This is a genomic window from Paenarthrobacter sp. NPDC090517 (genome assembly GCF_044769165.1).
GTDB lineage: Bacteria > Actinomycetota > Actinomycetes > Actinomycetales > Micrococcaceae > Arthrobacter.
Genome location: NZ_JBIVXN010000006.1, coordinates 1 through 113,481, shown reverse-complemented (window position 1 = coordinate 113,481; position 113,481 = coordinate 1). Strand labels below are relative to the sequence as shown.

The window sequence follows — 113,481 nt, the reverse complement described above, 5'->3', positions numbered from 1 at the left end:
CTGAAGCCGCACATGGAGAGCACCCCGCGTTCGGCAGCTGCCTGGGCTACCCGCGTCATCTTTTCGGCTTCCTCCACCGAGTTGGCCAACGGCTTTTCGCACAGGACATGCTTGCCGGCTTCGAGCGCAGCGATGGCTATCTCCGCATGGGTGTTGCCGGGAGTGCAGATGTCGATGAGATCGATGTCGTCGCGCTCAATGAGGCGGCGCCAATCTGTCTCGGTGGAGGCCCAGCCGTATTTGTTGGCCGCTGCCCGGACACCTTCCTCGTTCCGGCCCGCCACGGCGGTCAGTTCCGGAGCGAGTGGGAGGTCAAAGAATCGGGGCGCGGTCCTCCATGCATGGGAGTGGGCGGCGCCCATGAAGGCGTACCCCACCATGCCCACACGCAGGGGTTGAAGGTCTGTCATCGGAAATCCTTTCTACTTGCTGAACCCTGCGGTCAGGCCGCTGAGCAACTGCCGCCGTGCCACTACGTAGATCACCAGCAGTGGGAGCGTAGCCAGTACGACGGATGCGAGTACCGCCGGGATGTTGACGCTGAACTCCCCTTGGAAGGTCCACAGTGACAACGGCAGAACCCGGGTGTCCGGGCTTTGCGTAAGAATCAGCGGGAACAGGAATCCGTTCCACACATGTAGTGCGTTGTAGATGCCAACCGTGATGACAGCAGGCTTGGTCATGGGCAAGGCGAGGCGCCACATCATGGCCCAATCCGAGCAACCGTCCAGCCTCATCGACTCAAACAGTTCATTGGGCACATCGCGCATGAAGTTGGACAGGATGAGCACGGATACAGGGATCGCGAACGCGATGGAGGGCAGGATGAGCGCCAACAAGGTGTCGTACATATGGGCCTTGGTGATCATCCAGTAGATCGGAATGATGGTTGCGTGGAGCGGGATGGCCAAGCCCAGGAGGAAAACGTTATTGGTCCAGCTGAGGAACTTTCCCTTGCCCCTAACAATGGCGTAGGCGGCCATGAAAGCGACAAACAGTGCAGGAACCACGCTGCCAACGGTGACGATGAGGCTGTTGGTGAAGTACTTGGCGAAGTCGTTTTCCAGGACGAGCTTGTAGTTGTCCAGGGTTGGCTCTGCAGGTGGCAGCATCGGGTTGGACGTGAAGAATCCCGCCTGGTTCTTCAGGCTGGTAATCACCACGTAGTAAACAGGCACAATGATGATCGCCAGCCATAGCCAGCCTCCCAGTCCGCCCAGGAAGTTTGGCCGCGATCGGCCAAGCTTTGGGGGCCGACGGCGGGAAGTCACCGGTTGGGGCAGCGTTGCCGGTGCTGTGGGGAGTTGGGTGGTGGAAGCCATTACGCACCTTCCAGTTGGCTGGCGTTGCGGTTCTTGCCGCCGAGTCGTTGCAGGAACAGTGCCAAGGCCAGGCCGATGACAACGAGGATGACGCCAAGGGCGCTCGCCGCTCCCATGTCGTTGGCTTTGAAGCCTGTGAGGTACATGTGCAGGGGCAGGAGCCTGGTGGAGTAGCCGGGCCCGCCGGCAGTGAGCACGAAGATCAGGTCGAAGTAGGCCAGCGAGCCCACCACCATGAGGGTAGAGGAGGTGATCATGGTGTATTTCAACTGCGGCAAGGTGATGTTGAAGAACTGCTGGACACGGCCGGCGCCATCAATCTGGGCGGCCTCGTACAGCGAGGCAGGAATCTGCCGAACGCCGCCTTGGTAGATCAGGGTATGGAACGGCACGAACTGCCAGGCGATGACGAACACCACCACAAACAGCACCAGATCCGAGTTGCCCAGCCAGTCTTGGGCGAGGAACGGCAGACCAAGGCCGGGCCCGAGTCCGAAGTTCGGATCCAGTAGTGCCTTAAAGGCGATGGCCACCGCGGCAGAGGAGAGGAGCAGGGGCACGAAGTAGAGCACAGCCAGTGCCGCGCGGTACTTCTGGCTCGCCGCAGTGAATACGCCGAGAAGGAGACTGATGGGTGCTTGGACAATGAAGGAGAAAAACATGATCTTGGCCGTCACCAATAAAGCGTTGCCCGTGACGGGATCGGCCAGGACTGTGTTCCAGCTGGACAGGCCGTCGAACTTGATCTCGCCGAGTCCGTCCCAGCGGGTGAAGCTAAGGAACAGGACTCCCAGGAGCGGGAGGATGGCGAACACCATGAAGAACGCGAGTGCTGGTACGGCCAGCCACCCCGACGGGCCCTTCTCCAGGGTCCGTCGGGTGTCGGGGGCGCTATCCGCGCCCACTGACCGTTGTGGAGTGCTGGTAGTTGCAGACACCGTGTTACTTCCCGATCGTAGCGTTCATGGTGGAAGCGAACTGCTCCGGAGTGATCTTCTTGAGGAAGATCTGGTCGAGGTTGGCCAGCATTGCATCTCCCTGTGCGGGGCTGAGTGCCTGGTCCCAGGAAAGCGTGAAGTCCGGGGCGTCCTTCGCCAGGCCATAGACGTAGCTCAGGAAGTCCTTGTCAGGGGAGGCAGCGAGCTTTTCTTCGATGCCGGTGACCACAGGCACCGCTCCTGAGTCGATCAGGCTTTGGACGTTCTCGTCCGTGAACATTCCGTCCTTGACGTACTCCAGGGCTGTCTTCTTCTGGTCCTCGGGCCTTGGAGGATACGGACCAGAAGTTGGACGGGTTACCCACAACGTTCGCGGGGTCACCCTTGCCGCCCTCAACGGTGGGGAAGGGGGCGTATCCGAGCTTGCCGCTGGAGACGAAGTCGGCGGCGTCCTTCTTCATGCCTTGGTAAATCCAGCTGCCCTGCAGGATCATGGCGGCCTTGCCCGTGTACAGCAGCGCCTGGTCCGCGTTGCTGTCAGCGGCAATGGAGGAGAAACCGTTGATGAAGCCACCGGCGTCTACCAGTTCCTGGATTTTCGTCAGAGCTTCGATCACTGCGGGGTGGGACCACGCTTCCGGCTTGTTGGCTGCGATGTTGGCGAAGACTTCAGGGCCGCCGATGCGGTCCACAAGGTATTCAAGCCACATCAGGTCCGGCCACTTGGACTGGCCTCCCAGGGAGAAAGGTGCCACGCCGGCTTCCTTGAACTTGGGTACCAGCGCCATGAGGTCATCCCAGGTCTTTGGCGCAACAGCCCCGATCTTGTCGAAGACTTCCTTGTTGTAGTACAGGACAACGGGCTGCACCTTGTTGTTGGGCAGTGCATAGGTCTTTCCGTCGATCACGCCGCTCTCGAGGATGGAGGGAAGGTAGCGGCTCTGAACGTCAGGGTTCTCTTTAAGGAATCCCGTCAGATCATCCACTTGACCGGCATCGACGTAGGACTTGAGGACCCCGCCGCCCCAGCCGTAAACCAGTGTCGGCCCTTGGCCGGCACCGACGGCGGTGCGGACCTTGGTCTTGTAGGCATCGTTGGCGAAGAAGTCGAGCTTGATGGCGGAGTCCGGGTGGGACTTGTTCCAGGAGTCAATGGATGCCTGGAACACGGGCTGGTCGCCACCGGTGAGTCCCCACATGGTTGCTGAGTCCGCCGAGGCTCCTGTTCCGGCCGGACCTGAGGACCCGCAGGCTACGAGCGCGATCGACATAGCGGCTGCAGAAACGGCCATTCCGGCGGTGCGCAACTTGAGATTATTCATGTGCAGTTTCCATTCGTCCTTCGGGCTCGACGCTGATTGCCCGGTTGTGCGTGTAAAAAGCCACACTCCGCGGTGAGGGGATCGACTGCGATCACCAGCATCCATTGATATTTCGAAATATTTCGAACATCCTTTCGGAAGTGCCCACCAAATTTAGCCGTGACCTGCATCACCGTCAAGAGCTATCTGTGCCCGGATTTAGAAGAAATTGAACTTCCATTGACGGATACTGCTGCGATCAAGCACACTGTAATCGTCCGAAATATTTCGAAAGCAGGAGCATTGTGGAACGAGATCTCCGCCCATCCAGGCTCACCTTGGCAGCGGTGGCAGCCGAGGTAGGTGTCTCCGCGCCTACCGTTTCCAAGGTGGTCAATGGGCGTGAGGACGTGGCGGAAGCCACCCGCGCCAAGGTTTTGGCGGCTCTGCAGCGCACCGGCTACAGATCGCCACTGCAACGCAAAAGCATCCCTGAACATCGTGCGGTGGAGGTCGTCTTCGACTCCTTGAATTCTGCTTACGGAGTGGAAGTGCTCAATGGAGTGATGGAGCACGCAGCGGTGTCGGACATGGAGGTGATTCTCTCCATCACGGGGAGGCAGGCGGGCTCGCCACTGGGGCCTGAGGAACGGGCGCAGCGCCTGATCGACGAGGGTCGCGCCGGCATGATCGTGGTGACCTCCGCCTTCGGCGCGGCGCAGCTGGAGGCATTCAAGCGGCGCCAGATCCCCATCGTGGTGGTGGACCCGCTGAATCCGCCACCAGCTGACGTCTTTAGTGTTGGCGCCAGCAATTGGGCCGGCGGTAAGGCTGCGGCATCACACCTTCTGGAGCTGGGGCATAGAAGAATCGCCTACATCGGCGGTCCCTCCACTGCGGAGTGCAGCCAGGCCCGGCTGCACGGTTACATGGCAGCATTGATGGCGGAGGGAGTGGCAGTGGACCACGAGTACATTTCCGCTGGACCCTTCAAGCCGGAAAACGGAGTTCGCGCCATGAAGGCCCTGCTGGCGCTCGACAATCCGCCCACGGCGATCTTTGCCGGCAGCGACAGCATCGCGCTGGGGGTGCTCGCTGAAGCGCGGCGCCAGAACGTGCGCATTCCCGAGGAAATGAGCCTGGTCGGCTTTGACGGCACGCACCAAGCCGAAGAATCGGTGCCTCCGCTGACGTCAGTGTCCCAACCCTTGCAAGAGATGGGACGGTCGGCCCTGAGCTTCATCCTCCGCCAGAAAAATGGCGAGGAAATCGATTCGCGAAGAGTGGAGTTGGCTACGCACCTCGTCGTCCGAGAGTCCACCGCCCCACCGCGGGCGTCAAACGCTAGGGCAGCCGCCGCCGTCGAGGACTAAGCGAGAGCGGCGGGATCGCGTCATACAGCAGCACCCGAACCCAACGTTCGCCCGTCTCACGGAACTCCGCGCGGCTGGCGAAACGGTAGAGGTAGCTGCGCGCCCTCACCCAACGGGGGCGGTCGCCGTCGAAGGGGTCACGGCGCAGCAGTCCAAGCGTGGGTTTGTCGGCCTCCAATAATCTGTGCAGGAACACATAAAACCAGTCCTCATGGACGGTACGCAGCGGCAGGAACCACATCAGCCAATCCAAGCGCAGGTGGTACGGCGCCCATTGCCGGGGGAGTCGCCGAACGTCGCCGGGCTTGCCCTTAAAACTGTACTCAAGCCAGTGCTCGTCCGATGCGTCCGGTTCCTCAGCCAGGGTGCCCTCCACCACGATCTCGATCCGTTGCTTGGTCACCGTCCCAAAAGCTCCGTAGGCGTTCACCAAGCGCCACCGGTTGAAACTGGCGTTCATTAACTGATGGCTGGAGAACAGGTTGAGGAGCGGCCGGTAGCTGAACACCAGCAATAGAACGGTAATAAGCACGACGACGGCGAGCCACCACACCGGGGTGGCGGCACCCTGGTGCCACTCCAGCGGGATAAACGGAAAAATCGCATGGGCCACGGGATCACTGACAGCAGCGAAAGCCAGGATGACTGCCACCCAGTTCAGCCAGGCAAAATTTCCGGTACCCACCAACCACAGCTGCGTCGCGATGATGATGCCTGCGGCAATACTCGCCAGAGGTTGAGGTGCGAACAGGAAGAACGGCACCACCAACTGAGCAAAATGGTTGCCCAGCACCTCCACCTTGTGCAGCGGACGTGGCAAAAGGTGCGCCTGCCTGCTGAGCGGGCCAGGCATTGGCTGGGTTTCATGGTGATAGAACATTGCCGTCATGTCGCGCCACTCGCGGCCGCCCCGGATCTTGATCATTCCAGCGCCGAATTCAAGGCGGAACACGAGCCACAGAATGAGGACGAGGATGGTTGTGGGCGGCGGAGTCTGGTCCGAGCCAAGGAATGCCACGGTGAATCCGGCCTCAAGAAGAAGGATCTCCCAGCCGAACCCATAGAACGTTTGGCCCACGTTAACGATCGACATGTAAAGGAACCAGAGCGCGAGGAAAGCCAGCATAGGCAGCCACGGAGGACCCATTTGGGGGAGGCCGGCCACCAGCAGAACCGACACGCCCATCCCCGTCCAGCACACGGCCTTGAGCAGCGCGTCGGAATAGCGCCATTGGAACAGAGTGGGTCTTGCCAGCTTGCGGGCCATGTCCAGGAAAGCCGGTACAGGCAACAGGCCGCGCTCGCCGAGGAGTGCCGGGAACTGGTTCAACGTCGAGAGGAACGCAACTGCGTAGAGCACGGCTGTGCCGCGCTGCAGCACTTGCCGGGCGAACTCGTAGTCCCGCGCATCAAACCAGGACATCCACTCCACGATTCCACGGTACGCGGGGGAACGCGGTGGTCAAGCGGTGCCGGTTTTCCACTTATGCCCGATTCCGTTCGCGGCCTCCGGTGTCGACTGGGATACTTAATCAATGCAGCCGCGCAAGATCGTCATCCTCGGGTCCACCGGTTCCATCGGCACACAAGCGATTGACGTCGTCGATGCTGCCCCGCACCGTTTCGAGGTGGTGGCCCTCAGCGCCGGCGGAGGAAACCTTGAACTCATCGCGCAGCAGGCCGTCCACACCAGGGCGCAAGCCGTGGGCATTGCCCAAGGAGATCCGGCAGAGCTTCGACGCCTGATCGATGCCGAGGCCGCCATTGCGGGCGTGCGCGGCTTTGCTCCGGAGATTTTTGTTGGGCCGGACGCCTCCACGCAGATCGCAGCCATCAAGTGCGACGTCGTCCTCAATGGCATCACCGGTTCAATCGGGTTGGCACCCACCCTGGCCGCGCTCGGCACCGGAGCCACCCTGGCACTTGCCAACAAGGAATCGTTGATTGTCGGCGGTGCCCTGGTCAAAGCCGCTGCTGGCCCAGGCCAGATCGTCCCCGTCGATTCGGAGCACTCCGCCATCGCCCAGTGCCTCCGTTCGGGCACGGACCAGGAAGTTGAAAAGCTGATCCTGACCGCTTCAGGCGGCCCCTTTCGCGGACGCACGCGGGAGCAACTCCACAACGTCACACCACAGGAGGCGCTCGCGCACCCCACCTGGGATATGGGCCTCATGGTCACCACAAACTCAGCCAGCTTGGTCAACAAGGGCCTTGAAGTGATTGAGGCCCACCTGCTGTTCGACGTTCCCTTGGACAGGATCGATGTGGTGGTCCATCCACAATCGGTGGTCCACTCCATGGTCCAGTTCGTGGACGGCTCCATCATCGCCCAGGCTTCGCCGCCGGACATGCGGCTGCCGATTGCCCTGGGGCTGGGCTGGCCGGACCGTGTTCCTCGCGCTGCCCAGGCGTGCGACTGGACCCAAGCGACCAGCTGGACGTTCGAACCCTTGAACACCGTGGCCTTCCCCGCAGTGGACCTCGCCAAGGACGCAGCCAAGCAGGGCAGCACGTTTCCCGCGGTCTTCAACGCCGCCAATGAAGAAGCCGTAGAGGCCTTCCATGCTGGCCGCATCCGCTTCACGGACATTGTGGATACCGTGGAATCCGTCCTCAGCGAACATTCAGGCTCTTCTGAGCTAACAGTGGAGTCCGTGCTGGATGCTGAGAAGTGGGCACGCGCCCGTACCCTTGATCGTTTAGCCAGCAGCGCCCTGTAGCTCACAACCCTTATGGAAGCAGTCCCACCGGCATGAGTCCCGTCCTTCTCTTCATTCTCGGAGTCGTCTTCGTCGCGATCGGCGTAGCTGTTTCCATTGCGCTTCACGAGGTGGGCCACTTGGTTCCTGCCAAGCTGTTCAAAGTCCGCGTCACCAAGTACATGATCGGCTTCGGACCCACCTTGTGGTCCAAGAAGAAGGGCGAGACCGAGTACGGCTTCAAGGCGCTTCCGTTGGGCGGCTACGTGTCCATGATCGGCATGTACCCGCCGAACAAGGAAGACGGCGCTGTCCGCCCCTCCAGTACGGGCATGTTCCAGACGCTCGCCACCGAGGCGCGCTCCATGGCGCACGAGGAAGTAGGGCCGGGGGACGAAAACCGCGTCTTCTACAAGCTTCCCGTCTGGAAAAAGATCATCGTCATGCTTGGTGGTCCTGCCATGAACATGCTGATCGGGTTGATACTGCTGGCTGTCCTGCTCATGGGCTTCGGCATGGCAACAGCAACCACTACCATCGCGGACGTTTCCAAGTGCCAGGTAGCGGCAGGGGAGACCGTGGACCCCGACTCGGCCGATTGCAAACTGACTCCCGCCGCGGCGGCGGGCCTCCAGCCGAATGACACCATTACTTCCTTCGACGGAAAAGCCGTCACCAGCTGGGACGAACTTACCGGCTGGATCCGTGCATCCGCTGGCAGAGACGTGCCCATCACCGTGGAGCGCAACGGATCGACCCTGGAAACTACGGTGACGCCTGTACTATCCTCACGGCCTGTGGTCGGGACCGACGGCCGGCCTGAGCAGGACGCCAACGGGGTGCTGAAATACCAGGAAGTGGGATTCCTTGGGATCGGGGCCCAAAGTGAACTGGTTCCCCAACCGGCGTCGGCCGTTTTGCCCATGGCCGGAGAGAACATCAAGCAGATTTCCGGTGTGATCTTCAACCTGCCGGCCAGGGTGGTTGGAGTGGCGAAGGCGGCCTTCAGCGAAGAGCCCCGCGACCCGAACGGGCCCATCAGCGTGGTGGGTGTAGGCCGGGTTGCAGGTGAAGTTGCGGCCATGGAGCAGGTGCCCATGCAAGCCCGCATCGGCACCCTGATCGGCTTGCTCGCGGGGCTTAACTTCGCACTGGCGATCTTCAACCTCATTCCCCTTCTGCCCCTTGACGGCGGCCATGTAGCCGGCGCGCTCTACGAAGGGGTCCGACGCCGGGTGGCCAAGCTCCTGGGTAAACCGGACCCGGGCGCGTTCGACATCGCCAAGCTGCTGCCAGCCACGTACGTGGTCGCAGCGCTGCTGATGGCCATGGGCGCCCTCCTGATCTATGCGGACATCGTGAAGCCCGTGAACATTTTCGGCTGAGTAGGCGGGATAGGCTAGCTCCATGACTGTTTTCGCTGTTGAGTATGTATACGTCGCCGAATCCGACGCCCTCCGCGATGAAGCCCGCCCCGCACACCGTGCCTGGCTCGGCGACCTGGCCGAGGAAGGCAAACTGCTTGCCAGTGGCCCTTACGGTGACGGTGCAGGCGCCCTGCTGATCTTCAAGTCCGCGGACGAAGCCGAACTCAATGACCTCCTCAAGCAGGATCCGTTCGCCGAAGCCGGAGTTGTCGCCGGCATCCGCACCACGGAATGGGCGCCTAACACCGGCGTCCTGGCTGCCTACGCGTCCTAGTCCGGACGTTCTCCACCACAACGATCCACCCCAACCCAAGGAGTCCACGTGACCTCGGTCAGCCTGGGAATGCCAGCAGCCCCACCGCCCGTTCTTGCCCCGCGCCGTAAGACGCGGCAGATCAAGGTAGGGTCCGTTGGCGTCGGTTCTGACTCGCCCATCAGCGTGCAGTCCATGACCACCACGCCCACCACGGATATCAACGCCACGCTGCAGCAGATTGCTGAGCTGACGGCTTCAGGCTGCGACATTGTGCGTGTTGCCTGCCCGTCAGCCGACGATGCCGAGGCTTTGCCGATCATTGCCCGCAAGTCCCAGATTCCCGTAATTGCGGATATCCACTTCCAGCCGAAGTACGTTTTCGCCGCAATCGAAGCCGGATGCGCGGCGGTTCGCGTTAACCCTGGCAATATCCGCAAGTTCGATGACCAGGTCAAAGAAATCGCTGCAGCCGCGCATGACCATGGAACATCCATTCGGATCGGCGTTAACGCGGGCTCCCTTGAACCCGGGATCATGAAGAAGTACGGCAAGGCCACCCCGGAGGCACTTGTTGAGTCCGCAGTCTGGGAAGCCTCGCTGTTCGAAGAGCACGGTTTCCATGACTTCAAGATCTCCGTTAAGCACAACGATCCTGTGATCATGGTGGCCGCGTACGAGATGCTGGCCGAGAAGGGCGACTGGCCTTTGCACCTTGGCGTGACCGAGGCCGGACCGGCATTCCAAGGCACTATCAAGTCGGCAACGGCTTTCGGTGCACTCCTGTCCCGCGGCATTGGCGACACCATCCGTGTTTCCCTCTCGGCTCCGCCAGTGGAGGAAATCAAGGTGGGCAACCAGATCCTGCAATCCCTGAACCTTCGCCCGCGCAAGCTCGAAATCGTCTCCTGCCCGTCCTGTGGTCGCGCGCAGGTGGACGTGTACACGCTGGCCGAGCAGGTAACCGCAGGTTTGGAAGGCATGGAGATCCCGTTGCGCGTAGCCGTCATGGGTTGCGTCGTCAACGGACCCGGTGAGGCCCGTGAAGCGGACCTCGGTGTGGCCTCCGGAAACGGCAAAGGCCAGATTTTCGTGAAGGGCGAAGTCATCAAGACTGTGCCTGAGAGCGAAATTGTTGAGACACTGATCGAAGAGGCCATGCGCATCGCCGAAGAGATGGGGGAGGCCGATGGCGAAGATGCTGTCAAGGGTAGCCCCGTGGTTAGCGTCTCGTAACGAGAACGGGTTGGGAGTCAGGGTGCTCGGCAGTGCCGACACCCTGGCTCTCCGCGCCCTGGCCAAGGAAGACGTGGTAGCCAACGTTTTCATCCTCGCCCACTTGGAAAGCACCGGAACAGCGGCGCCCACCAGCGGCGGTGCCAGCATTTTCGGAGTCTTCGACGGCGAAACGCTGCTTGGCGCGTGTTGGGCGGGAGCCAACTTGGTCCCTGTGCAGCTCGATCCCGGGCTGGCGGGATATGTGGCCAGCGCGGCCCACGAAACAGGCCGCCGCTACGCATCCATTTTTGGTCCGGCGGAAACTGTCCTGGCCCTCTATACGCGATTCGAGCAATTGGGTCATGGTGCCCATGAAGTTCGCTCCCAGCAACCGCTACTTACCATTTCCAGCCCACCTGTCATCGGCGCCAACCCTGCCCTGACATTCGGCACCATGGCGGACTTCGATCGCATCCTGCCCGCCTGCGCAGCCATGTTCGAAGAAGAGGTTGGCTACTCGCCCTTCCTCGGAGGGCAAGAGTTCTACAGCAGGCGCGTCGCTGGCCTTATTCGTGAGGGCCATTCCTTGGTCCACATCGATGCCAACGGCACTGTGGTCTTCAAAGCCGAGTTAGGGGCAGTCACGCGGGACGTCACTCAGGTTCAAGGCGTGTGGATGAACCCCGAATTGCGGGGCCGCGGCCAAAGCGGTGGCTACATGGCCGCCGTCGTGAATCTCTCCCGAACCTTCGCCCCGGTGACGAGCCTCTACGTGAATGACTACAACGCCAAAGCCCGCGCCACGTATGAGCGCGTCGGCTTCGAACAAGTGGGCACCTTCGCGACGGTGCTGTTCTAGCCACAACTGACAGCTACTTGGACGAGTCAAGGTCTCCTGTGAGGTAGCGCTGGATGTTTGGTGCGACGAAGCGGACCACGTCTTCCTGATCCGCCGAGGCCAGGGGCTCGAGCCGGATTACGTAGCGGACCAGCATGAGCCCCACAACTTGCGTGGCCACAAGATTGCCGCGCACGCGTACTTCTTCGGGCGAACCGGGCAGCCCCGCCATGATCCTGGACAGTATGGTGCGGTTCACCATTTCGCGCATGAGTGCCGTCTTGGCCTTGGAGCCGATGGTTCCCCGGACAAAGGCCACCAGGCCATGCTGGGCCGGGCTTTCCCAAAGCCGCAGCACTGCCCGGACAATCGCTTCCGCCCTTACGGCCGGGTCCAGGGTTTCGACGCCGGCAAGAACCTCTGCCGGGTCAGCGGGCAACTCCACGCTGGCGGCAAAAAGCTCGTCCTTGCCCCCGAAGAAGTGGTGCACCATGGCCGGATCCACCGATGACTCACGGGCTACCTGCCGAAGGCTTGTCCCTTCGAATCCCTGCTCAGCGAAAAGTTTTCGTGCAGCTGCGAGGATGGCTTCCCGCGAATGATCTCCTGCGCTGCGGCGGCCCCGGCGTGCCTGCGGGAGGCTCATCTGGTTTGCCTTCGAAGGGTCAGTGATGCCAGGACCAGAACTCCTACGACAATCCCGCCCATGGTCAGGGCGTCCTGCCACATCGCTGGCGTGGCTTCGGCATTCCCGGCGATCTCTTGCAGTGCGTCCACGGAGAACGTGAGCGGCAAAACACCGGATATAGCTCCCAGGACCTCGTTCATATCGTCCCGGGCCACGAACAACCCGCACAACAGGATTTGCGGCACCACCACCACGGGCATGAACTGCACGGCCTGGAACTCGGTGCGGGCGAACGCTGAACACAACAGCCCCAGCGCGACGCCCAAGACGGCGTTGATAACGGCGATCATCACCACATAGCCGGGACTTCCTTTGATGTCGAGGTCGAAAATCCAGTAGGCCACGGCCGTTGCCACCAAGGATTGCAGGGCGGCCATGATGGAGAAGGCCAGAGCGTAGCCAAACAGCAGGTCTGCCTTGTGGATCGGGGTGGTCAGAAGGCGTTCGAGCGCCCCGGAGGTGCGTTCCCGAAGCATGGTGATGGACGTGACCAGGAACATGACCACGAAGGGGAAGATCGCCAACATCATCAGGCCCACGCGGTCGAAGGTGCGGGGGAATCCGGGCGGGAGTGTTTCGTTCTCGAAGAGGAAATAGACGGCGGTCAGGAGCAGTGCCGGAACCACGAGGATCAGTGCGACGCTCCGGTGGTCGTGCCGCAGTTGTCCCAGGACCCGGGTGGTGGTGGCAAGGGTCATGCGGAGATTCATGGCGTCACCTGGCTTTCTTCGTGGCCCCGGGGAGCGCCCTTGGTGGCCTGCTCAGCGGCTTTGATGATGGTCAGGAACGCCCGCTCCAGATCGTCGCTCCCGCCGCGTTCGGCCAGCTCTGCAGGAGTCAACTGAGCCAGCAGAAGGCCATCCCGCAGCAGCAGGAGTGAGGAACAGTGGGAAGCTTCCTCCATGACGTGGCTGGACACCAGCAGGGTGGTTCCGCCGGCAGCCATGGCGCCGAACCGCTGCCATAACTCGGCGCGGAGTACGGGATCCAGCCCAACAGTGGGCTCGTCCAGGATCAGGAGCCGGGGATGGGCCACCAGCGCACAAGCAAGGGACACACGGCTGAATTGCCCGCCGGATAGGTCTGCTGCCTTCTGGCGGGCGAACTCCTGAAGTCCGACGGCGGCAATTGCTTCCGCGGCGTCAGCCGCCGTTGCGCCGTGCATGGCTCCGAAGTACCGAACGTTCGCTTCGACCCTGAGGTCTCCATAAACACTCGCGCCTTGGGTGACGTAACCGACGTCGTGCCTGAGCGGTGCGCTGCCAGCCGGCCGGCCGAGGACGGTAACGGTTCCCCGGGTGATTCGCTGGACGCCGACGATTGCCCTCATGAGCGTCGTTTTGCCGCTGCCGGAAGGACCCAAAAGCCCGGTGATGCGTCCGGAGTCGACCGTGAAGTCCAGGCCTCGCAGGATCTTGGTGCGTGAACGGGAGACATGGAGTCCCGTCGCCTCGATGGCCGATGGTGCGGGTGTCATGCGGACCTCCCATGGTTGGATTAATTCACCAACTGATGAATTAAAGCTAGATCCAGCGAAGATGCCGGTCAAGGGGCCGCCAGCGAAGCCAGTCCTTGAAAATGTGTCCGCTATCACATAAGTTCTTCCCAAGCCGTGTCGTTGGGGTGCGGGTGGTACAGGGGGAATCATGACCAAGACCTTGAAGGGCGCCAGCGGCGGCCGTGCCATCCGTGTTTTCGGCAGTGACCAATGCCTCCCAGTCGCAGGCGATCCCGTTCCGCTGGAGGGAACGGCGATGTAGTCCCAGGACAGAGTCTGCGGCCGGCCGGCCGCTGAGCCACGCCATCGCAGGATGACCAGCCGGTTGCGGCCAGGGGCTTCCAAACGCGACGGCGTGGCTCTTCTGTGTTCAGGCTGTCCGGACGCCATGCGGTCCCGTTCAAGCGGCTCGGCGTCAGCCGGTAGATTAGTAGGCAGTTGTTTTTGCCACATCTGCCATAGAAACGGATACGTACCCGTGGTCCTTCGCCTTTCCCAGCTGTTCCTGCGCACCCTGCGTGAAGATCCCGTCGACGCCGAGGTCGCTAGCCACAAGCTCCTGGTGCGTGCCGGCTACATCCGCCGCGCTGCACCCGGTATCTACACGTGGCTGCCGCTGGGCCTGAGCGTCCTGCGGAAGGTTGAGGACATCATCCGCCAGGAGATGTCCGCCATCGGAGCCCAGGAAGTCCACTTCCCGGCGCTGCTTCCCCGCGAGCCCTATGAGGCCACCAACCGTTGGACAGAATACGGCGAAGGCCTGTTCCGCCTCCAGGACCGCAAGGGTGCAGATTATTTGCTGGCTCCCACGCACGAGGAGATGTTCACGCTCCTGGTCAAGGACCTGTACTCCTCGTACAAGGACCTGCCGCTGAGCCTTTACCAGATCCAGAACAAGTACCGCGATGAAGCGCGTCCGCGGGCAGGACTCCTCCGTGGCCGCGAGTTCATTATGAAGGACTCCTACTCCTTCGACATTGACGACGCCGGCTTGGACGCAAGCTACGCCGCCCACCGGGGTGCTTACCTGAAGATCTTCGCGCGCCTGGGCCTGGAAGTCATTCCTGTTGCCGCCACCGCTGGTGCCATGGGTGGCTCAAAGAGCGAGGAATTCCTGTTCCCCACCGAGATTGGCGAGGACACGTTTGTGCGCTCGGCCGGCGGCTACTACGCCAATGTTGAGGCTGTGACCACCGTGGTTCCGGACGACATCGACTTCACCAACGCTCCGGCCGCTGAGGTCCTGGACACCCCGAACACCCCAACCATCGATACTCTGGTGGACGCCGCCAACCAACTCGCTCCCCGCAGCGAGGCCGACGGCGGCACCTGGACGGCCGCTGACACCCTCAAGAATGTTGTCCTTGCCGTCACGCTGCCCACAGGTGAGCGCCAAATCGTGGTTATTGGCGTTCCGGGTGACCGCGGCGTAGACCTCAAGCGCGTGGAAGCCAACATCGGCTCCCACCTGCCCATCGCCGGCGAAATCGGCCTCGAGGCTGCCAACGAAGAAGACCTCAAAAAGCTGCCGTGGCTGGTCAAGGGCTATATCGGACCGGGTTTGTCCCTCGACGAGCCCGTCCTTGGCCTTGAAGGATCTTCCAAGGTGCTCTTCCTTGTGGATCCCCGCGTTGTCTCCGGCACCAGCTGGGTGACCGGTGCCAATGCCGAAGGTAAGCACGTTTTCGGACTGGTCGCCGGCCGCGACTTCAGTTGGGACGGCGTCATTGAGAGCACTGACGTGCGTGCCGGCGATCCCGCGCCGGACGGTTCCGGACCGCTTGAAACCGCCCGTGGCATCGAAATGGGCCACATCTTCCAGCTTGGACGTAAGTACGCCGAGGCCCTGGACCTGAAGGTGCTGGATCAAAACGGCAAGCAGCAGGTTGTCACCATGGGCTCCTACGGCGTTGGCGTGACGCGTGCTGTCGCAGCGCTGGCCGAAGCAAACCATGACGACCGCGGCCTCGTGTGGCCGCGCTCCGTCGCTCCGTCAGATGTGCACGTCGTGGCAGTCGGCCGTGGCGATGAGATCTTCGAAGCCGCTGAAAGGCTCTCGGCTGAGCTTGAAGCTGCCGGCTTGGACGTCATTTTCGACGACCGCCCGAAGGTATCTCCCGGCGTAAAGTTCGGCGACGCCGAACTCGTGGGTGTGCCCACCATCCTGGCCGTTGGCCGCGGGCTGGTGGACGGTGTCGTTGAAATCAAAGACCGCCGCAGCGGCGAAGCCGAAAACGTTTCGGTGGACAAAGCCGTGGATTACGTGGTCAACGCTGTACGAACCCGGTGATTTCCGGCTTCGAGTCGATCCAGCTCACCACCCTCATCCTGATTGTGGTGGCCGGCTTCGCAGCAGGCTGGGTTGACGCCGTAGTTGGGGGCGGGGGACTGATTCAGCTCCCCGCCCTGCTGCTGGTCCCGGGTATCACGCCCGTCCAGGCCTTGGCCACGAACAAGATGGGCTCCATCTTCGGGACCACCACAAGCGCGGTCACCTACTATCGCCGCGTCGGCCCGGATCTCAAGACCGCTATTCCGATGGCGGTCATCGCCCTTGCCGGGAGCTTCGGTGGGGCCATCCTTGCCGCGTCTCTTCCGGCCAGCGTCTTCAAACCGATCATTGTGGTGGCGCTGATCGCCGTCGCCGTTTTCACTGCCTTGCGTCCCAGTGCCGGTGAACTGACAGCGCTCCGCCACGATGGCCATAAGCATTACGTGGTGGCCTGCCTCATCGGTGCCGTCATCGGCTTTTATGACGGTCTGATTGGCCCCGGTACTGGCTCGTTCCTGGTCATTGCCCTCGTTTCGGCGATGGGTTATGCCTTTCTCGAAGCCAGTGCCAAGGCGAAAATCGTCAACATGGCCACCAATGCCGGAGCCTTGATCTTCTTCCTTCCGCACGGCTCATTGCTCTGGGGCGTGGGACTGCTTTTGGGTCTGGCAAACATGGCAGGCGGCTATCTCGGGGCCAGGACCGCCGTGGCGAGGGGAAGTAAATTCGTACGCCTCGTTTTCCTGGTGGTGGTGGCGGCGCTGATCATCAAACTAGGCATGGACGTCTGGAACGAGAACTTCGCAGCGTAGGACCGCTGCGGCCGGCAGGACCGTGATCTCACGCCGCTTCGCCGGGATCGGGGAGATCATGCGCCGACGGCAGGTCCGCCAGCGTGCTGCCGGCGAGGGTGCTGGCGACCCATAGGGAGCGGGCAAGGTCACCTCCGTGTCCGGGCTTCGCGGCGTACCACAGAGCATTCTGCACCTCACGGGCAATGCCCCATTGGCGGGCAACCTCCGGGTCTAATCCAGCGGCGTAGCTGAAGTCCCGGCACCGCTCCAGCAACCCGGCCTCCGGGTCGGTCCGCGGTAGGTCGTGGATGCGGTTCCACAGGATGGGGGCGACGGCGAACTCCGCCTCGCCTATCTGTGGTTGGGGATCTATGGCCAGATAGTCTCCGCGGAGGGGCAGTCTTTCGGCAGTTGTGGTGGCAAGGATATTCATGAAGTGAAGGTCAGTGTGCACCAGGACATCCACTCCGGAACGGCGTCCCACGGCCCCGCGCGTTTGGCACACTTCCAGTGCCGCCTCCAGCAGCCACCTGGGGAAGGGGCGGTCCAAGTGCTCCCACTCTGCGGGGAGTTCATCGCTCCACCGCTCGGCGGTTGCAGCAACGTGGTCGAAGGCCCGCCACTCGAGTCGGTCATCGGGCTGGATTGAGAGTTCCCGCATAATGGCGCCCCACACGTCCCTGGCTTCATCCAAAGGGGCGTCCTGGAGCCAGCGGGAGGCATCAAGGCGTTCAAGCAGCATGGAGCAACTTCCCACGTCCGAAGCGAGGAGGCGGACGGCGCCGTGGCCGTCCCAAAGGGTCAGTGCGTGGCGCTCCACCAGTGCTTCTTCATGGGGAAAGGCGATCTTAAGGGCTGCGGGCGTGCCGTTTTGAAGAACAGGGACCACCAATGCTCCGTGGCCATTCCAAGGCTCAGCGCCTGGTGCAAGGTCCACCGACAGATGCCAGCGGTCCAGTGCCCCGGAGATGAGCCCCGGGAGGCTGGCAAGCCAATCCCTGCCCGCTGAGTCGCGGTTGTAACGGGCGTGGAGGTCGCCCGGAATGGGAATCATCGCGTGAAGGGTCACGCCAACAGCCTAACTCCGAGTCAACGCGAGCCTCCTAGAAAACGCCGCTCGCTCCCAACAGGGTTCCTATCGAGAATGTAGCGGCCAGCGCCAAGGCCCCTCCGAGGACCACTCGGGCTGCTGCGCGGAAACGGGCAGCGCCGCCGATCCATGCGCCAACGGCGCCGGTGATCGCCAAGGCCAACAGGACTGCAATGAACGTCAGGGGCACCCGCAACTCCGGTGGAGGCAACAGGATAGCCAGCATCGGAAGTGCCGCTCCGAGGGTAAAGGCCACGGCGGAAGCCAACGCTGCATTCCAGGGGCTGACGATGTCATCTTCATGGATGTTCAGCTCGGCCGACAGGTGGGCGGCCAGGGCATCATGCTCAGTCAGCTCCTGCGCGACGACCCGGGCTGTCTTGGCGCTGAGCCCTTTCGATTCGTAGATGGCGGCCAGCTCTTCGAGTTCATCCTCCGGTTGCTCCGCCAGCTCTCGTTTCTCCTTTTCGATCAACGCTTTCTGGGTGTCGCTTTGGCTGCTGACGGACACGTATTCACCCAAAGCCATGGAGATGGCGCCACCCACCACGCCGGCGGTGCCCGCAGCGAGGATACTGCCAGTGCTGGTGGTGGCTCCTGCCACACCCACCACAATCGCTGCGACGGACACGATGCCGTCATTGGCGCCGAGGACTCCAGCCCTCAACCAGTTCAAACGGTGGGCCAGATCGTCCCGGTGAGGTTCGTTTTCATGCGTGGTGGCAGTTTTGCGGAGGCCATGCATCAAGCCAAGCACTGGCAAGCGGCCCTGACCAGCATGGCTAGGCTCGCCTATCTGCCGTTGAAGGACGTGGCGGTGGGCGTCGGCAGCGCAGGTAGCTCGCCGACGTCGAGCACGAGGCCCGGCAACGCGGGTAGCGTTGCTCCCCAGGCAGTGCTCCTACGGGCAGCGGCCAGGAGGCCGTCGACGGCCCAGGCCCGGGTCTCCTCCGTAGACAGTGCCACCAGGTCACCGAGTCGAGGCAGGGAAGCAAGTTCCACAAAACCCAGGAAAGCGGCCGGGTCCTGGGTGAATTGCTCCGGCAACCGGTAGCCCGCCTCGCCTGGAGGCGCGTCTGCGCAATTGGCGCTGGTGAGCGATTCTGCCTGCTGGAGCAGTACCTCGTGCATTTGCAAGTACTTGGCAGCAGCAGGCGAGTTCGAAGTGTCCAGCCTTTTCAGTGCCACCTGGTAAACGTAGATCGCTTCCTGCTGCGAGCGAACCACCGCAGCCAAGGCGGTGTCCGTAGTGGCGGACGTCGGCTCCGGAGTGGGGCTGGCTGACGGGCACGAGGCCGCCAGGGGAGTTGCCGCAGGAGCTTTGGTGTCTGTCGCAGTTGTCTGCTGTGGCAGCGGAAGTTGCCACTCCGCGGCCAGCCTTTCGGACTGAAGCAGCTGCGCGGTTCCGACGGCGGCAAGCAGGCGGGCGATCCCGCCGTCGGCCTCACGGGCGTCGTCCAATCGCTTCTGCCCACTGCCAGCCAACCCGGTCAGGAAAGAAGCACGGCTGGGTGGTGCGGCCGCACTTTCTTGATCCGCAGTGGTCGGACCGACGGGTGACGGGGCGCCGGACGCTACACCATGAGGGCCCTGCAGGGCCTGCGCGTGGGTTGTCAGCAAAGTCACAGCGTTGCCGAGCGTCGGCTTTCCGGCACCCGAAGCCGACGCCTCCGCCAGCATGGTGGCCGCTTCCCGCAACCGCTGCGTGTCCTCCAGCGCCACGATGCGGGCGGTTTCGGAGAAGGGAACCGCCGGGGGAGTGCCGGAATCACGCGGAATAAGCACCATTCCGGTGCCCGCAACAAGCAGCGCCACCACGGCAACCAGCAAAACCCGGCCCCAGGGTGGTGTTCGTCGTTTTTCGCTTGTCTGCCCGTTCACAACAGACCATGGTGTCACGTGGACGGGGAAGTCCGTGCACCATGTTCCCGGGAAAATCGTTAGGCTAGTAGTCACAACAACATCTATCGGGAGGCGGCGGGCAACGTGAGTGACTCGGAAGCCACGACTTCAACAGACCGTTCTGAATCGAACTCAACGGCCACCATCCACAACCCGGAAGAGAGCAGGCTTAGGGCGCTGCTTGAACCGGCTGTCCTTGCCAGCAGGCTCTACCTCGAGGATGTTTCCATCCACGTTGCCGGTTCACACCGCACGGTCCACGTTGTCGTGGACCTTCCGCAGGAAGAGACCGGGGGCGTCAGCCTTGACGCCATCGCGGAGGTCTCCCGCGGCCTGTCCGACATCCTGGACAACGATCCCCATGACGACGGCCGTCCGTACGACCTTGAGGTTTCTTCCCCGGGAGTAGGCCGTCCCCTGACAGAGCCGCGTCACTGGCATCGCGCCCGCGGCCGCATGGTCAGGGTCAACGTCATCCAAGGGGATAACCTCCTGGGCCGTATCGCATCGGTTGGGGATGATGCCGTGACGCTCATCCCCGAGCATGAGGTCAAAAAGGGCATGAAGCCCAAGCAGGGCGAACCCATCACTATTCCTTTCGACAGGATCCGCCAAGGAAAAGTCGAGATTGAATTCAGCCACCTCCACGAGGCTGCGCTGGAAGACGAGCACAACGGACCTTCCGAGGAGGCCTAATGGATATTGACATGAGCGCACTGAGACTCCTGGAGCGTGAGCGTGAAATCCCGCTGGATCTCCTGATTCCCACCATCGAGCAGGCGCTGTTGGTGGCGTACCACAAGACGCCCGGCGCCTTCGAAAAGGCCCGCGCTGAACTGGACCGCAAGAGCGGTCACGTGACTATCTGGGCGACGGAAATCGACGACGACGGCGAGCCCATCGGCGAGTTCGAGGACACCCCGGCCGGTTTCGGCCGCATCGCCGCAAGCACCGCGCGCCAGATCATCCTGCAGCGCCTTCGCGACGTGGAAGACGATAACGTGCTGGGCGAGTTCAAGGGCCGTGAAGGCGAGCTTGTAGCCGGCATGATCCAGCAGGGCAACAACCCGCACATGATTCAGGTCAACCTGGGAGCTGTGGAAGCGTTGCTGCCGCCGCCCGAGCAGGTTCCGGGTGAGAAGTACCTCCATGGAAGCCGCTTGCGTGCCTTTGTGGTGGATGTACACCGCGGGGCCAAGGGACCATCCATCACGTTGTCCCGCTCGCACCCCGGCCTGGTCCGGAAGCTGTTCGAAATGGAAGTTCCGGAAATTGCGGACCACTCCGTGGAGATCGTGGCCCTGGCCCGCGAAGCCGGTCACCGCACCAAGATCGCAGTGAAGGCAAACACTCCCGGCGTCAACGCCAAGGGTGCCTGCATCGGTGAAATGGGTTCCCGTGTCCGGGCTGTCATGACCGAACTGAACGACGAGAAGATCGACATCGTGGACTTCAGTGATGACCCCGCGACCTTCATTGCCAACTCGTTGTCGCCGTCGCGAGTGAATTCCGTCACTATCACGGACGAAGCCACCCGCTCCGCCCGCGTGGTTGTGCCTGATTACCAGCTTTCACTGGCGATCGGGAAGGAAGGCCAGAACGCCCGACTCGCAGCCAAGCTGACGGGCTGGCGCATTGATATCGTCTCGGACGCGGCTCCGGCCAAGACGGACTAACGGTTCAACCGGCGGCCGTGCCGCCGGTTCTGCGCCGCGCTGGTGGCTTACTTGGTTTCGGGAGACCGGGGCCGGGGGGCTAGACTAGATGGAACCGGGCTTACGTCCGGTATCCGCGCGCTTTGGCGTGCCTCAGCTGCATGCGCAGGACCGGGGCCCGTCGGGTGCCAGTAGCGTAAGGCAGGTTGGACACGTCGTGGCTGAACTGCTTGAACATGGCCGCGGGCCTGTTCGCACGTGCATCGGATGCCGGAAGCAAGGCTCCCGGTCCGAGCTTGTCCGGCTAGTCGCCCAAGGCAGCGGTTCGTCCGCCGTCCTGGTGGATGAACGACGCCGGATGGCCGGCAGGGGTGCGTGGCTGCACCCCAGCGAAAAGTGCTTGGCATTGGCGATCAAGCGGCGAGCTTTCGGAAGGGCCCTTGCGGGTGCATCCGATACACGCGCCGTGGAGAGATACCTGATGTCCGGTACGCCACTTGTGGAGGCCCAGGCCGCCGCAGGAAAACCGTCCAAACCTGAAAGCGGGTCAGAAAACTGATGGAAACCCGATGAGTTCCCAGCGATGAGTGCGTAACGATGACAACTTTGTTGCGCTCTGCAATGGGCCTTTCAATCGCGCAAGCGGCGAAGGCCCGCAGTAAGAAGTAGACGGTTCGTGCCTGGCTCGGTGCGGACCGAGACAGGAGAAATGTGGCCAAGGTCCGCGTACATGAGCTCGCCAAAGAGCTCGGTATTACTTCCAAAGATGCAGTAACCAAACTGCAGGAATTGGGCGAATTCGTTCGCTCCGCCTCTTCAACAATTGAGGCCCCCGTCGTGAAGAAGCTTCGCGACGCCTACCCGGGTGCCGGCGCTGCCAAAGCCGCCGCACCCGCTGCTGCCCCCAAAGCTCCCGCAGCATCCCGTCCGGCAGCTCCGGCACCGGGTCCTGCAGCGCCGAAGGCTCCGGCCCCGGCACCTGCAGCCCCCGCTCCGGCAGCTCCGGCCGCCACTACACCGGCAGCTCCTGCTGCCACTGCTCCGGCAGCACCCGCGCCGGCAGCCCCTGCGGCTCCTGCCGCATCCACCCCGGTTTCGGCCAAGCCCGGCGCCCGTCCTGCTCCCAAGGCAGAGACTCCGGCTCCGGCACGTCAAGGTGGCCAGGCTCCGCGTCCCGGCGGACCCCGTCCGGGCAACAACCCGTTTGCTACGTCCCAGGGCATGCCCCGGGGCCGTGGTGGCGACGGAGACCGTCCGCCGCGTCCGGGTAACAACCCGTTTGCACCGTCCCAGGGCATGCCCCGGGGCGAACGCCGCAACGATGGCGAACGCCCCGGTGGTCCGCGTCCCGCGGCTGGCGCAGGCGGACCCCGTCCCGCAGCAGGTACCGGTGGACCCCGTCCGGGCGCTCCGCGTCCCGGTGCACCCCGTCCGGGCGCTCCGCGTCCCGCCGGCGGTCCGGGTGCCGGAAACCGTCCTACCCCGGGCATGATGCCCAACCGCACTGAGCGTCCGGCTCCCGGTGGCGCAGGCCGTCCGGGTGGCGCAGGCCGTCCGGGTGGCGGACCCGGTCGTCCCGGTGGCGCACCTGGTGCAGGCACTGGTGGCGGAGCTCCCGCCGGCGGTGGCTTCGGCAAGGGTGGCCGCGGTCGCGGTGGTACCCAGGGTGCCTTCGGCAAGGGCGGCGCCGGTCGTGGCAAGCAGCGCAAGTCGAAGCGTGCGAAGCGCCAGGAACTGGAGCAGATGAGTGCTCCGTCACTGGGCGGCGTATCAGTACCCCGCGGTGATGGCGAGACCATCATCCGCCTGCGTCGTGGTTCGTCCATCACGGACTTTGCCGAGAAGATTGACGCGAACCCCGCATCGCTGGTGACCGTTCTGTTCCACCTCGGTGAGATGGCAACGGCTACGCAGTCCTTGGACGAAGACACCTTTGGCCTGCTTGGCGCCGAACTCGGCTACAAGCTCCAGGTTGTTTCCCCCGAGGATGAAGAACGCGAGCTGCTGGACCAGTTCGACATCAACATCCAGGACGAACTCGACGCCGAAGGCGACGACGTCCTCGAGGCCCGCGCACCGGTTGTCACCGTCATGGGTCACGTTGACCACGGTAAGACCCGCCTGTTGGATGCCATCCGCAACTCGAACGTTGTGGCCGGCGAGCATGGTGGCATCACCCAGCACATTGGTGCTTACCAGATCAGCCACGTTCACGAGGGCACGGCCCGCGATATCACCTTCATTGACACCCCCGGTCACGAGGCCTTCACGGCCATGCGTGCACGTGGTGCCAAGGTCACCGACATCGCGATCCTGGTTGTCGCAGCCGACGACGGCGTTATGCCGCAGACGGTGGAAGCACTCAACCACGCCCAGGCAGCAAACGTGCCGATCGTCGTCGCCGTGAACAAGATCGACAAGGAAGGCGCCAACCCTGACAAGGTCAAGGGCCAGCTGACCGAGTACGGCCTGGTTCCCGAAGAATACGGTGGCGACACCATGTTCGTTGAGGTCTCTGCCCGCCAGAACCTCAACATCGATGAACTGATCGACGCCGTCCTGCTGACAGCCGATGCCGCACTGGATCTGCGCGCCAACCCGGACAAGGACGCTCGAGGCATTGCCATCGAAGCGAACCTCGACAAGGGCCGCGGTGCCGTTGCTACCGTCCTGGTGCAGTCCGGAACCCTGGCAGTGGGCGACACGATCGTGGCCGGTACGGCTCACGGCCGCGTCCGCGCCATGTTCGACGAGAACGGCGAGGCACTCGATGTCGCACTGCCGTCCCGCCCGGTCCAGGTCCTCGGCCTGTCCAACGTGCCGCGCGCAGGTGACACCTTCCTGGTGACCCCTGACGAGCGTACGGCCCGCCAGATCGCTGAGAAGCGTGAAGCTGCCGACCGCAACGCTGCACTGGCCAAGCGTCGCAAGCGCATCAGCCTGGAAGACTTCGACCAGGCCGTTGCCGAAGGCAAGATCGACACCCTCAACCTCATCCTCAAGGGTGACGTGTCCGGTGCCGTGGAAGCCCTCGAAGACGCCTTGCTCAAGATCGACGTCGGAGACGACGACGTTCAGCTTCGTGTCATCCACCGCGGTGTGGGTGCCATCACGCAGAACGACGTCAACCTCGCCACGGTGGACAACGCCATCATCATCGGCTTCAACGTCAAGCCGGCCGAGCGTGTTGCTGAACTGGCTGACCGTGAAGGCGTGGACATGCGCTTCTACTCGGTTATCTACGCAGCAATCGATGACATCGAGATGGCCCTCAAGGGCATGCTCAAGCCGGAATACGAAGAAGTCCAGCTCGGTACTGCCGAGGTTCGCGAAGTCTTCCGTTCTTCCAAGTTCGGAAACATCGCCGGCTCGATCGTCCGCACGGGCATCATCCGCCGTAACACCAAGGCACGTGTCAGCCGCGACGGCAAGGTCATCGGTGACAACCTCACCGTTGAGACGCTCAAGCGCTTCAAGGATGACGCCACCGAAGTCCGCACCGACTTCGAGTGTGGTATCGGTCTTGGCTCCTTCAATGACATCACTGAAGGCGACATCATCGAGACCTTCGAAATGCGCGAAAAGCCGCGTAGCTAGGTTCCGTTTGGAACGGGTCCGTCGGGTAGCCCCGGCGGACCCGTTCCTTCCCCTTTTCTACTTACCAGGAGGAAGTCATGGCTGATCCCGCACGCGCTGCCAAGCTGGCACAGCGGATAAAGGTCGTCGTCGCTGAGGCCCTCGGACGACGGGTCAAGGATCCGCGCGTTGAGTCCATCACGGTCACGGACGCCCGCGTCACCAACGACCTTCAGCACGCCACCATCTACTACACCGTTTTTGGTGACGATGTAGCCCAGGCAGATGCTGCCAGGGCGCTGGAGAAGGCCAAGGGTGTACTGCGCCAGGAAGTCGGCCGCAACATCACTGTTCGCCTCACTCCGACACTCGAGTTCGTGGCTGACCAGATTCCGGTCAATGCCTCCAACCTGGAGGAGCTCCTCCGTGAAGCCAAGCGTCGCGACGCAGAGGTAGCCGCTTTGGCTGCCAGTGCCAAGCACGCCGGCGAGGCAGACCCTTACAAGGGTGACTCTCCGGAGGACGTTGACGAGGACGACTTCGACGAAGAGGACACTGACCTCTCCGGCGATAACGAACTCGACGAAGACGCCAACCGCTAGTTTTTGAGCAACTGATGCCCCTAAGAAGCCTTCTTAGGGGCATTTGCTGTACTCAAACTCGCTATGATCGGGAGCATGTCGCCGCACAGTGCTCAGCAACGTGATGAATACCTGAACCTGGCCATCAAGCTGGCCGTGCAAAACGTTTCCGACGGCGGCGGCCCTTTCGGCGCCGTCGTGGTCGCCCCGGACGGAACCGTCCATGAGGGAGTCAACCGGGTCACGCGGGACCACGATCCCACAGCACATGCCGAAGTGGTGGCAATCCGCCGTGCTGCAGCTGCGACCAAAAGGTTCGACCTCACGGGGTCCGTTCTCTACGCAAGCTGTGAACCATGCCCGCTGTGCCTATCCGCCACGCTCTGGGCCAGGATCGGGCATGTCTATTTCGCGGCAGACCGGCACGGCGCGGCCAGGGCGGGCTTCGACGACGCTGTGTTCTACGAGTATTTCGCAGGCACCAGACCGGAACTGCTGCCCGTGGAGCATGCCGAGCTGGCCGCTTCAGATGAACCCTTCGACGCATGGCGGAACCACGCGCACAGGACGAGCTACTGAGCCCGATACTGAGAAACCGCGCGACTAGACCTTGGCTGGGAGGCGGCTGACGCCGTCGAGCAGGTCTTGTTGACCGCCACAAAGGGCGATCCTGATCCAGCCCTCGCCGATCGAGCCGAATGCCGTACCGGGAGCGAAGGACACTCCGGACTCAGCCAGGAAGGCCCGCACCCAGGCCCTGACATCCCCGCCGCTCAGATGCGAGACGTCGGCCCACAGGTAGAACGCCCCCTGGGCGCCCAGGAACGGAATTCCCTTCTTCGCCAAAACAGCTGAGGCTGCATCCCGGTTACTCCGGTAGTGGTCGCGAGCCTGGGAAACATAGTCCTGGGGTCCTGTCAGCGCGGCCAAGGCGGCGTACTGCGAAGGAGACGCGACGCAGGACACGATTGACTCCATAACGTTGTTCATCTTCGGCTCCAACCCGGGCGGGCAGATCAACGCCCCAATCCGAAGGCCTGTTAGCCCGTAGGTCTTGGACAGTGTCAGGGAAGTGAAGACCCGGGCTTCTCCGGGGATGTCGCTGTCGAAGCGCGCAGGGCTGACATGGGGGACATCGAACGTGAAGGCTTCATAGCACTCGTCGGAGATGATCCAAAGGTCATGGCGAACGGCAAGCTCCACCAGTTGGCGCGTGGATTCTTCGCTGAAGACGGCGCCCAAGGGGTTGGACGGGGAGTTCAACATGAGGACCCTGGTGCTTGGCGTGATGAGGGCCTCGATGTCCTCAATGCGCGGCTGGAAGTCGTTCTGCGGGTATAGCGGATACTGCACCGGCACGGCGTGCAGCAGCCTGCTGGTCATGGCGAAAGTGGGGTAGCCGGGGTTGGGGATGAGAATCTCGTCGCCGGGGGAGAGGAGGAGGCTCATGGCGAAGTGCAGTCCCTGCTGGGCACCGTCCACTACATACACACGCTCCGCGCCGATATCCACGTTTTGCTGTTCGCGGAAGCGGGCGGCAAAGGCTTCACGGAGGGCCGGGATCCCGGCGTTGGGTGTGTAGTTGGTCTCATCGCGATCCAGGCAGTCAATGCCGGCGTCGAGGATATGCCGGGGTAAGGCAAAGCCCGGCTCTCCGATGCTGAGGACGATTGCTCCGGGGGTGGACCACGCAGCTTCGGTGATCTCACGGATCTGGTTCACGGGGACGTCGCGGACATGCGCGGCAAGCTCAGGCATGGGAGCCATCCTAGCCACCCATATACTGGTAAGCGTGCTTTCTGGACTGGTAATCGTTGACAAACCGCAGGGATGGACCAGCCATGATGTGGTTGGCCGGATGCGGCGGCTGGCCGGCACCCGGAAAGTGGGCCACGCCGGCACGCTTGATCCCATGGCAACCGGCGTTCTGGTGCTCGGCATCAACAAGGCCACACGCCTGCTGACATACATCGTGGGCACGTCCAAGACGTACACCGCCACTATCAGGCTGGGCGAAACCACCATCACCGACGACGCCGAGGGCGAGGTCACGGAGGCCCGCACCGCAGCGGACATTACTGACGACGCCGTTGCCGCCGGTGTTGTCGCGCTCACCGGGCCCATCGAGCAGGTTCCCAGCAGCGTCAGCGCCATCAAGGTCAACGGCGAACGCTCCTACGCCCGTGTCCGCTCGGGCGAAGAGGTCAAGCTCGCGGCTCGTCCTGTCACCATCCACCGCTTCGATGTACATTCCATCACCAGGATCGACGGCGGCAGGGTAGTTGACGTCGACGTGACCGTTGAGTGTTCGTCCGGCACATACATCAGGGCGTTGGCCCGGGACCTCGGTATCGCCTTGGGCGTCGGTGGGCACCTCACAGCCCTGCGCAGGACCCAGGTTGGCCCTTACTCCCTCGATCAAGCGCGCACGCTGGAGGAGCTGGCAGAAGATCTCGAGGTGTTGGAGATGTCCCTGGCGGCACGGTCGCTGATGCCCAACCGGGAGCTGAGTGAGGAAGAAACCACTGAGATCTCCTTTGGCCGCCGCATCGCTGCCGGGCCGGGAGCCGGAACGGCGGACGCCGCCACGGCCGAAAAGCCTGCCGCAGCATTCGCGCCCTCGGGGGAGCTTGTGGCACTGCTGGCTGACACGGGCAGCTTCGCTAAACCAGTGCTGGTCTTTGCCCCGGGAACTGGAACAGGGCAGGCAAAATAGGCATGGACGGATATTTTTACGCCATCCTCATCGTCGGACTGGTGTCCACGATCATGTGCGTCGTGGCTGGCTTGATGAAGAAAGCCCCGAATGACCCCACGATCTTTTCCGTGCTCGCCGTCGAGCTTGTACTGCTGGTGTATTTGGTGGGCTCGATCGTCCGCGTTGCCATGGGTGAGCAGATGGCCGGTGAAGCATGGGAATTCTGGGGCTACCTCATTGTTGCCCTGATGATTCCTTTGGGGGCCGTCTATTGGGCCATCCTTGAACGAACCCGCTGGAGCAACTTCGTCCTCGCGGCGGTGGGCGTAACCGCACTGGTGATGGCCGCACGCATGAACCAGATCTGGTACTGACCATGAAGGAAGAACACGACGTGACTGGAACCGAGACCAACCCGGCAAACCGGCAGCCGGGGCAGAAGGACACCCGGAACACAGGGCCCGGACGTTTGCTGATCGCGGTCTATGCCGTATTCGCGTTGTCCGCCACGGCACGTGCCGGCTACCAGATTGCCACCAAGTTCGCCGAAGCGCCGTTGGCGCACATCCTGTCGGCGTTCGCCGCCGTCGTCTACATTGTGGCCACCATCTCCCTCGCAAAGCCGGGCCGTACCTGGTTCAGGGTTTCCTTGGCTGCTGTGCTCACTGAGCTTGTGGGTGTGCTGGTGGTTGGTGCGATCAGCCTCTTTGATCCTGTTGCTTTCCCGCACGACACTGTTTGGTCCCTCTTTGGCCGCGGTTATGGCTTTGTCCCGCTGGTCCTGCCGATCCTTGGCCTTCTATGGCTCAACAAACGCCGGCCGTCCTGAGTCAAACACCCTAGCGGGTAACCTTAGAATGTTCCGGCGCCGGGAGGTTGCCGGGCGCAACGAACATCTGCAGTAAAAAGGCGAGGTTGATGGTCCACATCTGGAACGATCCCACCGAAGTCCCCAAGGACTTCGGACCTACTGTCGTTACCATCGGGAACTTTGACGGCGTCCATCGTGGCCACCAGCACGTCCTGTCGCAGTTGACCGATACGGCAAAGCTGCACAACATTCCTTCGGTGGCTGTGACGTTCGATCCCCACCCCGCCCAAGTGCACAGGCCGGATTCTGCTCCGGAGCTCATCATGGGGCTTCAGGACAAACTTGAGGCCCTCGGTGATACCGGGGTGGATGCTGTCCTGGTGATGAAGTACACCTTGGACCTGGCTGCTATGACCCCTCTGGAGTTTGTTCGCGAGGTTCTTCTCGACGGTCTTCACGCCGCACACCTCGTTGTGGGGCACGACCTCCGCTTCGGTGCCGGCAACGCAGGCGACGTCATCACCATGCAGGAACTGGGTGACCAGCTCGGGTTCGGGGTTCAGGTTGTCAATGAGTACGGCGCAGGGGGATTCCCGGTCCACGACGACGGCGATGCTGACCGCCGCTGTTCCTCCACCTGGGTGAGGGAGGCCTTGTCTGAAGGCGACGTAGTTACTGCTGCAGCGGTGCTGGGCCGGCCCCACCGCATGCGCGGGGAGGTGGTGCACGGAGCTGCCCGCGGGCGGGATCTTGGGTTCCCTACTGCCAACCTTTCCCACGATTCCACCGGTTATGTCCCGGCGGACGGCATCTATGCGGGGTGGCTGATCGACCAGGCCGGCACGCGCTGGCCTGCCGCTATCTCCGTTGGCTCCAACCCCACGTTCGATGGCGTCAGCCGACAAGTTGAGGCACACGTGATCGACCGTCCGGAGGAGAACGTTGAAGACTTCGACCTCTACGGGCAGACCGTTGCAGTCGAATTCACGCAGCGCCTGCGAGGCATGGTGGCCTACCGGGGCCCGGAAGCATTGGTCGAACAAATGTGCCTGGACGTAGCCCAGGCGCATGAGCTGTTGACCCGCCACTAGGGGCATTTCGACAACACTGCTGACGTGCCGGTAAACTGATGAGTGGATCCGGCTGCAGTCCGTGGCGGCTGGACCTGTTTTTGTGTGCGGCAACGTACCAGGGACAACCCGTCAGCGAGGCGCTGCACCGGGAGGCACGGCACAACTCTAGGAGTTCACGTGGCACTTGACGCCGCTGTAAAGCAGTCCATCATCAAGGAATACGCAACCTCTGAAGGCGACACCGGTTCGCCCGAGGTTCAGGTTGCAGTCCTGACCCAGCGGATCAAGGATCTGACTGAGCACATGAAGGAGCACAAGCACGACTTCCACACCCAGCGCGGTCTGCTGGCCATGGTTGGTCGTCGCAAGCGCATGCTTTCCTACCTGAAGAACACTGACATCGCCCGCTACCGTGCGCTCATCGAGCGTCTCGGCCTGCGCCGCTAGTCTGCCTTTAGGGGCGGCCCGCTCCTTATCGGAACGGGCCGCCTTCTTTACCAACAACTAAAAACAGGAATCAACCGCATCGCGCATTCGCGGTCCTCGGTAGTGATTCCCGGGAAGCCATCTGTGACGATGAGCCCGTGGATCTCGATCGATGACCGGGTGTCGTACAGGCCAGGAATAAAGAAGAGGCCTGGGTTGGTGCGGCGGACTTCCGCTAACAGAAACGGAGGTGACTCTCTATGGAGGGTCCCGAAATCCAGTTCTCCGAAGCCATTATCGACAACGGACGTTTCGGCAAGCGAGTTATTCGCTTCGAAACGGGCCGCCTTGCCAAGCAGGCAGCCGGCGCATCGATGGTCTACATCGACGAAGACACTGCATTGCTCTCGGCAACCACCGCAGGCAAGCAGCCGCGCGAAGGTTTCGACTTCTTCCCGCTGACGGTTGATGTCGAAGAGCGTATGTACGCTGCCGGCCGTATCCCGGGTTCGTTCTTCCGCCGCGAAGGCCGTCCCTCCACGGAAGCCATCCTGGCTTGCCGCCTGATGGACCGCCCGCTGCGCCCCGCCTTCGTGAAGGGCCTGCGTAACGAGGTCCAGATCGTGGTTACCGTTCTGGCCATTAACCCGGATGAGCTCTACGACGTCGTCGCCATCAACGCGTCCTCGATGTCCACACAGCTTTCCGGTCTCCCGTTCTCCGGCCCGATCGGTGGCGTCCGCGTCGCCCTCATCGCCGACGAACAGGGTTCACAGTGGGTTGCCTTCCCCAAGCACTCCCAGCTTGAGAACGCCGTGTTCAACATGGTTGTTGCCGGCCGCATTGCCGGTGACGACGTCGCCATCATGATGGTTGAAGCCGAAGCCACGGACAACTCCTGGAACCTCATTAAGGAACAGGGCGCAACCGCTCCTACCGAAGAGGTTGTTTCCGAAGGCCTCGAGGCTGCCAAGCCGTTCATCAAGGCACTCTGTGAAGCACAGGCAGACCTGGCAGCCCGCGCTGCCAAGCCCACGGTTGAGTTCCCGGTCTTCCTGGACTACCAGGACGATGTCTATGCAGCCGTTGAAGCCGCTGCCGCTGACAAGCTGGCTGCTGTCTTCCAGATCGCTGACAAGCAGGACCGCGATAACGCCTCCGACGAGCTCAAGGATGAGGTCCTTGGCTCACTTGCCGGCCAGTTCGAAGGCCGCGAGAAGGAACTGTCCGCAGCTTTCCGCTCGGTCACCAAGCACGTTGTGCGCCAGCGCATCCTCAAGGACCAGGTCCGCATCGACGGCCGTGGCCTGACGGACATCCGCCAGCTGACCGCCGAGGTAGAGGTTCTGCCGCGCGTTCACGGTTCCGCGATCTTCGAGCGCGGCGAAACCCAGATCATGGGTGTCACCACGCTGAACATGCTCAAGATGGAGCAGCAGATCGACTCGTTGTCGCCGGTAACGCGCAAGCGCTACATGCACAACTACAACTTCCCGCCGTACTCCACCGGTGAAACCGGCCGCGTCGGTTCCCCGAAGCGCCGCGAAATCGGCCACGGTGCCCTCGCTGAGCGCGCCCTGGTACCGGTTCTGCCTACCCGTGAAGAGTTCCCGTACGCCATCCGCCAGGTATCCGAGGCCCTCGGTTCCAACGGTTCGACGTCCATGGGTTCGGTCTGTGCTTCGACGCTCTCCATGCTTAACGCAGGTGTGCCGTTGAAGGCAGCTGTCGCCGGTATCGCCATGGGCCTGGTTTCCGACCAGGTTGACGGTCAGACCCGCTACGCAGCTTTGACCGATATCCTCGGCGCCGAAGACGCATTCGGTGACATGGACTTCAAGGTTGCCGGTACATCCGAGTTCGTCACGGCCATCCAGCTGGACACCAAGCTTGACGGCATTCCCGCTTCCGTGCTGGCAGCAGCTTTGAAGCAGGCCCGCGAAGCCCGCCTCCACATCCTCGAGGTCATCAACGCAGCGATCGACACTCCGGACGAGCTCTCCGAGTTCGCGCCGCGCGTCATCGCCGTCAAGATCCCCGTGGACAAGATCGGCGAGGTCATTGGCCCCAAGGGCAAGATGATCAACCAGATCCAGGAAGACACGGGCGCGGACATCTCCATCGAAGATGACGGCACGGTCTACATTGGCGCCACCAACGGTCCGTCTGCAGATGCAGCCCGTTCCGCCATCAACGCCATCGCCAACCCGCAGGTGCCGGAAATTGGTGAGCGCTACTTGGGTACGGTCGTCAAGACCACCACGTTCGGTGCTTTCGTTTCCCTCACCCCGGGCAAGGACGGCCTGCTGCACATCTCCGAGCTCCGCAAGCTGGCCAATGGCAAGCGCGTGGACAACGTTGATGACGTCGTCTCCGTTGGCCAGAAGGTCCAGGTCGAGATCACCAAGATCGACGACCGCGGAAAGCTTTCCCTCTCCCCGGTAGTTGCCGAGGAAGAAGGAGCAGCCTCCGAGGACGCTCCGGCCGAGGCCGCTGAAGAGTCCGCAGAGTAGTCTGTAAGCAGTACACCCGGCAGGGCCGGTGGGCTTGAAAAAGCTCCACCGGCCCTTCCGGCCTTAACCTGAAAGGCCTTAATGACTGTCGTACCCTTGCCGCTGGAGCAAACCCTTCCCGGTGGCGAATTGATCCATGGCGCCGAGGGCGGTTCCGTCGTGCGGCGCTCCGTCCTCCCCGGCGGTGTGCGCGTCTTGACCGAGGCGATGCCCGGCCAGCGTTCGGCCACCATCGGGTTCTGGGTGGCAGTGGGTTCACGCGACGAAGCGGACGGCCAGCACGGTTCCACACACTTCCTTGAGCACCTGCTGTTCAAGGGCACCAAGCGGCGCACAGCCTTGGAGATCGCCTCCGCCTTTGACGAGGTGGGCGGCGAATCCAACGCGGCGACCGCCAAGGAAAGCACCTGCTACTTCGCCCGGGTCCTGGACACGGACCTGCCCATGGCCATCGATGTCATCGCCGACATGATCACCGGCGCGGTTCTCGATCCTGCCGAGTTGGAGCAGGAACGCGACGTCATCCTTGAGGAAATCGCCATGGACAGCGATGACCCCACAGACGTCGCCCACGAAAAATTCGTAGCGGCCGTCCTCGGCGACCACCCGCTGGCGCGGCCGATTGGCGGAACCCCGGATGCCATCAAAGCTGTGGCCAGGGATTCGGTCTGGGCGCACTATCAGCGCTACTACCGCCCGGAGGAACTGGTCATCACTGCGGCTGGCGGACTGGATCACGACGTCGTCTGCCAGCTCGTACTGGATGCCCTCAAAGCTGCCGGCTGGCAGCTTGACGCCGAAGCCGCTCCCGTGGACCGCCGGGGTACTGACCGGGCCGTCATCACAGGCACATCAGGTCTGCACGTGGTGAAGCGCCCCGTGGAGCAAGCCAACATCATCATGGGTTGCCCCACGATCGTTGCTACGGATGACCGCCGTTTCGTCATGAGCGTACTGAACGCCGTCCTGGGCGGTGGCATGTCTTCCCGCCTGTTCCAGGAGATACGTGAGAAGCGCGGTTTGGTGTACTCCACGTACTCGTTTACGGCAGCATATGCGGACGCCGGATACTTCGGGATGTACGCCGGTTGCACCCCTTCCAAGGTTCGCCAGGTATTGGAACTCCTGGGCCTGGAGCTGGACAAGCTGGCCAAGGAAGGCATCACGGGCGAAGAGCTTCGCAAAGCCGTGGGGCAGCTCAGCGGTGGGATTGTGCTCGCCCTTGAGGACACCGGTTCGAGGATGTCGCGGCTTGGCCGGGCGGAACTGGTGTCAGGGGAATTCCAGGACATTGACGAGACCTTGGCGCGCATCAAGGCCGTCACGGTGGAGGACGTTCAGGAACTTGCCCGCGAACTGGCAGCGGCGCCCCGCACTATCACCGTTGTTGGTCCGTTCGAGGAAACCGAGACTTTCGGCCTCTAGGTTCCAGTCCGGAATCTCTGGACTCCCGCACTGTAAACAGGGCAGCATGATCACACGATGATGCTGCCCTGACTACTTTGGAGACCTGATGGATCTGCCCTCAAGCGGCCACGTTGCGGAGATGCTGCGGGATTTCATCGGTCATTGGCGTGGCATCACGGAGATCGCTGCGTCTCCGTGGGGAACTGCGCGGACAGCAGAGGCCGAAGCCGTCTTTACCAAGGCCGCCGGTGGCTATGCCGTTGTCCAGAGCTACAGGCACCGCGAAGCCGACGGCACGCACTTCGAAGGGCATGGCATGTTCACCGTTGACCGCGACCACGGAGACACCCTGTGGTACTACGTGGACAGCATGGGACGGCCACCAGCCAGCCCGGTCCGTGGGACATGGCACGCAGGAACGCTGACATTGGACCGGAGAACGGCCGACGGCGTAGCGAGGCACACGTTCCGCGTGGAAGACGGCGTTTTGGTGCACACAGCTGATTTGAGGCTTGAAGGAACTGCCGGGTTCAGCCCGTTGTTGAAGAGTGTGTTCCGGAAGGCGTGACCTGGCGGCGATCCGGGTTAATAGCTTCCGACGTAAACCGTTTCCATGATGCGCGTCTTCGGATCGCCGATGAGGGCGGGGGCTCGTTCAGTCGAATTCCACACGGTGGACTGTAGGCGTCCAAGCATGTCCTCGGCTTTTTCGAATGTTTCGAAGTCCAGTTCCACAACAACCACCCCGGAGTCTTCCGCTGGCCTGCTGACACGGAACTGTTGAACACCGGAACCGGCCCTGTCCAAAGGATCGCGGTCGAAGGCTGCCTTCCACATGTCAAAATCTTTGATGCCGTGCTCAATCTGGAGCGTGTACATGGCGTTCCTTCCCGGACGTTGCCTGATGACGCTTCCAGAGTAGGACTGCGCTGCGGGAGAAGATATGCCCGGGCCGTCTTTGGTGGGTGGGCCTGTCCGGCGGGTACTTGGCCTAGCCCCCGGCGAAAGGCGGCAGGACGTCAATGATGTCGTCGCTTCCCAGGGGAGCCGCCCGGTCCCGGACAGCCACCTCGTTGCGGAGGAAACTGCTGCGCGCCACGATCCTGGCGAGCGGCGGCGTACCTTCGGGAGGCAGCGGACGTTCCACGGCGAGGGCAGCTTCGAGCAGCTCTTCCAGGCTGGTGCCTTCCGGGAGGACGTGCAGTTCTTCTTCGACACCGGCAGCCGCGCGTGCGGCAGCGAAGTAACGGACAAGCAAGGGTTTAGCCTCCGATTGCGCTCATGCTGCGGTCCGGCTGGACGAAGTCCGCTGCGCCGAGACCGGTGTGATCCATGCCGTGGGCTTTGGGTTTGACCCACATGGCGTCCTGCCACCGCGATGCAAGTTGGTCATCCGTGGCGCCCCCACGGAGAAGGCCCAGGAGATCGAATTCTTCGCGGGAGAAAAGGCAGCTCATGATCTTGCCCTCGGCAGTGATCCGAGTACGGCGGCAGTCGGAGCAGAACGGCTCAGTGACGGAGGCAATGATGCCCACTGTACCGAGGACCGGACCTGTGGCAGCGTCCGTTGCCGTGTCCCGGCGTCGTACTTCAAAGCGTTCAGCTGGTGCGCCGTCCCGCTCGCGGGGGTCCTTGTCCAGCACAAAGTCGCGGGAGAGCAGTTCACGAATCTCGGCGGCAGTGATCATATTGCGCCGTGTCCATCCGTGGTCAGCATCAAGTGGCATTTGCTCGATGAAGCGAAGCTCGTAGCCGCGGCCCAAGGCCCACGCCAGAAGGTCCGGCGACTCCGTGTCATTGATTCCGCGCATCAGCACAGCATTCAGCTTCACCGGGCCCAAGCCAGCTGCCCAAGCGGCGTCTACGCCGGCCAGGACGCGGTCAAGGAAGGGGCGCCGGGTGAGCTTCGTGAAGGTTTCCTCGTGGAGGGAATCGAGTGAGACGTTGATCCGGGTGAGGCCCGCGGCCTTCAACGCTGCGGCTTTCTTATCCAGTCCCACGCCGTTGGTGGTCATGGAAATGGGGAGGTCCGGATGGTCGTTCCGGATACCGGCGATGATGTCCACCAGGTCTGCACGGACCAAGGGCTCACCACCGGTGAGGCGGAGCTCCCGCACGCCCAAAGCGTTGACGCCGATGCGGACGATGCGGACGATTTCGTCCTTGGTCATTACCGCTTGTTTCGAGAGCCATTCCAGCCCCTCGGCAGGCATGCAGTAGGTACAGCGGAGGTTGCACTTGTCCGTCAGGGACAGGCGCATATCCGTCGCACGCCGGCCATAGCGGTCCCACAGCCCGGCGGGCGTGCCTGCAGGACGTGGGGGCGGAACTGCCACGCCGCTTTCGGTGCTGCCTGTGGCACCCCCCGAAGGGGGTACCGGCATGCCCAGCTGAACACTCATAAATTCAGGCTACGCCACCACGGCTGGATCAGTGACACCGATTACAGTCAAGGAGTTCTTACGGATTCAATACACTTGTGGCCTCGGGGCCCGGATTGGGTGCTGCTCAACGCCCGCAAACCTATGCTGAAAGCGTGACCACAAATACGGCATCATCTGCGGAGCCAGGGAATCGTCGCATCCTCCTGGTAGAGGATGAACAGACCATAGCCGACGTTGTCCGCGATTATCTGCTGAAAGCAGGATTCCAGGTGGACATGGCTGGTGACGGCTTCACAGCGCTCAAGCTTGCAGCCTCACGACAACCCGATCTGGTGATCCTGGACCGGATGCTGCCGGGACTCGACGGCGTTGAAGTGTGTCGTCGACTCCGCCAAAGCATGAGCGTGCCCGTCATCATGGTCACGGCCCTGGGAACCGAGGACGATCGGATTCTGGGCTTGGAGATGGGAGCTGACGATTACGTCACCAAACCCTTCTCACCCCGCGAACTGGTCCTTAGGGTGAAGTCGGTACTGCGCCGGAGCATCAAGGAATTCACGCCCGAACCGCCGGTTGAAGCCGCAGGACTCGAACTCGATCCCGCTTCCCGAACAGTCACGCATCATGGAGTTCCCCTGGCGCTGACCGTCCGCGAATTCGACCTCCTGGCTTTCATGATGCGAAGGCCCAACCAGGTCTTCAGCCGGGAAGAACTTATCAAGGCAGTGTGGGGCTGGGACTTCGGCGACCTATCCACGGTCACGGTCCACGTCCGGCGCCTAAGGGAGAAGATCGAAGCCAACCCCACCAAACCCGAACTGCTCAAGACCGTATGGGGCATCGGCTACCGCTTCGACGGCAAGCGGTCTGACGCAGTCCCTGTAAGTCTGGACGAGGAAGAGGGTGACCATGCAGGGCAGTGAGCTGTGGACCATCCTCGCGTGGGTCCTGTTCTGGGCCGTGCTCATCGGGGCCGCCACATGGGTGCTCCTCCGGCTTCTTCGCCGGGCCTCGGTACTCGCCCAGATCTGCATGGTGGTTGTGGCGACGGTCGCCGTGCTGGTGGCGGGCATGGTCAGCGCATTCAATGCGATGTTTATTTCCGCCAGGGACCTGGAAGTCATGTGGTACATCCTGGCCACTGCCTCGGCCGTTGCCGTTGCGTTGTCCCTGATGCTGGGTGCCGGCGTCTCCAGGAACGCTGCCCACTTGGTTGATGCCGCCCGGCGACTGGGCCGAGGCGAAACCTTGGAACACACAGTGGCCGACGGGCGGGGGAACGCTCCGGCCATGACGTCCGAACTCGCAGAACTGGCCAAGGAACTAGAGGCCAGCAGCCGGAGCTTGACCGAGTCCCGGGATCGCGAAGCAGCCTTGGAGACTGCGCGACGCGAGCTTGTGTCGTGGATTTCCCATGACCTCCGAACACCCTTGGCCAGCATGCGCGCCATGACCGAAGCCCTTGAGGACGGTATGGCATCAGATGTGCAGGGCTACTACCGGAAGATCATCGGGCAGACCGAACAAATGACGGTTATGGTCAATGACCTCTCGGAACTGTCCAAGATCCAGGCCGGCACCCTTCGCCTGCGCGCGGAACCCCTGGACCTTTACGACCTCGTCAGCGATGCGCTCTCGGACCTCGCGCCTTTGGCCGCCAAACGCGGCATCAGGCTCGACGGCGGCGGGGAACGTGAGTGTATGGCCGTCGCCGACGGACCAAGCCTCGCCCGGGCAGTTCGGAACGTACTCCTGAACGCCATCATCTACAGCAAACCAGGCAGTGACGTCCACATCAGTGTTGGACGAGGCGGCGATGGACGGGACGGCGTCGGAGGGAAGAACGCCGGGTACGCCGTTATAGCCGTGCAGGACCAATGCGGCGGCATCCCGGACGAGGACCTACCGCACTTGTTCCAAACGGGCTGGCAAAAAGACCCCGCCCGCCGCACCAGCGAAGCACTGCAGGGCAGCTACAGCGGTGCCGGCATCGGCCTCAGCATGGTGGCCGGCATCGTCAAAGCACATGGGGGATCGGTGACCGTGGACAACCTCGACGACGGCTGTCGCTTCGCGTTGTCACTTCCGGCCGGGGCATCCCTGCCCCGGTCTTCGATGGCTCCCAGCCATCAAACCCTTGAAACGGACAACCGCCTCGGAGGCATGGCATGAGCACGCTCGCACCCGGTACCACCAAGCAGCGACACCTCGTGGGGAGGCCTGCGCTGTGGACTGCTGCCGCGGGTGTGGCTGCGGGCGCAGCCGGGATCGCGGCAGGCGAACTGACCGCTGGTCTCCTGAGCCCATTGGTTTCGCCCGTCACGGCCCTTGGCGGAGCGGTGATTGACGCCGTGCCGCCAGGGGTCAAGGACTTGGCAGTGCAGTTGTTCGGAACAGCCGACAAGGTTGTGTTGGTCGCTTGCATCGTAGGCGTGGCAGGGATCCTGGCAGCGCTCGCTGGTGTCTTGGAACGCCGACGCAGGGGCTGGGGCCTGGCCCTCGCCGGACTGGCGGGTGTAGCTGGGCTGACTGCCGTCGTGACCCGAGCCCAGGCAAGTCCCCAGGCAGCCCTTGCACCAATTGTTGCCGCGGTTCTCACCATGGTGCTGCTGCGATCCCTCGTCCGGCGGCTGGCAACCTGGGCTCCGACGAAAGAAGCCCCCGGCGGTGAGGAAGCGCCACTGGCTCGGCGGAGCTTCCTGAATGCCTTGGCAGGAACTTCCCTTGCCGCCGTCGTAGCCGGAACGGTGACCACCGTCCTCACTCGGGCCACAGCAGTGGCATCCGGTTTCCGGGGCTCCATGACGCTCCCGGAACCCGCCACACCGCCGCAAGCCATCCCGGCAAATGCGTCCCTGCCCCTGGATGACATCAGCCCATTGGTTACCCCTAATCCCGATTTCTACAGGATTGACACTGCATTGACCGTCCCGGCCATCGACCCCCCTGCTTGGAAACTGAGGGTCACCGGAATGGTTGAACGCGAAATTGAAATCGACTTTGCTACGCTCCTCGCCAAGCCCATGACAGAACGCCATGTCACTATCGCCTGCGTGTCCAACAACGTGGGCGGCGACCTCATTGGCAACGCCCTCTGGCTGGGTTGGCCGGTGAGGGAACTATTGGCAATGGCCGGGCCCAAAGCCGGCGCTGATATGGTCCTGTCCACCAGTAACGACGGCTGGACGGCCAGCACCCCCTTGGAGGCCCTCACCGATGACCGTGATGCGCTCCTGGCCGTCGGCATGAACGGCGAACCGCTTCCGCTGGAACATGGGTTCCCGGTGCGGATGATTGTGCCGGGACTCTATGGTTTTGTTTCTGCCACCAAATGGTTAACCGAACTGAAAGTCACACGTTTTTCCGACGACACCGCGTACTGGACGACTCGGGGTTGGAGCGATCACGGACCCATCAAGACGCAATCGCGCATCGATGTCCCCCGCAACGGCCGAAGCGTCCAAGCTGGCAAGGTCCAATTCGGCGGCGTCGCGTGGGCCCAGCACAGGGGCATCAATGACGTAGAGCTTCGCGTCAATCGCGGACCATGGCAGCAGGCTAAGCTGGCCGGCGCGATCTCCACCGACACTTGGTACCAGTGGCAATTGGGCATCGACCTGACGCCAGGTGAGTACGAAGTGCAGGTCCGGGCCACCGATTCCAAAGGTGAACCGCAAACTGAAGACAAGGCACCAGTAGCTCCCGATGGCGCCACGGGCTATCACACCATCAGCGTCAAGGTGGGCTGAGGCCCTAGTCTGGGTACGTCCGGAGAATTTCCCGGAAGCCAGCGTGTCCACACAGGAGGATGTCCGTGCCCAGATCTGTTGCAGTCCACCGCCAGGCAGTGGTGGAACTGCTCACCGACGTTTCTGCGGGCAAGGGCAACATCACCGTGCCACTGCTGGAGGCGCTGGGTAAAGCGCTCGCAGTCGATGTCTACGCGCCCCTCTCCTTGCCCCCGTTCGCCAATTCCCAAATGGACGGTTTTGCCGTCCGCTCAGCAGATATTCCCGACGGCGGTGCGGAGCTCCAGGTAGCGGAGCCGGTTCCGGCAGGCGCCGCGCCAGCAGCACTGAAGCCCGGCTTTGCCGCCCCCATCATGACCGGGGCCATGATCCCCGACGGGGCCGACGCCGTCGTGCCCATTGAAAAGGCGACGCCAAACTTTTTTCCGGACCCTGCAGCCGTGGAGGCTGTCGTAGAACTGCCTCCGGTCGCTCCCGGCACCTACGTGCGGGACAGCGGAAGCGACATCAGGAAGGGCACACTGGCGCTGCCCGCCGGTACCCGGATGGGACCCGCACAGTTGGGGCTTTTGGCGGCGCTGGGGCTGACAACCGTCGAAGTCCGCGAACCTTGGTGCGTCCTCCTGGTCACCACCGGGGACGAGGTAGTGGAACCGGGGGAAGAACTCACGGCCGGCAGGATTTTCGATTCCAACGGAACACTGCTCGAAGCCTCCATGCGACAGGCCGGCCTGGACGTGGTCCGCACTGGAATATCCGATGACGACCCCTCCAAGCTGCTGGCGGTGCTCCGCCGTCACACCGCGCAAGCGGAGAGCCGCGTCGATGTCATTGTTACCACCGGGGGAGTGAGCAAGGGAGCCTACGAAGTGGTCCGGCAAGCCATGGCGAACCAGCCGGTGGATTTCCTTCCGGTGGCCATGCAGCCAGGAGGACCGCAGGGATTGGGCACCTTTGACGGTGTTCCGTTCCTTGGCTTTCCGGGAAATCCGGTCAGCTGCCTGGTGTCATTTGAGATGTTTCTCAGGCCGGCCCTTTCGCAGGTACTGGGAACGCCCGCGCCGAGGCCGGTGCTGAAGGGCCGCTTGGCCGAACCCCTGGCCTCGCCGGAAGGCAAACACCAGGTTCGTCGGGGGACCGTGGACGCGGACGGAACGGTCCGGATGGAAGGTGGTGCGGGTTCGCACCTCGTCCATGCCTTGGCCCGGGCGAACGCCCTGATTCAGATACCCGGCGACGTCACGGAACTCACCGACGGAGACGAAGTGGAAGTATGGATGCTGTGAACCAAACTCCCGCGACTACAGAACACTCCGGCGGACTGACCCACCTCAGGCAGGACGGCACTGCACAGATGGTGGATGTCTCCGAAAAAGCAGTCACTACGCGTGTTGCAACTGCTACAGCCACTGTCCGCAGCACCCCCAACGTACTGGCACTCCTTGGTGCCGGCGAATTACCCAAGGGCGATGCGCTCGCCGTGGCTCGCGTTGCAGGGATCATGGCGGCGAAGAAGACACCTGAGCTGATTCCGCTGTGCCATCCGTTGCCGATCTCCAAGGTCACAGTGGACTTCGAGCTGGGCACTGACTCGCTTGAAATCCTGGCCACCGTCAAGACCCGGGGTGTGACCGGCGTCGAGATGGAAGCACTAACGGCGGCTTCCGTAGCGGCCTTGAGCGTCTACGACATGATCAAAGCCGTGGACAAGCACGCAGTGCTGACCGATATCCGCGTGCTGGCTAAGAGCGGCGGCAAAAGCGGCGACTGGGACATTTCCGGAGAATCAACCGTAGAGGGGGTCGGCGCATGAGTGCGTGCGAGCCGAACGCTCCGCGGAAGGCCGGCGTCGTCATAGCATCAACCCGTGCAGCCGCAGGCGTGTATGCCGACGAAACGGGTCCGATTATTCTCGATTGGCTCAGCGAGCACGGCTTCGATACCTTCCCCACCATGGTGGTGCCGGACGGTGAGCCGGTTGGTGCTGCCCTGAGGGCTCTCCTGACCCAGGAACCCGCCGTGGTCATCACCAGCGGTGGAACGGGTCTTAGCCTGGATGACCGCACACCCGAAATGACGCTGCCGCTGCTTGAACGTGAGATTCCGGGCATCATGGAGGGAATTCGGCGTGCCGGCGCCGCCAAAACCCCCATGGCCATGCTGAGCCGTGGCCACGCCGGGGCAGCGGGGAAGACGTTCGTCATCAACTTGCCCGGATCCCCGAAGGGCGTCATGGACGGGTTGGCTGTCCTGGACCCTGTGATCGGGCACCTCTGCGAGCAATTGGAAGGAAGCCATGGGCACTGAAACAAACTTTGAGGTAGTCAGCGCTGTCCTTAGCGCCGAACCCATTTCCGTGGACCAAGCCATCAGGGCGGTCGAATCCGATACCGCCGGGGCAGTGGTCAGCTTCAGCGGCGTTGTTCGAAATCACGACGGCGGCAAGGCGGTGGACCGCCTAAGCTACAGCGCGCATCCCACGGCACACCAGGTGATGTCGGATGTCGTGGCGCAGTTGGTCTCCGAGCACTCCGGTGAAGCTGCGCAACCCGTTCGGATCTGGGCTGCCCACCGGATCGGCATGCTGGAGATCGGTGACCCCGCGCTGGTATGTGCTGTGGCTGCTGCGCACCGCGGCCAAGCGTTCGCAGTGTGCGCTGAGCTCGTGGACCGCGTCAAGGAGCAAGTCCCCATTTGGAAGGAACAGTTCTTCACTGACGGCACCGTGGAGTGGGTTGGAGCAGGGGAGTAGGCCGGAGTAACGGTTCCTGCCGGGCTCCGGCCCGGCGGTAGGGTTAACGGCATGACCGAACAACTTGCTGTTGCAGTGCTGGGCGCCCACGGGCGTATGGGAATTGAAGCCGTTAAGGCTGTTGACGCAGCCGAAGACATGACGCTCGTAGCCGCTCTCGGCCGCGGCGATTCCCTGGAGAAACTGCTCGACGCCGGTGCGCAGTACGTTGTCGACCTCACCGTTCCCGACATCACGGAGACCAACGTCCGGTTTGCCGTGGAGCATGGCATCCACGCCGTTGTAGGTACCACTGGTTGGGATGCCCACCGCCTTGATTCCTTGCGGAGCCTCTTGGAGCAGAAGCCGGACACCGGCGTTTTGATCGCCCCGAACTTCGCCCTTGGATCGGTTCTCGCGTCCGCGTTCGCTGCGAAGGCGTCGCAATATTTCGAGTCCGTGGAGATCATCGAACTGCACCACCCCAACAAAGTGGACGCTCCATCCGGCACGGCAGTGCGCACGGCACAGCTGATCGCCGAAGCGCGTCAGGAAGCCGGCGTCCCGGCGAGCCCGGACGCCACGGAAACATCGTTGGACGGTGCCCGGGGCTGTGACGTGGACGGGGTTCGTGTCCACAGCGTTCGCCTCCGTGGCCTGGTGGCTCATCAGGAAGTGCTTTTTGGCGGTCCAGGCGAGCAGCTGACGCTGCGCCATGATTCGTTCGACCGCGCCTCTTTCATGCCCGGCGTCCTGCTGGGGCTTCGGAAAGTTGCAGCCAACCCTGGCCTCACCGTGGGCCTGGACGGCTACTTGGACTTGGGGCTCTAAGACCATGGGGAATTTCTGGACTTCCTTGAAGAAGAACCGCACCAAAATCTGGGTAGGGGCCATCACCCTCCTGTTGGTGCTTTACCTGGTGGTTTCCGTGCAGCGCTCGTTCCTCTTGCTCGCCGACCCCAACCTGGTAGCCAAGGGGATCGGTGCGGCTTACCTGGTCCTGCCCGTGGTTGGAGCCTGGGCACTCATCCGTGAGCTGCTTTTTGGTGCCCGTACCGAGCAGATGGCCAAGGTCCTGGAGGCCGAGGGCGGCTTGCCGGTGGATGACCTTCCGCGCACTCCGGGCGGGCGAATAGTCCGGGCTGCCGCTGACGCCGAGTTTGAGAAGTACCGGGCAGAGGCAGAGGCCGCTCCGGAGGACTGGCGCTCCTGGTTCCGCCTGAGCTGCGCCTACGATGCCTCAGGCGACCGCAAACGTGCCCGTGCCTCCATGCGCGATGCCGTGAAGCTTTTCCGCTCTCAACCCACTGCGGCAGGCCGGTGACTGCCCAGGCTTGATGCGGTGTGGGCGACCCATTCCAGTGGTCCACGGCGTCGGAGAACGGCGAAACAGACGCCAATGACAACCGCAGTGAGTGCTTGGGCCCAGTACATGCTTTCGTCCGTCCACCCCGGGGGCAACGGCTGGTTGGTGAACCCGGAGACTACCCAGACGTGGGCCGAGTAGAGGCTCAAGGTCATGGCCCCGGGCCCGCTCAGCAGGATCAGGAAGTTGACTTTGATCCGGTCCGCGAAGGTGCCGAGCAGCAGGAACAAGCCGACCGCCGCCGCCGCTACGCCACCGCTATGCAGCAGGTCCAGGCTGGTTCCGGCATGCGGGGCTGCCGTCGCCAGCCACCACCAGGAGCCGGTCTGTTCCAGGCCGGTGACATTGACCTGAAGCATGCTCTCCAACGGGTATCCCCTGGTGACCGGGAGGGCTGACAATGCAGCCCGTCCGCCCCACATCTCCATGGCCAGGATCCCGACGATTTTTGCCAAGCCGGCCACCGCGATGCCGCAGGTGAGCAATAGAACCTGAATCCTCGCCGTCGTCAGCGCTAACCGTCCGAGTACCAATCCGATCAGCAGGTAGGAGATCCATTGGAATACGGGGTAATACCCGGTGAAGAAGAGGTCGGCGAGGAGGCGTCCGGGCGTCCCGAAATCCTCCCAGTTGGGGTTATGACCCAACTTCAGGGGAGGGTTCGCGTCCAGTAGCAGAGGCCGTACCAGATACGCCAGCAGCGGCGACAGCAGGACCCAGCCGAGCGCCCAGAAGCAAAGCACCTTGAGCCGGAGGCCAAGGAACGGCAGGATGCATAGGAACAGGACGGCGTAGTGAACCAGAATTACGGCGACGTTGACCTCCAGGCCGCCCAGCATCAGTCCGACGACGGCGATCACCAAGGCGCGCATGGCAACTCCACCTCGTGCCGCCCTCAGTTCCGTGCCGCTACGGGGCTCCTGCTTGCCTGTACTGAGGGCCAACCCGATGCCTGCAAGTACGGCAAAGAGGGCCGCGGACCGGCCTGAAAACACCAACCCCACGAACGTCGGGTCCCACTGGGGGGAGGGCCCGAACGTGGGCATCAAGTGCGTGGCCATCATTCCCAACAAGGCCGCGCCTCTGGCAGCATCTATCCCGGTAAGCCGGGAGGAGGCCGGTCGACCGCCGGGCGCTTTTCGCGCCGGGGCCGTCTCTTGCGGAGTCATGCAGCGATCGTCTCATAAGCCGCTGTGCGACAACTGTGATGTGAGGCGGGGCCCTTGTGTTCGAATATATGTTCGAATAACATTGCCGCATGAACGAAGTTCCAAAGCCGCCGCAAGGCCTTCAAGGACCCATGAAAGCGATGAGCCCCGGCGTCGTCGATTTCCTGTTCAGGCAGCTCGTGGCCGGCGAGCCTCCGGAAGACACCCAGTGGCGCCGCGAAGGTACCACCCTGGCGGAGCAGATACCGGGTGCCGAGCTTGCCCGCCGGTTATCCGAAACGGACCTGGCATCGTTGACGCCCCTTGAACTGTTTGAGTACGTCCGTGCCTCGCAACGCTTGGTGGCGTGGGCGGAGCAACTCAAGGAGCGGGCCGTAGCGCACTATTGTGCGGAGGAGCCCGCTCGGACGCCGAAGCCCGCCTGACTATGGCCGAATAGGATGACTGGGTGATCTACGCTCAGCGAACGGCCCAGCGTCCTGCCTCCCGTCCCCAGCCAGTCCAAGGAACGCCGACCTCGGATACGCTGCTGGCTGCCGTCGTGCAGTACGAAGCACTCCATGCTGAATGCGTGGGAGAATCCGTGGCAGCAAACATCGCAACCCATGCCGGGTTAGTGGAACGTGCCGGGGCGGAAGGAGTGCGCTTGGTCCTGTTTCCCGAGCTCTCGCTGACTGGATACGAACTGGATTCGCTTGCCGGGTCTGAATCGCCGGGGCGCCCAAGTCCCTGGTTGGCCGCACATGATGCAAGGTTGCGGCCACTCCAGGAAGCCTGCGTCCGTGCAGGAACAACGGCCATTGCCGGGGTTGCTTGGCGGGAAGCAGACCTCACGCCACGATTGGCCTCGCTGGTTATCGGCCCGGACGGGACCATGCAGCCCGTCTTCAAGACTCATCTGCATGGAGCCGAGCGCGAGCTGTTCGTCCCTGGATCCGGACCCGGAATCATCATGGTTGACGGGTGGAGGGTCGCGCTCGCAATCTGCGCTGACGCGGCCCACCCCACGCACGCCGCGGCGGCGGCCCAAGCAAAGGCGGACGTGTACGCGGTTTCCGCCTTGTATACAGGTGGAGAGGAACTTCGTCTCGGACTTCATATGGGTGCCCGCTCAATGGACCATAGGATGTTTGCGCTCCTTGCAAACCTGGGGGGAGAAACCCCGCTGGGCGCATCGTGCGGGCTTAGCGGCGCGTGGGGCCCGGATGGCGCGCCGGTGGCCCAAGCAAAAGGAACCGGCACGGAAGCTGTCATGGCAAAGTTGACGCGGTCCAGCCTCGACCCCTACAGGTCGACTCCCTGTGAATGAGGACCATCACGCGGGACCCATTCTTCCAACCAGCCTGTCACAGGGTAACGTTTTTCATATGTCTGACTTGCGCGCCCACGTTCCCGCCCTTGGTACCCTGCTGACCGCTATGGTCACCCCGTTCACTGAGGACGGCAAGGTGGACTATGACCAAGCCGCAGCGCTTGCGGAAAAGCTCGTTCAGGATGGTTGCGACGGACTCGTGGTCACCGGTACCACTGGAGAGACCTCAACCCTTACGGACGATGAGAACCTCGGCATGTTCAGGGCAGTCAAAGAGGCGGTTGGTGGCAAGGCTGCCATCATTGCCGGGACCGGCACCAACGACACCGCCCACTCCGTGCACCTCTCGCAGCGTGCAGCCGAACTCGGTGTTGATGGTCTGCTGATCGTCACCCCGTACTACAACAAGCCCAGCCAGGCGGGCGTTCGTGCCCACTTTGAGACGATTGCTTCGGCCACGGACCTCCCCGTGATGCTCTACGACATTCCGGGCCGTTCCTCCATTGCGATCGCTCCCGAGACCATGGTTGCGCTCGCGAAGCACCAGAACATCGTGGCCGTCAAGGACGCCAAAGCGGACTTTGCTGCCGCAACGCGCGTCATGGCTGAGACGGACCTGCTCTTCTACTCCGGCGATGACGGATTGACGCTGCAGTGGATGGCGCTGGGCGCCGTCGGCCTGGTGGGTGTTACCACCCATGTCGCTACACGCCGCTTCCGTGAGCTGATCGACGCCGTCAACGCCAGCGACCTCGCCAAGGCAAGGGCCATCAACTTTGAACTGGAACCCGTCATTCGTGCAACCATGACTCGGGTCCAAGGCGCTGTAGCCGCCAAGCAGATTCTCAAGTGGCAGGGAGTCCTGCCCAACTCGGTTGTCCGTTTGCCCCTCGTGGAGCCGGACGCGGCCGAGATCGAAATCATCCGCGGGGATTTGGCGGAAGCCGGAATGGACTTTGACGTCCAGGACGGTTCCGCCGGAAAGTAGCAAAACATGACCCAAACCGCCCTTCCCGGACTGGTTACTCCGCCGAAACTGCCGAAAGGCACGCTGCGGATTGTCCCGCTCGGTGGACTGGGAGAGATTGGCCGCAACATGGCGGTCTTCGAAATCGACGGCAAACTGCTGGTGGTTGACTGTGGCGTGCTCTTTCCCGAGGAAACCCAGCCCGGCGTCGACTTGATCCTGCCTGATTTCTCCTACATTGAGGACCGTCTGCAGGACATCGTAGGCGTCGTGCTGACCCATGGCCATGAGGACCACATTGGCGCAGTTCCCTACCTCTTGCGCCTCAAGGCCGACATCCCGCTGATCGGATCCCAGCTGACCCTTGCCCTGGTGGAAGCCAAGCTTCAGGAACACCGGATCAAGCCGTACACGCTGACGGTGACGGAGGGCCAGGTTGAGCAGTTCGGCCCGTTCGAGTGTGAGTTCGTGGCAGTCAATCACTCCATCCCGGATGCGCTGGCAGTTTTCATCCGCACAGAGGGTGGAAACGTACTTCACACGGGCGACTTCAAGATGGATCAGTTGCCGCTGGATGGCCGTATCACGGACCTCCGGCACTTCGCCCGCTTGGGCGAAGAAGGCGTGGACCTGTTCATGGCAGACTCCACCAACGCGGACGTACCGGGCTTTACCACTGCCGAGAAGGAAATCGGTCCCACTCTGGACCGCTTGTTCGGACAGGCCAGGAAGCGCATTATCGTAGCTTCCTTCTCGTCCCACGTGCACCGTGTCCAGCAAGTCCTGGATGCCGCAGCCAAGCATGGGCGCAAGGTGGCCTTCGTTGGCCGTTCCATGGTCCGCAACATGGCTATCGCAGCCAAGCTCGGCTACCTCGATGTCCCGGAGGGCATCTTGGTGGACATCAAGAACATCGACAACATGCCGGATGACCGCGTAGTCCTTATGTCCACCGGCTCGCAGGGTGAGCCGATGGCTGCGCTGTCCCGTATGGCCAACGGCGACCACCGTGTGATCGTGGGTAAGGGCGATACCGTGATCCTTGCCTCCAGCCTCATCCCAGGCAACGAGAACGCCGTTTTCCGTATCATCAACGGCCTGCTCAAGCTCGGTGCCGATGTGATCCACAAGGGCACAGCGAAGGTCCACGTGTCCGGGCACGCAGCCGCCGGTGAGTTGCTCTATTGCTACAACATCCTTGAGCCCCTCAACGCCATGCCCGTGCACGGTGAAACCCGCCACCTGATTGCCAATGGCAACATCGCGCTCGAATCGGGCGTTCCGTCCGAGGGCATCATCCTGAGCGACAACGGCACAGTTATCGACCTCAAGGACCACAAAGCGAATGTGGTCGGCCAGGTGGAAGTCGGTTTCGTCTATGTAGATGGTTCCAGCGTGGGCGAAATTACGGATGCCGACCTCAAGGATCGTCGCGTCCTGGGGGATGAGGGCTTCATTTCCGTTATCACGGTCATCAGCCGCACCACCGGCAAGATCGTGTCCGGCCCGGAGATCCATGCCCGTGGCGTGGCCGAGGATGACTCCGTCTTTGACGAGATCATTCCCAAGATCAACGCCGCCCTCGAAGAAGCCGTGCTTAACCACACGGATCACACCAACCACCAGTTGCAGCAGGTGGTCCGTAGGATCATCGGCACGTGGGTGAATCGCAAGCTTCGCCGCCGTCCCATGATTATCCCGGTAGTCCTGGAAGCGTAGCCAGCCAGCAACATGCATGCCCAAGGGGGCCTGAAATCCGCGGATTTCAGGCCCCCTTGGGGTAGCGTGGCACTTATGGCGACCCGTACTACCTCCACGCCACGAGGCAGCTCCAGCAGTAAATCCGGCGGCACAGGCCGGAGCACAGCCGCATCCAAAACCAGCGGAGTTGCTTCGAAGAGCAGCGCTGCCGCGAGCAAAAGCGGGCGTGGCAGCACTGCCCGTACCAAGCAAGCGGCCGCCGTCGAGCCCCAAGCTCCGCTGCCGCTGCGAATGCTCTCAGGTTTCTGGCAGGGGATCGGTCATGTAGTTGGTGCCGGGGTCCGTCGAATCGGCTACGACGTCAGCGATCTGGACCCCGACGACCGCCGGGATGGCGCCGCCCTGTTCAATTTGGTGTTGGGTATCGCGATCGCCACCTTCGCCTGGTGGGGTCTGACCGGCTGGCTGCCTGACATGGTCTACAGCGTGGTCAACGGCACGTTTGGGTGGATGTCCCTGATCCTGCCCTTCATGCTGTTCGTCTGTGCCTTCAGGCTTTTCCGGAAGCCACAGGACGGTCGAGGGAACAACCGCGTGGGCATCGGCTTCATGATCATGACGCTGGCCGGTTCGGGCCTGGCACATGTGATCGGCGGCCTCCCCACCGTTGCGGAAGGCTTTGACGGCCTGCGCAAGGCGGGCGGAATGCTGGGCTTCCTCGCAGCAGCACCTTTGGCTGCAATCCACGTTGCTGTCCCTGTTGTCCTTTACGGACTGTTGGCGTTCGTGTCCGTGTTGATCGTCACGGCCACACCGTTTGGTGCAATTCCGTCCCGGATCAGGGGCGCTTATGAACACCTTATGGGCGTTGACCTGATGGACGAGTCCGGCAAGGACGCCCACGACCGCAGCTACCTTTACGAGAACGACGCTGCCGCCAAGCCGAAGAAGAAGCGTATGCGCCTCTTCGGTAAGGACGAGGAAACAGATACCAGCTTGGAGGGTTATGTCGGGGACGAGGCTTTCGAGCATGCAATAGTCGACGACGACGAAGCTCCGGATGCATCCGGACCGCGCGTTCCGCCGGGCGTACGTCGTCCAACACAGGCAGAGATAGCCGTCGGGAAGATCAAGGCCGCCCAAGGCCTGGGAGCCACGCCCGGGATCGAGAACCCCACCGAAGCCATTCCGATTCTTACTCCGGAGATGACCGCACCCGCGGCTCCCGTAGCCCAGGTTCCGGCGAAGCCTGCAGGTGCGCCCCTCCCACAGACGCCTATCCCGCAGCGCACGGAGCAACTGTCCCTGGCAGGCGATGTCACCTACACCCTGCCGGCATCGGACTACCTGACGCCCGGCTCCATTCCGAAGGAGCGCACGGAAGCCAATGACGCCGTCGTCGCTGCACTGACGGACACCCTCACGCAGTTCAACGTAGAGGCCGCTGTGACCGGCTTTAGCCGCGGTCCCACTGTGACGCGGTATGAGATCGAGCTGTCTCCGGGTACCAAAGTGGAGCGCGTCACCGCGCTGTCCAAGAACATTTCTTACGCCGTGGCGTCCAGTGATGTTCGCATTCTGAGCCCTATCCCCGGCAAATCCGCCATTGGCATCGAGATTCCCAACACAGACCGCGAAACCGTGTCGCTGGGCGATGTGCTGCGGAGCCAGAACGCACGCCGGACCGACCACCCGATGGTCATGGGCGTCGGCAAGGACGTTGAGGGTGGCTACGTGGTGGCCAACCTCGCCAAGATGCCCCACCTGCTTGTTGCCGGTGCCACCGGTGCTGGTAAGTCGAGCTTCGTGAACTCCATGATCACCTCCATCCTCATGCGCGCTACGCCTGATGAAGTGCGCATGGTCATGGTGGACCCCAAACGCGTGGAACTCACGGCCTATGAGGGCGTCCCGCACCTCATCACGCCCATCATCACCAACCCCAAGAAGGCCGCTGAAGCTTTGCAATGGGTGGTTCGCGAGATGGATGCCCGCTACGACGACCTCGCCAATTACGGCTACAAGCACATTGACGACTTCAACAAGGCGGTCAGGGCGGGCAAGGTTGTGCCGCCCGTGGACTCCAAGCGCGTCATGAAGCCCTACCCGTACCTGCTGGTGATCGTTGACGAGCTCGCCGATCTGATGATGGTTGCCCCACGCGACGTTGAAGACTCGATTGTCCGGATCACGCAGCTCGCACGTGCCGCCGGCATCCACTTGGTGCTTGCAACGCAGCGTCCATCCGTGGACGTCGTGACGGGCTTGATCAAGGCAAACGTTCCATCGCGTATGGCGTTCGCCACTTCCTCCGTTACGGACTCCCGTGTTGTCCTTGACCAACCAGGGGCCGAGAAGCTCATTGGACAAGGTGACGCACTGTTCCTTCCCATGGGTGCTTCCAAGGCGATGCGTGTCCAGGGTGCCTGGGTTACTGAATCAGAGATCCACAAGGTTGTGGAGCACGTCAAGGGACAACTGCAGGCCGTCTACCGTGACGACGTCGCTGCGGAAGCGCCCAAGAAGCAGATCGACGACGACATAGGAGACGACCTCGAGGTCCTGCTCCAGGCAACAGAGCTTGTGGTGACCACGCAATTCGGCTCAACGTCCATGCTCCAGCGAAAGCTTCGTGTGGGCTTCGCCAAGGCCGGCCGCCTCATGGACCTCCTCGAGTCCCGTGGCGTTGTTGGTCCTTCTGAGGGCTCCAAGGCGCGCGATGTTCTTGTCAAACCCGATGACCTCGCCGCGGTGCTTGCCGCGATGAAGGGCCAGGAGTCACCCGCGGCGCCCGACGCGCACACGGCTGCCCTCAGCGATAACGCCAACTCGAACATCGCCGTCGGAGGTTATGCCGAAGACCTGGTCCAGGCGGACCTGGACAACCGCACGCAGGCCATCGAATACTACGACGGCTCCGATAGCCCGAACGACGACGAAGAGGGCGGCGAGGACGCTTGGTCGCTGACGGGGCGTTAGTCCAAAGAAGGTAGCCTTGTGGGGTGACTACAGCCGAGGGTGATAACGCGACTTCCAGCAGCTCCGACGTCTGGAACCTACCCAATATCCTCACAATGCTCCGCATCGTCCTGGTTCCATTCTTCGTATGGTTCCTGGTGGCGGACGACGGTGAGTACGGGATCTGGCGGTGGGCGGCTGTTGTGGCTTTTGCGGTCGCCATCTATACGGACAAGCTCGACGGCGACATCGCCAGGGCGCGGGGCCTGATCACCAATTTCGGCAAGATTGCCGATCCCATCGCCGACAAGCTGCTTATCGGTTCCGCGCTGGTCCTCCTGTCCATCCTGGGGGAATTGCCTTGGTGGGTCACCATCCTCATCCTGGTGCGGGAATGGGGGATTACCGCTCTCCGGTTCGTCGTTATCCGGTACGGCGTCATGCCGGCTTCCCGCGGTGGCAAGTTGAAAACAGTAGTCCAGACCGTGGCCATATTCCTCTACATCCTGCCCTTGAAGGCGATCGCTCCTTGGCTTGGCGACGTCGCCTTCTGGGTGATGATGGTGGCGCTGGCCATCACATTGTGGACCGGCGTCGAATATGTCGTCCAAGCGGTAAAGCTTCGCGCTGCCGGGCGGCGAGTATGACGCTCAATGACGGCGCATCCGACGCTGCGCAGACATCGACGGCGGCAGTCGCTATTGCTCTCGGGAACAAGCTCTCAGTGGCTACGGCTGAGTCGCTAACCGCGGGGATGGTTGCGGCAACGCTTGCGAACACGCCTGGAGCATCCGGGATGCTGCAAGGCGGCGTGGTTGCATACCAGAACTCTGTGAAGGCTGGTGTTCTCGGGGTGTCGCAGGAGCTGCTTGCCGAGGCCGGCTCCGTTGACGGTCGGGTGGCCGAATCCATGGCCGACGGCGCCCGGCGCGTCTGCGGCGCCGATCTTGGAATTTCCACTACGGGTGTGGCTGGACCCGAGCCGCACGACGGCAAAGCGGTAGGAACTGTGTTCATCGGGATTTCGGGCAAATCCGGAACCGAATCGTTTGAGTACAGTTTTTCGGGGGACAGACAGTCCATCAGGGAGCAGGCCTGCGAGGCCGCCTTGGCGCGTCTGCTTGCTGCACTGAGTGACGTTGGTTACCGTTCGTAAAGTAGTCGGGAACAAAAACTGATTGCCAATAGTTGTGTCATTGTGTCGCTTCGGAAGAGCCGGGGCGCCTAGGATGTAAAAACCAACCCGGTCCGCCAGCCAGCGAACCGGATGAATGAGGGAGCAAGGCGATACAGATGGTAAAGCAGCCCGTATCCGTGAACGGCGTTGTCCGCTGGAAGGATGTGGGCTTGGCTGATCAGGCACAGAGCGAACAGAAGGAGCGCAAAATGGTTGTACTACGCCACGAGATCGGTGATGTACTGCGCGATGTCCGCCAGCGTCAGGGCCGTACCCTCCGCGAGGTTTCGCACAGCGCCCGCGTCTCACTTGGTTACTTGAGTGAAGTTGAACGCGGCCAGAAGGAGGCTTCTTCCGAGCTCCTGTCCTCTATCTGCACAGCCCTGGATGTTCCGTTATCCCACATGCTTCGCGAAGTCAGCGACCGCGTGGCCGTCGCAGAAGGTGTTGCAGTTCCGGACACCGTTCCGCAGGAATTCTCCCAGCGTTACGGTCGAGATCTGGACCTCACGGACGATTTCCCGCAAGGAATGCTCTCCGGAGCCCGGTAAACGTTCCAGCTAGACTACGGAAAAGGTCCCCAGCCTCAGGCTGGGGACCTTTTCCGTTGAGTTTGGGTGTCGCTTAGGGCAGGTGCTGCTCAAACGCCTGCGGGCTTGTCCTCGACGTCGATTTCCGGTTCCTTAACGTTGAGCACGCCGTCCCCGTAAATGGCGTTGAGGCGGCCCATGTAGTCAGCAAGCGTCTGAACATCCTCCAGCGGCCATTCGCCGAGTCGCTCTCGGAAGACCTGCCTGCGGGCATCTTGGACCTGGTGCATCTTCTCTTCGCCCTTATCCGTCAAACGGATGGACTGAGCCCTGCCGTCCTGGGGATCCGCTTCCTTGTAGACAAGGCCGATGCCCTCCAGGAAGGCGATCTGGCGGCTCACGGACGGCTTGCCCACACCAATGCAGGTGGCCAGGTCGGTGAGGCGGATGGGACCTTCCCTGCGGATGACTGTGAGAAGCCCGTAGGCGGCCGGTTCCATGTCCGGATGTACCTGGCGTGACAACTGATGGGAGATAGAACGGGCGCGGCGCCAGAGCAGGCTCAGCTGGTGTTCCACCTGCTGGAGGGCGTCGTCCACGGCGTCGCCTGGCAATGCCGGACCTGGCTTGCTCTGGAGAGGATTGCTCATGGCAACCATTCTAGAGTCCGGCGCCATGAGAGACTCTATCCGTGAGGGCAAGTGACTTTTGGCGATTAATGGACGACGAATTCGGGGCAGGCTACTCCCGGGTCCTGGCCAACTCCCTGGTACTCGCCGGCGTTGGTGGGCGAACTGCCGTAGAGGCTTTGGCCTCCGGTTATCAACCTCGCGAAGTCTGGTTGGCCGTGTGCGAGGTCCAGGACGTTCCCCCCGAACGCAGACTTGGCAGGGACATCAAACCGGCTTCCAACTGAAGCCCGGCACGTGGTGGTTACCGCCCGAGGGGTAGGGACACGCCGGAACATTGTTCGAATATCTGTTCGGATGGGGATATGCTCCTGTGAGAAGAAAATTGATCTCGAAGGACGCATTCCAGAGCTTCCGGCAGCCCCAGGTTATCCACATAGCCGGTGCCGGCTACTAAAAATGTCAGAGCACCGTAATAGCGTCAGACATGACAGGAAAAGCGGCCTTTCGGGCCACTCCACAGCGAGAAAGCATCAGAGGTGTGAACCATGGCGGCAACCCCGGATCGTGAAAAGGCGCTCGAAGCAGCGCTTGCCCAGATCGACAAGCAGTTCGGCAAAGGCTCCATCATGCGACTGGGTGATGACACCCGCGCCCCGATTGAGGTCATTCCCACCGGCTCCATTGCACTGGACGTCGCTCTTGGCATTGGCGGACTGCCCCGGGGGCGTGTGGTGGAAATCTATGGTCCGGAATCCTCGGGTAAGACCACCGTGGCACTCCATGCTGTAGCCAACGCACAGCGCGCAGGTGGTATCGCAGCGTTCATTGACGCCGAGCACGCACTTGACCCGGACTACGCCGCCAAGCTTGGCGTGGACACGGATGCACTCTTGGTTTCACAGCCCGACACCGGTGAGCAGGCATTGGAGATCATGGACATGCTGGTGGGCTCCGGCTCGCTGGACATTGTCGTCATTGACTCCGTGGCTGCCCTGGTACCCCGCGCCGAAATCGAAGGCGAAATGGGTGACTCCCACGTTGGCCTCCAGGCTCGACTCATGAGCCAAGCCCTGCGAAAGATCACGGGCCGCTTGAGCCAGACCAAGACAACCGCCATCTTCATCAACCAGTTGCGTGAAAAGATCGGTGTGTTCTTCGGATCACCCGAAACCACCACCGGTGGTAAGGCCTTGAAGTTCTATGCGTCAGTGCGAATTGACGTTCGTCGCATCCAAACCCTGAAGGAAGGTGCCGACTCTGTCGGTAACCGCACCAAGGCAAAGATCGTCAAGAACAAGATGGCTCCGCCCTTCAAGATCGCTGAGTTCGACATTATCTACGGTCAGGGCATCTCCCGCGAGGGAGGCATCATTGACATGGGTGTGGAGCACGGCATCATCAAGAAGTCGGGCTCGTGGTTCACATATGACGGCGATCAGCTGGGCCAGGGCATGGAGAACTCGCGTCGATTCCTGCGCGACAACCCTGAGCTCGCCCAGGAACTCGAGCGCCTCATCAAGGAAAAGCTTGGCGTGGGCGTTGTAAAGGCTGAAGAAGATTCCCCGAAGCTGAAGGCCGTTGACGGCTAGGAAAGGGCCGGAGCCGGATTCTTCCGTTGCGGCCGATCCTGAACCCGATCCCGAATCCGTGGCGCGTGCCATCGTCCTGAGGCAGTTGACGATGGCGCCGCGGAGCCGGCTGCAACTGTCGCGGAAACTCGCAGAACGGAATGTTCCCGAGCAGGTGGCTGAGGCAGTTCTGGACCGCTTCGAAGAAGTTCAGCTGATCGATGATGCTGAGTTTGCCAGGATGTGGGTCCGCAGCCGATCCCAGAGTAAGAAGCTCGCCAAGGGCGCCATTCGTCGAGAATTGGCAGACAAAGGCATAGAGCTGGATGCAGCAGAGGAAGCCCTATCGCAGGTCAGCGACCAAGACGAAGAATTGGCTGCCCGGGAGCTCGTTCAACGCAAGCTGCGGCCAAGCATGGACCTGTCGGATCGGGCCGAGCGGGACAAGTACACCCGGCGGCTTGCGTCGATGCTGGCACGGAAAGGGTACGCCCCTTCCATGGCGTTCAGGATCGTCGGTGAGGTGCTGGCAGAAGCCGGTACCCTTGAGTAGTGAGTTTGACCATTCCTTCCCCAACAGCCGCCGCCACTCCTTCTGCCGAGCCCAGGACGTATCAGGTTCGGACATTTGGCTGCCAGATGAACGTCCATGATTCGGAGCGCATGGCGGGGCTCCTTGAAGAAGCAGGGTACGTGCCCGCCGACGGTGAGGTTGCCGACGTCGTGGTCTTCAACACGTGCGCTGTGCGGGAGAACGCAGACAACAAACTCTATGGAAACCTTGGGCAGCTCCGGCAGGTCAAGGAAGCAAACCCCGGGATGCAGATTGCCGTGGGTGGTTGCCTGGCTCAGAAGGACCGCGAAACCATTGTGAAGAAGGCGCCGTGGGTTGACGCCGTGTTCGGAACGCATAACGTGGGAGCCCTGCCTGCCCTGCTGAACCGTGCCCGGCACAACAACGAGGCACAACTCGAGATTCTCGAATCCTTGGATGTGTTCCCGTCAACGCTCCCCACCAAGCGCGACTCTGTCTATGCAGGGTGGGTTTCAATCTCTGTGGGTTGCAACAACACGTGCACGTTCTGCATCGTGCCATCGCTTCGCGGCAAGGAGAAAGACCGGCGTCCTGGAGAGATTCTGGCGGAAATCCAGGCGCTCGTGGATGACGGGGCTGTGGAAGTCACGTTGCTCGGCCAGAACGTGAATTCCTATGGTGTGGAATTCGGCGACCGCCAGGCGTTCTCCAAACTCCTCCGGGCATGCGGGCAAATCGAAGGTCTGGAACGTGTTCGTTTCACCAGCCCCCACCCCGCCGCATTTACGGACGACGTCATTGACGCCATGGCCGAAACACACAACGCCATGCCCCAGTTGCACATGCCGCTGCAGTCCGGCTCGGACAAGGTGCTGAAGGACATGCGCCGTTCGTACCGTTCCAGCAAATTCTTGGGAATTCTGGACAAAGTGCGGGAACGCATCCCGCACGCCGCCATCACCACCGACATCATCGTGGGCTTCCCGGGCGAAACCGAGGAAGATTTCCAAGCAACCCTGGATGTGGTGGAGAAGTCGCGGTTTGCGTCCGCCTTCACGTTCCAATACTCCAAGCGGCCCGGCACGCCGGCTGCGGATCTTCCGGACCAACTGCCCAAAGCCGTGGTGCAGGAGCGCTACGAACGCCTCACCGCGCTGCAGGACCGTATTGCCGCAGAAGAGAACGCCAAGCAGCTGGGGCGGAAGGTGGAAGTCCTGGTCACAGCGCAATCAGGACGAAAAGCCGGCGAAACACACCGGCTGTCCGGCCGTTCAAAGGACCAAAGGCTGGTGCACTTCTCCGTGCCGACCGGAGCCGAAACTCCTCGGCCGGGTGACTTCGTCACGGTGAGTATTACTGAGGCCGCTGCCTTCCACCTGGTAGCTGATCCGGCAACAGTGGAAGATTACTTCTTGCGCCGCTCCCGTGCAGGCGATGCCTGGGATCGTTCGCAGGCTGATTCTTGCGGGGTCCCTGCAGCAGGACCGATGTCGGGCAAGGCGGGCGTGTCATTGGGCATGCCGTCGTTGCCGGTTCGCCGCGCCTAAGTACGTGACCCAGGATCACATGTCGTTGTCCAGCCCGGAACCCTTACAACGTGTCATCGCCGTTGTCGGTCCTACAGGTTCCGGTAAGTCCGATCTGGGCGTCAACCTCGCTCTGGCCTTGAACGGCGAGGTCATCAACGCCGATGCCTTGCAGTTCTACCGTGGCATGGACATCGGAACTGCCAAGATCACAGTGGAAGAGCGCAGGGGTGTGCCACACCATTTGCTGGACACCATGGACGTCACGCAGGAAGCCAGTGTGGCCGACTTCCAAAGTGAATGCCGCGCAGTCATCCATGACATCCACTCACGGGGAAAGCGTGCCATTCTTGTGGGCGGATCCGGGCTGTACGTGCGGGCAGCGCTTGACGTGCTGGAATTTCCGGGGACTGATCCGGTGCTCCGCAGTCAGCTGGAAGAAGAATGGGAAACCAAAGGGCTTGCGCCGTTGCGAGCGCGCCTTGAGGTAGTTGATCCTGTTTCGGCCGCCCGCCTGGGAGATGCCCGGCGTGTTATCCGGGCTCTGGAAGTGCACGGTGTCACTGGCCGCCCTTTCAGCTCGTTTATGCCACAGCGCGAGTATTTCCAGCCGGCACTCCAGATCGGCCTGGAGGTTGATCGGGAGCAACTGCGGGAACGTCTGGCACTGAGGGTGCATCGGATGGTGGATGCGGGTCTTCAGCAGGAAGTTGAACGACTCGACGCCGTTGGGTTGCGGAGTGGCAAGACAGCTTCGCGCGCTTTGGGATACGCCCAGTTCCTGAAAGTCCTGGACGGCGGGATGACAGCGGGTGCCGCGGCCGAGGAAACCATCGTGGCTACCAGGCAGTTCGCACGGCGCCAGCTGACATGGTTTCGGGCTGATCCACGAATCACTTGGCTCGACTGGCAGGATCCGGAGCTTGTGGCTAAGGCAGCCAAAGCGGCCAATGAGGTCAATGCGCCCACGATCCAACGGCTGTAATTTCTGGCCAAACAGGCGTGGCAGGTAGCCTAGATCCATGGATCAATCCGCCGCAGTTCCCGCCCCGCAGCCCGCAACTGCCGGTGCTCCAATGCCGCCTTCCAGCCTCGCCGGCTTGGAGTTCTCCAAGGGTCACGGAACGGGCAATGATTTTGTCCTTATCGCTGATCCCGGGGATGCCCATGAGATCACGGCCGAGCAGGTGGCGCACTTGTGCAACCGACACGTGGGCATCGGGGGTGACGGCCTCATCCGGGCAGTTCCTTCCCGTTTCCTCCCGGAAGGTCGTGTCGCCCTTGAGCAGGATCCCCAAGCAGAGTGGTTCATGGATTACCGCAATGGAGATGGTTCGCTCTCCGAAATGTGCGGCAATGGCGTACGCGTTTTCGTCCATTTCCTGATTGCTGAGGGCCTGGTGGACCTGGGCCCCGGTCAGACCCTCACCATCGGCACGCGTGGCGGCGTCAAAAAAGTTGTAAGGACAGCCAACGGTTATGCCGTGGACATGGGCCCCTGGGAATTCATCTTTCCCAAGGAGGCCACCAGCAAGGCCATGGATGCGCTGGTAAGTGCGGACGGTTTGGAAGTGGCACGGCCCGGCCTGTCCGTCAGCATGGGCAATCCCCACACGGTAGTTGCCCTTGCGGAGCTCAGCGAGCTTTCAGCCACAGAGTTGTTCAAGGCCCCCGTGGTGGACCCCAAGCCCGCAAATGGAACCAACGTGGAGTTCGTGGTTCCCGCGGAGCCATTGGTGGAAGACGGCGTAGGAACCATCACTATGCGTGTTCACGAGCGTGGGGTGGGGGAGACGCAATCCTGCGGCACCGGCGCGTGCGCTGCCGCCGTCGCGATTCGTCATTGGGCGGGGGATACGGCGCCCAACGACTGGCACGTAAGGGTACCCGGCGGCGTCGTGGGTGTGAAGTTCTTCCCAGGTGCAGGCGGCCGCGAGCATGTTGAACTTAGTGGCCCGGCCGTCATCGTGGCTACTGGGACGCTTTCCTGACACGGATGATGCGGAACGTTTTTGACGTGCTCTCACGGGTGACCGTGTAGGAGCTGTCCAGTTCGGTGGCGAGCCACCGCTGGAGGGAGTCCGAGCCCAGGTTCTTCTGAACAACCAACCACGCATTGCCTCCTGCAGCCAGCCGAGGCAGCCATGTCAGCAGCAGCGTATGGAGTTCGTCCTTGCCGATGCGGATGGGCGGGTTGGACCAGATGGTGTCAAACTCGACGGCGGGGTCCACCTCGTGGGGGAGGCTGGCCGTGACGTTGGTGAGGCCCAGCGCCGCGGCATTCTCGTTGGTCAGCGTGATGCAACGCTCATTCACATCCACCGCATGAACATGGGCATGTGGCGCCATCAGCCCCAAGGTGAGGGCAATCGGACCCCAGCCGCAGCCGATGTCCAGCAGGTGACCTTTCGGGGACGGCGGCGGGACCTCGGAGAAAAGTACCGCCGTGCCTTTGTCCACGCCGTCGGGACTGAAGATTCCCGACGAGGTCTGCAACCGGCGTGGGGCTCCTGCGAGTTCCACAGTGAGTGGCTTGCGGGTGAATGGTCCGGCCGGTTGGGCAGTGAAATAGTGTGCAGACTCCATAATTTGCCAGATTAGTTGGCTATCGTCGGCTTGGGAAACCGCCTCCTTCCGCAGAAGGTTTGACAATGGCTGCTAAAGTTGAATGCATGTTCTTGATCTTCGAGTAATCAGCCCATAGGCGCCCAGTCATCAGGCGTCTGACGGTACCGCCCGCGACGCAGGCCCGCTTGGCATTCCAGCCCGGTTGGCCTTTCCGCCCGGCAGGTCACCTCTGGCTCAGTCCGGCGACTCCTGTATACGAAGCCGGACGCTCTGAAGATACCGCTCCTCCCCACATCCGCTTTGGGCCTACAGGTTCTGCGCGGCCAATCGTTGGGGCAGGCAGAGCATCCTCACATTGGCCAAGGGACCCTCCCGCGGAGTCATCCACGCCACATCCCAGCAGTCCCTGCCGCCGAGAGGCACCGACTGCTCAGCACATAGGAGGCCCTTTTGGCCGATGCCCGTCAGCCCAGCGCGAATAGCGCCCCATCGAGCACCAAACCGCACTATTCTGGAATTGCCGAACAGTCTAAGGAGACCATGACCACCCAGAAGCACTCCGGATCCGATTCCGACGCCCAGGACATGAGTCCTGAACAAATCCAGGCCGTGATCGACCGGATTCTTTCCAAGGATGTACCTGCGCAGGCATCCGACGACGAAGCCAACAGCGTGTTCGGCAAGGCTCAGGCGATTTCGACCCTGGACCAGGAACACAGCATCTACGACGGCGACCAGGAAGATTTGGCTGAACGTCGCGCTCTTCGCCGTACCGCAGGATTGTCAACCGAGCTCGAAGATGTCACAGAGGTCGAATACCGGCAGTTGCGCCTTGAGCGCGTTGTACTGGCCGGCCTATGGACTGAGGGGACTCTGGCAGATGCGGAGAACTCCCTCCGCGAGCTCGCAGCACTTGCAGAGACCGCGGGATCCGAGGTGTTGGATGGCCTCGTCCAGCGTCGGCAGAAGCCGGACCCCGGGACCTTCCTCGGTTCCGGTAAGGCTCAGGAACTTAAAGACATCGTTGCGGCCACAGGCGCCGACACCGTGGTGGTGGACACTGAGCTTGCCCCCTCTCAGCGACGCGGCCTTGAGGACATTGTGAAGGTCAAGGTTGTTGACCGCACCACGCTGATCCTGGATATTTTCGCCCAGCACGCCAAGAGCCGTGAAGGCAAGGCGCAGGTGGAGCTCGCCCAGCTCGAGTACCTGCTCCCGAGGCTTCGTGGTTGGGGCGACTCCATGTCCCGCCAAGCCGGTGGCCAGGTGGGTGGAGCAGGCGCTGGAATGGGTTCGCGTGGTCCTGGTGAAACCAAGATCGAACTTGATCGGCGTCGAATCCGCACCCGCATGGCTAAGCTGCGTCGTGAAATCGCCGCTATGAAGCCGGCACGTGAGACCAAGCGTGCCAACCGGCGTCGCAATGCTGTTCCTTCTGTTGCCATCGCCGGGTACACGAACGCTGGAAAGTCGTCCCTGCTCAACCGCCTTACTGACGCAGGGGTCCTGGTGGAGAACGCCTTGTTCGCCACCCTGGATCCCACGGTCCGCAAGGCGCAAACCCCGGACGGCATCGGCTATACCCTCGCAGACACGGTTGGGTTTGTTCGTTCACTCCCAACCCAGCTCATCGAGGCTTTCCGATCAACGCTGGAGGAAGTTGCTGATGCAGATCTGATCCTCCATGTGGTGGATGCATCCCACCCGGACCCTGAGGGCCAGATTGCAGCGGTAAGGGCTGTTTTCACCGAGGTGGACGCCCGCAAGGTTCCGGAGATCATCGTCCTCAACAAGGTGGACGTCGCGGATCCCTTTGTGGTGGAGCGCCTCAAGCAGAAAGAACCCCGCCACGCTGTTGTATCCACCCGCACGGGCCAGGGCATCGCGGAACTGCTGGAAGATATCAGCCGGTCCATCCCGCGGCCTGGCGTCCGCCTTGAACTGCTCATTCCCTACGATCGTGGGGAAATGATCAACAAGCTGCACAATTCCGACTCGGAAATCCTCAGCCTTGAGCATGAGGAGAACGGGACCCGCGTAGTTGTCATGGTGCGCGAAGGCCTGGCCGCCGAACTGGAGTCGTTCGTCAGTAATGGTTGAGAAGGTGGCGGCGGACGCCGTCGAATCGGTGGGCGAGAAGACCACCCTCGAGCTGTTGGATCGGGCTGTTGCCGGAATGGGCGGACAAAGCCGTGCCGGCCAGCACGAAATGGCCAAGCATGTTACCCGGGCCATCGAGACCGGGGAGCATCTGCTGGTCCAGGCGGGAACGGGAACAGGTAAGTCGTTGGCTTACCTGATTCCGTTGATCGCCCATTCCATGGACAGCGATAAACCGACTCTCGTGTCCACCGCCACCCTCGCACTGCAGACCCAAATCGTCGGCCGGGACCTTCCCCGGTTGCTGGAGACCATCAACCCTGCCCTCGAGCGCCCGGTCAATGTGGCGCTGGTCAAGGGCAGGGCAAATTATGTGTGCCTGCAGAAACTCGAAGGCGGGTTCCCCAGCGAAGAGCCTTCCGAAGGGCAACTGTTCTCCCTTGGCGAGGACACCAGCGTTCCCCACTTTGCTGCCTCCATGGGCGGGCCGCAATCCCAGCTGGGTAAAGAAGTAGTCCGCCTTCGGGAATGGGCGGAGAAAACCCCGACCGGCGACCGCGATGAACTCATGCCCGGAGTCACTGACAGGGCCTGGCGCCAGGTATCCGTGACTTCCATGGAGTGCCTGGGGGCTCAGAAGTGCCCCGTGGCAGAAGAGTGCTTCAGCGAGTTGGCGCGCTCACGGGCGAGTGAAGCCGACGTCGTGGTCACCAACCACGCCATGCTGGCAGTGAGCGCCTTTGAAGGCCTGGCCGTGCTGCCTGAGTATGACGTCGTGGTGGTTGACGAAGCACATGAGCTACAAGACCGCGTGACCGGCGCCGTTTCAGGCCAGTTGTCCGTGGCCATGGTTCACGCTGCGGCATCAAGCGCCCGCAAGCACACAGCCATCACAGTGGACGCCCTCAACGCTGCAGCGGAGCGGCTGGATATGGCCATCGCCGGCGTTCCCAACGGGCTGTTGCCCAACGGCCTCAACGATGAACAGCTGGATTGCTTGGACCAGTTACGGGACGCCGCCCGCGCTGCGCTTTCGGATTCGAAGACGGATTCATCAAACGCAGTCGACGGCGGACGGCAGCTGGCCCGTTCACGGCTCATGCTGATCCTGGAATTGTGCGAACGCATGCTGGCCGCCAAGGAGAACCGCGAAGTGGTCTGGTTTTCCCGAAACAGCACGTTCGACCCCCAGCAGGGGTATTCACAACCTGATGAAACTGCCCCGGCCTTAATTAACATCGCCCCGCTCAGCGTCGCCGGACGGCTTCGCGAAGGGCTCTTTGCCGGCCACACTGTAGTGCTGACCTCCGCCACGCTAGCCATCGGCTCGGCTTTTGAACCGGCAGCAGGTGGCCTCGGCCTCATCGGCGACGGCGCCCCGAGCTGGACCGGGATCGATGTGGGTTCGCCCTTTGATTATCCCAAACAGGGTGTCCTGTATGTGGCAAAGCACCTCCCGAAACCCGGGCGCGGTACCTCGCCCGAGGCGCTCGACGAATTGGAAGACCTCATCCGGGCGTCCGGCGGGGGAGCCCTGTGCCTGTTCTCCTCGCGGCGTGCGGCCGAAGAAGCAGCCGACGCCATGCGGCTCCGGCTGGACGTGGATATCCTCTGCCAAGGCGAATCCACCATGGCGGCCCTCGTGAAGCAGTTCGCCGATGAGCCCGACACATGTCTCTTCGGAACCATGTCACTGTGGCAGGGCGTAGACGTTCCGGGTGGCTCGTGCCGCTTAGTGGTCATTGACCGTATTCCCTTCCCACGGCCTGATGATCCCCTGATGACTGCGCGCTCCAGGGCAGTGGCGCAATCAGGTGGGAATGGCTTTATGGCCGTATCAGCTACGCACGCTGCCATCCGACTGGCGCAGGGCGCTGGCCGCCTGATCCGTTCGACAGGGGACAAGGGGGTAGTCGCAGTGCTGGACTCCCGGCTTTCGACGGAACGCTACGGAGGCTTCCTGCGTGCCGCTCTGCCGCCGTTCTGGGCAACGACCGACCGAACAGTAGTCCGTGGCGTCCTGGAGCGTCTGGGCTCGTCCAAGGCCTCGTAGAGCGCCTAAAGGGAGCGGAGTACCGAAACTACCTTGCCCATGATGGTGGCTTGATCACCCAGGATGGGTTCGTACTGGGTGTTCTGCGGGAGCAGCCACGTATGGCCATCCCGCTGCCGGAAGGTCTTCACGGTTGCTTCGTCATCCAGTAGGGCTGCCACTATGTCGCCGTTGATGGCGTCGTTCTGGCGGCGGACCACCACCCAATCACCGTCACAAATGGCGGCGTCAATCATGGAATCGCCGGCCACTTTCAGCATGAACAATTCGCCATGCCCCACAAGTTGCCGGGGGAGCGCAAGCACGTCTTCCACCGTCTGGTCAGCCAGGATGGGGCCACCGGCCGCAATGCGGCCCACCAGAGGGACCATGGCGGTATCACTTGCACTGGCCAGCTCTGTTACGTTCAGGCCACCCGCGCTGCGAAGGGTGGTGGGCGCTTCCACGCCCGGTATGGGGCCACCGTCCAGGGTCAGAGGCATCAGGACTTCCATGGCGCGAGGACGCTTGGGGTCCCTGCGGAGATAGCCGAGCTTCTCCAGTTGGGACAGCTGATGAGTGACGCTCGACAAACTGGCCAGACCCACGGTGTCGCCGATCTCGCGCATGCTGGGCGGGTATCCGTTGTCATTGACAGACCGCTGGATGGTCTCCAGGATCTTTTTCTGCCGGACAGTCAGGCTCTTGGGACTCTTCTGAGGCTGCTGGCTCCGCAGGGGTGCCCCGCCGCCCGTGGCTTTCGCTGCCATGTTCGCCAATGCCTTTCCATTTCGCCCCGAAGCGAGCCCGGGGTTGTCGGGTCTGCAAAAAATGTCAGACCCTCCTGTTCCACTGAAACAGTGCTGTTTCTTCACTCAAACGTAGGGCAGGCACAGGCGTTTATCAAACATTTGTTCTAGCGAGTCTCGACACCGTTCGTTGATAAGTGCTAAAAATGTCATAGCAAGGTTCGAATATGTGTTCTATAAACCAGATGCTGACGCCGGATGTTCGAACAGAGTGTTCGAACAACCGGGAATCAGATGACGGGAACACAAAGAATTGGCCGCCAAGCACCGGGCACCCCGGAACCTGGCAATAGCTCAGAAGGGCTCAGCTCATGTCCGCAATCACTACGTTCGCTGATTTCCGCACCACTCAGGCACCCACTCGCCTGCGTCTCACCCGGCGGGGACGGATTGTCTTCTTCGGCATCCCGGCAATGCTGTTGGTGGCGGCGCTGCTGACCCTCGCCGGTTTTATCAACTCCCCGGCCAAGGCGTCGGACTCCCAGTCCCAACTGCGTCCGCCTGTTGCAGTCACTGTCACGGTTCAGCCGGGCCAATCCCTCTGGGGCATCGCCGGGGCGGCTGCGCCCGAGCGGGACCCTCGTGATGTCATCGCGGAGATCATCCAGCTGAACGACCTCCGTGGCGGCCGCATCCTGCCCGGCCAGCAGCTGTTCGTTCCTGCGAACTAGTTGTCCACCACCCGCGGGATCCGCTGGCCTGGCGTCACAGTTACCCGGCGGTCCCGGCTGCCCCTTAAACTGTGATGGTGAGTGACCAGCTTGAGCGACTTGACAGACTTCCCCTCCGGACCAACCTGCGTGGACTGAGCCCCTATGGCGCACCGCAGCTTGACGTCCCCATCCTGCTCAACGTCAACGAAAACACTCATGGGGTCCCAGCTGATGTCCAAGCCGCCATCACCGAGGCTGTTGCCGCTGCGGCTACAGGGCTGAACCGCTATCCGGACCGCGAGTTCACCGAACTACGTGAAGCCTTGGCCGAGTACCTTGGCCACGGACTTTCTCCAGACAATATCTGGGCGGCCAACGGATCCAACGAAGTCCTGCAGCAAATCCTCCAGGCATTTGGTGGACCGGGACGCAAGGCGCTCGGGTTCCCGCCCACGTACTCCATGTACCCCCTCCTGGCGAGTGGCACGGACACAGAGTATGTCCGCGGGGTGCGTGCTGACGATTACGGGCTGGATGCCGAATCGGCCGCCGCGCAGGTTCGGGAAACGGGTGCCAACATTGTGTTCCTGTGCTCACCCAACAACCCCACCGGTACAGGGTTGAGCTTGGACGTTGTTGAAGCCGTCTACGAGGCTGGCGAAGCGAGCCAAGCGATCGTGATCGTGGACGAGGCCTACCACGAGTTCGCGCACGACAATACTCCGAGCGCCATGACGTTGTTGCCTGGACGTGAGCGGTTGATCGTCTCGCGAACCATGAGTAAAGCGTTCGCACTGGCGGGTGCCCGGCTCGGCTACATGGCGGCAGCCGCGGAAGTCACGGACGCCATCAGACTGGTCCGCCTCCCGTACCACCTGTCTGCCGTCACGCAGGCAACTGCCCTGGCTGCACTCAACCACCGCGAAGCCCTCATGGCCGACGTCGAGGACATCAAGGTACAGCGCGACCGGATTGTGACAGAGTTGCTGCGCATGGGCCTCAAGCCTGCGGCGTCCGATTCCAATTACGTCTTCTTCGGCGGCCTCGAGGAGCCGCACGAGATTTGGCAGGGCCTGCTCGATGCCGGTGTGCTGATTCGCGACGTCGGCATCCCTGGACACTTGCGTGTCACTGCTGGAACCGAACCGGAAACCACAGCCTTCCTTGAGGCTTTGGAAGCACTGCTGGACGGCAAGGCGCCACAGCGCGCCTAAACTTGTCCATAGACCCAACCCATTCTCCGCGTATAAGGACGTCCCAATGAGCGAAACCGGCGCCAAGCCGACCGCTGCCCGCACCGCGCGCATGGAGCGCACCACCAGCGAGTCTTCAGTCCTGGTGGAGATCAACCTGGACGGTTCCGGTGTCTCGGACATCAGTACCTCGGTTCCGTTCTATGACCACATGCTGACGGCTCTGTGCAAGCACTCCCTGATCGACATGACCGTAAAGGCCACTGGCGATACCCACATTGATGCGCACCACACGGTGGAAGATGTCGCCATCACCTTTGGCGAGGTCCTGCGGACGGCACTTGGCAACAAGGCCGGCATCCGTCGCTTCGGTGAAGCAACGGTTCCTTTGGACGAAGCCTTGGCGCACGCCGTCGTTGATGTTTCCGGACGTCCCTACCTGGTGCATGGCGGTGAGCCGGCCGGGCAGGAGTACCACCTGATCGGTGGACACTTCACGGGCTCGTTGACACGCCACGTGTTTGAAGCAATCACGCTGCACGCCGGAATCTGCCTGCACATGAATGTCCTGGCCGGCCGGGACCCGCACCACATCGTCGAGGCCCAGTTCAAGGCCTTTGCACGCGCGCTGCGCGCAGCCGTGGAGTCCGATCCCCGTGTTGAGGGCATCCCGTCCACCAAGGGGGCATTATGAGCGGCCAGTTTCTGAAGAATGGGGCGGTGGCTGACGCTACTGCATCCGTGAAGCCGGAGTCGCCGGAAGGCAAGCCCACCGTAACTGTGCTGGACTACGGATCGGGCAACGTACGGTCCGCTGTCCGTGCACTGGAGCGCGCTGGCGCCCACGTGGTTCTGAGCTCCAAGCCTGAGGATGTGCTCAACGCTGACGGTCTGGTGGTGCCCGGCGTGGGTGCCTACGAGACGGTGATGAAGGAGCTCAAGTCCGTCGATGCCATCCGCATGATCGGACGCCGGGTTGCTGGTGGCCGCCCTGTGCTGGCCATCTGCGTCGGCTTGCAGGTCCTCTTCGAAGCCGGTGTAGAGCACGGCACCGAATCCGAGGGTATGGCCGAGTGGCCGGGCAAGGTTGAACTCCTTCCCGCTCCCGTGGTGCCGCACATGGGCTGGAACACCGTGGACGTACCGGAGGGCTCCAAGCTGTTCGCCGGCGTCGAACAGGAACGTTTCTACTTTGTGCACTCCTACGGTGTGCAGGAGTGGAACTTCGACGTCGTTCAGCCCCGCATGGCTCCTCCCATGGTCACTTGGTCCGAACACGGTGCACGCTTCATTGCTGCTGTCGAGAACGGCCCGCTCTGCGCTACGCAATTCCACCCGGAGAAGTCAGGCGATGCCGGAGCCCGGCTCCTGCGAAACTGGGTGGACAGCCTCCGTAAGCCCGCTCCGGAAGCATCCGGAAGCGATACCGCCTAGATGTGGGGGTCGGTATTGCTGATGGCCCTCGCCGGCCTGCTGATAGGCGGGGGTATCTCCTTCCACCAGCAGAAAAAACCGCGCTGGGTTTCCATTTGTTTCTATGTGCTGGCCGGGATGTCCCTGCTGGCCGCCTATCTCCTGACGCTGGGTAACTGAACCAGTCGCTCAATAAACCGCGTCACTTTCGAACTCCAAGGACACACATGACCACCTCCGCCCAGTCCGTTCTGGAACTCCTGCCCGCCGTCGACATCGTTGACGGCCAGGCAGTCCGCCTCCTGCAGGGAGAAGCCGGCTCGGAAACCAGCTACGGTACACCGCTGGAAGCAGCATTGAACTGGCAGAACGCCGGTGCCGAATGGGTGCACATGGTGGACCTCGACGGCGCTTTCGGCCGTGGAAACAACGCCGCGCTCATCAGCGAGGTCGTGTCGCAGCTCAACGTCAAGGTGGAACTCTCCGGCGGTTTGCGGGACGACGAATCCCTTGAGCGTGCACTCGAGCTGGGTGTCGCGCGCGTGAATCTTGGAACGGCAGCGCTGGAGAATCCGGAGTGGACCCGAAAGGCAATCGACCGCTTCGGTGACAAGATCGCCGTCGGCCTTGACGTCCGCGGGACAACTCTTGCCGGACGGGGCTGGACCAAGGAGGGCGGTGACCTGTGGGAGGTTCTGGCACGCCTTGAGGACGCAGGGTGCGCCCGCTACGTTGTCACGGACGTCACTAAGGACGGAACCCTTCAGGGCCCGAATGTGCAGCTCCTTCGCCAGATGGTGGAGAAGACCGGCAAACCCGTTGTCGCTTCAGGCGGTATCTCCAGCCTGGAGGACCTGCGCGTCCTGCGCGAACTGGTACCGCTGGGCGTTGAAGGCGCGATTGTCGGCAAGGCTCTCTACGCCGGTGCCTTCACGCTGCCCGAAGCGCTGGACGTTGCCGGCCGCCGCTGATGCCCCACAACGCAGGACATCAGCACGACGCCGGACATCAGCACGACGACCAGGGCCACGGCAAGCGCGAGCTTCCCGGCCACATAGCGGCCGCCCTGGCCGGTGCCGGAGGAGCTACCGATTCTGCCGGCCAGCCTTGGTCCGGAAGGAGCCTCAGTGGTGACGACGCCAAAATCCACAATTTTGAGGACGACGACGGCTCGGCGGACGCCGGTTATGTAGCCGCCATAGCGGCACTGATCAACGGAACCGGCAGCGAGGCAGACGTAGTTGCCTCCTTGGCGACCGCCAGGGTTTTCGTTCCCGTAGTTGCCCAGTTGGCTGAGGAAGCAGAAGGCGTCGATGGCCTCCATGCTGACAAGCAGGCCGATATGGCTTTGGTCACACTCAAGGCCCCCGATGGGCGCATGGCCATGCCGGTCTTCACCTCGGCAGCTGCCCTTGAGGCATGGCATTCGGAGGCGCGCCCGGTGGCTGTATACGCTGCGCGCGCAGCGCTTTCTGCAGTATCCGAGGGCGCGCAGCTGTTGGTGATGGACCCAGGTTCCGACTTCGCATTTGTTGTGCGACGCCCGGCGATGTGGGCCCTCGCCCAGCAGAAGGACTGGACGCCGTCATACCTTGATGATCAACTGGAGACTGCTCTCGTTTCAACGGTCTCGGCATTTCGGACCGTCCGTCGCTTGGAGACGCAACCCGGTGGCGGTGTTGCGTCCCTGACGGCCGACGGTCGTCAGGTACCTGGTGGCGGTGCAGGGCCGGAACTGCGTGTGGTGCTCTTCCTCGAAGATGGACTCGACGCTGTGGCTGTGCAGACGCTCCTTGCCCAACTGAACGATGCGTGGGCAAGGATGGATTCCTTTGCCGAGGGCGTCGATTCCATGGAAGTAAAACTGCAGCGCGCAGCACAGGAGCCCGCGCGGCATTAATGGCAGTGCCGGTTCCCCGGGGCTGCCCTGGGGAACAAGAGGATTTAGCCAGTGAACTTCGCTCTCTACAAAGAGATGCTGTCCATCCGCCCTGTCCGGCGTCTGCTGGTTGTGGGCATGATTGCGCGCATTCCACACTCGGCGGCGGGCGTGCTCCTCACTCTGCACATCGTGCTGACGCTGGGCCAGGGCTACGCAGCCGCCGGCGCGGCAGCCGCTGTCATGACCATCGGCATTGCGCTGGGTGCCCCCTGGCGTGGTCGCCGGGTGGATATGGTGGGGCTGAGGAAGGCCCTGATCCCGTCGGTGGTGTCCGAAACCGTCATCTGGTCGATAGTCCCGCACGTTTCCTACGAATGGCTGCTGCCATTGGTGTTTGTCGGTGGTCTTTTCACGCTGCCCATTTTCAGTGTTGTCCGCCAGTCGCTGGGCGTCATGGTGGATGGCGAGCAGCGGCGATCGGCCTTTGCCCTTGATTCCATCGCCACCGAGCTGGTTTTCATGATCGGCCCGGCTGTCGGCGCCATTGTCGCAACCAGTGGCTTCTCGGCGATCGGACTGACGGCAGTAGGAATTTCGGTCTCCGTTGCCGGGCTGTTCCTCATGTGGTTCAACCCGCCAACACGCAGCGAAGTGCTTTGCACCCCGCAGGAGACCGCAGACAGGGCGGCGGCAGATCTCGCTGCTGCGGAGGCTGCCATGGTGGCCTCCGCGCCTGCCCACGTTCAGGAGGCGGCCTCTGAAATGGCGTCGGCAACCTCGCGCACATCAGCCCTCCGGAGCCGCGTCGCCAGGAACTTCACCTGGTTCACGGTTTCCGTTGCGGCGCTCTTTGCCGTAGCCGCGGGATCGGGCATGGTGCTTAGCGGTTCCGATGTCAGCATCGTCGGACTATTGGAACGTGGTGGCCATGAGAATGAAATCGGCATCGTGTTCTTCTTCTGGTGCGCAGCGTCCGTGGTCGGTGGACTCATCTACGGGTCGATGAAGCGGACCATTTCGCCGATGCTCTTGCTCCTGGGCATGGCCGCTCTCACCATTCCGATGGGCTTTGCCCAGGACACCTGGACCCTCGCATTACTGTCGCTTCTTCCCGGCCTGTTATGCGCCCCCGTCTTGTCGGCCTCGTCTGAGATGGTGGCCGATCTGGTGGACGAGGAGCGCCGGGGTGAAGCGATGGGCTGGTATGGCTCGGCGCTGACTGCAGGCGTTGCGTTGGGTGCACCTCTGGCCGGGGTCTTCATCGACACCGTGGGACCATCGGGTGGCTTTGCCGCCGTCGGCATCGCTGGCGTCGCTCTCTGCGCTACCGGGCTCATCCTCACGTCCTTGCGCCGGAGGGCCGCCCGCGTGTGAAACCCTGAACCCTCAAACCAAACAAGCGACGACGGCGGGCCGACCACATGTGGTCGACCCGCCGTCGTTGACTATCACGGAAGTTGGGGCTAGTTCACGGGTCCGGTGAACTTTTCGCCCGGACCCTTGCCCGGGGCGTCGGGAATAAGGGAAGCTTCGCGGAACGCCAGCTGCAGGGAGCGAAGGCCATCGCGCAACGGGCCGGCGTGCTGTGAACCGATTTCCGGGGCCGCTGCTGACACCAGGCCGGCAAGGGCTGTGATCAGCTTGCGGGCTTCGTCCAAGTCCTTAAGGTCCTCGGCGTTGGGGTCATCCGCCAGGCCGACCTTGACGGCTGCCGCGCTCATGAGGTGAACGGCGCCGGTAGTTATAACCTCAACGGCCGGAACTTCTGCGATGTCGCGGATCTGCCGGGACACCCCGGCATCAACGGCGGGGGCGGCGTCTTCGCCATAGGAGTTGCGGGAATTGCTGTCTTCAGTGCTCATACTGGTAAGCTTGTCACAGACCGACTGGAAGTCGTTATTCACAGTCAACATCTGCAGTTCTTGCTCCCGCCTTCCGCAATGTGCGCTTGGCGGGTTGTTTCTGTAGAATTGACTTTCAGTTTGCAAGCGGAGTTCTCTCCCACCCGCGTCAGCCGCTCCCTTTGGGGACAGGATCCCTTTCGGGACAAGAGGTTGCCGGGTACCTGGTCGGACACTTTTGGAGGCATTGCTTCCGGAGGTGCGTACTTCCCGAAGGGGAGTGCAGCCGATCTTCGAGGCCTTCGATTGCACCAGCAATTGGGGGCCTTCTCTTTTTGCCGGTGACATCACCACAACCACAGGAGCTTTAACATTAGCGAGCCAAGAATCAATGAGCGTATCCGCGTCCCCGAGGTGCGGTTGGTCGGTCCTGCCGGCGAACAGGTAGGAATTGTCCGCATCGAGGACGCCCTGCGTCTTGCTGCCGAGTCCGATCTCGATCTCGTTGAAGTTGCCCCGCAGGCTAAGCCTCCTGTTTGCAAGTTGATGGACTTCGGCAAGTACAAATACGAAGCCGCCGTAAAGGCCCGCGAGGCCCGCAAGAACCAGACCAACACGGTTCTGAAGGAAATTCGCTTCCGCCTTAAAATCGACAAGCACGACTACGAAACCAAGCGCGGGCACGCACTTCGCTTCCTTGGTGCCGGCGATAAAGTCAAAGCCATGATCCAGTTCCGTGGCCGTGAGCAGCAGCGTCCAGAAATGGGCATCCGCCTGCTGCAGCGTTTCGCTGAAGACGTTGCCGAGGTTGGCATCATCGAGTCCAGCCCGCGCATCGATGGCCGCAACATGGTCATGGTGATCGGACCGCTGAAGAACAAAGCCGAAGCCAAGGCCGAAGCCCGTCGCGCTACGCAGCGTGCTGAAGCCAAGGCGCAGAATGAGGCCAAGGCATCGGGACGCGTTGACACCACGGGCGAGCAGGCTCCGCTGACGCAGAGCCTCGCTGACCTTCTCCCCGAGGGCTTCAAGGTCACCGAAGAGGAGACCAATCAGGAAACTGTCGAGGCCCCCGAGGCCCAGGCAGCGGTTGCTGAAGAAGCTCCGGTTGTTGAAGAAGCTCCGGTTGTTGAGGAAACTCCGGTTGTTGAAGAAGCTCCGGTTGTTGAAGAAGCTCCTGCTCCGGTTGTTGAAAAAGCACCCGTGGTCGAGGCTCCTGTAGCCAAGGCAGCTCCGGCCAAGGCGGCGCCCGCACCGGCGAAGGCTGCACCGGCCGCCAAGGCTGCACCGGCAGAAGCGGCTCCGAAGCCAGCTGTCCCGGCGGCCGCCCCGAAGCCTGCAGTTCCTTCGGCTCCGAAGCCCGTCGCCAAGCCGGCAGCTCCGAAGCCCGCAGCTCGGCCCGCGGCCCCCAAGGCTGCGCCGAAGCCTGCATCACGCAAGACCAACTAGTTCAACGCCACGGAGGCCCCGCCTCCATCGGCAAGCAACCAGCACCCCGGCCCTCGTAGGCCGGGTGCGCGAAAGAATCGCGGACTCGTCCGTGGATACGTAAGGAGATCGGTTCCCATGCCGAAGATGAAGACCCACAGCGGTGCTAAGAAGCGCTTCAAGCTGACCGGTACCGGCAAGCTGAAGCGTCAGCAGGCCAACCGCCGTCACTACCTTGAGCACAAGTCCTCCAGGCTGACCCGTCGCCTCGCCGGCGACAAGCTCGTCTTCAAGGGCGACGCCAAGGTCATCAAGAAGATGCTCGGCGTCTAAGTTCCAAGTTCTTTGGTTACTGCCATCCGGCAGGGACCGACTACACCAAAAGCCTTCTCAGGCCGGCCGGGTTTCCGGCAGTAGCAGCTTGGGATAAAGATTTCTGAAGGAGTACGCACGTGGCACGTGTGAAGCGGGCGGTAAACGCCCACAAGAAGCGCCGGGTTGTCCTCGAACGCGCAAAGGGTTACCGCGGACAGCGTTCGCGCCTGTACCGTAAGGCCAAAGAGCAGCTGCTGCACTCGTTTGTGTACAGCTACGGCGACCGCCGCAAGAAGAAGGGTGACTTCCGTCGCCTCTGGATCCAGCGCATCAATGCTGCATCCCGCGCCAACGGCCTCACTTACAACCGCTTGATCCAGGGCCTCAAGGCCGCTGAGGTCGAGGTTGACCGCCGTATGCTGGCCGAGCTGGCCGTCTCCGACGCCAACGCCTTCGCCGCTCTGGTGAACATTGCCAAGGCTGCACTTCCGGCTGACACCTCCGCACCGGCCGCTGCTGCTGCTCCCAAGGCTGCCAAGGTTGCTCCGGCTGCTGCCACCGCAACGGCTGTCAAGGCTGTCGTTTCCGAGAAGCCGGCCATCGACGGCGCAGTTGCTGCTGACGGCGACGAGGCACCGGAGGGCTACGCCATCAAGGGCAACGCCGAGTCCAAGAAGTACCACGTTCCGGGTTCCACCTGGTACAACACCACTGCTGCTGAGTACTGGTTCTCCACCGTTGAGGCTGCAAAGGCTGCCGGCTTTGAGCCTGCAGGTGGCGAAGCCCGCCAGCAGATCAAGAACTAGTCGCAACTGCCACTAAAGTTCTATATATGAACGAAACCGGGCGCCCGCAAGACTTTCCGATGACCAACCCCCGAGCTGATCGGGTGAGGGACGTCGCCAAGCTTGCCGGGCGCCCGGCGCGTTTAAAACGCGGACGCTTCTTGGCTGAGGGTCCGCAAGCGGTGCGTGAGGCCTTGTCCCTGCACCGTGAGCGCACTGCGGCCGGAGGTCCCGCCGTCGTGCATGAAGTTTTTGCCAGCGAGGCGTGTCTTGAGCGCCTCCCTGAGCTTGCCGACCTGGCGCAGGAAACGCAGCTCCGGCTTGCAAGTGACGAAGTCCTTGCCGCCATGGCGGATACCGTCAATCCGCAGGGGATCGTGGCCGTGTGTAGTTTTGTGGATGTCAGCCTGGAGTCAGTGCTCGACGCCGGTCCACGCCTGCTTGCTGTCATGTGCCAGGTGCGCGATCCCGGTAACGCCGGGACGGTTCTCCGCGCTGCGGATGCTGCCGGCGCTGACGCTGTTGTCCTTACTGGTTCGAGCGTGGATATCTACAACCCCAAGGCTGTCCGTTCGACGGCTGGCTCCCTATTCCACCTGCCGGTTGTACTGGGGGCTGATGTTGAGGACTTGGTGGCACTCTGCCGTGAGCGCGGCATCGGAGTTTTGGCCGCGGATGGATATGGAACCGTCAACTTGGACAAACTGCAGGACGAGAATGCGGCGCGGAGACTTGGAAACGAATCTGTAGCGTCGGACTATGCGCTTGAGTCACCTACGGCCTGGCTGTTCGGCAACGAAGCACAGGGTTTGTCGGAGGCGGAGCTTGCCCTGGCTGATCATCGTGTGGCGGTGCCGGTTTACGGGGCGGCTGAAAGCTTGAACCTGGGTACGGCCGCCACGGTGTGCCTTTATGCCAGCGCGCGTTCCCAGCAGGGTGCCCGACTGGAGAATGTGTAAACAGCGCAACGCCGGGTACGGTATTGGATGCAAGATCAGACGATGACGACTCTTCCTGGCACATCCCATTCCTTCCCGAACCCAAAGAGGTGAAGCTTTCGTGGCTGCAGGTGGCGGTACCAAAGCGATCGTGGCGGCTCTGGCCGCAAACCTAACCATCGCCGTACTGAAGTTCATTGCATTCTTCCTGACGGCGTCATCGTCCATGCTGGCTGAAGCCATCCACTCCGTGGCGGACTCCGGAAACCAGATCCTGCTTCTTGTGGGAGGTAAACGGGCCAAGCGGGCCGCCAGCCCCGAGCATCCGTTCGGCTATGGCCGTGAGCGGTACATCTACGCGTTCATCGTCTCCATCGTGCTGTTCAGCGTGGGTGGCCTGTTTGCCCTGTACGAGGCCTGGGAGAAGTTCCAGCACCCACACGGTATCGAGGGGGCTTTCTGGTGGGTCCCGTTGGCCGTCCTGGTCGGTGCCATCATTGCTGAGTCGTTCTCGTTCCGCACGGCCATCGTTGAGTCGAACCACATCCGCGGCAAGCAATCATGGGTTAAGTTTGTCCGCAACGCCAAGCAGCCGGAACTGCCAGTGATCCTGCTGGAGGACTTTGGCGCTTTGCTTGGCCTGATTTTCGCGCTCTTCGGTGTGGGAATGACGCTGGTCACCGGTGACGGGGTCTGGGATGCACTCGGCACAGCAATGATTGGCCTCCTGCTGGTGGCCATCGCAGTGGTCCTTGCCCTGGAAACCAAGTCCCTGCTGCTGGGGGAGTCTGCCACCAAGGAAGATGTCCAGCGCATCACAGAGGCTTTGGAAGCTGACGGCACCCGCATCATCCACCTCAAGACCCTGCACCTGGGACCGGAAGAGCTGCTTGTAGCTGCGAAGATCTCCATGGAGGCCTCTGAGACGGGCGAAGAGATTGCGAAGGGGATCGACGCCGCCGAGCAGCGTATCCGTGCGGCAGTCCCCATTGCGCGGGTCATCTACCTCGAACCCGACATAGAACGCGTCCAGGCGCCGCAGGGTTAGCCGTTCCGCATACGTTCCTAGCGGATTAGCCGGTTCGATACGTGGTTAAAGAAGATGGGCTCCGCCATGGCGGAGCCCATCTTCGTTGTATGCGGTTTCCTGGCTATCCAGCGCTCTCTTGGCGGATCAGGAAGCCAGCGGCTTTTTCCGCTCCAGCAGGCCACTGACCAGGGCCACTCCGAGGCCCAGGATGGCAAGGACTGCGCCAACCAACGCGGGAGCCACATATCCCCAACCCCAGGCAATAACAGTGCCGCCCAGGAAGGCGCCTAGGGCGTTGGCGATGTTGAGGGCGGAGTGGTTCAGTGATGATGCCAGCGATGCAGCGCCCGGCGCAGCGTCGAGGAGACGGGTTTGCAGCGCGGGTGTGAGCATGGAACCCACGCCGCCCACCACGAACGCCATGATGAAGGCAGCCCAAGCCCAGTGCGCAGCAATGGCGTAGACCACCAGTGCTAAGGCGATTCCGGGCATTACCCAGTAGATGGTGCCCATTACGGACTTGTCGGCAAGGCGGCCACCGAGGATGTTTCCCACCACCATGCCCAGTCCGTAGAGTGCCACAACGGCGGGGATCAGGTTCTCCGGTACGCCTGCCACAGAGGTCATGGTGTGCGCAATGTAGGTGTAAACGGCGAAGAAGCCACCAAACCCAATGATGCCGATCAGGAGTGCCAGCCAAACTTGGAGCCGTTTGAGGGCTCCAAGTTCGCGACGGATGCTGGCCTCGGGGTGGGCTGCCTCGAAGGGGACGAACTTCCACACCATGGCGACGGTAAGCAATCCGATAGCCCCGACAATGACGAAGAGGAGCCGCCACCCGAAGGTCTGCCCAACCCACGTGGCCAAAGGAACACCGATGACGTTGGAAACCGTGAGTCCTGCCATCACCATGGAGATTGCCCAGCCTCGTTTGGTAGGGGCGACGAGTCCTGCTGCGATGACGGCTGCCACTCCGAAGAAAGCTCCGTGGGGAAGTCCGGAAGCAAAACGGGAGAGCAGCATGAAGCCGTAATCCGGTGCGATGAAGGACGTCAGGTTCGCCAAGGACAGGAACAGCATGAGACCCAACGCAAGGTGCTTCCTGGGCAGCTTTGCCCCGAATGCAGCGAAGACGGGAGCGCCGATAACGACGCCCAAGGCATAAGCCGAGATGAGGTTGCCGGCTTCGGGGGTGCTGATGCCCAGCCCTTCCTCGATCTCCTTCAGCAGGCCCATCATGGCGAATTCGGTGGTACCGATGGCGAACCCGCCCATGGCCAAGGCCAGGATGGCAAAACCAAGGTGTTTCCTTGCTGCTTTGGCGGTGGCGGGGGTGGACACGGTGGTAGTCATAAGCCTGCTTCTTGAGGGCGCCTTGTGGGCTGGGGGAACGTGGAGAAAATCCGATAACAAGTTTAGTCCGGCGCTCCGCGACTTGTTGTAGCTATGTGACGATGCCCATTCATCGGGCCCCAATAGACTGTTTCGGTGACTGCACTGATTAACGTCGTGGGCGCCGCCGTCGTCGACTCCTTGGAAGCCCCCACCCGCCTTCTGGTTGCGCGCCGCACTGCGCCGCCCCAGTTTGCGGGTATGTGGGAATTTCCGGGCGGCAAGGTGGAGGCCGGTGAGGCCGCGGAGGCTGCCCTGCACCGTGAACTCGCGGAAGAACTGGGCATTGAAGTTCAGCTCGGACCGGAGCTGGACTCGGGCAACATCGCTGGGTGGACGCTCAATGACCGCGCCTCAATGCGTGTGTGGTTCGCCGAACTGACGGCGGGAGAGCCGAGGCCGCTGGAGGATCACGACGAATTGCGTTGGGTGTCGCTGGCCGACCGTGACGAAGCTCTCAGCCTTCCGTGGATCCCGGCAGACCTTCCAATAGTCCGGGCGTTGCTTAGCCGGGTAGTCGCTCCCGCGTGAAAACCGTGCACTAGGATCGAAGGGATGGCCGCTTCCCGTAGCCGGTGGCCTTCAACCTAGAAAAGTGTCTGTTGCCCAGGAAGGGTAGCGGAGGCCTGCACCGTGGCGGCTGCCGAACCAGTGGCAGCGCGAGCATTCCGGTGGCTGAATCCGGATGTTCCAGTGAACCCGTACTTCGCCTTGAAGTAGGTGATCCTGCCGGTGAGCCACGCACGGTACTCCTTGGAAGCATAGGAGCCTTGTCCATAGAGTCGCCGGTACTTGCCCACCAACTCCGGGTGTTCGGTTGCCAGCCATTTCATGTACCACTCACGGGTTCCCGGCTTAAGGTACAGGGCGCCGGCGGTGACTCCTGTGGCGCCAGCTTTGGTCAGTTCCGCGAAGAGGGAATCGAGGGCTTCGTCCGAGTCCGTGAGCCAAGGCAGGATGGGCATGGCCATGACGCCGCACCCCAGGCCGGCCTCGCGGAGCCGGGCGATGAGCTTGAGCCGGGCCTTGGGTGAAGGAGTGCCGGGCTCAATGAGTTCCGCGAGGTCCTGGTTGGTCATGGCAAGCGAGATACCCAGGTCCACGGGGACTTGGGTGGCGGCGTGCTTGAGGAGGGGAATGTCCCTTGCCAGCAGCGTGCCCTTGGTCAAGATGGAGAAAGGCGTGCCGGAATCTACGAGGGCCCGGATGATTCCGGGCATGAGCATGTAGCGGCCCTCTGCTCGTTGATAGGGATCCGTGTTGGTGCCGAGGGCGACTTGGGGCCGTTCCCAAGAAGGCTTTGCCAGTTCCTTGCGGAGGACTTCAGCGGCATTGATCTTGACCACCACCTGCGAATCGAAGTCCCGCCCGGCGTCGAACTCCAAATACGTGTGGCTCTTGCGGGCGAAACAATACACGCAGGCATGGCTGCAGCCGCGATACGGGTTCACCGTCCACTCAAAGGGCATGTTGGAACCGGAAGGCACCTTGTTGAGCACTGACTTTGCGGTGACCTCATGGAAGGTGACTCCGGAGAATTCGGGTGTCGAGATGGAACGCACAAGCCCGGCAAGTGGCAACAAGGCGTCCAAGGCCGGGGCAGGGCCAGGAGCATCGACACCACTGGTTTCTGACGCCGGTCCACGTGTAGGTGAAAGTGCTTGTGCGTCCCATCTCATGGACTCCATTCGAATGTATGTTCGAACGAATGTCAAGGCCCGGAAGGCATGCTCCTGATAGGCGGGGCGGGAGCATTGCTAAGGTTGGGCCATGATTCTGCTGACTGGATTCGAACCCTTTGGCGAGGACGATGTGAATCCTTCCTGGCTTGCAGCGCGGCGGGCGGCAGAGTTGCTCGGCTCAGAAGGCATCGCCGTTGAAGCCGTGCAACTGCCGTGCGTCTTTGGTCAGTCGGGGACAGTCCTCACCGACGCCATAACCAGCCTGAACCCGGACGTAGTTCTCTGTGCCGGCCTGGCGGGAGGCCGTGGGCGCATCTCCTTGGAACGCGTCGCCATCAATTGCGATGACGCCCGGATGCCGGACAACAAGGGCCAGCGCCCTATCGATGAGGAAGTCATCCGTGGCGGGCCTGCAGCATACTTTTCAAGCCTGCCCATTAAGGCCGCGCTGAGAGCCCTCCAGGTCGCGGGAATCAAGGGAGAAGTCTCACAGTCTGCGGGGACCTACGTCTGCAACCACGTTTTTTATGCCTTGATGCATAGCATCGCATCGAAGCCGGATATTCGTGGAGGGTTCGTCCATGTTCCCTATTTGCCGGAACAGTTGCCGGAAGGCAGCCCAACTCCGTCCATGCCTTTGGAATCGATGGCGGAGGGTCTTGCCGTCATTGTCCGGACGACGCTGCGCACACAGGCGGACGTGAAAATGTCAGCCGGAGCCATCCGCTAAACCAGTTCCCATTCCACCTTGATGCTGGCCGAGACGGAGGACTCTCCAGCTTCCACCGGCATCGCGTCCGCAGTGAAGGATGCCCTCGCCATTCCACCCAGGGGTATGGGTCCGCCGTGCAGGGGCTCCTGGGATATGGACACCACCTGCCCGAGCCGCGCAGATGCCAGCGAAGCGTATTGTTCGGCCCGGGCCTCAGCGTCCTGCCACGCAGCCTCCTGAGCCTGGGCTGTGACCGAGGAGGCATCCGCAAATCCTTGTTCGATCCCGTTGATCCGGATGTCGTCTCCGCCAACTGCAACAGCAGCGGCGATAGCAGCGGGAGCATCCGCCTGGGAACGGATTCCCACCTGCAGGGTAGTGGACGCCACGTACGCAGTAACCTTCTGCCCTTGCCCTTCCACCCAGACCAGATCGGCGCGAAGATTCAATCCGCTGGTTCGAAGGTCTACGTCGGAAACACCTGCTGCGCGCAAACTGGCTGCGACAGCGCTGGTCGCTTTGCCGGCGTCGTCATAGGCCTTCGCGGCGGTGTCCCGACGCGTCTCAACGCCAAGCGTCAACGTCACCAGATCGGGGACGGCCTTTGCGCTCGCGGTCCCGGTAACAGTTATGGTTCGGTTCATGCTCAGGCCTCGATTCCCTTGCCCGCAGGACCGTCCTGCCGGTGGTGGTTGCCAATGTAGCCGCCGGCCACGAGGCCGGCTTGCCGTTCGAAGAAATTCCGCGACGCCGGGTTCCCGCTGCGAAGCATGGACCAGCCGGCGGCGACGCCGTAGGCGGCAAGGAAAGGAAGCCCCATGCAGTACGCGTACTGAGTGCTGTGCCGCTCCTCATGCCCCAAGAGAACTGTGTTGGTTCCGGCCACACCATGCGGCGCCCGGTACAGGACTACGTTCCCCACCGTAAACGCGCCTGCGTGGGGGAGCTTCCAGGTGTACCCGGCAGCGATCAGAAGTCCCCGCGGGCCGTGGGAAACGGTGGAACGGGACGTGGCTGCTACCGCCAGCCCCAACGGGGTGGACAGGTTCAGGACGTTTGCGATCTGCCGCAAGCGCTGCGCCGGAGTCATGATGCCATGCTAGCGCCGTAGTGTATGGCGCGGCGTTAGTGGCGATACGCTGTTTGAGCACCCGCAGGTGGCAAAAACAAAAAATTGGGGGACGAGGGAAATGAACACGAAACGCGCCTTGGGCGTAGTCGGTGTACTGGTCGCACTCATGCTGGCATTGACGGGTTGCGTCAAGCTCAACATGTCCGTGAAGGTCAACAACGAAAAGAGCGTGGACTACGAGGTTGTCTATGCCATCCAAAAATCCGTGCTGGGCGAAAAGTCCTTCGACGAATTCATGGAGTCGAACGGTAGCGGAAGCCAGCAGATGGACATCCCCGACGGCGCCGCCGTGGTGGACTACGAGGACGAGAAGTACAAAGGCAAACGAATCACGGCCGCCAACCTCGACCCTGCAAAGCTCGCTGACTCGTCCAGCTCCGAGAACCCTTTCGAACTGAAGAAGGAAGGGGACTTCTACGTCATCTCCATGGGGGGAGTGACCGGTGCTGAGAGCGGGGACGCATCTTCGTCGGCCATGGCAAAGTCAATGTTCGACGAAGCCTCCGTCAAGTTCACGTTCCCGGGCAAGGTGGTGGAAGCCACCGGCGCAACCGTCGATGGCAATACGGCCACCTTCGACATGCTCTCCGTCAATGAGTCCGTTGTCCAAGCCAAGGCGGAGTCAAATGCAGGAATCCCGATGTGGATCATCTGGGTCCTTGTCGCAGTTCTGGTCATTGCCGCCGCGCTCATTCTGCTGTTCGTGCTGTTGCGCAAGAGGGCAGCCAGGCCGGCGCCGGCCCTCGCAGGTGCTACTCCTTATGGCCAGACGGGTTATGCGCCTCAGCAAGGGCAGGCAGGTTACGCTCCTCAACAGCAACCGGCTTACAACCCGCAGCAACCGTACGCACCGCAGCAGCCACCCTACGCACCGCAGCCACCAGTACAGCAGCCCCCGGTACAGCAGCCCCCGGTTCAGCAGCCGGGGCAGGCGCGCGACGACGGTCAGTTGCCACCGCTGCCCCCGGCACCGCCCGCTACCGGCGCCTAGACACCAATGGCGTCCGCCGCCGTCGAGACTTTCACATAGCGGGACGCATACCAGTGGGTTAAATCGCGCCTGTGAGGTTCAACTAGACTGAAGGGTAGTGCCTGCCGTCCGCGGCGAGCGCTACCCTTTCGTTTTGCAGGTCCGCCTTGCCGGGCCGCTCCCTACTCGTAGCTAAGAACAGTAGATGACTGACACTTTGCCAGGCGCTGCCATCCCGAATCCGCTGGATGAAGCCGCCATCACCGCCGCCGTCGAGGACGCCATTGCCGCTATTTCGGCTGCTTCCTCCCTCGAAGAACTCAAGGCTGTCCGCCTCGCCCACACCGGTGAGAAGTCGCCGCTGAGCCTGGCCAACCGTGAAATCGGTGGCCTTGCCAAGGAGCACAAGGCTGCCGCCGGCAAGCTCATGGGTTCCTCCCGTGGCCGGGTCAACAAGGCGCTCGCATCCCGGACCGAAATTCTCGAGGCTGAGAATGACGCCCGCATCCTGGTGGAAGAAACCGTTGATGTTACGGCCGCTCCGCGTCGCCGTCGCGCCGGTGCCCGCCACCCCCTGTCCACTTTGCAGGACCGCGTCTCGGACATCTTTGTTGGCATGGGCTGGGAAATTGCCGAAGGCCCCGAGGTGGAGTCCGAGTGGTTCAACTTCGACGCTTTGAACTTCAAGCCGGACCACCCGGCCCGTGAAATGCAGGACACGTTCTTCGTGGAGCCGCCCGAAGCCCACCTGCTCATGCGGACGCACACGTCCCCGGTTCAGGTCCGTTCCATGTTGGAACGCGAAGTGCCCATCTATGTGCTGTGCCCCGGCAAGGTCTTCCGCACGGATGAACTGGACGCTACGCACACCCCTGTCTTCCACCAGTTCGAGGGACTGGCGATCGACAAGGACCTGAGCATGGCGGACCTTCGTGGCACGTTGGAGCACTTCGCCCGCCAGATGTTCGGCGACGAAGCTTCCATTCGCCTGCGCCCCAACTACTTCCCGTTCACGGAGCCTTCCGCGGAGCTGGACATCTGGCACCCGGGTGCCAAGGGTGGTCCCCGCTGGATTGAGTGGGGCGGCTGCGGCATGGTCAACCCCAACGTCCTCCGGGCAGCCGGTATCGATCCGGACATCTATTCAGGTTTTGCTTTCGGCATGGGCATTGAGCGCACGCTCATGTTCCGCAACGAGGTTGGCGACATGCGCGACATGATCGAAGGCGACGTACGTTTCAGCGAGCACTTCGGGATGGAGATCTAACAGTGCGTATCCCACTTTCCTGGCTGCGCGAATTCGCGCAGGTTCCGGCCGATGCAACGGCCGAAGACGTCATGGCTGACTTGGTCAAGGTTGGCTTTGAAGAAGAAGAAGTCCACCGTCCCACGGATGAACTGACGGGTCCGGTTGTAGTTGGTCAGGTCTTGAGCCTGGTCAAGGAACCGCAGACCAACGGCAAGACCATCAACTGGTGCCAGGTCCGGGTTGTTCCCGAGGGACAGGAGCAGACGCTCACCGGCAAGGGCATTGATCCTTCCGGCGTGCAGGGCATCATCTGCGGTGCCCACAACTTTGTTGAGGGCGACAAAGTAGTTGTCACGCTGCCCGGTGCTGTTCTGCCAGGTAATTTCCAGATCTCAGCACGGAAGACCTACGGACACCTGTCCGCGGGCATGATCGCTTCCGTCCGTGAGCTCGGCATCGGCGATGACCACGACGGCATCCTGGTGCTCTCACGCATCGGCCTGGACCCGGAAATCGGCACCGACGCGATGGAACTTCTGGGTCTCTACGACCAGGCAGCGGAAATCAATGTCACACCGGACCGCGGTTACGCCTTCTCCATCCGTGGTGTGGCACGCGAATATGCCCACGCCACTGGAACCACCTTCGTGGACCCGGCTTCCAAGGTCACGGCTCCGGCCACGCTGCAGGGCGGCTACGGCGTCAAGCTCAACGACGACGCTCCCATTTACGGTAAGCCCGGCTGCGACCGCTTCGTGGCCCGCACAGTTCGTGGCGTGGACGCTTCCCGTCCCACCCCGCCGTGGATGTCCGCGCGACTTCGCTTGGCCGGCGTTCGCTCCATCTCGTTGCCGGTTGATATCTCCAACTACGTCATGCTTGAGCTCGGACAGCCGAACCACTGCTATGACCTCGACAAGCTCGCGGGCGACATCGTGGTACGTCGCGCAGTCGCGGGGGAGAAGATCACCACCCTGGACGACAAGGAGCGCACGCTCGACGTTGAGGACCTGCTGATCACCGATGACTCCGGCGCCATCGGCATTGCCGGTGTAATGGGCGGAGCCCACACCGAAGTTTCCGACTCCACCACGAACATCCTGGTGGAAGCGGCGCACTTCGATGAGGTGTCAATCGCGCGCTCCCGTCGCCGCCATAAGCTGCCGTCCGAAGCCTCCAAGCGCTTCGAGCGTGGCGTGGACTGGCATGTGGCCCACATTGCTGCCCAGCGCGTAGTGGATCTGTTGGTCGAGCTCGCCGGTGGCACGGCGGACGAGGCGGGGACCGACGTCGGAACCGCACCTGACGCCGTGGCTATCGACTTGCCTGCTGGGTTCGCTGCCGCCCGTATCGGCATTGACTTCACGGAAGAGCAGATCACCACGTCGCTTGAGGACCTTGGCGCTGCGGTGGAGAAGACATCTACTGGTTACCGGGTCACTGCTCCGAGCTGGCGCAACGACCTCGAAACCAAGGAAGACCTGTCCGAGGAAATCGCCCGGCTTGTTGGCTATGACAACATCCCTGCCACACTTCCGGTTGCGCCGCCGGGTCGTGGGCTCAGCCGAAGCCAGCAGCAGAAGCGCCGGGTTGTGCAGGCACTGGCGGATGCGGGGCTCACTGAAGTGTTGTCCTACCCGTTCGTCTCCAAGGCTGCCAATGACACTTTCGGTGTTCCCGCTGAAGGTGGCGCTCGGCCTGCCCTGAAACTGGCGAACCCCATCAGTGAGGAGCACGGATTCCTCCGTACGTCCATCCTGCCGGGACTGATCGAGGTTGCCCGCCGCAATCACTCGCGCGGCTTCCGCGATCTGGCCCTGTATGAAGTCGGTTCGGTCTTCCTCCCTGGCGACAAGCTGGGCACGGATTCCATTCCGCCGCTGGGCGTCAAGCCGGCCGACGAGGTGCTCGATGCACTGTACGACGGCGTCCCGCACCAGCCGTTGCACATCGCCGCTGTCATGACCGGCCATGATTCTCCCGCCGCTGCCACGCACACCCCGCGAGCCTGGGATTGGGCTGACGCTCTGGATGTGGCACGTCTCATGGCGGATGTCCTGGGTGTGGAACTGGTTGTTAGCCAGGGTAGCCATCAGGCGTTCCACCCGGGACGCGCGGCTCAGCTTTCGCTGCGCAGCGGCGACGTTGTGGGTTACGCCGGTGAACTTCACCCGAAGCTCCTCGCTGCGCACGATATGCCTGCGCGATCTGTAGCTGTTGAGGTCAACGTGGAAGCTTTGTTTGAGGCGGCCGCCGATGTGATCGTGGCCAAGCACATCTCCGGGTACCCCGTGGCGACACAGGATGTTGCCCTGGTTGTCCCGCAGGACGTTCCGGCAGACCAGGTACTGGCTGCCCTCCGCGAAGGAGCAGGTGTCCTTCTTGAGGATGTCTCGTTGTTCGACGTCTACGTTGGTCCCGGCATTGAGGACGGCAAGAAATCGCTGGCTTTCGGCCTGCGCTTCCGTGCAGACGACCGCACACTGACGGCTGACGAGGCTTCTGAAGCACGCGCAGCAGCTGTGGCCGTGGCGACTGAGCGCTTCGGAGCAGTCCAGCGCTGATCTTTGACGCATTGATGGAGATCCCCGGGACCTAAGGGTCCCGGGGGTTTTTATTTTAACGAGATTGCACTCCCAGCACCTTGACAGGATATTCATGCATGCATGACAGTTTTGTCATACACATGTGAAGCATGTGTATCACATCCCTCGCACGGTTCGCTGAGCCGTCCCTTGAAAGGTACCCATGAAGAAGCAGAACGTCGCTTTGCTTGTCGGGGCTGCAGTAATGGCTTTGACGTCCTCGCTTGGCGGAGCCGCAGTAGCGTCAGAGTCGACGCCACAAGTGGCAGCAGAGGTCCAGCCTGTGTCGCACACCGTCGACCAGTCGCAGGTTTCCGGTTCCGCCGCCTCGCCGTTGGCGGACAGGTACACCATTGCCGCGCCGTTCAAGGCCGGAGGGGCTTCCACGGACTCAGTCATCGGCGCCGATGGCCGGGTCAGGATCACCAACACCACGGCAGCCCCCAACCGCTCCATCGTGCAGATCGAGTTCAACGGTGGCTACATTTGTTCCGGAGCCCTGATCTCCGATGACACCGTGTTGACCGCGGGCCACTGTGTGCACGAGGGCGGCACAGGTTCTGAGGCTGACTACTCGTGGGGCGTCAAAGTTGCTCCAGGCCGCAACGGCTCAACCGACCCTTACGGCACCTGCGGGGCTACCAGGATCTACACCGACCAGCGTTGGATCGATTCTGCCAACACCAACGCTGACTGGGGCGTTATCAAGCTCGACTGCACCATCGGCAACACCACCGGCTGGTTCAACTACACCGGTACCACGGCCAGTTTGAACGGGACCAGCACCACGGTCCGCGGCTACCCGGGGGACAAAGCGTTTGGCACCATGTGGTCGATGACCGGCCCCATTGAGAGCACCACGACGGAAAAGGTCTACTACAAGATGGACACCTACGGCGGACAAAGCGGTGCCCCCGTCTACAACAGCTCCAACACGATCATGGCCATCCACACCAACGGTGGCAGCTCCAACTCGGGCACGCGCATCACACCCACGCTGGCGAATTACCTCACCTCCGTGAAGTAGCCCGGCTGGGTTAACCGCCTGGAGTGTTCCCCGCAGGGTCTGCGTGGCTGCGGGGAACACTGCTGTCCGGAGCCATATGCGATGAGCAGATAGAGTTTTGCTTGAGGCAAGCCGGCAACATCTGCGAGAGAACCTGAATGACAAGTCCTAGTCCACGTCCCTTCCCGGTCCCCGGGCCCGCGCATCCCCTCGAATACTGGCTCTCCCTGGAGTTGGCCCGGATCAGCCCGTCTGGAGCCCCTTCCCGCTTACGGCAATTAGCGGACGCCCAAGGGGCCCTTGCCGCAGCTTGGAGCAGCGCGATCAGCGGCGGCATCCTCATGGTCATTGCGGGTGTCTTCTTCTCGGCAATTACGGGCAACCCGGCCGTCATCCTGACTCTTGGTCCGGTGGGAGCAGCTCTGACAGCCTTGGGCTTATTCTCCTGGAATCGGGTGCGTGCTTCGCTGCCCGACACCAACCGCCTCCTCATCTCCCGAGGACCAGGTTCTGTTCGCAGCGCCCTTTGGACAGTGGCGCTGATGGCCGCAGTGCAGGGCGGGATCCTTGCCACGGTAATGCCCGGGGCCGTTGCCCGAGGCGGGACTACAGTCATCACCCTCACCGGTTGTTACGTCTTAATGGTGGCTCTTTTGGTGGTCTGCATCCTCATACCATCGGCAGTCCTAAGCCGTGCCCGTCAGTCCTTTCGGCAAAGGGTGGAAGAAAATCCCTTTTTCCGGAATGCGGTCGTGGAGGATCTGGCTACGTGGCGGGACCCGTATGGAAATGCAGGGTATGGTCCGCTCTAGAAGACGACACCTGGCTTGGAAGTCCTGATGGACAGCCCAATACTTGAGCTGCGAAAGCTCGACGACTTGCTCGTCCCGGACATCCGCCTCCAAGCCCTCGGTCGACCAGCCCTGGATCGTGCCGACAAATTCACCAACCCCGCAGACCGGGAAGAATTCATCGCCGGCCGGCTAGTCTTGTTGAACTTCGCAGCCACGCTCCTAGGGGTTGACTCCGCCCGCCTCGTGCCCGACTATCGCTGCCCGCAATGCGGCCCGGGACAGGACCACGGCCGTCCCGGCTTCATGCTCGACGGCGCGTCGGCACCTCTGGCGCTCAGCGCCGCCCGTGCGTCGGGCTGGGTGCTGCTGGCCGCCGTCGTGCATCCAGCGGAGGGCTTCAGGCTGGGGGTGGACCTTGAAGCGGTTGACGGGGTCGGCTTCGAAGGCTTTGACGACGTCGCTTTGAGCGGCAACGAAAAACGATTCCTCTACGCGTTGCCGGAAGGGGAACGAACCACGCAGCGCGCCCGTCTCTGGGCGCGCAAAGAAGCGTGGCTGAAGATGACCGGGGAAGGCTTGCGCCGTAACCCTGCGGAACTGGATGTCTTGGACATCAAGGGTCTACGCGACGTCACCCGCACGAAACTGCCTAACGGACTGGTTGCCGCCCTGGCCCTCGGTTAACGCGCTGAAGGCAGTGGCGGCAGGGAAGTTTCGTAGAGCCAAGGCCGAAGGATTCCCGCGGCATCGAATCCGTGAAGGAACGAATCCACAGCCTCAATGAACGTCTCGGTCGAAACCGACCCGTGACGGTTAGCGGCCGTCCAATGCTGGAGGAAAGCGAAGAATGCCTCATCGCCGGCTGCCATTCGCACTGCATGCACAGCAAGGGCGCCGCGCTTATAGACGCGATCATCAAACATCAACTCGGGGCCTGGATCGCCCACCAGCAGGTCCTGGGGACCGGCGTTGAGCCTTTTCCATGCAGCCGCGGCCCGCGCAGCAACAGTCATTGTCCGGGATTCCTCGGACCACAACCACTCTGCGTAGCAGGCAAACCCTTCATGCAGCCAGATGTCTTTCCAGCTGCTGACCGTCAGCGAGTTCCCAAACCACTGATGGGAAAGCTCGTGCGCGATCAGGCGCTGGGCATCCCAGGAGTCGTGCATATGGTTGCGGCCAAAGATGGAGACGGTCTGGGCTTCGAGGGGAATTTCAAGCTCATCCTCAGTGACCACGGACGTGTAGTCGGCGAAGGGGTAGGGGCCGAAGCAGTCCTCGAAGGTGCGCATCATGTCCGGCTGCCGGCGCAGGCCCTGAAGAGCGTCCACTGCCATTTCGGGTGTGACTGCCACGAACTGCGGGACCCTGTGGTGGGTGTCGTCCACGTGCAAGGGAACCTTGACGTAGCGCCCGATCTGCACAGTGGCGAGGTAGGTGGCCATGGGTTCGTCCTGATCGTAGACCCACGTTTCCCGGCTGGACTTGCGGGAGTGCGAGACAAAGCGCCCATTGCACACCGGCCGGTAATTGTCGTCTGTGGTCACGGAGATGCGGAACGTCGACTTGTATCGAGGATGATCATTGCAGGGGAACCAGGACGCCGCACCGTTGGGCTGGCCGGCCACCAATACGCCGTCGTTCAGTTCCTCCCACCCCACGTCGCCCCAAAGGCCGCGACGCGGCTGTGGATTTCCGTCGTAGCGGATCTCAAGGGAGAAGTGCTGGCCCGCCTTGAGGGGGGCTGCCGGAGTCAGGACAAGGTGTTCGGCCCTGTGGCTGAACTTCTGCAGCTTCTTGCCGTCCAGCTGAACCTTGCTTGCCCGCAGGCCTACCAGGTCAAGGACGATCTGCGTGGTCGGTTCCAACGCCGTGCATCGCAGGACCGCCCTGCCGATCAGCTTGTTGCTGCCCAGCCTGACATCGAGGTCCAGCTCGTACCTGTCCACGCGGTAGCTGCTGCTGCCGTGGTTCAAGGCATAGGGGTCGGCTTCGGTCAGGGGACTGGCGATTGGTGCGGTCATGATCCGTCCAATCTACTTGAGGCGCGGCGCTTGTGCAGACGGACCCACCCACGGGCTCACCGGATTGCCCATCCAATACGTCCCCGCCGGGACCGTTTCGCCACGCATGACCAACGACGCCGGCCCAACAGTACCGCCGTCGCCGATGCTCGCCGCGGGAAGGATGACGCCGTGCGGACCCATTGTGGCACCGTTGCCGAGCGTCACGGTGTCCAAGCTCATGACGCGGTCATGGAAGAGGTGCGTCTGGACCACGCAGCCACGGTTGACTGTGGAGTTCTCACCAAGGGTCACGAGGTCGGCTTCGGGGAGCCAGTAGCTTTCGCACCACGTTCCGCGCCCGATCCTGGCTCCCAGTCCGCGCAACCACCACACCAAGGCGGGTGTTCCGGCAGCCGACCGGGCAAACCACGGCGCACTGACCATTTCAATGAAGGTGTCCACAACCTCATTGCGCCAAATGAACGAGCTCCACAGCGGGTGTTCGCCCGAGCGGATGGTTCCCACCAGAACCCACTTGGCCACAATGGAACTGAGCGCCGCTACAGCTCCTGCTGCCAACATGACCACGCCGCCCAGGACTGCAGCAAGCCAGTAGCCCCATCCGCGTGCGATCCAGTCCAGCACAAGCATCACGCCCACGGCGATGGCCACCGTGAGGATAACCGGTATCAGGCGACACAGTTCCCATAGTGCCCTTGCAATCTTCAGTTTGAGGGCAGGGCTGAATGTGCGTGTTTGATCGGCGTCGACGGCGGTGCGGCGCAACCTAACCGGCGGACTGCCAAGCCATGACGTGCCGGATTTCGCCTTCGCAGGTGTGGCCGACAGAACCGCGACAAGGGAGTTCTTTGGCACGTTCCGTCCCGCGGCCGTCATCCCGGAGTTGCCAAGGAAAGAACGCTTCCCGATTTTGGCCGGCGCGATTTTCATCCACCCACCGCCAAGCTCGTAAGAAGCCACCATGGTGTCATCCGCCAGGAAAGCGCCGTCGCCAATGGTGGTCATTTTTGGAACCAGCAGCACTGTAGACGCCTCCACGTTCTTACCAACCTTGGCTCCGAGGAGTCGCAACCAGAGCGGCGTGAAGAGGCTTGCATAAACTGGGAAGAGCAGGTCTCGAGCCATGTCGAGAAGGCGCTCCGTCGCCCAGACTTGCCAGCCGATGCGGCTCCGCACCCGGTAATAGCCCTCTTTCAAGCCCAAACCGAGAAGCCTGGCAACTACCAGGATGAGAACCAGATTGCCGAAGAACCACACCAGGGCCGCAAGCGGAACGGCCAAGGCGATCTGTGGAAGTGCTGTTTCCAGCGAATCGTGGCCCTGGATGAAGTTCAGGACCACCAGTGCCCCCGCGAACGCAGAGATGTAGGGGATAAGGGCCAGCAGGGCCGATGCGCTGGCGAAGGCGGAGAACCAGAGCCGGTCGACGACGGGCCGTCGGCTGATTGCTGCCGGCCATTCGTGCTTGGCTTTGCCGCGACGTTCTGCGGGGGAGCCGGCCACGAGGTGCCCGGCTTTCACTTTGCCCAGCACAGCGGATCCGGCATCGACGTGGGCGCCTGCGCCGATGGTCGCTCCGGGCATGAGGGTGCTGCGTGCGCCCACAACGGCACCGGCTCCCACATGGATCTGGCCGATGTGGACTGAATCACCGTCCACCCACCAGCCTGATAGGTCCACTTCGGGCTCGATGTTTGCTCCGCTACCCAAGGACAGCAGGCCCGTGACAGGGGGCAAGGAGTGCAGGTGGACGTCCTTGCCGATCTTTGCACCCAGGGCACGCGCGTAGTAGGGGACGAACGGGGCGCTGGCAAGGCCGATGGCACCTGAGAGATCCTGAATTTGTTCTGCGAGCCACAGCCGCAGATGAGTTTTGCCGGACCTCGGGTATGTCCCGGGTTCCATCCTGCCGAGCAGCACCCTTGCCGCAACCACGGAGATCGCCATCCGGCCCAACGGGCTGACGAAGACCAGCCACGACGCTGCGATCCACCACCAGGAGACCGCAGGTGCCGCCGCGAATCCGGCGAAGTCTGCCAGGAGTTTGTTGGCGGCCATCAGGTAGGTCAGCCACCGCATTCCCACGAGAATGTGCAGCGGGACGCCCATGAGGACTTGGAAGATTTGTGACTTCAAGGCGGTAGGACGGACGGTGCGCTCAGCAGCGGGCCCCGGCGATCCGCCGTCGGGAATTGACTGCCTTGCAGTGTCAATAAGCGCCCCGACGCGCGGCGTCGCATAGATATCGGCGACGGTAATGGTGGGGTACCGAACGCGGAGGGCCGAAACGAGCTGGGCGGCGGCTAAGGACCCGCCGCCATAGGCGAAGAAATCGGCGTCAAGTGAATTGACGGGGCTTCCCAGAACGGACTCCCACTGCTCCACCACCCACCGGGCGTCATCGGGCAGATTCAGCGGGGCGTTGCCGGCCTCGGTGGCGCCGGCTCCAGCCAGCGGCCAGGGGAGTGCATGACGATCCACTTTGCCGCTGGTCTTGGTGGGGAGGGAATCCACGGTGGTCAGCAAGGGGATAAGGGCTGCCGGGAGGCTTTCGCCCAGCAGCGTGCGGGCCTGGTCCAGGTCCGGTTCGTAACCGTCAACGGGAGCCAGGTAACCTACCAGGATTTGGTTGCCGGCCGCGGTGGTCTGTACTGCAGCAGCCGCGCCGGCTATGCCGGGCAAGGACTGAAGCGCTGCATCTATTTCGCCCAGTTCGATCCGGCGTCCACCCAGCTTGACCTGTTCATCGGCCCTGCCCATGAAGATCAGGCCCTCTGCTTCGTATCGCACCAAGTCGCCCGAACGGTATGCGCGCTCCCATCCCAGCGTGGTCATGGGGGCATACTTCTCAGCGTCCTTGGCGGGATCGAGGTAGCGGGCCAGTCCTACGCCGCCGATGATCAACTCGCCGATTTCGCCTTCGCCCACCGGAACGCCTTGGGGATCGACGACGGCCAGGTCCCAACCGTCCAGCGGCAGGCCGATCCGTACGGGACCGGGTCCGCCCAGGGGCGCGGCGCAGGCAACGACGGTGGCCTCAGTGGGCCCGTAGGTGTTCCACACTTCGCGACCGTCCACCGCCAATCGCTCGGCCAATTCAGGCGGGCATGCTTCGCCGCCGAAGATGAGCAAACGGACGTTTTCCAACGCCTCGGCCGGCCACAGCGCGGCAAGGGTGGGCACGGTTGAAACTACGGTAATGCCGTGGTTGATGAGCCAGGGACCGAGGTCCATGCCGGTTCGAACAAGGGCCCGTGGTGCGGGTACCAGGCAGGCTCCGTGTCGCCATGCCAGCCACATCTCCTCGCAGGAAGCATCAAAGGCTACGGAAAGGCCGGCAAGTACCCGGTCCTGCGGGCCGATGGGCTCAGCTTGGAGGAAGATCCGGGCCTCAGCATCAACGAACGCTGCTGATGAACGGTGCTTCACTGCCACGCCCTTGGGAGTCCCGGTAGATCCGGAGGTAAAGATGATCCACGAGTCGTCATCCAATCCGGGCACGGTTGGCGTTGAGACAGCTTCCTTTGCCGGGCCCGAGAGCTGGATGTCCAGGCCCCCGGCAATGACTGCCCCCACCTTGGCTTCGCCGAAAACCAGACGGGCCCGCTCTTCGGGGTCGTCCGCATCCACGGGAACATAGGCAGCGCCAGCCATGAGAATTCCCAGTATGGCGATGTAGAGCTCATTGGTGCCGGACGGGATCCGGACGCCGATTTTGTCTCCTGGGCCAAGCCCCGCACTGTTCAACTCCGTGGCAAAAGCGCGAACGGCCTTGAGTAACTCGGTGTAGCTCAATGACTTGCGCCCATCATCCAAGGCCGACGCCTCAGGGAATGTTGAAGCGGTCTTTTCCAGGATGTCAACGAGAGTACGCTCGATCGGGGTCGTAGCGCTTCCCGGTAGCTGGGGACGGTGCGTCATCAGGGCAGGCGTACCGGCCCCAGCGGGATGTTCTGTGCTCACAACCTCAGCTTTCCTCAGAAAGATGAACAAAAGGTATCTGACGTTTCCCACTCGTCACACTTTGTTGCACCGCTGTTCGCTTATTTCACATGTGGAGTTCACAAAGGGTTCAGGGAACCAACAGGACTTTCCCGGTTGTGCGGCGACCTTCAAGGTCCCTGTGAGCCTGGGCGGCTTCCGCGAGTGGGTAGGTTGCGCCCACCCTGACAGCAAGGGTGCCGTTGGCGGCGGCGTCGAAAATCTCCGCTGAGCGCCACCGGCGTTCCTGGGCATTCTGAACAAAGTGCGCCATGGTGGGCCTCGTCAGCGTTAGCGAACCTGCGGCGTTCAAACGCTGGGGATCGAACGGTGGTACCGGGCCGGAGGCAGCACCGAAGAGCACCATGGCACCCCGGATGCGCAGGCTCTTAAGGGAGTCGTCGAACGTGTCCTTGCCTACGCCGTCGTACACCACGTTGACGCCCTCGCCATCGGTGAGTTCACGGACCTTGTCAGCGAAGCCCTCGTAGCGGAGCACTTCATCGGCGCCTGCCAGCGTGGAGAGGTCGGCCTTCTCATCGGAGGAGACGGTGGTGATGACGCGCGCGCCGCGGGCCTTGAGCAGTTGTGTCAGCAGCAGGCCTACGCCGCCGGCACCTGCATGCAGGAGAACGGTGTGGCCAGGCTCCACCCGGAAGGATGAATTCATCAGGTAGTGGGCCGTAATTCCCTGGAGGGGCAGGGCCGCGGCGGTGTGATCATCGACGCCGGCGGGAACCGGCAGTGCCTTGCCCGCGTCAACCAGGGCGTATTCCGCGTAGGTCTTGGTTCCCTCGGCCGTGGCAATCCGGTCGCCGACGGAAAATTCCTCAACCCCCGCTCCGACGGCCTCCACGATGCCGGCTGCCTCGGCGCCCGGAGTGAACGGGTAGTCCACTTTGTAGGTGCCGCTGCGTTGGTAGGTCTCAATGAAATTGACCCCGGCAGCTGCGACCTTGATCAACAGCTGGCCGGGGCCAGGCGACGGTGTTTCCACGGATGCGTACTCGAGGACCTCAGGTCCTCCGGACTGCTTTGCAACGATGGCGTGCGTCATGGTGGCTCCTTACTCCGGGGCGGTCCTTCCGGTGCCCGGTTTCAGAATCCATCCTAGGGAGGTTGGGGCCTCCCGTGTCGAACGCCTAGCGGCGTCCGTGCGTCGACGCGACGGGGCAGTCGAAGCCGCGGCCTGCTGCCAGGCCTACTTCATTCAGGTATCTGACCACGATGCCGTAGGACTGCACCAGCGTGGTTTCGGTGTAGGGAATGGAGTGTTTGGCGCAAAACTCGCGCACGATTTTGGTGGCCTTGTACAAGTGGGGGCGTGCCATGTCCGGGAAGAGGTGGTGCTCCACCTGCCGGTTGAGTCCGCCCAGGAGGAAGTCCATGAAGAGGCCACCGGAAATGTTGCGCGAGGTCAGGATCTGGCGGTTGAGGAAGTCTACGCGGCTGTCCTTGGGAAGGACCGGCATGCCCTTGTGGTTGGGGGCGAACGAGGCACCCATATAGAAGCCATAGACCATGATCTGCACGCCCAGGAAGGCGAACGCCATTCCGATAGGCAGGAACGAGAATGCCAGAACCGGGAGGGCGACAAGCCTCGCTACAAGGATGGGGGTCTCCACCCAGCGGTGACGTACTTTTTGCTTGCCGAAAACAAAGCGAAGGGAGTCGAACTGCAGGCTCAAGCCCAGGAGTGTCAGGAGCGGGAAGAAGAACCAACCCTGCTTCTTGGTGAGGAAAGCCAGGCGGCCTTTACGTTCGGCTGCAGCGTCTTCGTAGAACACCAAGGCGTTGTTCCGAATGTCCGGGTCCTTGGAGATGACGTTGGGGTGGTTGTGGTGGGCGCCGTGCTTCTGCTCCCACCAGGAGTAGCTGATGCCGGCCACGCCGGTGGCCAGGAGGCGGGCGGACCAGTCGTTGGCGCGACGCGAAGCGAAGATCTGCTTGTGGCCTGCCTCGTGGGCGAGGAAGCTAAGCTGCGTGCACAGGATGCCCACGGCTGCAGCGATCAGGAGCTGGTACCAGGAATCGCCTATGAGTGCGAAGCCCAGCCAGGTGCCGGCCATGAGCAGTGCCAGGGCCACGAAGACCCAGATGTAGAAGCCGCTACGGCGTTCGAGGAGTCCGGCTGCCTTGACGCTCTTGAGGAGCTCTGAGTAGCTCTGTACGACGGGATTTGGTTGAATTGCGCGAGCTTTGGGGCGCTCAGCGGTGGACGTGGGTGACATAAATGTGCCCCGTATCGCTAACGGGCAACGCTGCAGCCGACGTTCGGACTGCACGGTCTGGATCACCCTCCACTAAGCATACGGCTAATCTCCAAAATAATGAGACTGCTCACAACTGCATGCATAAATATCGGACAGGATGAATATTCTTGCTGTACAGTGGAGTCATGACTATTTCTGTTGCCGTCTCCGGTGCCAGCGGCTACGCCGGAGGAGAAGTGCTGCGCTTGCTGGCAGGCCATCCAAACGTCACCATCGGCGCCATCACAGCGCACAGCAACGCCGGTTCCAGACTAGGGGAGTTGCAGCCGCATCTCCACGGTTTGGCCAGCCGGATTCTGGAAGACACCACGGTGGAGAACCTGTCGGGCCATGACGTCGTTTTCCTTGCGCTGCCGCACGGTGCTTCAGCCGAGATCGCTGCGCAGTTGCCTGAAGGCACCGTAGTGATCGACGCCGGTGCTGATCACCGCTTGCAGGACGCCGCGGCGTGGGAAAAGTTCTACGGCTCCGCCCACGCGGGCACCTGGCCTTATGGTCTCCCGGAGCTCCCTGGTCAGCGCGAAGCCCTCAAAGGTGCCACGCGCATCGCCGTTCCCGGGTGCTACCCGACGTCGGCCCTGCTCGCCTTGACGCCCGGGTTCGCCAACAACCTCCTCCTGACCGACGACGTCGTGATTGTCTCCGCGTCGGGGACCTCAGGGGCGGGCAAAGCCGCCAAAGTTAACCTTATTGGCGCCGAAGTCATGGGTTCCATGAGCCCTTACGGTGTCGGCGGCGGACACAGGCACACGCCTGAGATCGAGCAGGGACTGTCCAATGCGGCCGGTGAGTCGGTGACGGTCTCCTTCACGCCTACTTTGGTTCCGATGAGCCGCGGCATCCTGACCACGGCCACCGCAAAAGTCGGCCACGGTGTTACCTACGCGGAGCTGCGCCAAGCCTGGGCGGATGCCTACGACGACGAACCGTTCGTGCACCTCCTTCCGGAGGGCCAGTGGCCCACCACCAAGTCGGTCCAGGGCTCCAACCACGCCGTAATGCAGTTGGCCTTCGACGCCCACACGGGCCGCGTGATCGTGACCTGCGCTATCGACAACCTCACTAAGGGAACCGCCGGCGGAGCCGTGCAGTCCATGAACATTGCCCTAGGCCTGGATGAAACCGCCGGCCTGAACCTGCAGGGAGTTGCACCGTGACCATTACCGCCCCCAAGGGATTCCGCGCAGCAGGCATCAAAGCCGGCATTAAGGCTTCGGGCAACCCGGACCTGGCCCTTGTAGTCAACGACGGACCGCAAAAGTCCGCCGCCGCCGTCTTTACCTCCAACCGCGTGGCTGCTGCGCCGGTCCACTGGTCACGCCAGGTGGTCAGTGATGGACGAGTGGACGCCGTGGTCCTGAACTCCGGTGGAGCCAACGCCTGCACCGGCCCACAGGGCTTCCAGAACACCCACGCCACCGCCGAGAAAGTGGCAGACGTGCTGGGAGTCTCAGCTTCCGACGTCGTAGTCTGCTCAACCGGCCTGATCGGCGAGCAGCTGCCCATGGACAAGATTCTTCCCGGCGTCGAGGCCGCCTTCCGCGAACTGTCGGAGGACGGCGGCTCCGCTGCAGCCACAGCGATCATGACCACGGACAGCGTGTCCAAGGAAGCGGTTTTCACGGGCACCGACGCCGAGGGCAAGCAGTTCACCGTGGGTGGCATCGCCAAGGGTGCCGGCATGTTGGCGCCGGGCCTGGCAACGATGCTGGTGGTCCTCACCACCGACGCCGAGGTTCCCGCTGATGAGCTCGACGTCGTCCTGCGGGACGCCACGCGCGTTACCTTTGATCGGGCAGACTCGGACGGCTGCATGTCCACCAACGACACCGTCGTGCTGCTGGCATCCGGGGCGTCCGAGGCGTTGCCATCTGCCGAGCAATTGAGCGAGGCGGTCACTCAGGTCTGCGCCGAACTGGCACGCAAGCTCATCGGTGACGCCGAGGGCGCCAGCCACGACATCGCTATCAGGACATTCAACGCAGCCAGCGAACGAGATGCCGAAATTGTCAGCCGCAGTGTTGCCCGCTCCAACCTGTTCAAAGCCGCCATCTTCGGCAAGGACCCTAACTGGGGACGTGTGCTCTCGGCTGTGGGAACAACTGACGCTGTCTTCGAGGCGGACCAGCTCAACGTCGCAATGAACGGTGTGCAGATCTGCCGCAACGGCGCAATCGGTGATGACCGGAACCTGGTGGACCTGGAGCCGCGCGAAGTGCTGGTTGAAATCGACCTGCAGGCCGGCGATGCCGAGGCCACCATCTGGACCAACGACCTCACGCACGACTACGTGCACGAGAACAGCGCATACTCGAGCTGAGCGGATGACTATGACTGCGCACACCCGCGAAACCACCTCCATGAGTGACGCCCAGGACAAGGCCGGCACGCTGATCGAAGCCCTTCCGTGGATCCAGCGTTTTGCCGGTACCACCATGGTGATCAAGTACGGCGGCAACGCGATGGTCAACGACGACCTTCGTCGTGCCTTCGCGGAGGACATTGTGTTCCTCCACCACGTTGGCATCCACCCCGTGGTGGTCCACGGCGGTGGCCCCCAGATCAACTCCATGCTGAGTCGGCTGGGCATTGAGTCCGAGTTCAAGGGTGGCCTGCGCGTCACCACCCCTGAAGCCATGGATGTGGTCCGCATGGTGCTCACGGGCCAGGTTGGACGCGAGCTTGTTGGCCTCATCAACTCCCACGGTCCGTACGCCGTGGGCATGTCAGGCGAAGATGGCGGATTATTGCGCGCCGTCCGTACGGGCACTGTTGTTAATGGCGAAGAGGTGGACCTCGGCCTGGTGGGCGAAGTAGTGGGTGTGGATCCCGCCGGAATCAAGGACATTCTCGACGCCGGCCGCATCCCCGTGATCTCAACTGTCGCCCCGGAAATTCTCGACGACGGCAACGGTTCCGGTCCCACCACCGGGCAGGTCCTCAACGTCAATGCGGACACTGCAGCTGCAGCCGTCGCCTCCGCTTTGGGCGCCACCAAGCTTGTTATCCTGACCGACGTCGAAGGCCTCTACGCCAATTGGCCCGACAAATCGTCGCTGATCTCATCACTGACCGCATCGGAACTCCGCGAGATGCTGCCAAAGCTCGAGTCGGGAATGATCCCGAAGATGGCCGCCTGCCTCAAAGCCATCGACGAAGGTGTGGAACGCGCGCACATTGTGGACGGCCGTCTCCCGCACTCGATGCTGTTGGAAACCTTTACGACGGCGGGCATCGGCACCCAAGTTGTTCCCGACGAGGAAGTGAACGCATGAGCACCGAACTGAGCCATTCGGCCGAAAGCCGCAGCAGCGATGGGGGGCCGGGTGTGGTCGGGCACCGCGAAGCGGGCGGGGCCCCTATCGCTGCGGAGGCTGCCGCAACCACGCTCGTTTCCCAGAGCTCAGGCGCTGACTGGCTGGCCCGTTACTCGTCGTCCCTGATGGGCGTCTTTGGCACCCCGCAGCGCGTCCTGGTTCGCGGCGCAGGCTGCCTCGTGTGGGACGCCGACGGCAAGGAATACCTGGACCTCCTTGGTGGCATCGCAGTAAACGCCTTGGGCCACGCCCACCCCTTCGTCACATCAGTGATTTCCAGCCAGCTAGCCACGCTCGGGCATGTCTCGAACTTCTTCACGAGCCCCACGCAGATTGCCTTGGCAGAAAAGCTCCTGGCACTCACCAATGCTCCGGCAGGCTCCAAGGTCTTCTTTGCCAACTCCGGTACAGAGGCCAACGAAGCCGCGTTCAAGCTGGCCCGCCGGAACAACTCCGGTGGGAAGCGCACAAAGGTCATCGCTTTGGAGGGAGCCTTCCACGGCCGCACCATGGGTGCCCTGGCGCTCACAGCCAAAGAGGCTTACCGTGCACCGTTTGAGCCACTGCCCGGTGGCGTGGTCCACATCCCGTTCGGTGACATCGAAGCCCTGCGCTCAGCTGTAGACGATTCCACAGCGGCCGTTTTCCTGGAACCCATCCAGGGTGAAGCGGGCGTCCGTCCGCTCAGTACGGAATACCTGCAAGCAGCCCGCGAGGTGACCACCGCAGCAGGTGCCTTGCTGATACTGGACGAAGTACAGACCGGCATCGGCCGGACCGGTAAATGGCTCGCCAGCGAAGACGCCGGAATTGTTCCCGACGCCGTGACCCTCGCCAAAGGACTCGGCGGCGGTTTTCCTGTGGGTGCCTTGGTCACGTTCGGAAGTACGACGTCGGCCCTGCTCACCGCCGGGCAGCACGGCACCACTTTCGGTGGGAACCCGGTGGCCACGGCCGCCGCTCTGGCCACACTGCACGCAATCGAAAGCCAAGGTGTCCTGCAGAACGTGCTGACTGTCGGCACCCACCTTCGCGAGGGACTGGCCGCCGTCGAGGGTGTCACTGAAGTCCGCGGCGAGGGTCTGTTGATTGGCTTCGATGTCAATGCAGACATCGCACCCGCCATGGTGACCGCAGCTTTGGACGCTGGCTTCATCATCAACAGCCCGGGCCCGAGGACCATCCGCCTCGCCCCGCCGCTGATCCTGACTTTCGATCAAGCGGACCGTTTCCTGGACGCTCTACCCACCCTGATCGCTACGGCTACAGCCAACACCGCTAAGGACGCACAGTGACTACTACCACCACAACCCGTCACTTCCTCAAGGACACGGATCTGAGCCCTGCCGAGCAGGCTGAGGTTTTGGAACTCGCCGTCCGAATGAAGGCCGCGCCGTACAGCGTGCAGCCCTTTGCCGCCGACGGTAACGGCCGTAAGACGGTGGCCGTGATCTTTGACAAGACGTCCACCCGCACGCGTGTTTCCTTCGCTACCGGGATTGCGGACATGGGCGGCAATGCACTGATCATCAACCCGGGTGAAGCCCAAATCGGCCACAAGGAATCCGTGGAGGATACGGCGAAGGTCCTGGAGCGCATGGTGTCCACCATCGTATGGCGGACAGGTGCCCACTCGGGCCTGGTGGCGATGGCGGAAAACTCCAAGGTCCCCGTCATCAACGCCTTGTGCGACGACTACCACCCCTGCCAGCTCCTGGCCGACCTCCTGGCCGTCAAGGAGCACAAGGGTGAACTCGCCGGCTTGAGCATGGCCTATCTGGGTGACTCCGCCAACAACATGGCCAATTCCTACCTCCTTGCCGGTGTGACGGCCGGAATGCATGTGCGCATTTCCGGCCCCGAAGGCTATCTTCCGGCGCCGGAGATCGTGGCTGCCGCAGAGGAGCGTGCGGCCCAGACAGGCGGCTCGGTGCTCATCACCAGTGATGCTGCCGAAGCGCTCAAAGGCGCCGACGTCGTGGCAACGGACACCTGGGTATCCATGGGTCAGGAAGCCGAAAAGGAAGCCCGGCTGCAGCTCTTCCGCGACTATTCCGTGGATGAGGCCGCCATGGCGCAGGCCGCGCCGGACGCCGTCGTGCTTCACTGCCTCCCGGCCTACCGCGGCTACGAAATTTCCGCCGGAGTGATCGACGGCCCGCAGTCGATTGTCTGGGACGAGGCGGAGAACCGCCTGCACGCTCAGAAGGCACTGATGGCCTGGCTGATGCACCGCTCCGGGCTTGCTTTCGTGGATGGTCTTTCTCCCGTCGAGGGAACCGGGGAGAGCACGTTCTAGTGTCCACCAATCCGTCCGTGCCGGGCGCCAGCCCAGCCACAAAGACTGCCCGCCAGGCGCGTATCACCGCGATCCTGACGGGTGAGTCCGTGCGTTCACAAGCAGAGCTTGCAGCCCTGCTGGCGGACGACGGCGTCCAGGTCACCCAGGCCACCCTGTCCCGCGACCTCGTGGAATTGGGCGCGGTACGGGTCCGGGGCAAGGAAGGCGCACTTGTTTACGCTGTCCCGGGGGAGGGCGGGGACCGCAACGCCAAGAGCGGCGTCACCCAGGAAATCCTGGATGCGCGGCTGACGCGCCTTTGCGGCGAACTCCTGGTGACGGCTGAGGCATCGGGCAACATCGTGGTCCTCCGCACCCCACCAGGAGCAGCCAACTTCCTGGCCCTGGCCGTTGATCACTCGGTGATGCCGTCGGTATTGGGTACGATCGCAGGCGACGACACTTTGCTGCTGGTCGCACGGGATCCCGATGGCGGGGCTGAACTGGCGGCGCGTTTCCTGCGTATGGCCGAAGAAGCCGGGCCAGGCAACTAATTGATCTTTTTCAGCATTGATTCACACAGCATTGATTCGAATGAACCAAGCAACAACAAAGGAGCACTCTCGTGACTGAGCGCATTGTTCTGGCCTACTCCGGTGGCCTTGATACTTCCGTAGCCATCGGCTGGATCGGTGAAGCCACCGGCGCCGAGGTCATCGCCGTGGCCGTCGACGTCGGACAGGGCGGCGAGTCGCTGGAGACCATTCGCCAGCGCGCCCTCGGTTGCGGCGCGGTTGAGGCTTACGTGGCCGACGCCCGTGACGAATTCGCCAACGAGTACGCCATGCCCACCCTGAAGGCCAACGCCCTCTACCAGGGCCACTACCCGCTGGTATCGGCTATCTCCCGTCCGGTCATTGTGAAGCACCTCGTGAAGGCTGCCCGCGAATTCGGTGCCACCACTGTTGCCCACGGCTGCACCGGCAAGGGCAACGACCAGGTCCGTTTCGAAGTTGGCATCCAGACCCTCGGCCCGGACCTCAAGTGCATTGCACCCGTCCGCGACCTCGCCCTGACCCGCGACAAGGCCATCGCCTTCGCCGAGGAAAAGGGACTGCCGATCGAGACCACCAAGAAGAACCCGTACTCGATCGACCAGAACGTCTGGGGACGCGCCGTCGAGACCGGTTACCTCGAGGACATCTGGAACGCTCCCACCAAGGACATCTACGACTACACCGCCACGCCGGAATTCCCGCCGGCGCCCGATGAGGTCACCATCTCCTTCCAGGCCGGTGTGCCGGTGGCGATCGACGGCGCCAAAGTTACTCCGCTGCAGGCCATCCAGGAACTGAACCGCCGTGCAGGCGCGCAGGGCGTTGGCCGTATCGACGTCGTCGAGGACCGCCTCGTCGGCATCAAGTCACGCGAAATCTACGAAGCCCCGGGTGCCATGGCGCTGATCACCGCGCACAAGCACCTCGAGGACATCACCATCGAGCGCGAGCAGGCCCGCTTCAAGGCAACTGTTGGCCAGCGCTGGGCAGAGCTGGTCTACGACGGACAGTGGTTCTCCCCGCTGAAGCGCTCCCTGGACGCGTTCATCGAGGACACCCAGCAGTACGTTTCCGGCGACATTCGCATGGTCCTCCACGGTGGCCAGGCAATCGTGAACGGCCGTCGCTCCGAGACCTCGCTGTACGACTTCGACCTCGCCACCTACGACACCGGCGATACCTTCGACCAGTCCATGGCACGCGGTTTCATCGAGCTGTGGGGCATGTCCTCCAAGGTTGCCTCCGGCCGCGACCTGCGCGTCGCAGGCGAGTAATGACGTCCGCAACTAACGAAGGTGCACTGTGGGGCGGCCGGTTCGCCGGCGGCCCCGCGGATGCGCTGGCCGCACTGAGCAAGTCCACGCACTTTGACTGGCGGCTGGCCCGCTATGACATCGCCGGTTCCAAGGCGCACGCCCGCGTGCTGGCCAAGGCCGGACTGTTGGACCACGCAGAGCTCGAAGGCATGCTCGCCGCCCTCAACCAGCTGGACGAGGACGTCGCGAGCGGCGCCTACCTCCCGGCTGAGAGCGACGAGGATGTGCACGGTTCACTGGAGCGTGGCCTGATCGAGCGTGCCGGAACTCAGTTGGGCGGCAAGCTCCGCGCCGGGCGTTCCCGCAACGATCAGGTGGCAACCCTTGGCCGCATGTTCCTGCGTGACCACGCCCGCATTATCGCTGGCGGCGTGCTTGCCACCATCGACGCGCTCGTGGAGCAGGCAAAGGCCCATCAGGGCGTCGCCATGCCGGGCCGGACACACTTGCAGCATGCCCAGCCGGTATTGCTGAGCCACCACCTTCTGGCACATGCCTGGGCACTGCTTCGCGACGTGCAGCGACTCCAGGACTGGGACAAGCGAGCCGGTGTTTCTCCCTACGGTTCGGGTGCGCTGGCCGGTTCGTCCCTGGGCCTGGACCCCGAGGCTGTCGCCGCGGATCTTGGTTTCTTCTCGGCGGTCCACAACTCGATCGATGGCACCGCCTCCCGCGATGTCTTCGCCGAGTTCGCCTGGGTGTGCTCCATGATTGGCGTGGACCTCTCCCGGATCTCCGAGGAAGTCATCTTCTGGGCAACCAAGGAATTCTCCTTCGTGACGCTGCATGATTCGTACTCCACGGGGTCCTCGATCATGCCGCAGAAGAAGAACCCTGACGTCGCTGAACTCGCCCGTGGCAAGGCAGGTCGCCTCATCGGCAACCTGACTGGCCTACTGGCGACGCTCAAGGGCCTGCCGCTCGCCTACAACCGCGATCTGCAAGAGGACAAAGAACCGGTCTTCGACGCCGCCGACACCCTGGAGCTGCTGCTTCCGGCCGTGTCCGGCATGATCGCCACGCTGAAGTTCAACACGGAGCGCATGCAATCACTGGCTCCCCAGGGCTTCGCGTTGGCCACGGACATTGCGGAGTGGCTGGTCCGCCAGGGCGTTCCCTTCCGTGAAGCCCACGAGCTTTCCGGCGCTGCCGTCAAACAGGCCGAAGGCCGAGGCGTGGAGCTGTGGGACCTGACGGACGAGGAGTATGCAGCAATCTCGGAGCACCTTACTCCCGAGGTTCGCAGCGTTCTGAGCACCGAAGGTTCGCTCAACAGCCGGAACTCGCAGGGCGGAACGGCACCGGCCGCCGTCGAACGCCAGTTGGCTGCCCTTGAAGCGGAACTGGACGCAGCGCGTTCCTACGCGTCGTAGCGTTTGTTTGTCGGGAGCGGGATGGTGCCTGAAGGCGCCGTCCCGCTCTCCGTTTAACTCTGGGTTAGCATGGCGCTATGACTCAGATCACCCCCGAGATGTTGCCCGCAGAGCTTCACAAAGCCGCCGACACCGTCACCCGCCTCCTCGCCAAACTGGACGACTCATCCGTCGCTGAACCGTCTGAGCTTCCAGGCTGGACCCGGGGTCACGTCCTTGCCCACCTTGCCGGAATTTCCAACGCCATGGCACGGCAGCTTGAGTACGCGCGCCGCGGCGAAACTGTGGAGCTTTACGACGGCGGCATGGACGGTCGTAACAAGGCCATCGCACTCGCTGCGGGGCACAGCCTCGCGCAGCACACGGAGGCCGTCACCACCGCCTTGGATGCGGCGATTGCCGCGTTCGATACCTTGGGCCCGGAGGACTGGCAGGCGCGCATCGCCTATCGGGACGGCACAGTGTTCGACGGCGGGCTGGCCCTCTGGCGCGAACTCACCATTCATGCTGCTGACCTGGGCTTGGGTTACGGTCCGGAGACGTGGAGCCGTCCGTTCTGTGAGCACCTCATAGGGTTCCTAGCGGCACGGGTCCCGGAACCCTATAAATTTGTCCTGCAGCCCACAGGTCTGCCTCAGAGGACGATCGGCAGCGGCGGCACCTCCATCGCGATTACCGGCATGCTGACCGACATCGCCGCGTGGCTAGCGGGCCGCGAGCCCAGCCTTGGGAGCCTCAGGGCTACAGCTGCCGCTGACGGAGTGGACCTCCCGGAGCTGCTGCCATGGCCGGCCGCGCAGCCGGCGGCCCGCTGACACACGGTCGCTCTCTCACTTCCCTCGGGTTTGGGCCGGTCGCTCTCTCATGTCCCTCGGGTTTGGGCCGGTCGCTCTCTCACTTTCAGGGAGCAACGCGCTCTTGGTCTTCACGGCTGCCCTCCACAAGTGCATGGTGGCGTACGAACGCCACGGGCTGATCTCCCTGAAGTCTGAGCTGAGTCCAAGGCCCGCGGGCATCGCCTTCACGCCGTTCCTTACTGCCGCGTCATTGGCCAGGAACACATCCGGAGCGCCAAGCACGCGCATGGAAACGTACCCCACGGTCCAAGGCCCAACGCCTGGTAACGGAAGCAGTTTGCTGCCGAGGCTGTCCGGATCGTCGCCGTAGCCTAAGTCGAGTTCCCCGCTGGCCATGGCCTCGGCAGCGGCCACGATGGAGTCGATGCGGCGCTGTGGTCCCCGGAGTAAGGCCCGCCCGTGTTCGGCGAGTTCTGCTGCTGTAGGAAATAGTCGATCAAGGTCTGGCGCAGCGCCATCGACGACGGATCCGGCCGCAGACAACTGGGTAAGGGCAGTTCGGGCAGCAGCGACGGTGATCTGTTGTCCGATCATTGCCCGAATAAACAGTTCCTGGGGCTCCACAGCCCCAGGCACCCGCATCCCCGGGAGTGCGGCCACGCTGGTCGTAAGCCTCGGATCCGCTGCCAGGGCGCCATCGACCGCCTGCGGATCGGCATCCAGGTCGAACAGCCTTCGGACCCGGCTCAGTAGTGCCGGGAGGTCGTGCAGGTCCACGGCCGTGGCTGTGAGTTGCAACGGTTTGCCGGGTGTCGAGGGGCTGAAGGTAACCGAAAAGGATGCACTGCCTCGGGGGAGCCGGAGCGTGCGGGCGTAGGTCCGGCTTCCGTCACTTTCAGTCGTTGCCCTTTCGATGCCCGGTACCGCGCGAACTGCCAGGAAGTCGAAAATGCCCGGATCGAAGGGTTCCCTGTAGGGCAGGTTCAGCGTCAGCGCGGATGGCGCCGGCCCAACTGCCACGGTACCTCGGCGATTAGCGGACTTCGCCCCGGTGGCACGCACCGCCGTCGGGGTCATTGCGAACACCTCGCCAATGGTGTCGTTGAATTGCCGCACGCTGTTGAACCCCGAGGCGAACGCAACGTCGGCCAGGAGCATGTCGGTGGAGACCAGCAAGGTCCTGGCGGTCTGCGCCCTGCTTGCCCGTGCCAGTGAGAGGGGACCCGCGCCGAGTTCGTTGCTGAGGATGCGGTTGAGTTGCCGTGCGGAATAGCCCAGGCGGTGCGCCAGGCCGTCGACGCCTTCGCGAGTGATCACGCCGTCGTTAATCAATCTCATCGCGCGGCCCGCAATGTCGGAACGGATGTTCCAGGCGGGCGTTCCGGGCACAGCCTCGGGCAGGCATCGTTTGCAGGCGCGATACCCGGCCTCATGGGCGGCTGCGGAGGTTTCGTAGAAGGTAACGTTCTCAGCCTTGGGGGTTCGGGCAGGGCACGACGGTCGGCAATAGATGCCGGTGGAGCTGACGGCAGTGAAGAATTGACCATCAAACCGGGTGTCACGGGCGTCGATCGCCCGGTATCGCTGCCAGAAGTCCATGTCTTCATCCTGCCAGCCGCCCAAAGCCCGTGCTAGCGGAAATCGGACATAGCCGTGGCAGGAAATTTTGCTAGGGTCTGCTCATGAGCCCGTCCATGGACAACGGAGTCAGCAGCCCGTCCCAAGTGCGCAAGTTCCTTGGGGGTGATCCACGTGTCATCGCCCCGCTGATACTTGGTGCGGTACTGACCCACCACTCAGAGGCCGGTCCAGTCTCAGTCAGGCTCACGGAGGTAGAGGCCTATATGGGCCCGCGCGATTCAGAGCACCCCGACCCCGGCTCCCACACCTTCGGTGGTCCTACCGCCCGGAATGCACCAATGTTCGGGCCGCCGGGATTCCTGTACGTCTACTTCACCTATGGCATGCATTACTGCGCCAACATCGTCTGCGGTCCTGACGGCTCACCGTCCGCGCTGCTCCTGCGGGCCGGCGAGATCGTTGACGGGGATGAGCTGGCTGCCCTTCGAAGGCCCGCCTCGAAGGCGCACAAGGACCTGGCCAGTGGACCTGCCAGGCTTGCCTCCGCACTGGGACTCACGACGGCGGATACTGGCCGTGACGCGCTCGCCTCACCGTTCAGCCTGTGGTTGCCGGCGACACCCGCAGCTGCCGTCGCCAGCGGACCGCGGGTGGGTGTAGCGGGTCCCGGCGGAAGCACCGAATACCCTTGGCGGTTTTGGATAGAGGATGATCCCACCGTCTCCAAGTACAAAGCTGCCCGGCCCCGGACCCGCAGTGCAGCCGGGTGACCTTTCAGTGTTGTTGCTTCATCAAAGCATGAACTTTTTGTGACGCAGCCCGCCATATGACCTGTACCCCACACGTTTACCAAAATCGCTGTAGAATGGACGGTCTGTCTTTTGCGATAGGGGTTACGGTTCGATGCACGACGCTGATTTGGTCCACGAGCAGGAATATGTTGCCGGGCTGTATGCCCGGCTCGATGAGCTGCGCGCCGAAAAGCGCGCCCAGCTGGCGCAAGTGCGCAAGGCCGGCGCGGTGGGAACCATGCAGAACGTCTCTGAACGGGACGCGTTCGCGGCACTGTACGAAGACCGTCTGGCCCAGCTCGACGCCGTCGACGATCGCCTGGTCTTTGGCCGCCTTGACCTCGACTCCGGTGAGGCTCAGTACATCGGGCGCATCGGCCTTTCCACGGCCGATCTGCAGCGCCTTATGGTCGACTGGCGTGCGCCGGAAGCGGGCCACTTCTATCAGGCAACCGCGTTCGACCGTCAGGGCGTGCGACGTCGTCGCCACCTGATCCTCCAGGGGCGGGACGTAAAAGCGATTGAAGACGACGTCCTGGACGCAGGGATGCTCGCGGACAACGACTCGCTTCAGGGCGAAGGCGCCCTGCTGGCTGCGCTCAATTCCAAGCGCACGGGCCGCATGTCGGACATCGTGGGCACCATCCAGTCCGAGCAGGACCGGATCATCCGTTCCTCCATTTCCGGTGCGCTGGTAGTCCAGGGCGGTCCCGGAACGGGGAAGACCGCTGTGGCCCTGCACCGCGCCGCCTACCTGCTCTACACCCACCGCGAGCGGCTCAAGAGCGCCGGTGTCCTGCTCGTCGGGCCGTCGTCGTCCTTCATGCACTACATCGAACGAGTTCTGCCTTCACTCGGTGAGACCGGTGTGGTCATGGCCAGCCTGGGGCGCCTCATGCCCGGTATTCACGCCATTCCTGAGGAAGATGCTGATGTCGCCGCCCTCAAGGGCAAGCTGGATATGGCAACCGTGGTGGCAAATGCCGTGGCAAACCGGCAGCGGACGCCTGCGGAAGACCGCATCCTCGAAGTTGATTCACGGAAGCTGACACTCACGGTCCGCCAGGTTCGCCGGGCCCGGGAAAAGGCCCGTGCCACAGGAAAGCCCCACAACGAAGCTCGACTCACGTTCGTCAAGATCCTCCTGCGTGAGCTCACGGAACAGCTGACGGACCTCGTGGAGGAAGGCAACATCGGCAACAACGCCGATCGCGCCTATCTGGCGGAAGATGTCCGGTCTGCCCGCGACGTACGCATTGCATTGAACCTCTGCTGGATGCCCATGACGCCGGAGAAGCTCATCTCTGAACTCTTCAGCAAGCCAGCCATCCTCGAAGCCTGCACGCCGCACCTGACTCCGGAACAGCGCGCCCTGCTGCAGCGCCCCGTGGATGCGCCTTGGACGGAAGCGGATGTTCCGTTGCTAGATGAGGCTGCGGAGTTGTTGGGCGAACTGGATCCGGCCGCCGGCAGGGGATTGGCACAGCAGGAAGCCGACCGTGCCCGCGATCTCGCCAACGCCAAGCAAACCCTCGCCAACATGGAAGCGATGGGCGTGGACGTACTGGTGACGGCTGAAGAGCTTGCCGAACAGAACCAGGAACGCGAAGGGCGGCTGACCGCTGCCGAACGCGCAACGAGCGACCGCTCGTGGGCCTTCGGCCACATCGTCGTTGACGAGGCCCAGGAACTCTCGCCCATGCAGTGGCGGCTCCTGGTGCGGCGTTGCCCGCTGAAGTCTTTCACCATCGTGGGTGACATCGCCCAAACGAGTGCAGCGGCCGGAGCCAATTCGTGGCAAAGCGCGCTGGCGCCGTCGTTCGGTGACCGCTGGACGCTGGAAGAACTTACCGTGAACTACCGCACGCCGTCGCAGATTGCCGAGGCGGCCGTCCGTATGGCCAACCGTGCTGGCTTGGTGGTCTCGGCTCCCAAGGCCGTCCGCGAAGGCAAATGGTCGCCCATTGTTGACCATGTGGAGGCGGACGGCATCGTGAAGCGCTTGGTTGAGGTCCTGCCGGAGGAAATTGAAGCGATCGACGGCGGCCTGCTGGCTGTCATCGCTGACGGACCGCTGCTGCCGCAGGCCACGGCAGCGCTGCGTGAGGTCTACGGGCGCCGCATCGGCAGCGGCGCGGGCAGCTACCAGCAAGACATCGTGGTGATCAGCCCCAAGGAAGCCAAGGGCCTGGAATTCGACGGTGTTGTGGTCCTGGAACCGGCTGCCATGCTGAACCACGAGCACGGCAAGGTGGGAGACCTCTACGTCGCCATGACCCGTGCGACGCAACGCCTGCGCCTCATCGCGGCCGCGCCGGTACCTGCCGGCATCGAGCGCTAGGAAAAACGGAACCATCAATCCTGCTAACTTAGATCTCGTGTCACACGTAAACAACCTCGAGTCCCAGCACAACGATCCCGCCTTTGCCAACGTCTGGCAGGAGCTCAAATGGCGCGGCCTTGTCCACGTTTCCACTGATGAAACTGAACTGGAAAAGCTGCTCGCCGGGGACCCGATCACGTATTACTGTGGCTTCGATCCCACTGCGCCGTCACTGCACTTGGGTAACCTGGTGCAGCTGCTGGTGATGCGTCGCCTGCAGTTGGCCGGCCACAAACCGCTCGGTTTGGTGGGCGGTTCCACTGGCTTGATCGGTGACCCCCGTCCGACGGCGGAACGCACCTTGAACACCAAGGACACCGTCGCGGAGTGGGTTGGCTACCTTCAGGGCCAGGTTCGACGCTTCCTCAGCTTCCAGGGCGGGAACTCAGCCCGCATGGTCAACAACCTGGACTGGACGGCGCCGCTTAGCGCCATCGATTTCCTCCGCGAGATAGGCAAGCACTTCCGCGTGGGCACCATGCTCCGCAAGGATGCCGTGGCGTCACGCTTGAACTCCGACGAAGGCATCAGCTACACAGAGTTCAGCTACCAGATCCTGCAGGGCATGGACTACCTCCACCTCTTCCGCGACTACGGCTGCGCGCTGCAGACCGGGGGCTCGGACCAGTGGGGCAACCTCACCAGCGGCACCGAACTTATCCGCAAGGTGGAAGGTAAGAGCGTCCATGCCCTGGGGACGCCGCTCATCACCAACTCGGACGGCACCAAGTTCGGCAAGAGCGAAGGCAACGCCATTTGGCTGGACCCGGACATGTGCAGCCCGTACACGTTCTACCAGTTCTGGCTGAACACCGCCGATGCTGATGTGGTTGATCGACTCAAGGTGTTCACCTTCCTGTCGCGTGCGGAAATTGAAGAGCTTGGCCAGTCTGTTGCTGAGCGCCCGTTTGCCCGTGAAGGCCAGAAGAAGCTCGCCTTCGAAGTGACTTCCTTGGTCCACGGCGTCGACGCAACCGAGAAAGTCATTGCCGCTTCGGCTGCGCTTTTCGGCAACGGCGACCTCACGGTACTGGATGAGCGCACCCTCGAAGCAGCAACTGCGGAGCTTCCGTCCGCGACCGTTGGCGCCGACGGCCTCGGCATTATCGACCTCCTGGTCGCTTCGGGTCTGTCAGACAGCAAGTCGGCCGCTCGTCGAACAGTTGGCGAAGGTGGTGCGTACGTGAACAACACCAAGGTGTCCGATCCCGACGCCGTCATTGCCCGCGATGAACTGCTTCATGGCCGCTACTTGCTCCTCCGCCGCGGTAAGAAGAACCTGGCCACCATCGAGGTTTCGGCCTAGGTTCCATCAGTAGTCCAGTTCCGAAAGGGCCGGCAACCGTTATGGTTGCCGGCCCTTTCTGCGTTTAAGCGCGTGCACCCTTTCCACGTTCTCTCACTTTCCTCGGGTGTGGGTTGAGCGTTCGACGGCGGTGGTTGGGTGTTGGATTCTGCGGCGGGTGTTGTGGGGGTTGGTTCGTGTGACGGGCTTCACTGAAATTCGTGGTTGTTGTTTTGGGCTGGGTTTGGGGTGTTGTGGGGTTGTTTTCCTTGTGTTTGCGGGGGTTTTGGGTGGTGTTGGGGTGGATTTGGTGTGGGGGTTGGGCGCGTGTAAAGTTATTCGAGTCGCCGCC

At 62.5% G+C, this 113,481-nt stretch carries 110 protein-coding genes (1 of these 110 only partly in view); 80 read left to right on the top strand and 30 right to left on the bottom strand.

Translation table 11 applies throughout. The features are described 5' to 3' along the window. The 5 genes in view from ACIQTW_RS17705 to ACIQTW_RS17685 are tightly spaced (at most 12 nt apart) and all read right to left on the bottom strand, a layout consistent with a single transcriptional unit that may run on beyond the window. Nucleotides 1-410: the beginning of a Gfo/Idh/MocA family protein gene (locus ACIQTW_RS17705; RefSeq protein ID WP_402939558.1), read on the bottom strand. The gene continues 811 nt to the left of window position 1, outside the view; the window shows 410 of its 1,221 coding nt (coding positions 1-410); it begins with the start codon at nt 408-410; its stop codon lies off the left edge, out of view. A 12-nt stretch (nt 411-422) separates the two neighbouring features. Continuing rightward, nucleotides 423-1,322: a carbohydrate ABC transporter permease gene (locus tag ACIQTW_RS17700; RefSeq protein WP_402939555.1), complete on the bottom strand. Its 900-nt coding sequence runs from the start codon at nt 1,320-1,322 to the stop codon at nt 423-425. Further along, nucleotides 1,322-2,260, bottom strand: coding sequence for a carbohydrate ABC transporter permease (locus tag ACIQTW_RS17695; RefSeq protein ID WP_402939552.1), 939 nt, complete (start codon nt 2,258-2,260; stop codon nt 1,322-1,324). The genes ACIQTW_RS17700 and ACIQTW_RS17695 overlap by 1 nt, the downstream gene beginning before the upstream one ends. A gap of 4 nt (nt 2,261-2,264) precedes the next feature. Further along, nucleotides 2,265-2,489, bottom strand: coding sequence for a hypothetical protein (locus tag ACIQTW_RS17690; protein ID WP_402939549.1), 225 nt, complete (start codon nt 2,487-2,489; stop codon nt 2,265-2,267). Further along, complete coding sequence (locus tag ACIQTW_RS17685) at nt 2,449-3,582, bottom strand: ABC transporter substrate-binding protein (protein WP_402939546.1); 1,134 nt, start codon at nt 3,580-3,582, stop codon at nt 2,449-2,451. Before ACIQTW_RS17685 ends, ACIQTW_RS17690 begins: the two co-directional genes overlap by 41 nt. Nucleotides 3,583-3,866: 284 nt before the next feature. Between ACIQTW_RS17685 and ACIQTW_RS17680 the strand changes: the two genes are divergently transcribed. Beyond that, the gene (locus ACIQTW_RS17680; protein ID WP_402939543.1) at nt 3,867-4,934 is read left to right on the top strand and encodes a LacI family DNA-binding transcriptional regulator; all 1,068 of its coding nucleotides are present in this window, start codon (nt 3,867-3,869) and stop codon (nt 4,932-4,934) included. Here the strand turns inward: ACIQTW_RS17680 and ACIQTW_RS17675 are convergent. Then, on the bottom strand, nt 4,906-6,366 hold the full coding sequence (locus ACIQTW_RS17675; RefSeq protein WP_402939540.1) for a lipase maturation factor family protein: 1,461 nt from the start codon (nt 6,364-6,366) through the stop codon (nt 4,906-4,908). The genes ACIQTW_RS17680 and ACIQTW_RS17675 overlap by 29 nt on opposite strands. 103 nt (nt 6,367-6,469) lie before the next feature. On the opposite strand from ACIQTW_RS17675, the gene dxr reads away from it, so the two are divergent. The 5 genes from dxr to ACIQTW_RS17650 are packed head-to-tail and all read left to right on the top strand — an operon-like array spanning nt 6,470 to nt 11,390. Continuing rightward, nucleotides 6,470-7,654, top strand: coding sequence for a 1-deoxy-D-xylulose-5-phosphate reductoisomerase (gene dxr / locus ACIQTW_RS17670; RefSeq protein WP_402939537.1), 1,185 nt, complete (start codon nt 6,470-6,472; stop codon nt 7,652-7,654). A gap of 32 nt (nt 7,655-7,686) precedes the next feature. Further along, nucleotides 7,687-9,018 (top strand): M50 family metallopeptidase, encoded by a 1,332-nt coding sequence (locus tag ACIQTW_RS17665; protein ID WP_402939534.1) that lies wholly within the window; start codon nt 7,687-7,689, stop codon nt 9,016-9,018. 22 nt (nt 9,019-9,040) lie between these two features. Beyond that, nucleotides 9,041-9,334, top strand: a complete 294-nt coding sequence (locus tag ACIQTW_RS17660; RefSeq protein WP_054808403.1) for a YciI family protein — start codon at nt 9,041-9,043, stop codon at nt 9,332-9,334. A 48-nt stretch (nt 9,335-9,382) separates the two neighbouring features. Then, entirely contained in the window at nt 9,383-10,549 is a 1,167-nt protein-coding gene (gene ispG, locus ACIQTW_RS17655; RefSeq protein ID WP_402939530.1) for a flavodoxin-dependent (E)-4-hydroxy-3-methylbut-2-enyl-diphosphate synthase, read from the top strand. Further along, nucleotides 10,512-11,390, top strand: a complete 879-nt coding sequence (locus tag ACIQTW_RS17650; protein WP_402939848.1) for a GNAT family N-acetyltransferase — start codon at nt 10,512-10,514, stop codon at nt 11,388-11,390. The genes ispG and ACIQTW_RS17650 overlap by 38 nt, the downstream gene beginning before the upstream one ends. Before the next feature lie 13 nt (nt 11,391-11,403). Here the strand turns inward: ACIQTW_RS17650 and ACIQTW_RS17645 are convergent, their stop codons facing one another. From ACIQTW_RS17645 to ACIQTW_RS17635, 3 genes are read right to left on the bottom strand one after another with little or no spacing between them, the layout of a single operon-like run. After that, nucleotides 11,404-12,015 (bottom strand): TetR/AcrR family transcriptional regulator, encoded by a 612-nt coding sequence (locus ACIQTW_RS17645; RefSeq protein WP_091466420.1) that lies wholly within the window; start codon nt 12,013-12,015, stop codon nt 11,404-11,406. Continuing rightward, the gene (locus ACIQTW_RS17640; RefSeq protein ID WP_402939526.1) at nt 12,012-12,755 is read right to left on the bottom strand and encodes an ABC transporter permease; all 744 of its coding nucleotides are present in this window, start codon (nt 12,753-12,755) and stop codon (nt 12,012-12,014) included. The genes ACIQTW_RS17645 and ACIQTW_RS17640 overlap by 4 nt, the downstream gene beginning before the upstream one ends. A gap of 8 nt (nt 12,756-12,763) precedes the next feature. Next, nucleotides 12,764-13,534 (bottom strand): ABC transporter ATP-binding protein, encoded by a 771-nt coding sequence (locus ACIQTW_RS17635; protein ID WP_402939523.1) that lies wholly within the window; start codon nt 13,532-13,534, stop codon nt 12,764-12,766. Between the two features lie 499 nt (nt 13,535-14,033). On the opposite strand from ACIQTW_RS17635, the gene ACIQTW_RS17630 reads away from it, so the two are divergent. Both ACIQTW_RS17630 and ACIQTW_RS17625 read left to right on the top strand, forming a co-directional pair. Next, nucleotides 14,034-15,845, top strand: a complete 1,812-nt coding sequence (locus ACIQTW_RS17630) for a proline--tRNA ligase (protein ID WP_402939520.1) — start codon at nt 14,034-14,036, stop codon at nt 15,843-15,845. Next, complete coding sequence (locus ACIQTW_RS17625) at nt 15,842-16,639, top strand: sulfite exporter TauE/SafE family protein (protein WP_402939518.1); 798 nt, start codon at nt 15,842-15,844, stop codon at nt 16,637-16,639. Before ACIQTW_RS17630 ends, ACIQTW_RS17625 begins: the two co-directional genes overlap by 4 nt. 28 nt (nt 16,640-16,667) lie before the next feature. On the opposite strand, the gene ACIQTW_RS17620 is transcribed toward ACIQTW_RS17625, so the two are convergent. From ACIQTW_RS17620 to ACIQTW_RS17610, 3 genes are read right to left on the bottom strand one after another with little or no spacing between them, the layout of a single operon-like run. Next, entirely contained in the window at nt 16,668-17,690 is a 1,023-nt protein-coding gene (locus ACIQTW_RS17620) for an aminoglycoside phosphotransferase family protein (RefSeq protein ID WP_402939515.1), read from the bottom strand. A gap of 34 nt (nt 17,691-17,724) precedes the next feature. Beyond that, nucleotides 17,725-18,456, bottom strand: a complete 732-nt coding sequence (locus ACIQTW_RS17615; protein ID WP_402939845.1) for a VIT family protein — start codon at nt 18,454-18,456, stop codon at nt 17,725-17,727. 47 nt (nt 18,457-18,503) lie between these two features. After that, entirely contained in the window at nt 18,504-19,667 is a 1,164-nt protein-coding gene (locus ACIQTW_RS17610; protein ID WP_402939513.1) for a DUF4439 domain-containing protein, read from the bottom strand. Nucleotides 19,668-19,697: 30 nt separating this feature from the next. Between ACIQTW_RS17610 and rimP the strand changes: the two genes are divergently transcribed. The 6 genes from rimP to ACIQTW_RS17580 all read left to right on the top strand — a co-directional run bounded on the left by rimP (nt 19,698) and on the right by ACIQTW_RS17580 (nt 26,004). Then, entirely contained in the window at nt 19,698-20,309 is a 612-nt protein-coding gene (gene rimP, locus ACIQTW_RS17605) for a ribosome maturation factor RimP (RefSeq protein WP_402939510.1), read from the top strand. After that, the gene (nusA, locus tag ACIQTW_RS17600) at nt 20,309-21,289 is read left to right on the top strand and encodes a transcription termination factor NusA (protein WP_091466435.1); all 981 of its coding nucleotides are present in this window, start codon (nt 20,309-20,311) and stop codon (nt 21,287-21,289) included. Before rimP ends, nusA begins: the two co-directional genes overlap by 1 nt. A gap of 196 nt (nt 21,290-21,485) precedes the next feature. Beyond that, nucleotides 21,486-21,827 carry a YlxR family protein gene (locus ACIQTW_RS17595; protein ID WP_402939507.1) on the top strand — a complete coding sequence of 114 codons (342 nt, stop codon included), beginning with the start codon at nt 21,486-21,488 and terminating at the stop codon, nt 21,825-21,827. Nucleotides 21,828-21,979: 152 nt separating this feature from the next. After that, nucleotides 21,980-24,865 (top strand): translation initiation factor IF-2, encoded by a 2,886-nt coding sequence (infB, locus tag ACIQTW_RS17590; protein WP_091466438.1) that lies wholly within the window; start codon nt 21,980-21,982, stop codon nt 24,863-24,865. A 77-nt stretch (nt 24,866-24,942) separates the two neighbouring features. Further along, nucleotides 24,943-25,446: a 30S ribosome-binding factor RbfA gene (gene rbfA, locus ACIQTW_RS17585; RefSeq protein ID WP_091466440.1), complete on the top strand. Its 504-nt coding sequence runs from the start codon at nt 24,943-24,945 to the stop codon at nt 25,444-25,446. A gap of 75 nt (nt 25,447-25,521) precedes the next feature. Then, complete coding sequence (locus tag ACIQTW_RS17580; RefSeq protein ID WP_243836733.1) at nt 25,522-26,004, top strand: nucleoside deaminase; 483 nt, start codon at nt 25,522-25,524, stop codon at nt 26,002-26,004. Between the two features lie 24 nt (nt 26,005-26,028). On the opposite strand, the gene ACIQTW_RS17575 is transcribed toward ACIQTW_RS17580, so the two are convergent. After that, nucleotides 26,029-27,183: a pyridoxal phosphate-dependent aminotransferase gene (locus ACIQTW_RS17575; RefSeq protein ID WP_402939501.1), complete on the bottom strand. Its 1,155-nt coding sequence runs from the start codon at nt 27,181-27,183 to the stop codon at nt 26,029-26,031. Between the two features lie 34 nt (nt 27,184-27,217). Here ACIQTW_RS17575 and truB point away from each other — a divergent pair, with 34 nt between their 5' ends. From truB to ACIQTW_RS17535, 8 genes are all read left to right on the top strand, one after another. Beyond that, nucleotides 27,218-28,141, top strand: coding sequence for a tRNA pseudouridine(55) synthase TruB (gene truB, locus ACIQTW_RS17570; protein WP_402939498.1), 924 nt, complete (start codon nt 27,218-27,220; stop codon nt 28,139-28,141). Nucleotides 28,142-28,143: 2 nt separating this feature from the next. Further along, a complete protein-coding gene (locus ACIQTW_RS17565) occupies nt 28,144-28,497 on the top strand; it encodes a hypothetical protein (RefSeq protein WP_017198033.1) in 354 nt (117 codons plus the stop codon). A 2-nt stretch (nt 28,498-28,499) separates the two neighbouring features. After that, complete coding sequence (locus ACIQTW_RS17560) at nt 28,500-28,952, top strand: hypothetical protein (protein ID WP_402939494.1); 453 nt, start codon at nt 28,500-28,502, stop codon at nt 28,950-28,952. An 89-nt stretch (nt 28,953-29,041) separates the two neighbouring features. Further along, on the top strand, nt 29,042-30,025 hold the full coding sequence (locus ACIQTW_RS17555) for a bifunctional riboflavin kinase/FAD synthetase (RefSeq protein WP_402939491.1): 984 nt from the start codon (nt 29,042-29,044) through the stop codon (nt 30,023-30,025). Between the two features lie 159 nt (nt 30,026-30,184). After that, entirely contained in the window at nt 30,185-30,454 is a 270-nt protein-coding gene (rpsO, locus tag ACIQTW_RS17550; protein WP_017198030.1) for a 30S ribosomal protein S15, read from the top strand. Between the two features lie 239 nt (nt 30,455-30,693). After that, complete coding sequence (locus ACIQTW_RS17545; RefSeq protein WP_017198029.1) at nt 30,694-32,946, top strand: polyribonucleotide nucleotidyltransferase; 2,253 nt, start codon at nt 30,694-30,696, stop codon at nt 32,944-32,946. A gap of 81 nt (nt 32,947-33,027) precedes the next feature. Beyond that, nucleotides 33,028-34,371 carry a M16 family metallopeptidase gene (locus tag ACIQTW_RS17540; protein ID WP_402939487.1) on the top strand — a complete coding sequence of 448 codons (1,344 nt, stop codon included), beginning with the start codon at nt 33,028-33,030 and terminating at the stop codon, nt 34,369-34,371. A gap of 88 nt (nt 34,372-34,459) precedes the next feature. Then, complete coding sequence (locus tag ACIQTW_RS17535) at nt 34,460-34,921, top strand: DUF1579 family protein (protein WP_402939484.1); 462 nt, start codon at nt 34,460-34,462, stop codon at nt 34,919-34,921. A 17-nt stretch (nt 34,922-34,938) separates the two neighbouring features. Here the strand turns inward: ACIQTW_RS17535 and ACIQTW_RS17530 are convergent, their stop codons facing one another. The 3 genes from ACIQTW_RS17530 to moaA all read right to left on the bottom strand — a co-directional run bounded on the left by ACIQTW_RS17530 (nt 34,939) and on the right by moaA (nt 36,755). Next, the gene (locus ACIQTW_RS17530) at nt 34,939-35,232 is read right to left on the bottom strand and encodes a hypothetical protein (protein ID WP_402939483.1); all 294 of its coding nucleotides are present in this window, start codon (nt 35,230-35,232) and stop codon (nt 34,939-34,941) included. A 112-nt stretch (nt 35,233-35,344) separates the two neighbouring features. Then, complete coding sequence (locus ACIQTW_RS17525; protein ID WP_402939480.1) at nt 35,345-35,611, bottom strand: MoaD/ThiS family protein; 267 nt, start codon at nt 35,609-35,611, stop codon at nt 35,345-35,347. Between the two features lie 4 nt (nt 35,612-35,615). Then, nucleotides 35,616-36,755, bottom strand: coding sequence for a GTP 3',8-cyclase MoaA (gene moaA, locus ACIQTW_RS17520; protein ID WP_402939477.1), 1,140 nt, complete (start codon nt 36,753-36,755; stop codon nt 35,616-35,618). A 134-nt stretch (nt 36,756-36,889) separates the two neighbouring features. Here moaA and ACIQTW_RS17515 point away from each other — a divergent pair, with 134 nt between their 5' ends. Genes ACIQTW_RS17515 through ACIQTW_RS17475 form a run of 9 tightly spaced genes read left to right on the top strand, consistent with a single transcriptional unit; the run spans nt 36,890 to nt 44,541 of the window. Continuing rightward, nucleotides 36,890-37,660, top strand: a complete 771-nt coding sequence (locus ACIQTW_RS17515; RefSeq protein ID WP_402939474.1) for a response regulator transcription factor — start codon at nt 36,890-36,892, stop codon at nt 37,658-37,660. Then, entirely contained in the window at nt 37,647-38,909 is a 1,263-nt protein-coding gene (locus ACIQTW_RS17510) for a sensor histidine kinase (protein WP_402939471.1), read from the top strand. Before ACIQTW_RS17515 ends, ACIQTW_RS17510 begins: the two co-directional genes overlap by 14 nt. Further along, entirely contained in the window at nt 38,906-40,486 is a 1,581-nt protein-coding gene (locus ACIQTW_RS17505; RefSeq protein ID WP_402939467.1) for a molybdopterin-dependent oxidoreductase, read from the top strand. Before ACIQTW_RS17510 ends, ACIQTW_RS17505 begins: the two co-directional genes overlap by 4 nt. Before the next feature lie 59 nt (nt 40,487-40,545). Continuing rightward, on the top strand, nt 40,546-41,772 hold the full coding sequence (gene glp / locus ACIQTW_RS17500; RefSeq protein ID WP_402939464.1) for a gephyrin-like molybdotransferase Glp: 1,227 nt from the start codon (nt 40,546-40,548) through the stop codon (nt 41,770-41,772). After that, on the top strand, nt 41,760-42,299 hold the full coding sequence (gene moaC, locus ACIQTW_RS17495) for a cyclic pyranopterin monophosphate synthase MoaC (RefSeq protein WP_402939461.1): 540 nt from the start codon (nt 41,760-41,762) through the stop codon (nt 42,297-42,299). The genes glp and moaC overlap by 13 nt, the downstream gene beginning before the upstream one ends. Further along, nucleotides 42,296-42,793, top strand: a complete 498-nt coding sequence (locus ACIQTW_RS17490; RefSeq protein ID WP_402939458.1) for a molybdenum cofactor biosynthesis protein B — start codon at nt 42,296-42,298, stop codon at nt 42,791-42,793. The genes moaC and ACIQTW_RS17490 overlap by 4 nt, the downstream gene beginning before the upstream one ends. Continuing rightward, a complete protein-coding gene (locus ACIQTW_RS17485; RefSeq protein WP_364305542.1) occupies nt 42,783-43,238 on the top strand; it encodes a molybdenum cofactor biosynthesis protein MoaE in 456 nt (151 codons plus the stop codon). Before ACIQTW_RS17490 ends, ACIQTW_RS17485 begins: the two co-directional genes overlap by 11 nt. A gap of 51 nt (nt 43,239-43,289) precedes the next feature. Continuing rightward, on the top strand, nt 43,290-44,048 hold the full coding sequence (dapB, locus tag ACIQTW_RS17480; protein WP_402939454.1) for a 4-hydroxy-tetrahydrodipicolinate reductase: 759 nt from the start codon (nt 43,290-43,292) through the stop codon (nt 44,046-44,048). Between the two features lie 4 nt (nt 44,049-44,052). After that, nucleotides 44,053-44,541 (top strand): hypothetical protein, encoded by a 489-nt coding sequence (locus ACIQTW_RS17475; RefSeq protein WP_178996311.1) that lies wholly within the window; start codon nt 44,053-44,055, stop codon nt 44,539-44,541. Here ACIQTW_RS17475 and ACIQTW_RS17470 read toward each other — a convergent pair. Beyond that, entirely contained in the window at nt 44,517-45,752 is a 1,236-nt protein-coding gene (locus ACIQTW_RS17470) for a heparan-alpha-glucosaminide N-acetyltransferase domain-containing protein (protein ID WP_402939449.1), read from the bottom strand. The two genes, ACIQTW_RS17475 and ACIQTW_RS17470, sit on opposite strands and share 25 nt — an antisense overlap. An 89-nt stretch (nt 45,753-45,841) precedes the next feature. Between ACIQTW_RS17470 and ACIQTW_RS17465 the strand changes: the two genes are divergently transcribed. The 8 genes from ACIQTW_RS17465 to ACIQTW_RS17430 all read left to right on the top strand — a co-directional run bounded on the left by ACIQTW_RS17465 (nt 45,842) and on the right by ACIQTW_RS17430 (nt 54,418). Next, nucleotides 45,842-46,177, top strand: coding sequence for a hypothetical protein (locus ACIQTW_RS17465; RefSeq protein ID WP_402939446.1), 336 nt, complete (start codon nt 45,842-45,844; stop codon nt 46,175-46,177). A 23-nt stretch (nt 46,178-46,200) separates the two neighbouring features. Continuing rightward, nucleotides 46,201-47,061, top strand: a complete 861-nt coding sequence (locus tag ACIQTW_RS17460; RefSeq protein WP_402939444.1) for a carbon-nitrogen hydrolase family protein — start codon at nt 46,201-46,203, stop codon at nt 47,059-47,061. 58 nt (nt 47,062-47,119) lie between these two features. Continuing rightward, entirely contained in the window at nt 47,120-48,052 is a 933-nt protein-coding gene (gene dapA / locus ACIQTW_RS17455) for a 4-hydroxy-tetrahydrodipicolinate synthase (protein ID WP_402939441.1), read from the top strand. A 6-nt stretch (nt 48,053-48,058) separates the two neighbouring features. Beyond that, a complete protein-coding gene (locus ACIQTW_RS17450; RefSeq protein WP_091466481.1) occupies nt 48,059-49,750 on the top strand; it encodes a ribonuclease J in 1,692 nt (563 codons plus the stop codon). A 75-nt stretch (nt 49,751-49,825) separates the two neighbouring features. Then, complete coding sequence (locus ACIQTW_RS17445) at nt 49,826-52,711, top strand: DNA translocase FtsK (RefSeq protein ID WP_402939438.1); 2,886 nt, start codon at nt 49,826-49,828, stop codon at nt 52,709-52,711. A 23-nt stretch (nt 52,712-52,734) separates the two neighbouring features. Continuing rightward, nucleotides 52,735-53,337 (top strand): CDP-diacylglycerol--glycerol-3-phosphate 3-phosphatidyltransferase, encoded by a 603-nt coding sequence (pgsA, locus tag ACIQTW_RS17440; RefSeq protein WP_402939435.1) that lies wholly within the window; start codon nt 52,735-52,737, stop codon nt 53,335-53,337. After that, on the top strand, nt 53,334-53,846 hold the full coding sequence (locus ACIQTW_RS17435) for a CinA family protein (RefSeq protein ID WP_402939432.1): 513 nt from the start codon (nt 53,334-53,336) through the stop codon (nt 53,844-53,846). Before pgsA ends, ACIQTW_RS17435 begins: the two co-directional genes overlap by 4 nt. A 137-nt stretch (nt 53,847-53,983) precedes the next feature. After that, on the top strand, nt 53,984-54,418 hold the full coding sequence (locus ACIQTW_RS17430) for a helix-turn-helix domain-containing protein (RefSeq protein WP_014921288.1): 435 nt from the start codon (nt 53,984-53,986) through the stop codon (nt 54,416-54,418). An 89-nt stretch (nt 54,419-54,507) separates the two neighbouring features. Here the strand turns inward: ACIQTW_RS17430 and ACIQTW_RS17425 are convergent, their stop codons facing one another. Then, nucleotides 54,508-55,047, bottom strand: a complete 540-nt coding sequence (locus ACIQTW_RS17425) for a MarR family winged helix-turn-helix transcriptional regulator (RefSeq protein WP_402939429.1) — start codon at nt 55,045-55,047, stop codon at nt 54,508-54,510. A gap of 68 nt (nt 55,048-55,115) precedes the next feature. Between ACIQTW_RS17425 and ACIQTW_RS17420 the strand changes: the two genes are divergently transcribed. From ACIQTW_RS17420 to dapF, 6 genes are all read left to right on the top strand, one after another. Then, entirely contained in the window at nt 55,116-55,313 is a 198-nt protein-coding gene (locus ACIQTW_RS17420) for a DUF3046 domain-containing protein (protein WP_309073599.1), read from the top strand. A 261-nt stretch (nt 55,314-55,574) separates the two neighbouring features. Further along, nucleotides 55,575-56,618, top strand: coding sequence for a recombinase RecA (gene recA / locus ACIQTW_RS17415; RefSeq protein WP_017198006.1), 1,044 nt, complete (start codon nt 55,575-55,577; stop codon nt 56,616-56,618). Next, nucleotides 56,608-57,150 carry a regulatory protein RecX gene (locus tag ACIQTW_RS17410; RefSeq protein ID WP_402939424.1) on the top strand — a complete coding sequence of 181 codons (543 nt, stop codon included), beginning with the start codon at nt 56,608-56,610 and terminating at the stop codon, nt 57,148-57,150. The genes recA and ACIQTW_RS17410 overlap by 11 nt, the downstream gene beginning before the upstream one ends. Continuing rightward, nucleotides 57,150-58,679 (top strand): tRNA (N6-isopentenyl adenosine(37)-C2)-methylthiotransferase MiaB, encoded by a 1,530-nt coding sequence (gene miaB, locus ACIQTW_RS17405; RefSeq protein ID WP_402939421.1) that lies wholly within the window; start codon nt 57,150-57,152, stop codon nt 58,677-58,679. Before ACIQTW_RS17410 ends, miaB begins: the two co-directional genes overlap by 1 nt. Nucleotides 58,680-58,698: 19 nt before the next feature. Further along, nucleotides 58,699-59,643: a tRNA (adenosine(37)-N6)-dimethylallyltransferase MiaA gene (gene miaA / locus ACIQTW_RS17400; RefSeq protein WP_402939842.1), complete on the top strand. Its 945-nt coding sequence runs from the start codon at nt 58,699-58,701 to the stop codon at nt 59,641-59,643. Nucleotides 59,644-59,680: 37 nt separating this feature from the next. Then, entirely contained in the window at nt 59,681-60,649 is a 969-nt protein-coding gene (gene dapF / locus ACIQTW_RS17395; protein WP_402939418.1) for a diaminopimelate epimerase, read from the top strand. On the opposite strand, the gene ACIQTW_RS17390 is transcribed toward dapF, so the two are convergent. Continuing rightward, a complete protein-coding gene (locus ACIQTW_RS17390) occupies nt 60,630-61,244 on the bottom strand; it encodes a class I SAM-dependent methyltransferase (protein ID WP_402939416.1) in 615 nt (204 codons plus the stop codon). The genes dapF and ACIQTW_RS17390 overlap by 20 nt on opposite strands. 522 nt (nt 61,245-61,766) lie before the next feature. On the opposite strand from ACIQTW_RS17390, the gene hflX reads away from it, so the two are divergent. Beyond that, a complete protein-coding gene (gene hflX, locus ACIQTW_RS17385) occupies nt 61,767-63,326 on the top strand; it encodes a GTPase HflX (protein WP_402939413.1) in 1,560 nt (519 codons plus the stop codon). Further along, nucleotides 63,319-65,379, top strand: a complete 2,061-nt coding sequence (locus ACIQTW_RS17380) for an ATP-dependent DNA helicase (protein WP_402939410.1) — start codon at nt 63,319-63,321, stop codon at nt 65,377-65,379. Before hflX ends, ACIQTW_RS17380 begins: the two co-directional genes overlap by 8 nt. A 5-nt stretch (nt 65,380-65,384) precedes the next feature. Here the strand turns inward: ACIQTW_RS17380 and lexA are convergent, their stop codons facing one another. After that, nucleotides 65,385-66,128, bottom strand: coding sequence for a transcriptional repressor LexA (lexA, locus tag ACIQTW_RS17375; RefSeq protein WP_402939408.1), 744 nt, complete (start codon nt 66,126-66,128; stop codon nt 65,385-65,387). Between the two features lie 350 nt (nt 66,129-66,478). Between lexA and ACIQTW_RS17370 the strand changes: the two genes are divergently transcribed. The 8 genes from ACIQTW_RS17370 (at nt 66,479) to ACIQTW_RS17335 (ending at nt 72,682) form a co-directional block, all read left to right on the top strand. Continuing rightward, complete coding sequence (locus ACIQTW_RS17370; RefSeq protein WP_402939405.1) at nt 66,479-66,838, top strand: LysM peptidoglycan-binding domain-containing protein; 360 nt, start codon at nt 66,479-66,481, stop codon at nt 66,836-66,838. Between the two features lie 77 nt (nt 66,839-66,915). Further along, nucleotides 66,916-68,034 (top strand): histidinol-phosphate transaminase, encoded by a 1,119-nt coding sequence (locus tag ACIQTW_RS17365; protein WP_402939402.1) that lies wholly within the window; start codon nt 66,916-66,918, stop codon nt 68,032-68,034. Nucleotides 68,035-68,080: 46 nt separating this feature from the next. Continuing rightward, on the top strand, nt 68,081-68,707 hold the full coding sequence (gene hisB, locus ACIQTW_RS17360) for an imidazoleglycerol-phosphate dehydratase HisB (RefSeq protein ID WP_017197996.1): 627 nt from the start codon (nt 68,081-68,083) through the stop codon (nt 68,705-68,707). Further along, nucleotides 68,704-69,447, top strand: a complete 744-nt coding sequence (gene hisH / locus ACIQTW_RS17355) for an imidazole glycerol phosphate synthase subunit HisH (protein ID WP_091466507.1) — start codon at nt 68,704-68,706, stop codon at nt 69,445-69,447. The genes hisB and hisH overlap by 4 nt, the downstream gene beginning before the upstream one ends. 15 nt (nt 69,448-69,462) lie before the next feature. Next, nucleotides 69,463-69,606 (top strand): hypothetical protein, encoded by a 144-nt coding sequence (locus ACIQTW_RS17350; protein WP_402939858.1) that lies wholly within the window; start codon nt 69,463-69,465, stop codon nt 69,604-69,606. Between the two features lie 47 nt (nt 69,607-69,653). Next, nucleotides 69,654-70,397 carry a bifunctional 1-(5-phosphoribosyl)-5-((5-phosphoribosylamino)methylideneamino)imidazole-4-carboxamide isomerase/phosphoribosylanthranilate isomerase PriA gene (priA, locus tag ACIQTW_RS17345; RefSeq protein ID WP_402939398.1) on the top strand — a complete coding sequence of 248 codons (744 nt, stop codon included), beginning with the start codon at nt 69,654-69,656 and terminating at the stop codon, nt 70,395-70,397. Then, a complete protein-coding gene (locus ACIQTW_RS17340) occupies nt 70,397-71,326 on the top strand; it encodes an SseB family protein (protein WP_402939395.1) in 930 nt (309 codons plus the stop codon). The genes priA and ACIQTW_RS17340 overlap by 1 nt, the downstream gene beginning before the upstream one ends. Before the next feature lie 51 nt (nt 71,327-71,377). After that, nucleotides 71,378-72,682, top strand: a complete 1,305-nt coding sequence (locus tag ACIQTW_RS17335) for an MFS transporter (protein WP_402939393.1) — start codon at nt 71,378-71,380, stop codon at nt 72,680-72,682. A gap of 89 nt (nt 72,683-72,771) precedes the next feature. On the opposite strand, the gene ACIQTW_RS17330 is transcribed toward ACIQTW_RS17335, so the two are convergent. Further along, nucleotides 72,772-73,170 (bottom strand): DUF1844 domain-containing protein, encoded by a 399-nt coding sequence (locus tag ACIQTW_RS17330; protein WP_402939391.1) that lies wholly within the window; start codon nt 73,168-73,170, stop codon nt 72,772-72,774. A gap of 393 nt (nt 73,171-73,563) precedes the next feature. On the opposite strand from ACIQTW_RS17330, the gene infC reads away from it, so the two are divergent. The 5 genes from infC to ACIQTW_RS17305 all read left to right on the top strand — a co-directional run bounded on the left by infC (nt 73,564) and on the right by ACIQTW_RS17305 (nt 77,663). Next, nucleotides 73,564-74,598, top strand: coding sequence for a translation initiation factor IF-3 (gene infC, locus ACIQTW_RS17325; RefSeq protein ID WP_402939388.1), 1,035 nt, complete (start codon nt 73,564-73,566; stop codon nt 74,596-74,598). 117 nt (nt 74,599-74,715) lie between these two features. Next, on the top strand, nt 74,716-74,910 hold the full coding sequence (gene rpmI / locus ACIQTW_RS17320) for a 50S ribosomal protein L35 (RefSeq protein WP_011774324.1): 195 nt from the start codon (nt 74,716-74,718) through the stop codon (nt 74,908-74,910). A gap of 119 nt (nt 74,911-75,029) precedes the next feature. Continuing rightward, nucleotides 75,030-75,698, top strand: coding sequence for a 50S ribosomal protein L20 (gene rplT, locus ACIQTW_RS17315; protein WP_011774325.1), 669 nt, complete (start codon nt 75,030-75,032; stop codon nt 75,696-75,698). 26 nt (nt 75,699-75,724) lie between these two features. Beyond that, on the top strand, nt 75,725-76,636 hold the full coding sequence (locus tag ACIQTW_RS17310) for a TrmH family RNA methyltransferase (RefSeq protein WP_402939384.1): 912 nt from the start codon (nt 75,725-75,727) through the stop codon (nt 76,634-76,636). Between the two features lie 100 nt (nt 76,637-76,736). Then, nucleotides 76,737-77,663, top strand: a complete 927-nt coding sequence (locus ACIQTW_RS17305; protein WP_402939381.1) for a cation diffusion facilitator family transporter — start codon at nt 76,737-76,739, stop codon at nt 77,661-77,663. A 126-nt stretch (nt 77,664-77,789) separates the two neighbouring features. On the opposite strand, the gene ACIQTW_RS17300 is transcribed toward ACIQTW_RS17305, so the two are convergent. Beyond that, complete coding sequence (locus ACIQTW_RS17300; RefSeq protein WP_402939378.1) at nt 77,790-78,998, bottom strand: MFS transporter; 1,209 nt, start codon at nt 78,996-78,998, stop codon at nt 77,790-77,792. A gap of 135 nt (nt 78,999-79,133) precedes the next feature. Here ACIQTW_RS17300 and ACIQTW_RS17295 point away from each other — a divergent pair, with 135 nt between their 5' ends. Then, a complete protein-coding gene (locus tag ACIQTW_RS17295; RefSeq protein ID WP_402939375.1) occupies nt 79,134-79,568 on the top strand; it encodes a (deoxy)nucleoside triphosphate pyrophosphohydrolase in 435 nt (144 codons plus the stop codon). Between the two features lie 56 nt (nt 79,569-79,624). On the opposite strand, the gene ACIQTW_RS17290 is transcribed toward ACIQTW_RS17295, so the two are convergent. After that, nucleotides 79,625-80,716 (bottom strand): Rv2578c family radical SAM protein, encoded by a 1,092-nt coding sequence (locus tag ACIQTW_RS17290; protein ID WP_402939372.1) that lies wholly within the window; start codon nt 80,714-80,716, stop codon nt 79,625-79,627. Between the two features lie 91 nt (nt 80,717-80,807). Here ACIQTW_RS17290 and pcp point away from each other — a divergent pair, with 91 nt between their 5' ends. Continuing rightward, nucleotides 80,808-81,449, top strand: a complete 642-nt coding sequence (gene pcp, locus ACIQTW_RS17285; RefSeq protein WP_402939369.1) for a pyroglutamyl-peptidase I — start codon at nt 80,808-80,810, stop codon at nt 81,447-81,449. On the opposite strand, the gene ACIQTW_RS17280 is transcribed toward pcp, so the two are convergent. Both ACIQTW_RS17280 and ACIQTW_RS17275 read right to left on the bottom strand, forming a co-directional pair. Then, nucleotides 81,446-82,075: an SIMPL domain-containing protein gene (locus ACIQTW_RS17280; RefSeq protein ID WP_402939366.1), complete on the bottom strand. Its 630-nt coding sequence runs from the start codon at nt 82,073-82,075 to the stop codon at nt 81,446-81,448. The two genes, pcp and ACIQTW_RS17280, sit on opposite strands and share 4 nt — an antisense overlap. 2 nt (nt 82,076-82,077) lie before the next feature. After that, nucleotides 82,078-82,521, bottom strand: coding sequence for a hypothetical protein (locus ACIQTW_RS17275; RefSeq protein ID WP_402939363.1), 444 nt, complete (start codon nt 82,519-82,521; stop codon nt 82,078-82,080). Between the two features lie 100 nt (nt 82,522-82,621). Here ACIQTW_RS17275 and ACIQTW_RS17270 point away from each other — a divergent pair, with 100 nt between their 5' ends. The 6 genes from ACIQTW_RS17270 (at nt 82,622) to ACIQTW_RS17245 (ending at nt 89,851) form a co-directional block, all read left to right on the top strand. Continuing rightward, nucleotides 82,622-83,554: an LppM family (lipo)protein gene (locus ACIQTW_RS17270; protein ID WP_402939360.1), complete on the top strand. Its 933-nt coding sequence runs from the start codon at nt 82,622-82,624 to the stop codon at nt 83,552-83,554. Nucleotides 83,555-83,738: 184 nt separating this feature from the next. Next, nucleotides 83,739-84,800 carry a phenylalanine--tRNA ligase subunit alpha gene (pheS, locus tag ACIQTW_RS17265; RefSeq protein WP_402939357.1) on the top strand — a complete coding sequence of 354 codons (1,062 nt, stop codon included), beginning with the start codon at nt 83,739-83,741 and terminating at the stop codon, nt 84,798-84,800. A gap of 2 nt (nt 84,801-84,802) precedes the next feature. Next, complete coding sequence (gene pheT, locus ACIQTW_RS17260) at nt 84,803-87,346, top strand: phenylalanine--tRNA ligase subunit beta (RefSeq protein ID WP_402939354.1); 2,544 nt, start codon at nt 84,803-84,805, stop codon at nt 87,344-87,346. 184 nt (nt 87,347-87,530) lie between these two features. Then, nucleotides 87,531-88,394, top strand: coding sequence for a trypsin-like serine peptidase (locus ACIQTW_RS17255; protein WP_402939351.1), 864 nt, complete (start codon nt 87,531-87,533; stop codon nt 88,392-88,394). Between the two features lie 137 nt (nt 88,395-88,531). Then, the gene (locus ACIQTW_RS17250; protein WP_402939348.1) at nt 88,532-89,185 is read left to right on the top strand and encodes a hypothetical protein; all 654 of its coding nucleotides are present in this window, start codon (nt 88,532-88,534) and stop codon (nt 89,183-89,185) included. Between the two features lie 27 nt (nt 89,186-89,212). Then, nucleotides 89,213-89,851, top strand: a complete 639-nt coding sequence (locus tag ACIQTW_RS17245; RefSeq protein ID WP_402939346.1) for a 4'-phosphopantetheinyl transferase family protein — start codon at nt 89,213-89,215, stop codon at nt 89,849-89,851. Here ACIQTW_RS17245 and ACIQTW_RS17240 read toward each other — a convergent pair. From ACIQTW_RS17240 to ACIQTW_RS17225, 4 genes are all read right to left on the bottom strand, one after another. Continuing rightward, the gene (locus ACIQTW_RS17240) at nt 89,848-91,191 is read right to left on the bottom strand and encodes a M1 family metallopeptidase (RefSeq protein WP_402939343.1); all 1,344 of its coding nucleotides are present in this window, start codon (nt 91,189-91,191) and stop codon (nt 89,848-89,850) included. The two genes, ACIQTW_RS17245 and ACIQTW_RS17240, sit on opposite strands and share 4 nt — an antisense overlap. A 12-nt stretch (nt 91,192-91,203) precedes the next feature. Beyond that, a complete protein-coding gene (locus ACIQTW_RS17235; RefSeq protein WP_402939839.1) occupies nt 91,204-95,115 on the bottom strand; it encodes a Pls/PosA family non-ribosomal peptide synthetase in 3,912 nt (1,303 codons plus the stop codon). Nucleotides 95,116-95,266: 151 nt separating this feature from the next. Then, nucleotides 95,267-96,232, bottom strand: a complete 966-nt coding sequence (locus tag ACIQTW_RS17230) for a quinone oxidoreductase family protein (RefSeq protein WP_402939340.1) — start codon at nt 96,230-96,232, stop codon at nt 95,267-95,269. Between the two features lie 85 nt (nt 96,233-96,317). Then, entirely contained in the window at nt 96,318-97,406 is a 1,089-nt protein-coding gene (locus tag ACIQTW_RS17225) for a fatty acid desaturase family protein (RefSeq protein ID WP_402939338.1), read from the bottom strand. A gap of 167 nt (nt 97,407-97,573) precedes the next feature. Here ACIQTW_RS17225 and argC point away from each other — a divergent pair, with 167 nt between their 5' ends. The 9 genes from argC (at nt 97,574) to ACIQTW_RS17180 (ending at nt 107,107) form a co-directional block, all read left to right on the top strand. Next, nucleotides 97,574-98,605: an N-acetyl-gamma-glutamyl-phosphate reductase gene (gene argC, locus ACIQTW_RS17220; RefSeq protein WP_402939336.1), complete on the top strand. Its 1,032-nt coding sequence runs from the start codon at nt 97,574-97,576 to the stop codon at nt 98,603-98,605. Next, nucleotides 98,602-99,768 carry a bifunctional glutamate N-acetyltransferase/amino-acid acetyltransferase ArgJ gene (argJ, locus tag ACIQTW_RS17215; RefSeq protein WP_402939333.1) on the top strand — a complete coding sequence of 389 codons (1,167 nt, stop codon included), beginning with the start codon at nt 98,602-98,604 and terminating at the stop codon, nt 99,766-99,768. The genes argC and argJ overlap by 4 nt, the downstream gene beginning before the upstream one ends. A 10-nt stretch (nt 99,769-99,778) precedes the next feature. Then, entirely contained in the window at nt 99,779-100,723 is a 945-nt protein-coding gene (gene argB, locus ACIQTW_RS17210) for an acetylglutamate kinase (protein ID WP_402939331.1), read from the top strand. Continuing rightward, the gene (locus ACIQTW_RS17205; RefSeq protein ID WP_402939328.1) at nt 100,720-102,060 is read left to right on the top strand and encodes an acetylornithine transaminase; all 1,341 of its coding nucleotides are present in this window, start codon (nt 100,720-100,722) and stop codon (nt 102,058-102,060) included. The genes argB and ACIQTW_RS17205 overlap by 4 nt, the downstream gene beginning before the upstream one ends. Beyond that, a complete protein-coding gene (gene argF, locus ACIQTW_RS17200; protein WP_402939325.1) occupies nt 102,057-103,064 on the top strand; it encodes an ornithine carbamoyltransferase in 1,008 nt (335 codons plus the stop codon). Before ACIQTW_RS17205 ends, argF begins: the two co-directional genes overlap by 4 nt. Then, nucleotides 103,064-103,600, top strand: a complete 537-nt coding sequence (locus ACIQTW_RS17195) for an arginine repressor (protein ID WP_011774347.1) — start codon at nt 103,064-103,066, stop codon at nt 103,598-103,600. Before argF ends, ACIQTW_RS17195 begins: the two co-directional genes overlap by 1 nt. Nucleotides 103,601-103,671: 71 nt before the next feature. After that, entirely contained in the window at nt 103,672-104,877 is a 1,206-nt protein-coding gene (locus tag ACIQTW_RS17190; protein ID WP_402939322.1) for an argininosuccinate synthase, read from the top strand. Beyond that, on the top strand, nt 104,877-106,292 hold the full coding sequence (gene argH / locus ACIQTW_RS17185; protein WP_402939320.1) for an argininosuccinate lyase: 1,416 nt from the start codon (nt 104,877-104,879) through the stop codon (nt 106,290-106,292). Before ACIQTW_RS17190 ends, argH begins: the two co-directional genes overlap by 1 nt. Nucleotides 106,293-106,369: 77 nt before the next feature. Beyond that, nucleotides 106,370-107,107 carry a maleylpyruvate isomerase family mycothiol-dependent enzyme gene (locus ACIQTW_RS17180; protein WP_402939317.1) on the top strand — a complete coding sequence of 246 codons (738 nt, stop codon included), beginning with the start codon at nt 106,370-106,372 and terminating at the stop codon, nt 107,105-107,107. Between the two features lie 15 nt (nt 107,108-107,122). Here ACIQTW_RS17180 and ACIQTW_RS17175 read toward each other — a convergent pair whose 3' ends face one another. Continuing rightward, nucleotides 107,123-108,688, bottom strand: a complete 1,566-nt coding sequence (locus ACIQTW_RS17175) for an AlkA N-terminal domain-containing protein (RefSeq protein ID WP_402939314.1) — start codon at nt 108,686-108,688, stop codon at nt 107,123-107,125. Nucleotides 108,689-108,783: 95 nt separating this feature from the next. Here ACIQTW_RS17175 and ACIQTW_RS17170 point away from each other — a divergent pair, with 95 nt between their 5' ends. From ACIQTW_RS17170 to tyrS, 3 genes are all read left to right on the top strand, one after another. Continuing rightward, nucleotides 108,784-109,440 carry a DNA-3-methyladenine glycosylase gene (locus ACIQTW_RS17170; RefSeq protein WP_402939837.1) on the top strand — a complete coding sequence of 219 codons (657 nt, stop codon included), beginning with the start codon at nt 108,784-108,786 and terminating at the stop codon, nt 109,438-109,440. A gap of 133 nt (nt 109,441-109,573) precedes the next feature. After that, nucleotides 109,574-111,802 (top strand): ATP-binding domain-containing protein, encoded by a 2,229-nt coding sequence (locus ACIQTW_RS17165; RefSeq protein ID WP_402939311.1) that lies wholly within the window; start codon nt 109,574-109,576, stop codon nt 111,800-111,802. A gap of 37 nt (nt 111,803-111,839) precedes the next feature. Beyond that, a complete protein-coding gene (gene tyrS / locus ACIQTW_RS17160) occupies nt 111,840-113,150 on the top strand; it encodes a tyrosine--tRNA ligase (protein ID WP_402939308.1) in 1,311 nt (436 codons plus the stop codon). The last annotated feature ends 331 nt before the right edge of the window (nt 113,151-113,481 follow it).

Excerpts from the sequence above, each read along its gene's own strand:
- ACIQTW_RS17700 (WP_402939555.1), bottom strand. The coding sequence starts at position 1,322 with ATGGCTTCCACCACCCAACTCCCCACAGCACCGGCAACGCTGCCCCAA.
- ACIQTW_RS17685 (WP_402939546.1), bottom strand. The coding sequence starts at position 3,582 with ATGAATAATCTCAAGTTGCGCACCGCCGGAATGGCCGTTTCTGCAGCC.
- dxr (WP_402939537.1), top strand. The coding sequence starts at position 6,470 with ATGCAGCCGCGCAAGATCGTCATCCTCGGGTCCACCGGTTCCATCGGC.
- ACIQTW_RS17665 (WP_402939534.1), top strand. The coding sequence starts at position 7,687 with ATGAGTCCCGTCCTTCTCTTCATTCTCGGAGTCGTCTTCGTCGCGATC.
- ACIQTW_RS17660 (WP_054808403.1), top strand. The coding sequence starts at position 9,041 with ATGACTGTTTTCGCTGTTGAGTATGTATACGTCGCCGAATCCGACGCC.
- ACIQTW_RS17650 (WP_402939848.1), top strand. The coding sequence starts at position 10,512 with ATGCTGTCAAGGGTAGCCCCGTGGTTAGCGTCTCGTAACGAGAACGGG.
- ACIQTW_RS17645 (WP_091466420.1), bottom strand. The coding sequence starts at position 12,015 with ATGAGCCTCCCGCAGGCACGCCGGGGCCGCCGCAGCGCAGGAGATCAT.
- ACIQTW_RS17640 (WP_402939526.1), bottom strand. The coding sequence starts at position 12,755 with ATGACCCTTGCCACCACCACCCGGGTCCTGGGACAACTGCGGCACGAC.
- ACIQTW_RS17635 (WP_402939523.1), bottom strand. The coding sequence starts at position 13,534 with ATGACACCCGCACCATCGGCCATCGAGGCGACGGGACTCCATGTCTCC.
- ACIQTW_RS17615 (WP_402939845.1), bottom strand. The coding sequence starts at position 18,456 with ATGCATGGCCTCCGCAAAACTGCCACCACGCATGAAAACGAACCTCAC.
- nusA (WP_091466435.1), top strand. The coding sequence starts at position 20,309 with ATGGATATTGACATGAGCGCACTGAGACTCCTGGAGCGTGAGCGTGAA.
- rbfA (WP_091466440.1), top strand. The coding sequence starts at position 24,943 with ATGGCTGATCCCGCACGCGCTGCCAAGCTGGCACAGCGGATAAAGGTC.
- ACIQTW_RS17580 (WP_243836733.1), top strand. The coding sequence starts at position 25,522 with ATGTCGCCGCACAGTGCTCAGCAACGTGATGAATACCTGAACCTGGCC.
- ACIQTW_RS17575 (WP_402939501.1), bottom strand. The coding sequence starts at position 27,183 with ATGCCTGAGCTTGCCGCGCATGTCCGCGACGTCCCCGTGAACCAGATC.
- ACIQTW_RS17565 (WP_017198033.1), top strand. The coding sequence starts at position 28,144 with ATGGACGGATATTTTTACGCCATCCTCATCGTCGGACTGGTGTCCACG.
- ACIQTW_RS17560 (WP_402939494.1), top strand. The coding sequence starts at position 28,500 with ATGAAGGAAGAACACGACGTGACTGGAACCGAGACCAACCCGGCAAAC.
- ACIQTW_RS17555 (WP_402939491.1), top strand. The coding sequence starts at position 29,042 with ATGGTCCACATCTGGAACGATCCCACCGAAGTCCCCAAGGACTTCGGA.
- ACIQTW_RS17545 (WP_017198029.1), top strand. The coding sequence starts at position 30,694 with ATGGAGGGTCCCGAAATCCAGTTCTCCGAAGCCATTATCGACAACGGA.
- ACIQTW_RS17540 (WP_402939487.1), top strand. The coding sequence starts at position 33,028 with ATGACTGTCGTACCCTTGCCGCTGGAGCAAACCCTTCCCGGTGGCGAA.
- ACIQTW_RS17535 (WP_402939484.1), top strand. The coding sequence starts at position 34,460 with ATGGATCTGCCCTCAAGCGGCCACGTTGCGGAGATGCTGCGGGATTTC.
- ACIQTW_RS17530 (WP_402939483.1), bottom strand. The coding sequence starts at position 35,232 with ATGTACACGCTCCAGATTGAGCACGGCATCAAAGATTTTGACATGTGG.
- moaA (WP_402939477.1), bottom strand. The coding sequence starts at position 36,755 with ATGAGTGTTCAGCTGGGCATGCCGGTACCCCCTTCGGGGGGTGCCACA.
- ACIQTW_RS17510 (WP_402939471.1), top strand. The coding sequence starts at position 37,647 with ATGCAGGGCAGTGAGCTGTGGACCATCCTCGCGTGGGTCCTGTTCTGG.
- ACIQTW_RS17505 (WP_402939467.1), top strand. The coding sequence starts at position 38,906 with ATGAGCACGCTCGCACCCGGTACCACCAAGCAGCGACACCTCGTGGGG.
- glp (WP_402939464.1), top strand. The coding sequence starts at position 40,546 with ATGTCCGTGCCCAGATCTGTTGCAGTCCACCGCCAGGCAGTGGTGGAA.
- moaC (WP_402939461.1), top strand. The coding sequence starts at position 41,760 with ATGGATGCTGTGAACCAAACTCCCGCGACTACAGAACACTCCGGCGGA.
- ACIQTW_RS17490 (WP_402939458.1), top strand. The coding sequence starts at position 42,296 with ATGAGTGCGTGCGAGCCGAACGCTCCGCGGAAGGCCGGCGTCGTCATA.
- ACIQTW_RS17485 (WP_364305542.1), top strand. The coding sequence starts at position 42,783 with ATGGGCACTGAAACAAACTTTGAGGTAGTCAGCGCTGTCCTTAGCGCC.
- dapB (WP_402939454.1), top strand. The coding sequence starts at position 43,290 with ATGACCGAACAACTTGCTGTTGCAGTGCTGGGCGCCCACGGGCGTATG.
- ACIQTW_RS17475 (WP_178996311.1), top strand. The coding sequence starts at position 44,053 with ATGGGGAATTTCTGGACTTCCTTGAAGAAGAACCGCACCAAAATCTGG.
- ACIQTW_RS17470 (WP_402939449.1), bottom strand. The coding sequence starts at position 45,752 with ATGACTCCGCAAGAGACGGCCCCGGCGCGAAAAGCGCCCGGCGGTCGA.
- ACIQTW_RS17465 (WP_402939446.1), top strand. The coding sequence starts at position 45,842 with ATGAACGAAGTTCCAAAGCCGCCGCAAGGCCTTCAAGGACCCATGAAA.
- dapA (WP_402939441.1), top strand. The coding sequence starts at position 47,120 with ATGTCTGACTTGCGCGCCCACGTTCCCGCCCTTGGTACCCTGCTGACC.
- ACIQTW_RS17450 (WP_091466481.1), top strand. The coding sequence starts at position 48,059 with ATGACCCAAACCGCCCTTCCCGGACTGGTTACTCCGCCGAAACTGCCG.
- ACIQTW_RS17445 (WP_402939438.1), top strand. The coding sequence starts at position 49,826 with ATGGCGACCCGTACTACCTCCACGCCACGAGGCAGCTCCAGCAGTAAA.
- ACIQTW_RS17435 (WP_402939432.1), top strand. The coding sequence starts at position 53,334 with ATGACGCTCAATGACGGCGCATCCGACGCTGCGCAGACATCGACGGCG.
- ACIQTW_RS17430 (WP_014921288.1), top strand. The coding sequence starts at position 53,984 with ATGGTAAAGCAGCCCGTATCCGTGAACGGCGTTGTCCGCTGGAAGGAT.
- ACIQTW_RS17425 (WP_402939429.1), bottom strand. The coding sequence starts at position 55,047 with ATGAGCAATCCTCTCCAGAGCAAGCCAGGTCCGGCATTGCCAGGCGAC.
- ACIQTW_RS17420 (WP_309073599.1), top strand. The coding sequence starts at position 55,116 with ATGGACGACGAATTCGGGGCAGGCTACTCCCGGGTCCTGGCCAACTCC.
- recA (WP_017198006.1), top strand. The coding sequence starts at position 55,575 with ATGGCGGCAACCCCGGATCGTGAAAAGGCGCTCGAAGCAGCGCTTGCC.
- miaA (WP_402939842.1), top strand. The coding sequence starts at position 58,699 with ATGTCGTTGTCCAGCCCGGAACCCTTACAACGTGTCATCGCCGTTGTC.
- dapF (WP_402939418.1), top strand. The coding sequence starts at position 59,681 with ATGGATCAATCCGCCGCAGTTCCCGCCCCGCAGCCCGCAACTGCCGGT.
- ACIQTW_RS17390 (WP_402939416.1), bottom strand. The coding sequence starts at position 61,244 with ATGGAGTCTGCACACTATTTCACTGCCCAACCGGCCGGACCATTCACC.
- hflX (WP_402939413.1), top strand. The coding sequence starts at position 61,767 with ATGACCACCCAGAAGCACTCCGGATCCGATTCCGACGCCCAGGACATG.
- ACIQTW_RS17380 (WP_402939410.1), top strand. The coding sequence starts at position 63,319 with ATGGTTGAGAAGGTGGCGGCGGACGCCGTCGAATCGGTGGGCGAGAAG.
- lexA (WP_402939408.1), bottom strand. The coding sequence starts at position 66,128 with ATGGCAGCGAAAGCCACGGGCGGCGGGGCACCCCTGCGGAGCCAGCAG.
- ACIQTW_RS17370 (WP_402939405.1), top strand. The coding sequence starts at position 66,479 with ATGTCCGCAATCACTACGTTCGCTGATTTCCGCACCACTCAGGCACCC.
- hisB (WP_017197996.1), top strand. The coding sequence starts at position 68,081 with ATGAGCGAAACCGGCGCCAAGCCGACCGCTGCCCGCACCGCGCGCATG.
- hisH (WP_091466507.1), top strand. The coding sequence starts at position 68,704 with ATGAGCGGCCAGTTTCTGAAGAATGGGGCGGTGGCTGACGCTACTGCA.
- priA (WP_402939398.1), top strand. The coding sequence starts at position 69,654 with ATGACCACCTCCGCCCAGTCCGTTCTGGAACTCCTGCCCGCCGTCGAC.
- ACIQTW_RS17340 (WP_402939395.1), top strand. The coding sequence starts at position 70,397 with ATGCCCCACAACGCAGGACATCAGCACGACGCCGGACATCAGCACGAC.
- ACIQTW_RS17330 (WP_402939391.1), bottom strand. The coding sequence starts at position 73,170 with ATGAGCACTGAAGACAGCAATTCCCGCAACTCCTATGGCGAAGACGCC.
- rpmI (WP_011774324.1), top strand. The coding sequence starts at position 74,716 with ATGCCGAAGATGAAGACCCACAGCGGTGCTAAGAAGCGCTTCAAGCTG.
- ACIQTW_RS17310 (WP_402939384.1), top strand. The coding sequence starts at position 75,725 with ATGAACGAAACCGGGCGCCCGCAAGACTTTCCGATGACCAACCCCCGA.
- ACIQTW_RS17300 (WP_402939378.1), bottom strand. The coding sequence starts at position 78,998 with ATGACTACCACCGTGTCCACCCCCGCCACCGCCAAAGCAGCAAGGAAA.
- ACIQTW_RS17290 (WP_402939372.1), bottom strand. The coding sequence starts at position 80,716 with ATGAGATGGGACGCACAAGCACTTTCACCTACACGTGGACCGGCGTCA.
- pcp (WP_402939369.1), top strand. The coding sequence starts at position 80,808 with ATGATTCTGCTGACTGGATTCGAACCCTTTGGCGAGGACGATGTGAAT.
- ACIQTW_RS17280 (WP_402939366.1), bottom strand. The coding sequence starts at position 82,075 with ATGAACCGAACCATAACTGTTACCGGGACCGCGAGCGCAAAGGCCGTC.
- ACIQTW_RS17275 (WP_402939363.1), bottom strand. The coding sequence starts at position 82,521 with ATGACTCCGGCGCAGCGCTTGCGGCAGATCGCAAACGTCCTGAACCTG.
- ACIQTW_RS17270 (WP_402939360.1), top strand. The coding sequence starts at position 82,622 with ATGAACACGAAACGCGCCTTGGGCGTAGTCGGTGTACTGGTCGCACTC.
- pheS (WP_402939357.1), top strand. The coding sequence starts at position 83,739 with ATGACTGACACTTTGCCAGGCGCTGCCATCCCGAATCCGCTGGATGAA.
- ACIQTW_RS17255 (WP_402939351.1), top strand. The coding sequence starts at position 87,531 with ATGAAGAAGCAGAACGTCGCTTTGCTTGTCGGGGCTGCAGTAATGGCT.
- ACIQTW_RS17250 (WP_402939348.1), top strand. The coding sequence starts at position 88,532 with ATGACAAGTCCTAGTCCACGTCCCTTCCCGGTCCCCGGGCCCGCGCAT.
- ACIQTW_RS17245 (WP_402939346.1), top strand. The coding sequence starts at position 89,213 with ATGGACAGCCCAATACTTGAGCTGCGAAAGCTCGACGACTTGCTCGTC.
- ACIQTW_RS17240 (WP_402939343.1), bottom strand. The coding sequence starts at position 91,191 with ATGACCGCACCAATCGCCAGTCCCCTGACCGAAGCCGACCCCTATGCC.
- ACIQTW_RS17235 (WP_402939839.1), bottom strand. The coding sequence starts at position 95,115 with ATGACGCACCGTCCCCAGCTACCGGGAAGCGCTACGACCCCGATCGAG.
- ACIQTW_RS17230 (WP_402939340.1), bottom strand. The coding sequence starts at position 96,232 with ATGACGCACGCCATCGTTGCAAAGCAGTCCGGAGGACCTGAGGTCCTC.
- ACIQTW_RS17225 (WP_402939338.1), bottom strand. The coding sequence starts at position 97,406 with ATGTCACCCACGTCCACCGCTGAGCGCCCCAAAGCTCGCGCAATTCAA.
- argC (WP_402939336.1), top strand. The coding sequence starts at position 97,574 with ATGACTATTTCTGTTGCCGTCTCCGGTGCCAGCGGCTACGCCGGAGGA.
- argB (WP_402939331.1), top strand. The coding sequence starts at position 99,779 with ATGACTGCGCACACCCGCGAAACCACCTCCATGAGTGACGCCCAGGAC.
- ACIQTW_RS17205 (WP_402939328.1), top strand. The coding sequence starts at position 100,720 with ATGAGCACCGAACTGAGCCATTCGGCCGAAAGCCGCAGCAGCGATGGG.
- argH (WP_402939320.1), top strand. The coding sequence starts at position 104,877 with ATGACGTCCGCAACTAACGAAGGTGCACTGTGGGGCGGCCGGTTCGCC.
- ACIQTW_RS17180 (WP_402939317.1), top strand. The coding sequence starts at position 106,370 with ATGACTCAGATCACCCCCGAGATGTTGCCCGCAGAGCTTCACAAAGCC.
- ACIQTW_RS17175 (WP_402939314.1), bottom strand. The coding sequence starts at position 108,688 with ATGGACTTCTGGCAGCGATACCGGGCGATCGACGCCCGTGACACCCGG.
- ACIQTW_RS17170 (WP_402939837.1), top strand. The coding sequence starts at position 108,784 with ATGGACAACGGAGTCAGCAGCCCGTCCCAAGTGCGCAAGTTCCTTGGG.
- ACIQTW_RS17165 (WP_402939311.1), top strand. The coding sequence starts at position 109,574 with ATGCACGACGCTGATTTGGTCCACGAGCAGGAATATGTTGCCGGGCTG.